The sequence below is a fragment of the Sphingobacterium sp. KH_072 genome (genome assembly GCF_057837975.1).
In genome coordinates this window covers 978,017-1,093,359 of the sequence record NZ_CM174457.1, presented here as the reverse complement: position 1 = coordinate 1,093,359, position 115,343 = coordinate 978,017, and the positions used below count along the sequence as shown (strand labels likewise).

General features: G+C 42.2%; 105 protein-coding genes and 1 pseudogene (1 of these 106 cut by a window edge). 60 read left to right on the top strand and 46 right to left on the bottom strand.

All coding sequences use genetic code 11. From position 1 onward, the window contains the following. Positions 1-352 precede the first annotated feature (352 nt). Positions 353-1,618 carry an aminotransferase class I/II-fold pyridoxal phosphate-dependent enzyme gene (locus AC3IRT_RS05175; protein ID WP_489395368.1) on the top strand — a complete coding sequence of 422 codons (1,266 nt, stop codon included), beginning with the start codon at positions 353-355 and terminating at the stop codon, positions 1,616-1,618. Positions 1,619-1,739: 121 nt separating this feature from the next. Next, complete coding sequence (locus AC3IRT_RS05170) at positions 1,740-2,354, top strand: TetR/AcrR family transcriptional regulator (protein WP_489395367.1); 615 nt, start codon at positions 1,740-1,742, stop codon at positions 2,352-2,354. A 108-nt stretch (positions 2,355-2,462) separates the two neighbouring features. Here the strand turns inward: AC3IRT_RS05170 and AC3IRT_RS05165 are convergent, their stop codons facing one another. The 4 genes from AC3IRT_RS05165 to AC3IRT_RS05150 all read right to left on the bottom strand — a co-directional run bounded on the left by AC3IRT_RS05165 (position 2,463) and on the right by AC3IRT_RS05150 (position 5,601). After that, a complete protein-coding gene (locus AC3IRT_RS05165; RefSeq protein WP_489395366.1) occupies positions 2,463-2,984 on the bottom strand; it encodes a glutathione peroxidase in 522 nt (173 codons plus the stop codon). A gap of 29 nt (positions 2,985-3,013) precedes the next feature. After that, entirely contained in the window at positions 3,014-3,904 is an 891-nt protein-coding gene (locus AC3IRT_RS05160; protein ID WP_489395365.1) for an N-acetylglucosamine kinase, read from the bottom strand. 36 nt (positions 3,905-3,940) lie between these two features. Then, positions 3,941-4,966, bottom strand: a complete 1,026-nt coding sequence (locus tag AC3IRT_RS05155; RefSeq protein ID WP_489395364.1) for a D-alanine--D-alanine ligase — start codon at positions 4,964-4,966, stop codon at positions 3,941-3,943. 185 nt (positions 4,967-5,151) lie between these two features. After that, complete coding sequence (locus tag AC3IRT_RS05150; RefSeq protein ID WP_489395363.1) at positions 5,152-5,601, bottom strand: GNAT family N-acetyltransferase; 450 nt, start codon at positions 5,599-5,601, stop codon at positions 5,152-5,154. A gap of 396 nt (positions 5,602-5,997) precedes the next feature. Here AC3IRT_RS05150 and AC3IRT_RS05145 point away from each other — a divergent pair, with 396 nt between their 5' ends. From AC3IRT_RS05145 to AC3IRT_RS05095, 11 genes are all read left to right on the top strand, one after another. Beyond that, positions 5,998-7,158, top strand: coding sequence for a hypothetical protein (locus AC3IRT_RS05145; protein WP_489395362.1), 1,161 nt, complete (start codon positions 5,998-6,000; stop codon positions 7,156-7,158). Next, a complete protein-coding gene (locus AC3IRT_RS05140) occupies positions 7,155-7,871 on the top strand; it encodes an SdiA-regulated domain-containing protein (RefSeq protein ID WP_489395361.1) in 717 nt (238 codons plus the stop codon). The genes AC3IRT_RS05145 and AC3IRT_RS05140 overlap by 4 nt, the downstream gene beginning before the upstream one ends. A gap of 8 nt (positions 7,872-7,879) precedes the next feature. Beyond that, complete coding sequence (locus AC3IRT_RS05135; RefSeq protein ID WP_489395360.1) at positions 7,880-9,043, top strand: porin; 1,164 nt, start codon at positions 7,880-7,882, stop codon at positions 9,041-9,043. A gap of 107 nt (positions 9,044-9,150) precedes the next feature. Then, positions 9,151-10,047 carry a LysR family transcriptional regulator gene (locus AC3IRT_RS05130; RefSeq protein WP_489395359.1) on the top strand — a complete coding sequence of 299 codons (897 nt, stop codon included), beginning with the start codon at positions 9,151-9,153 and terminating at the stop codon, positions 10,045-10,047. A 78-nt stretch (positions 10,048-10,125) separates the two neighbouring features. Continuing rightward, complete coding sequence (locus tag AC3IRT_RS05125) at positions 10,126-11,100, top strand: YeiH family protein (RefSeq protein WP_489395358.1); 975 nt, start codon at positions 10,126-10,128, stop codon at positions 11,098-11,100. A gap of 175 nt (positions 11,101-11,275) precedes the next feature. Further along, positions 11,276-12,055: a PASTA domain-containing protein gene (locus AC3IRT_RS05120; protein WP_489395357.1), complete on the top strand. Its 780-nt coding sequence runs from the start codon at positions 11,276-11,278 to the stop codon at positions 12,053-12,055. Positions 12,056-12,066: 11 nt separating this feature from the next. Beyond that, positions 12,067-13,119 (top strand): endolytic transglycosylase MltG, encoded by a 1,053-nt coding sequence (mltG, locus tag AC3IRT_RS05115; RefSeq protein ID WP_489395356.1) that lies wholly within the window; start codon positions 12,067-12,069, stop codon positions 13,117-13,119. Positions 13,120-13,176: 57 nt separating this feature from the next. Continuing rightward, a complete protein-coding gene (locus AC3IRT_RS05110) occupies positions 13,177-13,584 on the top strand; it encodes an acyl-CoA thioesterase (RefSeq protein WP_489395355.1) in 408 nt (135 codons plus the stop codon). A gap of 1 nt (position 13,585) precedes the next feature. Continuing rightward, a complete protein-coding gene (locus tag AC3IRT_RS05105; protein WP_489395354.1) occupies positions 13,586-14,563 on the top strand; it encodes a YihY/virulence factor BrkB family protein in 978 nt (325 codons plus the stop codon). A gap of 122 nt (positions 14,564-14,685) precedes the next feature. After that, positions 14,686-16,620: a 30S ribosomal protein S1 gene (rpsA, locus tag AC3IRT_RS05100; RefSeq protein WP_489395353.1), complete on the top strand. Its 1,935-nt coding sequence runs from the start codon at positions 14,686-14,688 to the stop codon at positions 16,618-16,620. A gap of 100 nt (positions 16,621-16,720) precedes the next feature. Continuing rightward, entirely contained in the window at positions 16,721-17,566 is an 846-nt protein-coding gene (locus AC3IRT_RS05095) for a sulfurtransferase (RefSeq protein ID WP_489395352.1), read from the top strand. Positions 17,567-17,587: 21 nt separating this feature from the next. Here the strand turns inward: AC3IRT_RS05095 and AC3IRT_RS05090 are convergent, their stop codons facing one another. From AC3IRT_RS05090 to AC3IRT_RS05060, 7 genes and pseudogenes are all read right to left on the bottom strand, one after another. Then, a complete protein-coding gene (locus AC3IRT_RS05090; RefSeq protein ID WP_489395351.1) occupies positions 17,588-18,466 on the bottom strand; it encodes a pirin family protein in 879 nt (292 codons plus the stop codon). 86 nt (positions 18,467-18,552) lie between these two features. Then, positions 18,553-19,740, bottom strand: a complete 1,188-nt coding sequence (locus AC3IRT_RS05085) for an efflux transporter outer membrane subunit (protein WP_489396103.1) — start codon at positions 19,738-19,740, stop codon at positions 18,553-18,555. A gap of 229 nt (positions 19,741-19,969) precedes the next feature. Continuing rightward, positions 19,970-23,115, bottom strand: a pseudogene (locus tag AC3IRT_RS05080) (efflux RND transporter permease subunit). 37 nt (positions 23,116-23,152) lie between these two features. Then, the gene (locus AC3IRT_RS05075) at positions 23,153-24,295 is read right to left on the bottom strand and encodes an efflux RND transporter periplasmic adaptor subunit (protein WP_489395350.1); all 1,143 of its coding nucleotides are present in this window, start codon (positions 24,293-24,295) and stop codon (positions 23,153-23,155) included. Between the two features lie 132 nt (positions 24,296-24,427). Further along, positions 24,428-25,180: a LytR/AlgR family response regulator transcription factor gene (locus tag AC3IRT_RS05070; RefSeq protein ID WP_489395349.1), complete on the bottom strand. Its 753-nt coding sequence runs from the start codon at positions 25,178-25,180 to the stop codon at positions 24,428-24,430. Further along, positions 25,177-25,410 carry a hypothetical protein gene (locus AC3IRT_RS05065; RefSeq protein ID WP_489395348.1) on the bottom strand — a complete coding sequence of 78 codons (234 nt, stop codon included), beginning with the start codon at positions 25,408-25,410 and terminating at the stop codon, positions 25,177-25,179. The genes AC3IRT_RS05070 and AC3IRT_RS05065 overlap by 4 nt, the downstream gene beginning before the upstream one ends. Positions 25,411-25,533: 123 nt before the next feature. After that, positions 25,534-26,268, bottom strand: a complete 735-nt coding sequence (locus AC3IRT_RS05060; RefSeq protein ID WP_489395347.1) for a histidine kinase — start codon at positions 26,266-26,268, stop codon at positions 25,534-25,536. A 1,318-nt stretch (positions 26,269-27,586) separates the two neighbouring features. Here AC3IRT_RS05060 and AC3IRT_RS05055 point away from each other — a divergent pair. Next, positions 27,587-27,799: a hypothetical protein gene (locus AC3IRT_RS05055; protein WP_489395346.1), complete on the top strand. Its 213-nt coding sequence runs from the start codon at positions 27,587-27,589 to the stop codon at positions 27,797-27,799. A 189-nt stretch (positions 27,800-27,988) separates the two neighbouring features. Then, a complete protein-coding gene (pafA, locus tag AC3IRT_RS05050) occupies positions 27,989-29,635 on the top strand; it encodes an alkaline phosphatase PafA (RefSeq protein WP_489395345.1) in 1,647 nt (548 codons plus the stop codon). Positions 29,636-29,716: 81 nt separating this feature from the next. Here the strand turns inward: pafA and AC3IRT_RS05045 are convergent, their stop codons facing one another. Both AC3IRT_RS05045 and msrB read right to left on the bottom strand, forming a co-directional pair. Continuing rightward, positions 29,717-30,280 carry a fasciclin domain-containing protein gene (locus tag AC3IRT_RS05045; RefSeq protein ID WP_489395344.1) on the bottom strand — a complete coding sequence of 188 codons (564 nt, stop codon included), beginning with the start codon at positions 30,278-30,280 and terminating at the stop codon, positions 29,717-29,719. Positions 30,281-30,366: 86 nt separating this feature from the next. After that, entirely contained in the window at positions 30,367-30,906 is a 540-nt protein-coding gene (msrB, locus tag AC3IRT_RS05040; RefSeq protein ID WP_489395343.1) for a peptide-methionine (R)-S-oxide reductase MsrB, read from the bottom strand. Between the two features lie 137 nt (positions 30,907-31,043). On the opposite strand from msrB, the gene AC3IRT_RS05035 reads away from it, so the two are divergent. The 3 genes from AC3IRT_RS05035 to AC3IRT_RS05025 are packed head-to-tail and all read left to right on the top strand — an operon-like array spanning position 31,044 to position 32,433. Then, entirely contained in the window at positions 31,044-31,454 is a 411-nt protein-coding gene (locus AC3IRT_RS05035; RefSeq protein ID WP_489395342.1) for an RNA polymerase sigma factor, read from the top strand. Next, entirely contained in the window at positions 31,451-31,609 is a 159-nt protein-coding gene (locus tag AC3IRT_RS05030) for a sigma factor-like helix-turn-helix DNA-binding protein (protein ID WP_489395341.1), read from the top strand. Before AC3IRT_RS05035 ends, AC3IRT_RS05030 begins: the two co-directional genes overlap by 4 nt. Before the next feature lie 5 nt (positions 31,610-31,614). Then, the gene (locus tag AC3IRT_RS05025) at positions 31,615-32,433 is read left to right on the top strand and encodes an anti-sigma factor (protein WP_489395340.1); all 819 of its coding nucleotides are present in this window, start codon (positions 31,615-31,617) and stop codon (positions 32,431-32,433) included. A gap of 234 nt (positions 32,434-32,667) precedes the next feature. On the opposite strand, the gene AC3IRT_RS05020 is transcribed toward AC3IRT_RS05025, so the two are convergent. Both AC3IRT_RS05020 and AC3IRT_RS05015 read right to left on the bottom strand, forming a co-directional pair. Then, complete coding sequence (locus AC3IRT_RS05020; protein WP_489395339.1) at positions 32,668-33,501, bottom strand: ferritin-like domain-containing protein; 834 nt, start codon at positions 33,499-33,501, stop codon at positions 32,668-32,670. Positions 33,502-33,524: 23 nt separating this feature from the next. Continuing rightward, the gene (locus tag AC3IRT_RS05015; protein ID WP_489395338.1) at positions 33,525-34,244 is read right to left on the bottom strand and encodes a ferritin-like domain-containing protein; all 720 of its coding nucleotides are present in this window, start codon (positions 34,242-34,244) and stop codon (positions 33,525-33,527) included. A gap of 257 nt (positions 34,245-34,501) precedes the next feature. Here AC3IRT_RS05015 and AC3IRT_RS05010 point away from each other — a divergent pair, with 257 nt between their 5' ends. The 4 genes from AC3IRT_RS05010 (at position 34,502) to AC3IRT_RS04995 (ending at position 37,994) form a co-directional block, all read left to right on the top strand. Further along, the gene (locus AC3IRT_RS05010) at positions 34,502-35,548 is read left to right on the top strand and encodes an NAD(P)-dependent alcohol dehydrogenase (RefSeq protein ID WP_489395337.1); all 1,047 of its coding nucleotides are present in this window, start codon (positions 34,502-34,504) and stop codon (positions 35,546-35,548) included. 41 nt (positions 35,549-35,589) lie between these two features. Further along, a complete protein-coding gene (locus AC3IRT_RS05005; protein WP_489395336.1) occupies positions 35,590-36,663 on the top strand; it encodes an NADH:flavin oxidoreductase/NADH oxidase in 1,074 nt (357 codons plus the stop codon). A gap of 126 nt (positions 36,664-36,789) precedes the next feature. Further along, complete coding sequence (locus AC3IRT_RS05000) at positions 36,790-37,263, top strand: PA2169 family four-helix-bundle protein (RefSeq protein ID WP_489395335.1); 474 nt, start codon at positions 36,790-36,792, stop codon at positions 37,261-37,263. Between the two features lie 299 nt (positions 37,264-37,562). Next, positions 37,563-37,994, top strand: coding sequence for a cold-shock protein (locus tag AC3IRT_RS04995; RefSeq protein WP_489395334.1), 432 nt, complete (start codon positions 37,563-37,565; stop codon positions 37,992-37,994). A 107-nt stretch (positions 37,995-38,101) separates the two neighbouring features. Here AC3IRT_RS04995 and AC3IRT_RS04990 read toward each other — a convergent pair whose 3' ends face one another. Beyond that, complete coding sequence (locus AC3IRT_RS04990) at positions 38,102-39,214, bottom strand: DEAD/DEAH box helicase (protein WP_489395333.1); 1,113 nt, start codon at positions 39,212-39,214, stop codon at positions 38,102-38,104. 182 nt (positions 39,215-39,396) lie between these two features. After that, on the bottom strand, positions 39,397-39,642 hold the full coding sequence (locus AC3IRT_RS04985; RefSeq protein WP_489395332.1) for a hypothetical protein: 246 nt from the start codon (positions 39,640-39,642) through the stop codon (positions 39,397-39,399). Positions 39,643-39,761: 119 nt separating this feature from the next. Here AC3IRT_RS04985 and AC3IRT_RS04980 point away from each other — a divergent pair, with 119 nt between their 5' ends. Next, entirely contained in the window at positions 39,762-41,996 is a 2,235-nt protein-coding gene (locus AC3IRT_RS04980) for a GAF domain-containing sensor histidine kinase (RefSeq protein WP_489395331.1), read from the top strand. 28 nt (positions 41,997-42,024) lie between these two features. Here AC3IRT_RS04980 and AC3IRT_RS04975 read toward each other — a convergent pair whose 3' ends face one another. Further along, complete coding sequence (locus tag AC3IRT_RS04975; RefSeq protein ID WP_489395330.1) at positions 42,025-42,231, bottom strand: YwbE family protein; 207 nt, start codon at positions 42,229-42,231, stop codon at positions 42,025-42,027. 83 nt (positions 42,232-42,314) lie between these two features. On the opposite strand from AC3IRT_RS04975, the gene AC3IRT_RS04970 reads away from it, so the two are divergent. The 6 genes from AC3IRT_RS04970 (at position 42,315) to AC3IRT_RS04945 (ending at position 47,317) form a co-directional block, all read left to right on the top strand. Further along, entirely contained in the window at positions 42,315-42,527 is a 213-nt protein-coding gene (locus tag AC3IRT_RS04970) for a DUF6965 family protein (protein WP_489395329.1), read from the top strand. Positions 42,528-42,607: 80 nt separating this feature from the next. Next, positions 42,608-43,057 carry an acyl-CoA thioesterase gene (locus AC3IRT_RS04965; protein ID WP_489395328.1) on the top strand — a complete coding sequence of 150 codons (450 nt, stop codon included), beginning with the start codon at positions 42,608-42,610 and terminating at the stop codon, positions 43,055-43,057. Between the two features lie 22 nt (positions 43,058-43,079). Continuing rightward, positions 43,080-43,748 carry a 16S rRNA (cytidine(1402)-2'-O)-methyltransferase gene (gene rsmI, locus AC3IRT_RS04960; RefSeq protein ID WP_489395327.1) on the top strand — a complete coding sequence of 223 codons (669 nt, stop codon included), beginning with the start codon at positions 43,080-43,082 and terminating at the stop codon, positions 43,746-43,748. Between the two features lie 64 nt (positions 43,749-43,812). Next, positions 43,813-44,529, top strand: coding sequence for a PH domain-containing protein (locus tag AC3IRT_RS04955; RefSeq protein WP_489395326.1), 717 nt, complete (start codon positions 43,813-43,815; stop codon positions 44,527-44,529). A gap of 8 nt (positions 44,530-44,537) precedes the next feature. Beyond that, a complete protein-coding gene (gene lnt / locus AC3IRT_RS04950) occupies positions 44,538-46,148 on the top strand; it encodes an apolipoprotein N-acyltransferase (protein WP_489395325.1) in 1,611 nt (536 codons plus the stop codon). Positions 46,149-46,183: 35 nt separating this feature from the next. Further along, complete coding sequence (locus AC3IRT_RS04945) at positions 46,184-47,317, top strand: cysteine desulfurase family protein (protein WP_489395324.1); 1,134 nt, start codon at positions 46,184-46,186, stop codon at positions 47,315-47,317. 76 nt (positions 47,318-47,393) lie between these two features. Here AC3IRT_RS04945 and AC3IRT_RS04940 read toward each other — a convergent pair whose 3' ends face one another. Together AC3IRT_RS04940 and AC3IRT_RS04935 are read right to left on the bottom strand one after the other, a co-directional pair. After that, a complete protein-coding gene (locus tag AC3IRT_RS04940; RefSeq protein WP_489395323.1) occupies positions 47,394-47,762 on the bottom strand; it encodes a copper resistance protein NlpE in 369 nt (122 codons plus the stop codon). A 142-nt stretch (positions 47,763-47,904) separates the two neighbouring features. Continuing rightward, positions 47,905-48,237 (bottom strand): tetratricopeptide repeat protein, encoded by a 333-nt coding sequence (locus AC3IRT_RS04935; protein WP_489395322.1) that lies wholly within the window; start codon positions 48,235-48,237, stop codon positions 47,905-47,907. A 319-nt stretch (positions 48,238-48,556) separates the two neighbouring features. Here AC3IRT_RS04935 and AC3IRT_RS04930 point away from each other — a divergent pair, with 319 nt between their 5' ends. The 4 genes from AC3IRT_RS04930 to AC3IRT_RS04915 all read left to right on the top strand — a co-directional run bounded on the left by AC3IRT_RS04930 (position 48,557) and on the right by AC3IRT_RS04915 (position 52,422). Continuing rightward, a complete protein-coding gene (locus AC3IRT_RS04930) occupies positions 48,557-49,288 on the top strand; it encodes an electron transfer flavoprotein subunit beta/FixA family protein (RefSeq protein WP_489395321.1) in 732 nt (243 codons plus the stop codon). A gap of 24 nt (positions 49,289-49,312) precedes the next feature. Continuing rightward, the gene (locus AC3IRT_RS04925) at positions 49,313-50,287 is read left to right on the top strand and encodes an electron transfer flavoprotein subunit alpha/FixB family protein (protein WP_489395320.1); all 975 of its coding nucleotides are present in this window, start codon (positions 49,313-49,315) and stop codon (positions 50,285-50,287) included. Between the two features lie 189 nt (positions 50,288-50,476). Next, entirely contained in the window at positions 50,477-51,136 is a 660-nt protein-coding gene (locus tag AC3IRT_RS04920; protein ID WP_489395319.1) for a bifunctional nuclease family protein, read from the top strand. Positions 51,137-51,177: 41 nt separating this feature from the next. Beyond that, positions 51,178-52,422: a nucleoside permease gene (locus AC3IRT_RS04915; RefSeq protein WP_489395318.1), complete on the top strand. Its 1,245-nt coding sequence runs from the start codon at positions 51,178-51,180 to the stop codon at positions 52,420-52,422. A 66-nt stretch (positions 52,423-52,488) separates the two neighbouring features. On the opposite strand, the gene AC3IRT_RS04910 is transcribed toward AC3IRT_RS04915, so the two are convergent. Next, positions 52,489-54,759, bottom strand: a complete 2,271-nt coding sequence (locus AC3IRT_RS04910; protein ID WP_489395317.1) for a GH92 family glycosyl hydrolase — start codon at positions 54,757-54,759, stop codon at positions 52,489-52,491. Between the two features lie 225 nt (positions 54,760-54,984). Here AC3IRT_RS04910 and AC3IRT_RS04905 point away from each other — a divergent pair, with 225 nt between their 5' ends. Next, the gene (locus AC3IRT_RS04905; protein ID WP_489395316.1) at positions 54,985-55,935 is read left to right on the top strand and encodes a hypothetical protein; all 951 of its coding nucleotides are present in this window, start codon (positions 54,985-54,987) and stop codon (positions 55,933-55,935) included. A 320-nt stretch (positions 55,936-56,255) separates the two neighbouring features. After that, a complete protein-coding gene (locus AC3IRT_RS04900; RefSeq protein ID WP_489395315.1) occupies positions 56,256-56,711 on the top strand; it encodes a nuclear transport factor 2 family protein in 456 nt (151 codons plus the stop codon). Between the two features lie 93 nt (positions 56,712-56,804). On the opposite strand, the gene AC3IRT_RS04895 is transcribed toward AC3IRT_RS04900, so the two are convergent. Further along, complete coding sequence (locus AC3IRT_RS04895; RefSeq protein ID WP_489395314.1) at positions 56,805-57,803, bottom strand: redoxin domain-containing protein; 999 nt, start codon at positions 57,801-57,803, stop codon at positions 56,805-56,807. Positions 57,804-58,103: 300 nt separating this feature from the next. Here AC3IRT_RS04895 and AC3IRT_RS04890 point away from each other — a divergent pair, with 300 nt between their 5' ends. From AC3IRT_RS04890 to AC3IRT_RS04865, 6 genes are all read left to right on the top strand, one after another. Continuing rightward, entirely contained in the window at positions 58,104-59,228 is a 1,125-nt protein-coding gene (locus AC3IRT_RS04890) for a Gfo/Idh/MocA family protein (protein WP_489395313.1), read from the top strand. A gap of 285 nt (positions 59,229-59,513) precedes the next feature. After that, entirely contained in the window at positions 59,514-62,270 is a 2,757-nt protein-coding gene (locus tag AC3IRT_RS04885) for a TonB-dependent receptor domain-containing protein (RefSeq protein WP_489395312.1), read from the top strand. Between the two features lie 76 nt (positions 62,271-62,346). Next, a complete protein-coding gene (locus AC3IRT_RS04880; protein ID WP_489395311.1) occupies positions 62,347-63,537 on the top strand; it encodes a hypothetical protein in 1,191 nt (396 codons plus the stop codon). 149 nt (positions 63,538-63,686) lie between these two features. After that, positions 63,687-64,352 (top strand): ABC transporter ATP-binding protein, encoded by a 666-nt coding sequence (locus AC3IRT_RS04875; RefSeq protein ID WP_489395310.1) that lies wholly within the window; start codon positions 63,687-63,689, stop codon positions 64,350-64,352. Positions 64,353-64,366: 14 nt separating this feature from the next. After that, on the top strand, positions 64,367-65,710 hold the full coding sequence (locus tag AC3IRT_RS04870; RefSeq protein ID WP_489395309.1) for an ABC transporter permease: 1,344 nt from the start codon (positions 64,367-64,369) through the stop codon (positions 65,708-65,710). A 16-nt stretch (positions 65,711-65,726) separates the two neighbouring features. Next, positions 65,727-66,218: a hypothetical protein gene (locus tag AC3IRT_RS04865; RefSeq protein ID WP_489395308.1), complete on the top strand. Its 492-nt coding sequence runs from the start codon at positions 65,727-65,729 to the stop codon at positions 66,216-66,218. Positions 66,219-66,296: 78 nt separating this feature from the next. On the opposite strand, the gene AC3IRT_RS04860 is transcribed toward AC3IRT_RS04865, so the two are convergent. The 9 genes from AC3IRT_RS04860 to AC3IRT_RS04820 all read right to left on the bottom strand — a co-directional run bounded on the left by AC3IRT_RS04860 (position 66,297) and on the right by AC3IRT_RS04820 (position 75,198). Continuing rightward, positions 66,297-67,016, bottom strand: a complete 720-nt coding sequence (locus AC3IRT_RS04860) for a 16S rRNA (uracil(1498)-N(3))-methyltransferase (protein ID WP_489395307.1) — start codon at positions 67,014-67,016, stop codon at positions 66,297-66,299. A gap of 3 nt (positions 67,017-67,019) precedes the next feature. Beyond that, positions 67,020-68,339 carry a hemolysin family protein gene (locus tag AC3IRT_RS04855; protein WP_489395306.1) on the bottom strand — a complete coding sequence of 440 codons (1,320 nt, stop codon included), beginning with the start codon at positions 68,337-68,339 and terminating at the stop codon, positions 67,020-67,022. Positions 68,340-68,352: 13 nt separating this feature from the next. Beyond that, positions 68,353-68,895 carry an inorganic diphosphatase gene (locus AC3IRT_RS04850; protein WP_116776748.1) on the bottom strand — a complete coding sequence of 181 codons (543 nt, stop codon included), beginning with the start codon at positions 68,893-68,895 and terminating at the stop codon, positions 68,353-68,355. 16 nt (positions 68,896-68,911) lie between these two features. Beyond that, a complete protein-coding gene (locus AC3IRT_RS04845; protein WP_489395305.1) occupies positions 68,912-69,559 on the bottom strand; it encodes a DedA family protein in 648 nt (215 codons plus the stop codon). A 108-nt stretch (positions 69,560-69,667) separates the two neighbouring features. Continuing rightward, positions 69,668-70,078 carry an HIT family protein gene (locus AC3IRT_RS04840; RefSeq protein WP_489395304.1) on the bottom strand — a complete coding sequence of 137 codons (411 nt, stop codon included), beginning with the start codon at positions 70,076-70,078 and terminating at the stop codon, positions 69,668-69,670. Between the two features lie 219 nt (positions 70,079-70,297). Beyond that, the gene (gene greA, locus AC3IRT_RS04835; protein WP_489395303.1) at positions 70,298-70,771 is read right to left on the bottom strand and encodes a transcription elongation factor GreA; all 474 of its coding nucleotides are present in this window, start codon (positions 70,769-70,771) and stop codon (positions 70,298-70,300) included. Positions 70,772-70,904: 133 nt separating this feature from the next. Further along, a complete protein-coding gene (locus AC3IRT_RS04830) occupies positions 70,905-71,612 on the bottom strand; it encodes a response regulator transcription factor (protein WP_489395302.1) in 708 nt (235 codons plus the stop codon). 14 nt (positions 71,613-71,626) lie between these two features. After that, positions 71,627-73,288, bottom strand: coding sequence for a sensor histidine kinase (locus tag AC3IRT_RS04825; RefSeq protein ID WP_489395301.1), 1,662 nt, complete (start codon positions 73,286-73,288; stop codon positions 71,627-71,629). A gap of 14 nt (positions 73,289-73,302) precedes the next feature. Beyond that, entirely contained in the window at positions 73,303-75,198 is a 1,896-nt protein-coding gene (locus tag AC3IRT_RS04820) for a S9 family peptidase (RefSeq protein ID WP_489395300.1), read from the bottom strand. Positions 75,199-75,329: 131 nt separating this feature from the next. Here AC3IRT_RS04820 and AC3IRT_RS04815 point away from each other — a divergent pair, with 131 nt between their 5' ends. Beyond that, complete coding sequence (locus AC3IRT_RS04815; protein WP_489395299.1) at positions 75,330-75,620, top strand: DUF4286 family protein; 291 nt, start codon at positions 75,330-75,332, stop codon at positions 75,618-75,620. A 35-nt stretch (positions 75,621-75,655) separates the two neighbouring features. Here the strand turns inward: AC3IRT_RS04815 and AC3IRT_RS04810 are convergent, their stop codons facing one another. From AC3IRT_RS04810 to AC3IRT_RS04790, 5 genes are read right to left on the bottom strand one after another with little or no spacing between them, the layout of a single operon-like run. Beyond that, positions 75,656-75,913, bottom strand: a complete 258-nt coding sequence (locus AC3IRT_RS04810; protein WP_489395298.1) for a hypothetical protein — start codon at positions 75,911-75,913, stop codon at positions 75,656-75,658. Between the two features lie 41 nt (positions 75,914-75,954). Further along, complete coding sequence (locus tag AC3IRT_RS04805) at positions 75,955-76,641, bottom strand: RluA family pseudouridine synthase (protein WP_489395297.1); 687 nt, start codon at positions 76,639-76,641, stop codon at positions 75,955-75,957. Between the two features lie 18 nt (positions 76,642-76,659). Next, complete coding sequence (locus AC3IRT_RS04800) at positions 76,660-77,673, bottom strand: MlaD family protein (protein WP_489395296.1); 1,014 nt, start codon at positions 77,671-77,673, stop codon at positions 76,660-76,662. A gap of 8 nt (positions 77,674-77,681) precedes the next feature. Next, positions 77,682-78,455: an ABC transporter ATP-binding protein gene (locus AC3IRT_RS04795; protein ID WP_489395295.1), complete on the bottom strand. Its 774-nt coding sequence runs from the start codon at positions 78,453-78,455 to the stop codon at positions 77,682-77,684. A gap of 3 nt (positions 78,456-78,458) precedes the next feature. Next, positions 78,459-79,217, bottom strand: a complete 759-nt coding sequence (locus AC3IRT_RS04790) for an MlaE family ABC transporter permease (RefSeq protein WP_489395294.1) — start codon at positions 79,215-79,217, stop codon at positions 78,459-78,461. Positions 79,218-79,576: 359 nt separating this feature from the next. Between AC3IRT_RS04790 and AC3IRT_RS04785 the strand changes: the two genes are divergently transcribed. The 4 genes from AC3IRT_RS04785 to AC3IRT_RS04770 all read left to right on the top strand — a co-directional run bounded on the left by AC3IRT_RS04785 (position 79,577) and on the right by AC3IRT_RS04770 (position 83,424). Then, on the top strand, positions 79,577-80,884 hold the full coding sequence (locus AC3IRT_RS04785) for a DUF6600 domain-containing protein (RefSeq protein WP_489395293.1): 1,308 nt from the start codon (positions 79,577-79,579) through the stop codon (positions 80,882-80,884). A gap of 144 nt (positions 80,885-81,028) precedes the next feature. Next, the gene (pncB, locus tag AC3IRT_RS04780; protein WP_489395292.1) at positions 81,029-82,198 is read left to right on the top strand and encodes a nicotinate phosphoribosyltransferase; all 1,170 of its coding nucleotides are present in this window, start codon (positions 81,029-81,031) and stop codon (positions 82,196-82,198) included. A 6-nt stretch (positions 82,199-82,204) separates the two neighbouring features. Next, the gene (locus tag AC3IRT_RS04775; RefSeq protein WP_489395291.1) at positions 82,205-82,918 is read left to right on the top strand and encodes a class I SAM-dependent methyltransferase; all 714 of its coding nucleotides are present in this window, start codon (positions 82,205-82,207) and stop codon (positions 82,916-82,918) included. Between the two features lie 155 nt (positions 82,919-83,073). After that, complete coding sequence (locus AC3IRT_RS04770) at positions 83,074-83,424, top strand: hypothetical protein (protein ID WP_489395290.1); 351 nt, start codon at positions 83,074-83,076, stop codon at positions 83,422-83,424. 75 nt (positions 83,425-83,499) lie between these two features. Here AC3IRT_RS04770 and serS read toward each other — a convergent pair whose 3' ends face one another. After that, positions 83,500-84,771 carry a serine--tRNA ligase gene (gene serS / locus AC3IRT_RS04765; protein ID WP_489395289.1) on the bottom strand — a complete coding sequence of 424 codons (1,272 nt, stop codon included), beginning with the start codon at positions 84,769-84,771 and terminating at the stop codon, positions 83,500-83,502. Between the two features lie 447 nt (positions 84,772-85,218). Between serS and AC3IRT_RS04760 the strand changes: the two genes are divergently transcribed. The 3 genes from AC3IRT_RS04760 (at position 85,219) to AC3IRT_RS04750 (ending at position 89,311) form a co-directional block, all read left to right on the top strand. Continuing rightward, a complete protein-coding gene (locus AC3IRT_RS04760) occupies positions 85,219-86,670 on the top strand; it encodes a hypothetical protein (protein ID WP_489395288.1) in 1,452 nt (483 codons plus the stop codon). A gap of 291 nt (positions 86,671-86,961) precedes the next feature. After that, complete coding sequence (locus AC3IRT_RS04755) at positions 86,962-88,599, top strand: hypothetical protein (RefSeq protein WP_489395287.1); 1,638 nt, start codon at positions 86,962-86,964, stop codon at positions 88,597-88,599. A gap of 232 nt (positions 88,600-88,831) precedes the next feature. After that, positions 88,832-89,311, top strand: coding sequence for a hypothetical protein (locus AC3IRT_RS04750; protein WP_489395286.1), 480 nt, complete (start codon positions 88,832-88,834; stop codon positions 89,309-89,311). Here the strand turns inward: AC3IRT_RS04750 and tamL are convergent. Next, positions 89,308-91,659 (bottom strand): translocation and assembly module lipoprotein TamL, encoded by a 2,352-nt coding sequence (gene tamL, locus AC3IRT_RS04745; protein ID WP_489395285.1) that lies wholly within the window; start codon positions 91,657-91,659, stop codon positions 89,308-89,310. The genes AC3IRT_RS04750 and tamL overlap by 4 nt on opposite strands. 6 nt (positions 91,660-91,665) lie before the next feature. Between tamL and AC3IRT_RS04740 the strand changes: the two genes are divergently transcribed. Both AC3IRT_RS04740 and AC3IRT_RS04735 read left to right on the top strand, forming a co-directional pair. Further along, positions 91,666-92,418, top strand: a complete 753-nt coding sequence (locus tag AC3IRT_RS04740) for a TrmH family RNA methyltransferase (RefSeq protein WP_489395284.1) — start codon at positions 91,666-91,668, stop codon at positions 92,416-92,418. Positions 92,419-92,490: 72 nt separating this feature from the next. After that, entirely contained in the window at positions 92,491-93,789 is a 1,299-nt protein-coding gene (locus AC3IRT_RS04735; RefSeq protein WP_489395283.1) for an AI-2E family transporter, read from the top strand. Positions 93,790-93,810: 21 nt separating this feature from the next. Here the strand turns inward: AC3IRT_RS04735 and AC3IRT_RS04730 are convergent, their stop codons facing one another. The 3 genes from AC3IRT_RS04730 to AC3IRT_RS04720 all read right to left on the bottom strand — a co-directional run bounded on the left by AC3IRT_RS04730 (position 93,811) and on the right by AC3IRT_RS04720 (position 96,737). After that, positions 93,811-94,995, bottom strand: a complete 1,185-nt coding sequence (locus AC3IRT_RS04730) for a class I SAM-dependent rRNA methyltransferase (protein ID WP_489395282.1) — start codon at positions 94,993-94,995, stop codon at positions 93,811-93,813. A 66-nt stretch (positions 94,996-95,061) separates the two neighbouring features. Beyond that, on the bottom strand, positions 95,062-95,763 hold the full coding sequence (locus AC3IRT_RS04725; protein WP_489395281.1) for a hypothetical protein: 702 nt from the start codon (positions 95,761-95,763) through the stop codon (positions 95,062-95,064). Between the two features lie 83 nt (positions 95,764-95,846). Then, positions 95,847-96,737 carry an alpha/beta hydrolase gene (locus AC3IRT_RS04720; protein ID WP_489395280.1) on the bottom strand — a complete coding sequence of 297 codons (891 nt, stop codon included), beginning with the start codon at positions 96,735-96,737 and terminating at the stop codon, positions 95,847-95,849. A 367-nt stretch (positions 96,738-97,104) separates the two neighbouring features. Between AC3IRT_RS04720 and AC3IRT_RS04715 the strand changes: the two genes are divergently transcribed. Then, on the top strand, positions 97,105-98,208 hold the full coding sequence (locus AC3IRT_RS04715) for a pyridoxal phosphate-dependent aminotransferase (protein ID WP_489395279.1): 1,104 nt from the start codon (positions 97,105-97,107) through the stop codon (positions 98,206-98,208). A gap of 232 nt (positions 98,209-98,440) precedes the next feature. Here AC3IRT_RS04715 and AC3IRT_RS04710 read toward each other — a convergent pair whose 3' ends face one another. The 3 genes from AC3IRT_RS04710 to AC3IRT_RS04700 all read right to left on the bottom strand — a co-directional run bounded on the left by AC3IRT_RS04710 (position 98,441) and on the right by AC3IRT_RS04700 (position 105,334). Continuing rightward, positions 98,441-99,940: a RagB/SusD family nutrient uptake outer membrane protein gene (locus AC3IRT_RS04710; RefSeq protein WP_489395278.1), complete on the bottom strand. Its 1,500-nt coding sequence runs from the start codon at positions 99,938-99,940 to the stop codon at positions 98,441-98,443. An 18-nt stretch (positions 99,941-99,958) separates the two neighbouring features. After that, complete coding sequence (locus AC3IRT_RS04705) at positions 99,959-103,072, bottom strand: SusC/RagA family TonB-linked outer membrane protein (protein WP_489395277.1); 3,114 nt, start codon at positions 103,070-103,072, stop codon at positions 99,959-99,961. A gap of 228 nt (positions 103,073-103,300) precedes the next feature. Next, positions 103,301-105,334 carry a glycoside hydrolase domain-containing protein gene (locus AC3IRT_RS04700; protein WP_489395276.1) on the bottom strand — a complete coding sequence of 678 codons (2,034 nt, stop codon included), beginning with the start codon at positions 105,332-105,334 and terminating at the stop codon, positions 103,301-103,303. A gap of 234 nt (positions 105,335-105,568) precedes the next feature. Between AC3IRT_RS04700 and AC3IRT_RS04695 the strand changes: the two genes are divergently transcribed. The 3 genes from AC3IRT_RS04695 to AC3IRT_RS04685 all read left to right on the top strand — a co-directional run bounded on the left by AC3IRT_RS04695 (position 105,569) and on the right by AC3IRT_RS04685 (position 107,509). Then, positions 105,569-105,925, top strand: a complete 357-nt coding sequence (locus AC3IRT_RS04695; RefSeq protein WP_489395275.1) for a hypothetical protein — start codon at positions 105,569-105,571, stop codon at positions 105,923-105,925. 73 nt (positions 105,926-105,998) lie between these two features. Next, entirely contained in the window at positions 105,999-106,568 is a 570-nt protein-coding gene (locus tag AC3IRT_RS04690) for a Crp/Fnr family transcriptional regulator (RefSeq protein WP_489395274.1), read from the top strand. A 77-nt stretch (positions 106,569-106,645) separates the two neighbouring features. Then, positions 106,646-107,509 carry an SDR family oxidoreductase gene (locus tag AC3IRT_RS04685; protein ID WP_489395273.1) on the top strand — a complete coding sequence of 288 codons (864 nt, stop codon included), beginning with the start codon at positions 106,646-106,648 and terminating at the stop codon, positions 107,507-107,509. Between the two features lie 118 nt (positions 107,510-107,627). Here AC3IRT_RS04685 and dinB read toward each other — a convergent pair whose 3' ends face one another. After that, positions 107,628-108,719, bottom strand: a complete 1,092-nt coding sequence (gene dinB / locus AC3IRT_RS04680; protein WP_489395272.1) for a DNA polymerase IV — start codon at positions 108,717-108,719, stop codon at positions 107,628-107,630. A gap of 87 nt (positions 108,720-108,806) precedes the next feature. After that, complete coding sequence (gene lgt / locus AC3IRT_RS04675) at positions 108,807-109,355, bottom strand: prolipoprotein diacylglyceryl transferase (RefSeq protein ID WP_489395271.1); 549 nt, start codon at positions 109,353-109,355, stop codon at positions 108,807-108,809. A gap of 1,149 nt (positions 109,356-110,504) precedes the next feature. On the opposite strand from lgt, the gene AC3IRT_RS04670 reads away from it, so the two are divergent. The 5 genes from AC3IRT_RS04670 to AC3IRT_RS04650 form a co-directional block, all read left to right on the top strand. Then, positions 110,505-111,287 (top strand): N-formylglutamate amidohydrolase, encoded by a 783-nt coding sequence (locus AC3IRT_RS04670; RefSeq protein ID WP_489395270.1) that lies wholly within the window; start codon positions 110,505-110,507, stop codon positions 111,285-111,287. Next, positions 111,271-113,100, top strand: a complete 1,830-nt coding sequence (locus tag AC3IRT_RS04665; RefSeq protein ID WP_489395269.1) for a peptidase MATCAP family protein — start codon at positions 111,271-111,273, stop codon at positions 113,098-113,100. Before AC3IRT_RS04670 ends, AC3IRT_RS04665 begins: the two co-directional genes overlap by 17 nt. An 81-nt stretch (positions 113,101-113,181) precedes the next feature. Further along, the gene (locus tag AC3IRT_RS04660) at positions 113,182-114,186 is read left to right on the top strand and encodes an ATP-grasp domain-containing protein (RefSeq protein WP_489395268.1); all 1,005 of its coding nucleotides are present in this window, start codon (positions 113,182-113,184) and stop codon (positions 114,184-114,186) included. A gap of 2 nt (positions 114,187-114,188) precedes the next feature. Further along, a complete protein-coding gene (locus AC3IRT_RS04655) occupies positions 114,189-115,133 on the top strand; it encodes a hypothetical protein (RefSeq protein ID WP_489395267.1) in 945 nt (314 codons plus the stop codon). Between the two features lie 38 nt (positions 115,134-115,171). Then, positions 115,172-115,343: the 5' portion of a hypothetical protein gene (locus tag AC3IRT_RS04650; protein WP_489395266.1), read on the top strand. 188 nt of this gene lie beyond the right edge of the window; the window shows 172 of its 360 coding nt (coding positions 1-172); its start codon is at positions 115,172-115,174; its stop codon lies off the right edge, out of view.

The following is a 115,343-nucleotide window of genomic DNA, read 5'->3' as shown; positions in this document are numbered from 1 at the left end:
GTTATAATTGTAAAAAAAATGAAATTCGGATTGACATAATATATATCTGAAACCTAAATATCTTGGTGACACTGCCTATTGAGTTACGACCCACATGTTTGAAAAATAAATGATATTTCCTTTAATAATTACGATAGCTTTCAGATTATCACACGCTACCCTGAAGGTTTTTTTATGCAGAAAGAATAACATTTACCCTTTAATATTAATTTATTAATATATGATTAATTTTTCTCGTCGAAGTACAAATATATATAGCAAAAAAATGCTAAAAAACTCACACTAAACACATTAAAACGAAATAAATTTTGAGTACTTTGCGGTAAATACGATCATTCCAAGACCAATTTTTATGAGTATTATTAATTTTGAAACTGCCACATTCAAGGAATTTGAAAACATTCCGGATCAAGATCTAGCCGCTACCACGAAGCTTTTTAAAGAGTTTACAGATTACATGGAAACCAACGAGCAAATGAACTTTCGCTTCATTACACAGGGATCCGGCCCAGAAGTCATTGTAAGTTCGCCATTCCTAAAAGAACCAACCTCCTGCATTAGCCTCGTATCCAACGACTACCTAAACTTTACGCAGCATCCAAAGGTAAAGCAGGCCGCTATTGATGGCATCATGAAGTATGGCACTGGCGCAGGCGCATCTCCTTTGATTGGTGGACATCATGAATACCACGTCATGCTGGAAGACAAACTATCTGCCTTCTTTAACAAACCAAAAGGCAGTAGTATCGTCTTCACAACAGGATACACTGCTAATAGCGCCACTCTATTAGCGCTATTAAAGCCAGAAGACTGTGCTATTGTGGATATGGAAGTACATGCCAGTGTCTACGAGGGTTTGCTAAACACCAACACCAAACGCTTCCCACATAATAGTATGGTACATCTTGAACGTGCCTTGGCAGACACCAAAAACACGCATCGAACTCGCTTAGTCATCATTGACGGCGTTTATTCCCAAAACGGCGACTTAGCAAAATTAGATGAAATCAAGGCTTTAGTAAAATCATATGGTGCTTATTTAATGGTTGATGACGCACATGGTATCGGCGTGTTAGGAGAAACAGGCCGAGGTGCCATTGAAGTTTATGATGCATTTAATGATGTGGATATTATAGCAGGAACGCTAAGTAAAGCATTTGGACATATCGGCGGGTTTATCATTGCTTCAACTGATATTGTCAATTATTTACGTTATCAATCTCGACAACAGGTTTTCTCTTCTACGTCTACACCAGCAACCTATGGTTTGCTTAAAGCGATTGATTTAATAGACGAAGAGCCCCATTGGCGAAAACAATTAGCGGAAAATGTAAGCTACTTCCGAAACGGACTTTTGACACTAGGAGTTGATATCGGGACGAGTGCGTCGCCTATCATCCCTATTAAGATAGGTGATCCTCATCGAACTGCTACCATTGCTCGACTGATGTTACAAGCGGGAATATATGCTAATTGCATCGTTTATCCTGGCGTAGCGAAAAAAGACGCTAGGATTCGTACGAGCTTGATGGCAACGCATACAAAAGCACATTTAGACCATACCTTAAATGTGCTAGAAGACATAGGAAAGAAAATTAGCTTGCAAAAATTAAGATAAATGAGTTTATTTCTTTTCGATTACGGATATAAATAACTAGTTTTGAACAGGTAGACAAGTAATAATGGCTAAACAACAAAGAAAAACTTACCGCGGCGTAAAAAACGATAAAGAGCGGACAATGGGAAAGCTAGTCCAAGCTGTCGGAGCTGTTCTCGAAGAAAAGGGCTACACAGGGCTTACTATTGCTAATATCTCTAGAAAAGCAGGTGTAGATCGTAAATTGGTAACCTTGTATTTTGGTTCTGTTGAGAACCTTGTGGAGACTTATATCAAAGATAAAGATTACTGGGTGGCCGCTACAGTGGGCGCCATGGAATACTTTGGGCATTCCCCTAAAGAGGGTTCTAAAGGGTTTTTAGAGTCTCTATTAACGAACCAAATGAAAGAGTTCGCCAACAATCAAGAAATGCAAAAGGTAGTATTATGGCAGATTAGCGAAAATAGCGACATCATGTCCAAAGTTACTCAAGAGCGCGAAAAAATGAGCGCTTTGTTCTTTGCTTTTGCCGATAGAGAGATTGGTCCAGATAAGTTAGATTTACGCGCTATCACTAGTGTATTAGTCGCTGGAATATACTATTTGGTATTACATTCGAAGAATACCGATAGCCTTTTCTGTGAAATTGACCTCACAACTGAGGAAGGCATGAAGCGGATTGAAGATGCTGTCAAATTAATCCTTAAATTGACGTACGATAGCGTAGATATCATTCCGCCCGTATCTGCAAATTAGGGCTGTATCTTAGTGAGACAACAAGCTCACCAAATTGGCTTTACCCCATAAAAAAGGTCAACTTCATTACTGAAGTTGACCTTTTTTGAGTCTGTATTACGTTTTATACTATTTCTGTACAAGTACCACTTTCGTAAATTCTGAATCCGACGGAGCTACGGCAGATCTGAAGCGATGCACCAACTTTCCGTCCGCATCAACTACAAACTTTTCAAAGTTCCATTTAATATCACCGGTGAAATCTGAATTGGGCGCCGATGTTAAGTACTTAAATAGTGGTGTTGCCTTATCCCCCTTCACATCCACCTTTTCAGACAGGATAAAAGTCACGCCGTAATTCTCTTCGCAGAAAGCTTGGATATCTTCATTTTCATCCAGCTCTTGTCCGCCAAAATTATCTGATGGAAAGCCAATGATCACCAATTGGTCACCATGCTGCTCATGCAATGCCTGCAAATCTTTGTATTGCTTCGTAAACCCACACTTGGAAGCCGTATTAACCAACACCAGTGTTTTACCTTTGAAAGACGAGAGCTTGATCTCTTTTCCGTCAATTGTCTTGATGCTATAATCGTATACACCATTATTCAATGGCATAAGCATCGTAAAAACCAATAACATCTGTAACATATCATTAAAATCTAAATGTAAAAATCAATTTATTCAAATTCCGCACCATAATTGCCCATAGCTAAAGAATTATCCATCTCCCTACCAATGACAAATTCATAAAGCGGCTTGATCGGACTTTTCAATATACGCCCTACTTTCACACCATGTAACTCACATACATCTCGTAGTTGCATATCGAAGTGGAAAGCCACGCGCCCTACAAAATTACATTCGTGATCTGCGTAATTGGGATACGTCATGATATGCGTACGAACGAACTCATCAAAACCGTTGCGGAGCAAGGTATCTATGTAGGAGTTCAGCCTATTTTGATCCATAAATGGGACGAAAGATGCTAAATACGCATTCGGTCGATCTTTTTGATAAACGTTTTTGACGACGACTTCTTTGGTCACGTGGTATTGCTCTTCAAATAACTTAGCGACATCCCGTGGCATATTGCCATACAAGAAATCCATAATCAATTGTTTACCAAACCAAGCACCTGATCCTTCATCACCTAACACATAGCCATTACCATGCAAACTAGGTGATAAATATTCGCCGTCATAAAAGCTCATGTCGGATCCCGTACCTATGTTGCAAACAATGCCTTCTTGCGTTCCGAGCGTAGAATAAGCCGTGCCCATCAATTCGGTTTCTACAGATATAAAGGCATCAGGAAAAATGGCAGACAGCGCATTAGAGACTATTTCGCGTCGATCTGGAGTAGAACATCCAGCGCCGAAAAAATAAACTTCGTGTACCTCCGAGATATACGGAATGATTTCTGGCACCTCACCCAACACACGAGCAATCTCCTTCTCACTTACAAAATATGGATTCAATCCTTTCGTCCGAAAAGACAAAGGATCACTATCTGGTAAATGTAACATCCATTCCGAACTCGACGACCCACTATCTGCTACTAAAATCATAATTTATCACTGCTGTTCACTACCTCAAATATACTATTATTCTCCCGAATTTGTTTTAGCAGCTTGCAAAGCAGACTCGATAATTTGACTATAGAATGCCGTTTCTGTCATGCCGAATGCACGTACTTGTTGTGGAATAAAGCTCTGTGCAGTCTGCCCGGGAGTGGTGTTGATTTCTATAAAATAAAAAAGACCAGTCTCTTTTTGCAAAAAGAAATCGACCCGTACCATACCGCGACAATTTAGCTTACGATACACATCTTTTATAATGCGAGCACTAAGCGCATTTTCATCTTCGGTAATATCGGCCGGTGTGATTTCTTCTGTCAGCCCAGGAATGTACTTCGCTTCGTAATCGAAAAATTCTCGGGTAGTAATAACTTCCGTGGCAGGTAATACGACTAAGTCGCCATCGGCATTTCGAAAAATACCACGCGAAAACTCGCGACCTTCAATAAATTCTTCGACCAACACCTGCTGTCCCGTATGCGCTGCATCATACGCTTTCGCTATACCGGCATCCAACTCCTCTAGCGTTTTAACTTTCGTCATCCCGATACTGCTACCCCCTGCATTGGGTTTCACAAAAAATGGCAAAGATAACTTTTCCTTCACTTGCTGCGCCGCAGTTTGTCGATCTCCACCAAACAGCAGAACCGAATCAGCCAAATGCATCTCCGCAATATCCGCCAAAACCGCCTTTGTATAACCCTTATTCATCGTCAAAGCAGACGTGAGTGCATCGCAACTGGTGTAAGGCAGTCCGATCATATCAAAATATCCCTGCAACCGTCCGTCTTCACCAGGGCTACCATGCAAAACAATAAAAGCAAGATCAAAAGTAATGAGGTGATCATCCATAGATAATGAGAAATCATGTCTATTGATATCGAACTTCAAACCAGCATCATTAACATAAAACCACTGATCGCGCATGATTGATATAGGATATACTTCATAGCGATCCTGATCTAATTTGGAGTGCACGAATGCTGAACTTTTAAAAGAAACTTCGGCCTCTTCTGTATATCCGCCCGTGATAAGAGCTACTTTTGTCCTCATATTTATTGTCTGATAAAATTCATCTTAAGCAACAAATATAACTACTTTACGCTATTGTGAATAGGCCTATCATGCAATCATATTACAATTATCCCAGCAAGCACAGCATGATCTCCATCCTCACTTGCAAAATTCCAATTTGCGAGATTAGTCCCCGAAAGGCACACGCTAGATTCGCTTCTATTCTACCGTTCGATTTGAAACACACTAACGACACCATTATGATAGTGCTCTGGCAAACCACGCGTGTTAACGAGTTTGGTGACCCCTAAAAAATCAAATCCACATTTTTCATAGTGTGCTATTAGTTTGGAGTTCTCACCCACTGTATCCAGTCTAATATATTTCTTTCTGTTTGTGTCGGCATATCCTTCAGCCCATCTTACTATTTTCTTTACAAAATTATTGCCTCTAAAATCAGGATTAGTTGCAATCCGATGAATGTAGACTGACGGCTCATTATTGCGCTCTGCCCATATTTGCAGGTCGCTGAATGCAGTTGCCCAAATACAAGCGATCTTTCTATCAATAGTTAATTTCCACTGCCGTTGTTCTAAAATTTCTGTTTCAATAAGGGATTTTTCGAAATCCGGCCAATGGGAGCTATACCTCGTTTTCTGAAAATCAGTTGCCACTTTGTAAAGCCTAAATATTTCGTGCGTGTCGCTGTTGTTACAATTTTAAATATCTGCTATCATCTTATTGTTGTTTTAACGTATAAATGTGCACAGTGTGATTAGTAGATATCAGAGCACAACCAACCCATCATTCTGTCCTCGTTACTGGATGAAAAAAATGATCCATAGCAAGTTCAAAATAAATCGTAATTAACAAGTAGTTACGTAGTAACATTTGCTAAATACTGCATTTTTCTTGAAAACAAAAACCTAATACACAATAAAATAACGACAAAATACATTTTTATTAACTTAAATAATATTTATTTAACCATGAAATCACATTTAGATAAACTTGTACTTAATTATCTCGAAGGGATAAAAACTAATTTAGCAGCGAAATATAAATGTAAAATGAAACGATATTTATTGCCTGCCCTTGCGGGAATTCTGTTATTGGCTTCGTGTATCAAAGATCGCTCTTTACTGCTCTTGGAAGCCTTATATCAACAGCCTGGCCTGCCTGTATTGGAGAGCCGATCAATCATCAATTACTGGAATTTTAACAGCAATTCATTACTCACTCCTACGCAAACAATAGGCGATGCTTCCCTCACCTATACGGAAGGCAGTGACATAGCGGATGCTGTTTCTCCCGGAACGGCGCTAAATGCAAGAGCAAGCGATGATGCGGGTAGTGCGCTTCGTTTACGTAATCCAGCAGGTGTTTTTACACTTAGTCTTCCCACCATCAATTACAGAGATATTATCTTCTCGTTCGATGCGCAACGTACGAATAACGGTCCAGAGCTTAATCTGATTTCTTACAGCATTGATGGCACCTCCTTTCTTACCACCAGTGTAACCCCCGCCATGAATCAGGTAGGATTAGAGTGGCAAACATTTGCGTATGATTTCTCCAGTATTGAAGGGGCAAATAATAACCCGAATTTTAAAATAAGGATTGAATTTGATATTAATAACACGGGCGATTCTGGAAATAATAGATACGATAACATCGCATTGGACGGCAACATCATTGATTCTAATCTTGCCACACCTGAACTGTTGCATTACTGGGATTTTAATGAATCTACCTCCTCTGCCCCAGCCGTCACCCCCACGCTAACCACTGGTGGAGCTTCTCTGCTCTATGACGGAATTTGGGATGGATATAATATCGGAAGCTTGATCAATGCTCGTAATGGTGGTATAGCTGGATGGTCATTAAGACTTCGCAATCCAGCCGGCACATTTACGTTGACATTGCCGACGACGAATTACAGAAATATCCAATTGACGATGGCCGTACAGCGCTCTTCTTCTGGTGCAGCGACGAATACGCTTACCTATACGATAGATGGCACAAACTATATCTCAACAGGTCTTGCATCTATCAATTACACACCTGAAACGGACCCTGAGTATGGATTGGTCCAGTTTGATTTTTCGAACATCGCTGGTGTAGACAACAACCCTAATTTCAAAATTCGGATCGACTTCTCTAATGGAAGTACCGGTAACTCGGGCAATAACAGGTTTGATAACATCGCGGTGGAAGGGGTTCGATTATGAAAATAGTATTCTTTGCAGTAATCATGTTGCTACTTTTCTCTGGCTTTTCAGCAGTGCCGATCAAAAAAAAGATGCGTTACAATAGCAAAATTGTCCTCAAAATTCCAGAACCATCCGACATTTGTTTTTCGGCAGATGGTCAATCTATGTACATCGTGAGCGACCATGGTTTTCTTTACCAAACCGACACGAAAGGAACAATCCTTCGGAAATCGGAAGTAGAAGGAACAGATTTCGAAGGCGTGTACGCCGATAATGAATTTGTATACGTAGCCGACGAATCATCAAGACGCGTACTGAAGCTTGATGAAAAGACCTTGAAACAGGTAGCTGTGTACGACGTACCCTACAGCGGCGCAAGAAATTCTGGCGTAGAAAGTTTAACCTTCAACAAGGCCACAGGACGTTTTATCATGATTACAGAGCAAAATCCAATTATCATTTTTGAGCTCGATAAAGAATTTAGAAAGATAAATCAACGCAAGTTTACTGCGGCTAGAGACATTAGTGCCGCTACATATCACGACGATCATCTATGGTTATTGAGCGATGAAGACCGCACTGTTTTCAAATTGGACCCCATTAGTTTTGAAATAGTAAAAACTCTTACAATCAATGTGCTCAATCCAGAAGGAATTGCCTTTGATCCCGATGGAAAAATGATCATCTGTAGCGATGACCTTAGAACATTGTATTTTTTTAATAAGCCTTAAATATTATCGTGAAAAAAATCATTAAATTCCTTTTGGCATTTTCAATTCTCTCTGTCAATGCTCAGGTTACCGTTTCTAGTGGTGAGCATGTAGTAGAAATAGGAACTGTACTATCTTCTTATCTTAACTTTAGAGAAATCAATTCCGATGCTACTAATCAGAATAAAAATAATGACCGTTTCAGATTAAGGGACGCTCGTTTCTATCTTAAAGGGCATATTGGCAATAAATATGAATACAAACTACAAGCAGATCTTTCGAGCTTAGGAGCAAGAGAAATGGATCCGGAAACTCCAGCATTACATGATGCCTATATCAAGTACAAAGGTTTCAAGCCATTTAACATCACGGCTGGTTACGGAAAGTTGCCTTATTCCCGCTTTTCCATGGCGGCGTTTACTAACTCTCCCTATTGGCAACGCGCCCAGGTCGTTAGAGGAGATATTTTTACCCGTAGGGATGTTGGCATTACTATAGATCGTAGTCTTTTGAATAACAGAATCAATATGTATGCTGGTGTTTATACTGGCGTTGGCGAGCTTTTTTGGCAAGGGGATAACGATCCATCAGGCGCATTTGAATATGTCGGAAGAATAGATTTCTCCTACCCGAGCCGTTATCGTTACCAAGATATAGATACAAGAATTAGCCCAGTGCCTATGTTTGCTATTGGCGCAAACACGAGATATACGGAAAGAAACTTGCCTGATGGGGCGTCTTTTATCACGGGGCAAACGGGACCTTACGGTATTAAAGTAATTGATGGCAAGAAATTTGGCATCGGTGTAGATGCTAGTTTTCAATACCAAGGCTTCTCAGCACAGTTTGAGATACAAAATTTCCAATCCACACCGCAACATACAAATGATCCAAATTTGAGAGGTCTACCAATAGAATTAACCAACGGCTATTTTAGATCCGGAGGATGGGTAGCTCAAGCAAATTATTTCATCAAACCTACCAAAACTATCATATCTGGCAGATACGAGGATTTAAATCTCAACGATTTGGCACCAGGTAGTTCGCAACGTTTTTCTGGCGCCATAGCATTTCAATTGAACGGTTTCAAATCCATGATTAAGGCTCAATATTTTAATATAATAAAAGAAGAATCGATTAACCAAAATAGATGGACTGAGCAGTTTAGAATTGGATGGCAGTTCGTCTTATAATGAAATAACTACGATAAGGAACATACCGTATTTGCATTTGCAAACTTCTTATTGTGTATATTTACAAATAGCCAGCAATGCAATGTTAGGTGTATCCTTATCATACGATGTTTGATTTCCGATTAAAAGTATTCCACACTGTAGGAAAACGCCTCAACTTTACAAAAGCTGCGGAAGAACTTTTTATTACACAACCTGCCGTCACAAAGCATATTCAAGAAATAGAAAACTATTACAAATGCAAATTATTTGAGCGGAACGGAACGAAAATAAAACTGACCATCGCCGGCATTACCTTATTAAATTATACTGACCATATTTTTGACACGTATAGGAATATCGAATTTGATTTGGCTGCGTTAACAGAAAATGTAAAAGGCACCTTGAAGTTGGGAGCCAGTACTACAGTTGCACACTATCTACTTCCAAAATACCTCGCCTTATTCAAACAAAAATTCACGGATATCGACATAAAAGTTATCGATGGAAATACGGAACACATCGAAAACGCGTTAGCTGAAAACAAGATTGACGTAGGTATTATCGAAGGGAAATCCAAACGCCAACATATAAAATACTACCCCTTCATTAAAGACGAAATAGTACTTTGCACCAACAAGGCAAACAAGTTATTTAACAAATCGACCATATCCTTAGATGAACTGCAAAAACTACAATTAATTGTAAGGGAACAAGGATCGGGGTCTTTGGAAGTTGTTACCGCTGCGTTAAAAACACTGAATATAAAGCTTTCTCAACTAAACATTGAAATGGTTTTAGAGAACAGCGAAAGTATAAAATCTTATGTATCTCATTCAAAAGCTTTTGCCTTCCTTTCTGTTCATTCCATATATAAGGAGCTTAAAAACAACGAAATAAAAATCGTTGATGTAGCAGGTTTACGTATTGAAAGATATTTCTATTTCATTATGCAACCAGGTGGCTCCCCTCGCCTACCAGAGTTATTTTTAAAATTCATGAACCGAGATAACCTGAAGTTATAGGGAATTGTTAATAGTCATTTCTCGAACTTCATAACAATATTGAACTTTACGTTAAATTATTTAATAAAATTTAGCGCAATGAATGACAAAGCCCCCCTTAACAACGGCAGCCAGAAAAAACTTCTAGACAGGAGCATTACTACCAGAGAAGTCATTTTCCTTTTAGCACTGGTATTCTGCTTGTCACCTTTTATATCACCTCCCATTGCGTTGCTTCTGGGTATTATCATTGCTCAATTTGTTGGGCATCCGTATTTGCATCTAAATCATAGAGCCACTCACTTATTATTACAGGTTTCTGTAGTAGGTTTGGGTTTTGGAATGAATGTAGACATCGCATTAAAGGCAGGAAGAGAGGGGTTATTGTTTACAGTTACCTCCATTTTTGCTACACTTCTTTTAGGCTATTTATTAGGCAGACTTCTAAAGATAGACAACAAGATCTCTTATCTTATTTCTACTGGAACTGCCATTTGTGGCGGAAGTGCCATTGCAGCGGTTTCTCCCGTCATTAAAGCAGCAGAAAAGCAAATAAGCATCGCTTTAGGCACTGTTTTTATTCTCAATTCGGCAGCACTTCTTATATTCCCTTATATCGGAACTCAATTACAGCTTTCTCAGTCACAATTCGGTTTGTGGTGTGCGATTGCCATTCACGACACCAGTTCTGTTGTGGGCGCGGCAGGCAAGTACGGAAACGAGGCGCTACAGATTGCTACAACAGTAAAATTAGCGAGAGCATTATGGATAATTCCAATCACTTTTATTAGTGGTTTTATTTTCAAGTCAAGTGATCAAAAAATAAAAATCCCTTATTTTATCGGTCTGTTTGTGCTTGCTATTATTATCAACACATATTTTCCCTTGGCGCAAAACTTCAACAGTACAATTGTACAAATTTCAAAATCTGGGTTAACGGTTACGCTTTTTTTAATAGGCTGCGGACTATCCAAGAAAACATTGGCTGCAGTAGGAATTAAACCAATTTTGCAAGGTCTAATATTGTGGATAGCTATTTCTGTAGCAACACTTTTTATGATATCTTATATATAATGTCTTCTCCTAAGTTTAGAAAAGGCTAAGTCTTTAATTCGGGCATACGACAAGACAGGTTTATGCATATATTTGCACGGTATTTGTACGACTACATTTCTAATGGATAAGAAGTAACGGCAGTCTTACAAGCAATATACCATAGCAAATTACGCATTACAGCAAGATATACTATATGTCAAAATTCTTTCTATACCTAAGAACCAATACCTTTCGAAAAAATCTGATCTATGCCATCGTGGGTATTATTGTATTGTTCATCCTGACGTATATTGGCTTACGGATTTACACCAAACATGGTGACCGTCAAGAAGTCCCCGTATTGAAAGGCTTACACATTAGCGAAGCCATCGCACTCTTAGACAAGGTAGGATTAGAATATCAGGTGGATTCCATCTATCAATTGGATGCACGCCCGGGGATGGTCATTGAGCAAGACCCGGAACCAGCTTCCGCGGTAAAAGGTGGAAGAACAATTTACTTGACTATCATTACCCAAACTGCTCCCGAGATTGCTTTTCCAGAGGTGGTAGATAAAACCCTGATTGAAGCAAGCTCCATCATCAAAAATCATTCACTGAAATTGGGCGATACCACCTACGTTAACGATATTGCTCGTGATGTGGTGCTTGATGCCACATTTGGCGGTCAGCCAATTACAGCTGGACGCATGATTCCAAAAGGATCACGCATCAATTTGGTGTTGGGTAATGGTCGTGGCAACGATCAAGTCAATATTCCTGAATTGGTCGGATTGCCATACAGCGAAGCTGAATTTGCTTTACGCGGTTTGGGTTTAGTGGTGGGAAGCATCAGCTTTGCTGATGGATCAAGAGATACCATAAACGGCACTGTCGTTGAACAAACGCCCGATATTACGGCACAATTTATCCCTCTGGGATCTGCCATACATCTGAAATTGTCTAACTCTGTCGTTCCTATTACTACCGAATAGATCCATCTATCATGCAAGAAGTTCAACCAGAGAAAAAGAAAAGAAGCGTATGGATGATTCCGGTCGGAATCGTATTCGTGATCATCGCATTGATCGTATCGTGGGTAGCCTACGTAGCCGTATTATCACCGACCGTAGAGACGGATGCCAACTATTTTTACGTACACAGCGATGATACGTACGATGATGTAATGCAACGCATCAAAGAAGAGAATATCGTGCGCAATTACACGCTTTTTGAATACATGGCCAAAGCCATGGATCTACCTGTCAACATCAATCCTGGGCGTTATCGCCTTGATTCAGAAATGAACAATCGTCGATTAATCGGTAATCTGCGCGGTGGCTATCAGGAAGCGGTGAAATTCAGATTCCAGAATGTACGCTTGAAGGAAAATTTTGCCGGCTTGTTAGGGCAGCATTTCGAGGCCGATTCATTAGAATTCACGCAACTACTAGAGGATGAGAAGACGGCCGAAAAATACGGCTTCACATCCGATAACTTTTTCTCCATGTTTATTCCAAACACGTACGAAATCTATTGGAACACCAAGCCTGAAACCATGATGGCTCGTTTCCATACGGAGTACATGAATTTTTGGAACGCAGAGCGAAAAGCAAAAGCAGATGCATTGGGCATGACGACGCAAGAAGTTAGTACCTTGGCTGCTATTGTGAAAGGCGAAGCCATGCACACGGATGAGATGCCCGCCATTGCCGGTCTGTACATCAACCGCTTAAAGCGTGGCATGCTTTTGCAAGCCGATCCAACGGTAATTTTCGCTAATAATGACTTTACAATTCGCCGCGTATTGAACCGCCATTTAACGATCGATAATCCGTACAACACCTATCGTTTCAAAGGCTTGCCACCGGGACCGATCATGATGCCAAGTATTGTGGCGATAGATGCTGTATTGAATTATAAAAAGCACGATTATATCTATATGTGTGCAAAAGATGATTTTAGTGGATACCACTTATTTGCGAAAACAATGTCCGAGCACTTGATCAATGCGCGTAAATTTCAGCGCGCCTTAGACGAAAGAAACATCAAGCGTTAGCACATCAGCAAAAAGAGCTTTTTGTCTTTTCGCTTTATTAATTTTAACTTCGCCAATATGTTTGTATTCGAAAACAAAATACGTGTACGCTACGCCGAGACCGATCAGATGGGTTACATGTATTATGGCAACTACGCCACATATTATGAAGTGGCACGTACCGACATGCTGCGAAGCACGGGGATTTCCTACAAAGAACTCGAAGCGATGGGCGTGATGATGCCCGTGATCGACATGCAAACCAAATACCTGCAACCAGCAAAGTACGATGACCTGATCACCATTAAAACGACTATTCGAGAACTCCCCAATGTGCGAATTTGCTTCGAATACGAGCTGTTCAATGAAGCGGGGATATTGTTGAACACCGGCAAAACCTTGCTTGTTTTTGTTGATATGGCCAAAAATAGACCATGCCGTGCACCAGAAGTATTTATGAACAAGATAAAATCTTATTTCTCGTAAGATGAAAAAGGTCCACGACAGACTCTTGAATGTAAGATTCTACGATAACTTTATCGAGTGGACTAAGAGTGCTGTACTACCGGGTTTTGGCTCGCTGCCATTATATACGGTTTTTGCCTTCTTCTTTCAAGAAATAGCACGTGAATCTATCCTTAATAAAGCTTCTTCCCTAGCCTACAACTTTATGTTGGCTATTTTCCCGGGAATTATCTTTCTGTTCACACTCATCCCTTATATACCAGTCAACAATTTTCAGGATCAATTGATGGAACTCATGCAGGTGGCTATGCCTTATAGTGCCTACGAATTCCTAGAAGTAACACTCAAGGATATTATAAAAAGGCAAAATACGGGTTTGCTTTCGGTAGGTTTTGTGTTGTGTACGTTTTTCGCTACAAATGGCATGACCAACTTGATGATGACGTTTAACAAATCTTCGCTTTCTAGAGAAGATCGCAGCTGGGGTCAAAAACGTTTGGTAGCCTTAGCGCTGTCTACCGCAATCGTATTAGCCTTAGCGATTGGCATCTTCTTATATGCTGGCGCCAACTTTTTGATTAACTACCTTAAGAATACGATTGATTACGATTTAAATTATTTCTGGCATATCCTCATTAAGTTCGTCCAATGGTTGTTTATGTTCGGCATATACTTTTTCACCGTAAGTCTGGTCTATAAATTTGGCCCTAGCCGGAGCAAAAGATGGAAATTCTTTACACCTGGCGCTACACTTGCTACCGTGCTAGCTATTTTATCTTTTTCTGGATTCGCTTATTATATAAACCAATTCGGCACGTATAATAAACTATATGGTTCTATCGGTACATTGATCGTGATGATGATTTGGATGTACTTGAATGCCTTAATCTTGATTGTAGGCTTTGAATTGAATGCCAGCATTGCCCTCTCCAAACAGAGCATCAAAATCGTACGTCCGCGCACGTATAACTCCTTCAAGGCAGATACCACCGAGAAGTAGTACCAGCAAAACCACAATTGGTTCAACTTTCCTGAATCTTTTTTCTACATAAATAGTTGTATATAAAAGTTTTTTGTACTTTTGCAGTCTCTGCAACGCAGGGAAAAGGAGAAAATTAATTAATGGCAAAAAAACAAGAAGCAGAAAAAGAATTAGCAGCGAAAAACGCAGAGCTACAAGGTGCTGACACTAAAGTAGTGAAAGACACTGAAACCATCGAATCCGAAGCGGATTCAAACCTAATCAACGAGATCAAATCTAGTTCATTGAGCACACCAGAAGGTGACTTTGACTGGGATTTCGATGAAAAAGCCTTCGGTAACTACAGCGAGGCTGAGCGTACTAAACTAGAAGAGCAGTACGCTGGTACATTCAATCAAATTAACCAAGGTGAAATTATTGAAGGTACTGTAGTATCCATCAATAACAAAGACGTGGTATTGAATGTTGGATTTAAATCTGATGGTTTAGTAGCACTTTCTGAGTTCCGCGACCTTCCTGAGCTAGCAGTTGGCGATAGCGTTGATGTATTTGTTGAATCTCAAGAGGATGCAAATGGTCAATTGGTATTGTCACGCAAACGTGCTAAGACACAAAGATCATGGGAAGCAATCAACGAAGCTTTGGAAAATGATGCAATCATTGATGGTTTCGTGAAATCACGTACCAAAGGTGGTTTGATCGTGGACATTAAAGGTGTAGAAGCTTTCTTACCAGGTTCACAGATCGACATCAAGCCTATTCGTGATTACGATATCTATGTAGGTAAAACAATGGAATTCAAAGTGGTTAAAATCAACCACGAATTCAAAAACGTTGTCGTATCTCACAAAGTATTGATCGAAGATGATTTGGAAAACCAAAAATCAGAGATCGTTGCGAAATTGGAAAAAGGTCAAGTATTGGAAGGTACTGTTAAAAACATCACAGACTTCGGTGTATTCATCGATTTGGGCGGTGTAGATGGTTTACTTCACATTACAGATATTTCTTGGGGTCGTATCGAGCATCCAAGAGAAGTTCTTGCATTGGATCAAACAATCAACGTGGTTGTTCTTGACTTTGATGATGAGAAAAAACGTATCGCTCTTGGTCTAAAACAACTTTCTGAGCACCCTTGGGCATCTTTAAGCACTGATCTTGAGATCGGTTCTAAAGTAAAAGGTAAAATCGTAACTGTTGCAGATTACGGTGCTTTCCTTGAAATCATCCCTGGTGTAGAAGGATTGATCCACGTATCAGAAATGTCTTGGTCTCAAAACCTACGTTCTCCACAAGAGTTCTTGAAAGTAAGCGACGAAATCGAAGCACAAATCTTGACTTTGGATCGCGAAGATCGCAAGATGAGCTTAGGTATTAAACAATTGACTCCAGATCCATGGCAAAACATCGCTGATCGTTACCCAATTGGGTCTAAAGTGAAAGCGGCTGTTAAAAACATGACTAACTTCGGCGTATTCGTTGAGTTGGAAGATGGTATCGATGGTTTGATCCACATCTCTGACCTTTCTTGGTCTAAAAAAATCAACCACCCGAACGAATTCACTAAAGTAGGTGAAGAACTAGAGGTTGTTGTATTAGAGCTTGACGAAGAAAACCGCAAATTGTCTCTAGGTCACAAACAATTGGAAGAAAACCCTTGGGATACTTTCGAAACGATCTTCACAGAAGGTTCTCTTCACGAAGGTACTGTGATCAAAGTTGGTGACAAAGGTGATATCGTTGCACTTCAATATGGTGTAGAAGGATTCTGTCCATCTAAACATGCCGTTAAAGAAGACGGAACTGTATTGAAAGTTGAAGAAACGAATGAGTTCAAAATCATTGAGTTCAACAAAGAAAACAAGCGTTTAGTAATTTCTCACTCTCGTATCTGGGAAGATAAGAAATCTGAAGCTCGTGTAGAAGAATTCAACGCACGTAAGAAAGAGGCAAAAGCTGCCAACACTGCTGTGAAAAAAGTGAAGGATTCTGTTGAGAAATCTACACTAGGAGATCTAGGCGTATTGGCTCAGTTGAAACAACAAATGGAAGGTGACGAGAAAAACTCTAAATAGTTTTTGATCGTAACCGAATCATTTCAAATACTAAAACCCTCCGCTATGCGGAGGGTTTTTTCGTTATATTCGTTTTGCATAAACCACCTAAGCAAGACGCATGAACAAATTACCTCTAATCGACGTAAAAGCGCTACAAGCGCTACTAAATGAGCAAAAGCCTGTCATATTGCTTGATGCTACGATTGACAAGGTCAATCAGCAAATAGATCAAGATGGCGTCGTGCCAGAACTTATCCCCGATTCTATATTCTTCGACATAGAAGGCGCGTTCTCCGATCATATCAATCAGCTACCGCATACGATGGTAGATGCAGAAACTTTTGAAAGAGAAGCAAGAGCGCTTGGTATCAATACGGATTCGATCTTAGTTATCTATGACCGCTGGGGTATTTATTCAAGTCCGAGAGCGTGGTGGATGTTTCGTGCGATGGGGCATGAAAACACCTATGTATTGCAGGGCGGATTGCCTGCTTGGAAACAGCTCAATCTTCCGGTGGTATCCGAGCATCAAGATTTTTCTACCATCGCGACAGGAAACTTTATCGCCAATCCACAATCCAATTTTTGGAAAAGCAAAGCAGAAATTCTACAAGGATTGGAAGATCAGGAAAATACCATTATTGACGCGCGTAGCGCTAATCGTTTTGCTGGAAGCGCAGCAGAACCACGCGCTGGATTGCGTGCAGGGCATATTCCTGGTGCAAAAAATCTTCCTTTCGACCAAGTATTGGCAGACACGCAATACAAAGATTCGTCAGCGCTAAAAGCGATCTTCGATCCGCTTATTGGAGAAAAACCCGTGGTATTTAGCTGCGGCTCTGGTATTTCTGCCGCCATCATCGCATTAGCTGCGCACCAACTAGCACACGAAAACCTATCCATCTACGATGGATCTTGGTCTGAGTGGGGAGCGGATGAAAATGTACCGATCGCGAATGGTTAAACTCTAAACCGGATAAAAAACTTAGGCTCGCGGAGCTGGCAGCGGCACATAGCCATCATCGCCGGGTACTTTCGGAAATTTATGATCGACCCAATCCTGTTTTGCTTGATCTAGAATCTCTTTGCTTGTCGCCACGAAGTTCCAAGAAATAAATCGTTCTTCCGGAAAAGGTTCGCCTCCGAAAATATATACCGTCGTGCCCGCCTTGATCTCAAAGGTACAGAGGTGTGCATCTTTCGTAATCAAGATCTGTTTTGGTCCATATGTATGTTCTCCACTTTTGATCTCCCCTTCGAGGATATACAAGCCGCTCTCGCCATACAATTCACCACGGATGTCAATTAATGCATCTTGCTTCGCTTTGATTTCTAGCATATACAATCTGCTGTAGACTGGCACAGGAGATTTTCGGCCGAATGCTTCACCAGCGACTAATTTATAGCTGGCGTTATCATCTTCCCACGCAGGAATATCCTTCGCTTCCGTATGATGAAATTCAGGCTCCATAAATTCCAACTCTCTGGGCAAAGCCACCCAAATTTGCAATCCATGCATGTACTTATCTCTCGTGCGCAGATGCTCCGGCGTACGCTCAGAATGTACCACACCCTTACCAGCAGTCATCCAATTCACAGCACCTGGTGTGATCTCCATGGCTGTTCCAATGCTGTCGCGGTGAAAGATTGCACCGTCAAATAAATATGTTAAGGTCGAAAGTCCGATATGTGGATGCGGACCTACATCTAAGTTTTCGTGATCTGCCAGACAAGCTGGCCCCATATGGTCTATAAATACAAAAGGACCGATGGATCTTTTCTGGCGGAATGGTAAAAGTCTCCCAACTAGAAAATTGCCAATATCGGCCGCTTTTTCCTCAAGTATAAAATCAATATTAGACATATCCTTATCTCTTTCTGGTTGCTTAAAGATAATTCTAATATTTCAATAAACCATGCTGGCATGCGATAGCATGCCAGCATGGTTATTTATTCTACGCCACCGCCGAGTGCACGATACAAATCGGTAACGGCTTGTAACTTTTCGCGTTTGATATTAATCGCTTCCAGTTCATTTTCCAACGCACTATTTTGCGCCGTGATTACTTCTAAGTACGTCGCCATACTGCTACGGTACAATAGCAAAGCATCATTCGTAGCTTTGGTCAGATGGTTCTTTTTGGCCTCGACCAACTTCAAGCGCTCATCAGCATGAGATGACATAGCCAGCGCATCAGAAACCTCTCCTACCGCAGTCAACAACGATTGACGAAACTGCACCGCTGCTTTTTCTTGTTCAATCTGCGCAATCTCATAAGCTGTTTTCAATTCTTTCTTACGAAAAATTGGTTGCGTAATATTTCCAGCGACGCTTTTGACAACAGAACCCGGTATATCAAACCAGCTATTGAATTGAAAGGAATTCACCCCGATTGAAGGCGTCAGACTCAACGTCGGATACATGGCGGCCTTTGACAAGCCCGTTTGCGCATTCGCGCTCACGATCGCATACTCCGCTGCTTTTACATCTGGCCGTCTGCTCAGCAACATCGCAGGTACACCCGTATCAAAGAACTCCTCTGGCATAGCCGCGTTCAAACTACCTGCGCGCTCCAATGCAGAAGGAAAGCTTCCACAAAGGATATTCAACGCATTTTCCTGTACGGCGATATTTTGCTTTGCTAGAGGAATTAACAATTCTGCTGTTTTCTTTTGCGCTTCTGCCTGATCTAAGGCTAGCGAACTAATCATTGCTGACTGATATTGCAATCGAATCATATCTAAGGTACTGTCGCCCAAAGCTACATTACGTTGCGCGACTTTCAACTGCTCATCTAACGTAATGAGCGAATAATAAGCCTGTGCCACCTGCGCAACAATACGGGTTTTTAACGCATTCATATTCTCTTTCTCCGCAAAATACCGAGCCCAAGCGCCTTCCCGCTGCATCTTAACTTTGCCCCAGATATCGGCTTCCCAAGATAAGCTCAACGTAGCCGTATAATCGTCCATATACGGCGTGCCCAAGAATTGCTCACTCAAAGAACCATTCAAGGAGTTTCGTGATAGCCACATGCGGTTTGCGCCAACGGACAGATCCAGCGTCGGCAACAACCCCAATTTGGCTTGTTTGTAAGTCAACTCCAACTGATCCATAGATAGCTTAGCCACCATAATGTCGTTATTATGTGCTAATGCTTTATCAATTAAGGATAAGAGTATCTCATCTTGAAAAACGTATGCAACGGTAGTACAACGCTATCCGCGGTTACACCCGTAATCTCATTTCTATAGGTATCTGGCAAGTCCACTTCCGGCCTTGCATATTTGCGCCCTACCTGACATGAGGTTAGCACTAAGGCTATCCCCATGACAGAAAGAACATGTTTCGTGATCTCTTTCATCATTAATCTTTTGTAGGTGTAATTTTAGGTTTCCCAGAAACCAACTCTTGCAAGTACTGGAAGAAGATGTACAATATTGGGATCACAAAAACCCCTAATACCACACCGCTCAACATACCCATCGCCGCGCCTGTACTGATCGATTTATTCCCGGCAGCAGAACCTCCCGTAGCCAACATCAACGGAATCATACCCGCAATAAAAGCAAGTGAAGTCATGATAATCGGACGAAGACGTGCTCTGGACCCGTCCAATGCTGCTTCTAAAATGGAAAGTCCTGCTTTGCGGCGTTGCACCGCAAACTCGACAATCAAAATCGCATTCTTAGCCAGCAAACCAATCAACATAATCAGACCGACCTGCACATAGATATTGTTGTCTAAGCCAATCGCTCGTATGCCCAAGAAAGCACCTAGGATACCTGTCGGAATGGAAAGCAATACCGCCAAAGGCAGCAAGTAACTCTCGTACTGAGCGGATAGCAAAAAGTAAACGAATAGGATACTCAGCATCAAGATCACTAAAGTTTGACCGCCGGCTGATTTTTCTTCTAAACTCAGACCCGTCCACTCAAAGCTATAATCGCCTGGCAATTTGCTCAATACATTTTGCTCCAAATCATCCATAATGGCACCATTACTGGTACCTGGGTTGGCCACCACATTGATCGTGACCGAATTGTACAAGTTATATCGGTTCACCGATTCTGGTCCATACACTTTATTCAAGGTCACCAGCGATTTCACGGGCACCATCTCTCCAGCATCATTGCGTACAAAGATCTCGTTGAATGCTTCTTCATCCGTTCTAAAAACACCGTCTGCTTTGATGTTCACGCGGTAAAACTTACCGAAACGTGTAAAGTTCAACGACTGATCTCCGGCGAAATACGTTTGGATCGTACCCAACATGGCACTCACATCCACGCCTATTTGTGCTGCTTTTTCTTCATCGACTTCCAATTCGAATTGCGGGAAATCTGCTCTAAACATCGTGTACGCATATTGCACACCTGGCCGTTGCATGATCTGCCCGATCACTTCATCGGCTCTTGCTTTCAACGCCGTTGGATTATTACCCATACGATCTTGCAAGACCAGTTCCGCACCGGAAGTCATACCATAACCATCTACTGGTGGCGAACGGAAAGCCATAATAGTTCCTTCTTTCACACCTGCAAATTTCTGCGAAATAATGCCTAGAATCTCATCGATATCGTTGACCTCACCACGATCTTTTTTCTGCTTCAGTTTAATGAAACCCATAGCGTAAGCCGGTCCAGCACTATTACTCAAGATATTGAAACCGGTAATACCCGAATTACTCTCTACCGCTTCCATGTCCATCAGCAAGGTGTTGATTTTTTCGGCCACTTTGGTCGTACGATCTAGCGCCGTTCCGGGAGGCATACTCAAACTATAGACGATAAAATTATCATCTTCCATTGGCACAAAACTGCGCGAGGTACTATTCATCATATAGATTGCTCCTGCCGTAATGATCGCGATCAAGCCGGTAGCCAACCATTTTTTCTTGGCCAAGAATTGTACACCCAAGATATAACGATTTGTCATGTGATTGAAGCTGCTATTGAAAGCGGTGAAAAAACGGGATCCAAATCCTTTTTTCTCGCCGGTCTCTTCGTCGCCATGATGTTCGTTTTTGAGCAACAAAGCACACAATGCAGGAGTCAACGTCAAGGCATTAATCGCCGAGATAATAATCGCGATCGCTAACGTGTAGGCAAACTGCTTGTAGAAAATACCCGACGATCCGGTCATAAACCCAATCGGGATAAATACCGCTGACATGACCAAGGTGATCGAAATAACCGCACCGGTGATTTCGCTCATTGCGCTGTGTGTGGCTTCCCGTGCATTCATAGTAGAACTTTCCAGCTTACCATGCACTGCCTCTACCACCACGATCGCATCATCGACCACGATACCAATAGCGAGCACGAGTGCAAACAAAGTCAGGATGTTGATCGTAAAACCAAAGGCCAGCAAAAAGAAGAACGTACCCACAATCGCACCGGAACGGCAATAGCCGGAATAATGGTGGATCTCCAATCTTGCAAGAAAAGGAACACGACGACGAAAACTAGTAAGAAGGCTTCAATCAAGGTCGATTTCACCTGTCCTGTCGCTTCATCTAAGCGATCTTTGGTACTCATCAAAGTGCTTTGTTTGATTCCCGGAGGAAATCGTTTGGCCGCATTGGCCAATTCTTCACGCACACCAATTTCGATCTCGTTGGCATTCGAGCCTGAGGTTTGCAAGATGGCGATGGTGACGCCATTCTTACCGTTGAATCGATTGTCACCACTATAACTGATGGATCCAAATTCGACGCGAGCCACATCCTTCAACCGTACCAAGTCGGCACCATTACGTTTCACGATGATGTTCTCATATTCTTCTGGCTGTGTTTTTTTACCCTTATACCGAATCACATATTCCAATGCCGCATCCGATTCTTCACCCAGCTTACCCGGAGCAGACTCCAAACTTTGCTTCGAAATAGCAGCTGTCACGTCTTCTGGCACCAGATTATAGCTAAACATTTTTTGTGGGTTTAGCCAAACGCGCATGGAGTAATCTTTGGCACCAAATACTTGTGCCTGCCCTACTCCGGGTACCCGTTTAATCTGTGGAATCAAGTTGATGTTGGCATAATTCTGCAAAAACAACTCATCGTACCGATCATTATCTTCGGTATATACACTGAAGATCATAATCATACTATTTTGCTGCTTGGAGGTGGTCAATCCCATTCGGATTACCTCTTGCGGCAAGATTGGTGTAGCTTGCTGCACGCGGTTTTGCACGTTTACAGCGGCCTGATCGGGATCTACACCTTGCCTAAATACTACACGCACGGAGAATGTACCATCATTACTGGCGGTAGAGCTAATGTATTCCATGTTCTCTACTCCGTTGATTTGCTCTTCTAGTGGTGTTACGACCGAGCGCAAAACGGTCTCACTATTTCCGCCCGGATAACTTCCTGAAACCTGTACGGTAGGCGGTGCGATATCTGGGAATCGGGTTTGCGGCAAACGCAGCAAACCAATTACACCCAGAATTACGAATATTACTGATATGACCGTAGCCAACACGGGCCGATCTATTATTCCTCGTATCATGGATACTATTTCTTTATACTATGTTTTGAGATAGATATTATTTTCCAACCGTGTCTGCTGCCGAAAGCAGTGGCGCAACGACCATACCTTCTTGGAGCACATCGATACGGTTTAGTGCTATTTTTTCGCCATGCTCCAAGCCAGATTTCACAATATAACTGTTGCCCGACTTGCCCGTAATCATGATGGGTTTCATCACTACTTTATTGCTATCCGCTAAAGAAAACACGAAGAAGCGATCCTGAATATCACGCACACTGGCCATTGGGATGGTCAACGCTTCGGATATGGTACGCGTCAACACTACTTTTCCGGCACCACCAGCGCGCAAGGCTTTGTCTGGATTGGGGAAAGTGGCTTTCATCGCGATACTTCCTGTTGTACGATCAATATTTCCACTGGCGATTTCTACACGTCCACTATGCGCATACGCGGTACCGTCTGCCATAATGAAGTGGACAGATTCTACCGCTTGGTCGCCTTTACTCGTATTGACAAATTGAATAAAGTCGGCTTCGGTCAAGGAGAAATAAACATTCACATCGTTGATCTCCGAAAGGGTCGTCATTGGCGTAGCGTCGTTTGGTGTAACTAAGTTTCCGATACGCTTTGGAATACGACCGATATAACCGCTTACCGGCGCCTTGATCAGGCTGAAATCCGCATTGATCTCCGAAGATCCCAATGCCGAGCGCGCTTGCGATACTTGTGCCTTTGCAGCGGCATAGCTAGCCTCTGCTGCTTCGAGCTGTAGTTCGGTATATACTTTTCCAGCTACCAAAGGACGTACTTTTTCTAATTCAATCTTGGCACTTTGCTCTGCCGCCACCGCAGCTTCGTATACCGCGCGGCTGCTATTAACTTGCTCATTGAATACATCGGCTTTGATGCGAAATAGCGATTGTCCTTTTTGGACGTAACTACCCTCTTGCACAAAAATCTGATCTAGGTAACCACTCACCTGTGCTTTAATATCCACATTTACGGTACCTTCAATCGATCCGGGATATTTCTTTTCTACTTTTGCTGATCCATTGTGCAGCTCCATGAAATCCACATCAGGAGTAGCAGGCGGCGGAGCTGATTCTTCTTGCGCTCCACAGGACATTAACAGCCCTATAGTTCCAATACATATCGTGAAAAGCACGACGATTCTGTTCGCGACAATACGCTTTTTCATAAGGTAAGATTCTATTTTGAACTGCAAAACTAAGCAAATAGGTTATTGGAAATGTCAGTCAAGTTTACCGAAGTGTAATATTTAGGTACTAAAACGACAAGGGCAGGATTCCGAACTTTGGCACGATTCTGGTTAGTAATTCAACCAGTTTTTGAAGATGGACGCCTTTTCTCGACTAATGACGACCTCCAACTCTGGATTATTCTTGATATCTACTTTAAGCTTGCCATTAAAGTAATTGTGGACTTGACCGATCGCATCTACACAAAGGATAAACTGGCGATTGGCACGAAAGAAAATAGAGGGATCAAGCTGTTGCTCCAACTCTTCCATCGTGAGCGGAATTACTTCTTCATTACCATCGGCAAGATGCGCTCGGGTGATCTTCCATTCGGAATAAAAAAAGATGACATCTTGTACCAGAATCGATTTGTATCCATCCTTATATGGAAGTAAAAAACGTTTGCGAAATTTCTTCGGTTGAAAGAAGTTCATCAAACCTTCTAAAGTAGACTGATCCAATACGTTGGACTGCTGCGATCCCAATTTGTCCAGAGCGGCAGACAATTCATCTTTCTCTACCGGTTTTAGCAAATAATCGACACTATTATGTTTGAAAGCTCGCACGGCGTACTCGTCGTACGCTGTGGTGAAGATGATCGGACAATTAATGGGCTCTCGCTCTAAGATTTCAAAACTCAAGCCATCGGAAAGGCGTACATCCATCAGCATCAAATCTGGACAAGGATTGGCGGACAGCCAGTCCACCGTGTCGGATATGCACTCCAGTACAGCTACTACTTCGGCCTGTGGCCGAAGTTCTTTTAGCAATCGCTTTAATCGATCCGCATTAGGTTTTTCGTCTTCGATGATGAGTATTTTCATGGTTTAAACAATGGAAGAGTTACCGTATAGATGTGTTCATCCTGATAAATATGAGGCGCTGCTGCAGACAGTAACTTGTAACGGCGATTGATATTTTTAATACCAATACCAGAAGATGGAATCACTTTACTCAATGGCATGCGCGAATTTTCTACTTGTAACTGCGCGGCATCCGTCGTGAATATTTTAATCTGAAGCGGTTTTTTCTTATTTGTCTGGTTATGTTTCAAGGCGTTTTCGACTAACAGTTGCAGGGTGAGTGGCGGCAAGTTATAGGAACAATATTTAGGATCTATTTGAATATCGAACTGCACGCCTTCGCCAAAGCGTTGCCCAATAAGGTAGCGATATGGTTATAAGAATTTGAGTTCTTCCTCAAGTGTCAGCATATCCTTCTTGGCGTTGACTAAGAGGTAGCGGTATATTCGACTAAAGTTCTCCGCATACTCGTATCCCACCTGCTGATCCTCTAAAATTAATTCTGAAAGCACACTGAGATTATTAAATACAAAATGTGGATCGATCTGCAACTTCAACGATTGTAACTCCGCTTCCGTAGCTACTTGGCTGAGTTCCGCAGAGCGAATAGCTTCATTCTTCCAGTTCTCCACCAGATAATTACCGATATTGATACCCATGATCATGAAAGAGATGACGATACTCACTAAAACCCATTGCATCATCTCTCGTGTTTCTGCTTCCAGTGTCAAAGGATTGTTCTCGACCACTGGCTGCGCCCCAAATAGATAAGGACATATAAAACTAAAGACTTGATTGATGAGCAATACAGCGCTCAAATTCATAATGGTCTCTGCCGCAAACCGTTTCCCAGGATCTCGTGTCCACGATATCTTTGTATTTAACCATTTGCCAATATGAATGCTCGATTCGGATATTAAAAAGCAAAACAGTAAGGAAGTCAAGAGATCTAATGCAATTTGATCACTAGGACGATTAAAAAAATTCTCCCAATAATCAGAGAATGGATCCATCAGATAAACGACCAAGTATAGCAGCAAATATGCTGAACCCACGAATAGAATTCGCTTCCATGTATTATTCAAAAAGCTCTCTCTAGTGCTATTCATTAGGCGAATTGATTTTTTCTAAGATTTACATCCATCATAAGGATACAAATTTGCGAATTTAATGTCATGCAGACGTCCTAATTTGGCTAAAACACCTAATTCACATACTGAATACGAGTAGAATTCATCTGAAGCGTCATGGAATTCACATGTATTTGTACTTATACACAGCGGTTAATACGCCATTGAAAGGTAAATAATACGTGTTAATACATTTACAAATATTGATGGCATCGAGTTTGTGATTCTTACCTCAAAACAAGCACATTTTTTTACACAGCATATAATAAGCATCAGTCATCCACCCCCCGGATGACTTTTGTCTTTTGAGAAGATGGTGAATTGATATACCTTCTCATGATTCTAGCCAATTGGATCAATCAACGCATTCCATGTATGACATGATTTCCCTTTAATATTTGCTGCATAGATAGCCCTCAAATCTGCTATTATAAAGTGGCTGGTATGCAGTCTTACACTTCAATTTAGATATCAGACAGAAATTTATTTAAAATGAAACAGGTTGGCAATGCATAACTCGCCGTGTTGTTACAGAGTAAAATGGGCAATTCAGAATCGAAAAAGCACTATTTTTACTAATTACTACTTTTTTTTACATAATGATGAGATTTTTTTGACTAAATTTAAATATTGATAAACTAAAAAGAAATTATCATGAAAAATCTTTTATCTGTAGCATTACTATCGCTAACGTTAGTATGCCTGACTAGCGCAAAATCAAAGGTTATAGCAGCTGATTGTCCTAGGGGAAGTGTTGCTTATTGCGATGTGCAATGGAATCTCGTGTATGAGGGATATCTCAATAACCTTGGATATGATCGACCGTGGAGTTACGCTGTACCTGAGTATCTCCGACTCGAAGCGAGAAGAGTTGCCGATCAAGCATTTAACGATTGTCTTCGCCAGAGGGGATGTTCAGTGTCTTTAGCCAAATAGTAGGTAGAATAATTTGAAAAATATTCCTTGCTGATTAAAATCAGCAAGGAATATTTAATGATGACGTGATCAGCAATTTATAGAGACTTATCTGAGAACCTGCGATCAGCAGAATTCTGTGTTTTACACCATTCTATCTAATGGTGAATTTGATACATTCTGAAAAAAAATTTAAAAAAATTTGCATAGTGTATTTTTTACACTATCTTTGTGTCATCATAATTTAGGTTTATAATTGGTTAGTAAAGGTTTTCATTCTCCCCGTTTGAAAACCTTTTTTTTGCCTTTAAAACAACATTTTTCGAGGCTATTTGTTCTGTCCAATGTACTACCTATCCGTTTTACATTAATTGATAACATTATGAAGAGCACCAATTTCTTTTTCATTTTAGCACTGTTCCTTGGCTTGGCCAACTCGTGCAATCAGGCAGAAGATAAGCACAAAAAACATAATCAAACACAGCAAGAGAATGAACCATTCGACCAAACACCTGCGCAGCCTGATAGCTTGCAATTAGATTCGCTTACCAGCGATTCGGTCGACTACAACCGGCCAGAATCACCACGTATGTAATCCATTTGCTCATCTTGCTATTTTTCTGAAAAAGCCGGGATCAGAAACTTTCATCTAACCCCTATTTAGAAGATTTCATACGGACCTTCTGTGAATACCGTTTGCCGTCTATATCGTGACAAAGCCTTTTAAACCGATCACAAAAGATTTGTTAAATTTGCTGGCTCATTGATTCTGGTATTCACAATTATGAAAAAAACAGCATTCCTTCTTTTCTGCTATGCCCTAGTCTGCAGCATCACTTCCTTTGCTAATGCACAAGTAGAACGCCCCAAACTCGTCGTTGGCCTTATGGTCGATCAGATGCGATGGGATTACCTATATCGCTTTGCCGATCGTTATGGAGATGATGGATTTAAGAGATTATTAAAACAAGGATTTTCCTGTGAAAATACGTTGATCAATTACGTGCCTACCTTTACTGCGATCGGGCACAGTTCGGTATACACCGGATCGGTCCCTTCCATTCATGGCATTGCGGGCAATGATTGGATTGAGCAAGCTACTGGCCAACCGATGTATTGCACGCAAGATGATTTGGTGAAAGGATTAGGCACAGACGGAAGCGAAGGCAGGCAATCGCCACGAAACCTTTTGGCTTCGACCGTGACGGATGAATTACGCTTGGCGAGTAACTTCCGATCAAAAGTGGTCGGAATCTCGATCAAAGATCGTGGCGGCATCTTGCCTGCCGGACATCTTGCCAATGCCGCTTATTGGTTTGATAGCAAATCGGGCAATTGGATTTCCAGCACCTTTTACATGGATGCATTACCAAATTGGGTCAATAAATTCAACGGACAGGATTTGGCCACAAAGTATATCAAGCAGGACTGGAATACCTTGTACCCTGTCGATACGTATGTGAATAGTATTGCAGACGACAACATCTATGAAGGTACTTGGCCAGGCGAAGAAAAACCTGTATTCCCAAGAAAAACCTCTGAATTAGTCAAAGACGCTGGTCTTGAGTTGATTAAAACGATGCCACAGGGCAATACATTTACGTTAGATTTTGCGAAAGAGGCGATTAAGAATGAGCAATTGGGTAATAACCCTGATGCACAAACGGATTTCCTTTGTGTGAGTTTGTCGGCGACAGATTACATTGGCCATCGCTATTCCTTATCTTCTGTAGAGATTGAAGATACTTACCTCAGACTAGATCAGGACATCGCAGAGTTTTTAAAACATTTGGATGAAACGGTAGGCGAAGGCAATTATACCTTTTTCCTAACGGCGGATCATGCCGTATCGTACAACCCCTTGTATTATACTGATCAAAAAGGAAGTGGTGGATATTTATTCGCTCGCCAAATCCAGCGCAAGCTGAATAGCGAGCTGAAAGAAGAAACTGGTGTGGATAATTTGGTAATTAGCTTGACCAATTATCAGGTGCATCTGAACAACACCTTGATCGATTCACTGCAGTTTGATTCACAGGCGATCAGAAACCGCATCATCAAGACTTTGAACAAGGAAGAGGGCATTGCTTATGTGATTGATCTGGAAGGCAACCAAAATATGTTGCTCCCTGCGCCGCTGCGCGAGAAAGTCATCAACGGATACAACCGCAAAAGAAGTGGATCTATACAAATTGTAGTCGAGCCGCAATGGTATGCAGGCACACCGCGTTCGCCGGGCACGACGCACGGCGTGTGGTCGCCGTATGATTCGCATATTCCGCTGATCTTTATGGGCTGGGGAATTCCGCAAGGAAAAAGCAACCGACCGGTAGAAATCATCGACATCGCTCCAACCATTTCATCATTGCTCCATATTATGGAACCCAATGGTAGCATTGGCAAGCCGATTACCGAAGTATTAACTCATTAGCATAAAGAAAGCCTCCATCGAAAACGATGGAGGCTTCACACATGTAATATTCAAACACAATCGACCAATTATATTTTACCGTTAGGGCATCAATACGTGATCTATCACGTGAATCACACCATTAGATTGGTGCACATCAGAGATCGTAATTTTTGCGTCGCCGCCTTTGCTATCTTTGATGTACAAGTCTTTACCTTTTTTCCATACGGTCAGTTTCTCTCCTTGTACCGTGGTCAATGCAGCTTTACCATCTTTATCCAACATTTCCCAAATAGCTTTGCCATCTAAATTTCCAGCAACGACATGGTATGTCAAGATATTGGTCAATGTTGCCTTGTTTTCTGGCTTCACTAAGTTTTCTACCGTACCCGCTGGAAGCATGTTAAATGCCGCATTCGTTGGTGCAAAAACGGTGAAAGGACCTTTACCTGATAATGTTTCTACTAATCCAGCTGCTTTTACTGCTGCCACCAAAGTGGTATGATCTTTAGAATTTACCGCATTTTCTATGATATTTTTAGAAGGATACATCGGAGCTCCACCTACAGTTACTGTTTTTTCTTTTTGCTGTGCCTGTACATCTGTTGCTTGGTGTGTAAGTGCTAGGGCTAATAACGCTGCACTAAATAATGTTGCTTTTTTCATGGTATGATGATTAAGTATAAATTTTAAACCTCTTTCTCTCATCTACGACAACTTGTGGAACTTGGATGTAAAAAGGTTCACTTTTTTTATTTTTTCTGGGCAACCGCCTTAGCATCAGGCTCAAAATCTAAACTAATAGAATTCATGCAATAGCGTTTTCCTGTTGGTTCGGGTCCATCATCGAAGATATGACCTAAGTGCGATTCGCATCGACCACATTGTACTTCTGTACGATCCATGCCATGCGATAGATCCTGCAAATAAATAACGGATTTCTTGCGCACCGGCTCGTAAAAAGATGGCCAGCCACAGGTAGAAGCAAATTTGGCGTCAGCTCGAAACAGTTGATTGCCACATACGGCGCAATAATACGTACCTGGCGCATCCAGATCCGTGTACTTGCCAGTAAAAGCGCGTTCTGTAGCGCCTTCGCGCGCTACGGCGTACAGATCCGGTGGAAGGATCTTTTTCCATTCGGCATTCGACACCTTAATTTTCTTTATATCAGTACGACTGTAGTATGGATTATTCTCCGACTGCGCCTGTACCTGTACCGTCCCAGTCATAAAAAACACAGCCAGCAGCAGCAATACAGCCGCCACCGAATTTAAATTACTTACTCTCATATCTTTTCCTTTTTTATCTATCATATACGTACCATCGTTGGATAAGGTTTTGCTGCATTGGTTTATTCCGAAAGAAAATTCTGCGATCCCTTGACTTTTAATAAGTAATGCATACATTTGAGACAAATACAATTTGATTGAGCCCCATTACACATCTTTCCGAAGAAACGCTAATCAGTTTGCTCCAAAAAAGAGATCGCCGAGCATTCAACTATCTTTATGATAGTTACTCTGGCGCGTTGTATGGTGTGGTGATTCGGATCGTCTTGCACAAGAATTATGCGGATGAGGTGATTCAAAATGTATTCGTAAAAATATGGAATCACATCGAGCAATTCGATGAACAAAAAGGGCGTGTTTACACCTGGATGCTGAATATTGCCCGCAATGCGGCGATTGATTATATCAAATCTAAGGGAGTAAAGAACGAACAAAAAAACCAATCGCTTCCCGATGTCGTAAATAGGTCTGAGAGTTCGAATTATGCTGTGACAGAACCTCAAGAAAAAACGGATCTGATTGGACTTCAAGATGTGATCACAAATTGAAGCCAGAATGGAGAAAGCTCATTGATTTGGCTTACTACCAAGGGTATACCCAAAAGGAAATCGCTGAAGAGTTAGATTTGCCTATCGGAACCGTGAAGACTCGGGTGCGAGCAGCACTGTTACAGCTAAAAGTAGTATTGAATGAATATCAATAATAGCAGTGGACATTAAAGAATACATATCGTCAGGAATCATAGAATCGTACGTTCTAGGTATCGCTACCGAAGAGGAAGTGAGCATACTGGATTGTGTGCGCAACAAACATCCTGAAGTAGAAGCGGCTATCCGGGAAGTAGAGATCTTATTTGAAGATACTGCGTTTCTACAAGCGGCTGCACCGCCTGCCGAATTACGGGAGACGATATGGGCTAGCATCGAGCAGCAAGAAAATAATAATCCAACCCAAGATTCTTTAGATACAGAAGAAATCGCAGCAGTACCTGCCGTGACGAGCGCTGAACCAAATCGCCGCGTGATACAATTAAGTCCGTGGGCTATTGCCGCTACTGCTCTATTAGTTTGCAGTGTAGGATACAATGCCTATCTATACCAGCAACGTACCGCGACGGATGCAGCGATGGCACAAATAGAAACCAAAAACAAATCCTCTGAACTACTATTAGCAGATGCATACAACAGTTTAGATATTTTGCAAAATCCTGCTGTAAGTATGATTTCCTTGGCTGGCGTGGAAACTAATCCGCAATTGAGTGCTGTCGTACTTTGGAATAAAGCAGAGAGTAAGGTGTACTTGATGGCCGACAAATTGCCAAATGCGCCCGAAGGCAAGCAATACCAACTGTGGGCTTTGCTAGATGGCCAACCGATCGATGCTGGTGTTGTTCCTTTAGAAAAAGGCGACTTGATGCATGCGATGAAATCCATCTCCAATGCCCAAGCATTTGCGATCACATTAGAAGATAAAGGTGGTAGCCCATCCCCTAATCTTGCTGAATTGCGTGTGATCGGGCAAATCTAATTTCTTTTCTTAAGTGGTAATTCAATACTCTATTCGGCCAGAATAGGAGTTTATCATCTTGTATTACCGTTTGGCGCTGAATACAGCTATCTTAATATTTGCCCGAACTATCATATTCATTTTGTAATGTAGATTGCTGCCTCAATAAACAGCAAAAAGGTCTGTTTCGATATGAAACAGACCTTACACTTACATCCCCCTCCCAATAATCTAAAACCTATATACTTTATACGCTTATGCTTGAATAAAAAGCGAAGCGATATCTAATACAGCTGGTGCTGTTAATGGTTCGTCAAAAGACTGTGTAGCAATAGCTGGCGTGAATCGACCGCTTACTCCGGTCAATGTGGTAATATTCACACCACCTTGTTCCAAATTATCTTCCCCAGCGTATACCGGATCTACTGCCGCTCCGATTCCAGAATCGTTAGCTCCTGTAATCCATGGTTTTTGGTTTGCTGCTGCACCACCACGCGCTCTACGCATAGATCTCACATGTGCTGCTTGGCGCGCTTCCACAGAGTGAATCTGCAAAGCAGCTGTCAATACCACGCGATTGCCTTTCAGAATACCAGCTTGGCCTTTATAAGCACGTACGCCTGTGTCTTCAAAAGCTTGCGCCAGTGCTAAAAACGTATCATAATCACTGAATACATTTGCAAAAGCACCACCAGCTGTAAAGTCAAAGGTTGGCTTCGCCACGGCATTCGATCCTAACACACCCTTAAGAAATTCTACGTGTGCCACTTCGTGATCACGAATAGTAATAATTGCTTGGCTCGGAGCACCCGATGGAATCAAACCACCGGTGTTTGACCCGATAGTATAATATTCCGCCTCTAGATATTCCAGCGTAAGTGCATAGTTCAATACACCATTCACATCAGTCGGTGCAGATTGTCCGTATGCTTTATTAAATAAAGCGGTAACGGCTAAAGGTAGTGCTGCCAATGACACTTTTTGTCCAAGATTGAACATATTGCGAATCGCCTGACGACGTGGGCTGATTCGTTCGTTGAACTCAGGATCTACCTGAGAAATAGACTCAAAAATATTTTGTAAATTCATGACGTTCTGTGTGTAGTTAGAAATTAATAAGTTGGTAAATCGCGAACATCTACTTTCGATTTGATGAACGGTGCTGCAGCTTGCAACACTTTGGTCGGGCTATTGGAAACATCCAAACCATTGCTATCAATCACTTCGCTATTCGCAAATGATCCATTGCTAATCAAATCGCGGATTACCGCAGCGTGACGTGCTTCTACAGATACGATCTTACCGGCCAATAACAGGTACTGCTCATCTTTGATTAACCAGCCCGCACCATTATATGCAGATACCCCTAAATCTTCGAAAACCTTAGCCGTACCTAATACGCTATCTCTACTTGAGAAGTTTACCGCAGAGAAATCAAATTCTAAGGAATTAATCGCTCCTCTACCCAAGGCAGCTTTAAAAAATTCGCGATGTGCTACCTCATGGTCGCGTACATCGGTAAGCAATTGCTTTTCTAGATCAGACATTCCAGAGTAAGGTTTGTTGGCCACCTCGATATAGAATGCCGCTTCCAATTGCTCTAAGGCATAAGCGTAGTTCAGTATAGCGATATCACCGCTACCGAAATACAAGCCGTTGCCATTCATATCATCTGGGCCATCATCTTTAGCACAACTAGCAAAATTTAGTAAGGCAACACCAGCGAGACCACCACCAGCTAGTTTCAAAAAATTTCTTCTCTGAAGCCCTTTGCTTGTATGATCGGATTCCTCCGCATACAATTGGTCTTTTAATGCGTTCGTTTCTTTCATGACAATATATTTTAGTTTTAATATGATAGTTTTATGACATCTACGATTAAACCCCCTAACTTGGATTTTCACATTGGTGATTATTTCTTACAATCTGCCTTGGCAGTATCAAAAAGGCAGTATTTATTTTTAAAAAAGATAGTATTGCTGAACTTAGCATATAGCATTTGGAGGAATTAGTCGTGCAGCAATGCAAACTAAAATTTGGTATTAATGGTTAAACATGTATTAATTTGTACAGATAAAAAGAGATAAACATGATAGCAACAAAAGGTTATGCCGCACTTAAAGCGGGAGAGAAATTAGTAGCTTGGGATTTTGAGCGCAGAGATTTGAGTCCGAATGACGTACAGTTCGATATTTTATACTGTGGCGTATGCCATTCTGATCTACATCAAATACGCGACGACTGGTTCAAAGGCTTATACCCGATGGTACCCGGACATGAAATTGTAGGGCGCGTTGCTAAAGTAGGCGATCAAGTGAGCAAATTCAAAGTGGGTGACTTAGTGGGTACGGGTTGTATGGTGGACTCGTGTGGTAAATGTGAAAGTTGCGAAGACGGCGAAGAACAATACTGTGCCAAAGGAAACATACAAACCTACAACAGTGTTAACAAATACACCGATGGAATGCCTACGTACGGTGGTTATTCTAAAACCATCGTTGTCAAAGAAGAATTTGTATTGCGTGTTCCAGAAAACTTACCTGTAGAGGCCACAGCACCATTATTGTGTGCAGGTATTACCACGTATTCCCCACTTCGCCATTGGAAAGTAGGAAAAGGAACAAAGCTAGCCGTTCTTGGTCTTGGTGGCTTAGGCCACATGGCTGTCAAGTTTGGTGTTGCTTTTGGCGCTGAGGTAACGGTATTGAGTACTTCTGAAGGCAAACGGGAAGATGCGAAGCGTTTGGGTGCACACCACTTTATCGTAACCACCGATGAGCAACAGTTCAAGGCCGCAAGAAGATCTTTTGATTTTATTTTAGACACCGTAAGTGCCGAGCACGACATTGCAGCTTATATGTCCTTACTCAAAACAAATGGCACACATATCTGCGTCGGTGTACCTTCCAAACCAGCACAAATTCCGCCATTCTCCTTAATTGGAGGAAGAAATAGTCTTAGCGGATCTTCGATTGGCGGCATCGCCGAAACACAAGAGATGCTTGACTTTTGTGGTGAACATAATATTGTTTCTGATGTAGAAGTGATCGATATCGATTATATCGATCAAGCGTACGAGCGAATGGAAAAAAATGACGTCAAGTATCGCTTTGTAATCGACTTGGCAACATTGTAAGGCACTTATTAGTGCATAATTTTTAATAATAAATTATATTCATGTCATTATTATTTAGCCCAATAACGATAAAATCCATCACACTAAAAAACCGAATCGTGACCTCTCCGATGTGTATGTATTCGTCTGAAGATGGATTTGCGACAGATTTGCACTTGGTACATTATGGTACGCGGGCGATGGGCGGCGCTGGCACGGTGATGTTAGAGGCTTCTGCCGTACGCGCGGATGGACGCATATCCGTCGGCGACCTTGGCATTTATAAAGACGGCCACGTAGAAGGCCTTTCTCGTATTGCCAAATTCATCAAAGACCATGGCGCAGTTCCTGCGATCCAACTGGCGCATGCTGGCCGCAAAGGAAGTACTTGGGTAGCTGGTGATCAGAGCAAAACCCTGCACACCGAAGAAGAGGGCGGCTGGACTCTCTTGGCGCCTTCGGCGATTGCATTTTCGGCGCACATGCCTACGCCTAGAGAAATGACGATCGAAGACATCCAGCAGTTACAGGAAGATTTTAAAGCCGCGGCAAAAAGAGCATTGCAAGCAGGATTTGAATGGATAGAAATACATAGCGCTCACGGATATTTGATCAATGAATTTCTATCTCCTCTGTCCAACAAGCGGAACGATTCTTATGGCGGAAGTATAGAAAATCGCGCCAAGTTTCTCCTTGATATTATCGCATCTGTACAAGAAGAATGGCCAGCCGATCTTCCGATATCTGTACGTATTTCTGCTACGGATTGGTCGGATGAGGGATGGACTATCGAAGATTCTAAATGGTTGACCGGAAAACTGGTTGAGGCAGGTGTGGATATTATTGATGTATCTAGTGGTGGAGTTGTTGGAGGCGTTCAAATCCCAGTCGGCCCCAGCTATCAAGTACCGTTGGCAAGTGCCTTAAAGCAGTTACTTGGTCACAGTGCGGTCGTCAGCGCGGTCGGTATGATTACCAATGCCCAGCAAGCGGAAACGATTTTAGTGAATGGCGATGCTGATCTTGTCTTCTTTGCGAGAGAGTTGTTGAGAAATCCTTACTTCCCATTAGCAGCTGCTGCAGAGTTGGGAGAAAAAGTAAATCCACCGGTACAGTACACGCGCGCGTATATCTAATTACCTCGGGAACTTACGTCTGAAAACACGTTTCCGGCCCGAGATTATACGCAATCCCTCGCAGGATAAAAACTAATAAGAGGTAAGATTGTCCTTATAGAAATACACGTTAAACAATTGAAATATATGCAAGAGTCAACGAGAGAGCCATTAGACATTTTACACGATTTGGTAGAGATCAATAATGATCGTATCGAAGGTTATAGCAAAGCGATCGAATTGCTACCTGGAGGTCAGCATACCGATCTACGCACTATATTTGAAAAATACAGGGATCAATCGTCCGATTTCAAAGCAGAGATTGCGCCGCTAGTATTGCAAATCGGGCAAGAATTAACTGGGCATACACGACTTAGCGGAAAAATATTCCGCGCTTGGATGACTCTAAAAACTGCCCTTACTTCTGCAGATCGCGCGAATATATTGGAGTTAGCAGCGCGTGGCGAAGATGAATTCATCAACGTCTACACCAACTTCATTGAAAATGAAATTGGCGTAGACAATCCCATTTACGAAATGCTATTGCGCCAAAGTCAGGAGCAGCGTGCTGCCTACGATCATATCAAAATGCTGCACGACAATGCACGTGTAAACGCGTGATCGTATAGCAGCTATTCTGCAAGACTGTGATCATTGGCAACTGATCAGATTCTTATACACTTTACCCCCATACTATCGGCCTAATAGGTGATTATTAGGCCGATTCATATTTTCGAATATTTCTCAATTCCCTATACTCACATAAATCAATCTCCGCTTGCTAGTTAGGAAATTTACCAGAAATTCCGTACCTTTGTCCTAACACCTCAGGATAGTCCAGCTAGACTAGCTAGGACACGGGATTAGTCAGCATCATCATAATGTTGACGATTTCATTATTGTTTCACTTAAATCCATATATGTCAAGAAATCAGCTCACATTCAAAAAGAAAGAACGCGCTAAAAAGCAACAACTAAAGAAAAAAGAAAAGTTGGAGAAGCGAGAGTACAATAAATCGAACAACAACAAAGGAAAAGAACTAGAAGAAATGTTTGCCTATGTTGATGAGTTTGGTAATATCTCCAATACTCCGCCAGAGACGACGTACAAATTCAAAGAAGAGGATTTGCAACGCCCTGCTGACCCTACAGAAGTTGAACACTTCGGTAAAGTTTCTTATTTCAATGATGCCGGAAGATACGGTTTCATTCGTGACAACGAAACGAGTGAAACAATTTATTTTAACGATCGCCTAGCTGGCATCGATCTAAAGATCGGTGACAAGGTGAAGTTTAAATACGCGCGAAGCAAACAAGGTAATCAAATCACCGAAGTCGAGCTACAGAGTTAACCCTTCGCTGGTTACTCATCAGATGCACTAACATGCATTTGCTATATAAATTTAAAAGCCCCGATAAGTAATATACTTATCGGGGCTTTTCTCGTAGGAGATTGTAATTATTTACCTTCTTCTATCTGGAATCCGATCAACTTCTGAATACTTTTCAGCACGCTGCGTTCCTCTTGACTACAAAACGATAGTGCGATCCCACCTTTACCGGCACGGCCCGTACGACCAATACGGTGTACATAAGTTTCCGAATCGGCAGGCAAATCGTAATTAATCACGTATGGCAATTCATGAATATCGATACCTCGCGCTGCAATATCCGTTGCAATTAAGATGTTAATCTTACCCGCTTTAAAATCTCCTAACGCTTTCTGGCGCGCATTTTGGGATTTATTACCATGTATCGCTGCCACAGTAATACCATGCTTGGACAATTTCTTTACCAAACGATCGGCACCATGCTTCGTGCGTGTGAACACTAAAGATTGCGTAATATTTTTTCTCTTTACTAATCGCAATAGAAAATCTACCTTATCGGTCTTTTCTACAAAGTAGATGGCTTGCTTTACGGTCTCTGCTGTGGAAGAAACGGGAGATACAGAAATCTCTTTCGGCTGCTGTAAGATCGTACTAGCAAACGTGCGAATAGCAGAAGGCATGGTAGCGGATAAAAACAAGGTCTGCCGCTTGGCTGGCACCTGCTTCAAAACACGTTTGATATCGTGGATAAAACCCATATCTAACATACTATCTGCCTCATCTAGTACCAAGTATTGTACTTGGTTTAATTTTACCAAACCTTGGTTCATCAAATCTAAAAGACGGCCTGGTGTAGCCACAACGATATCGACGCCACGTTTGATAGCATCGACTTGCTTGGACTGAGAAACGCCACCAAAAATCACCGTATGTTTCAACTTAGTAAACTTGCTAAACGTAGCAAAGCTTTCTCCGATTTGTATACTTAACTCACGCGTCGGAGCTAATACCAAGGCTTTTATGCCATTGTGATTCGTGGACGTAACTTGGCTAAGCAATTGGACGATCGGAATAGCAAATGCAGCTGTCTTCCCGGTTCCGGTCTGCGCACAACCAATTAAATCATTACCTGCTAGGATTACTGGAATCGCCTGCTCTTGTATGGCAGTAGCTTGCGCATAATTCACCTCTTTCAAGGCTTTTTTTATAGGATCAATTAATCCTAATTCATCAAATGTCATTTATTTCTGTGGTTGAACGTTGAACCCGTCCTTGCCAGTCGTGGCGAAAGACAGGACATCAAATTATGTAAACTCAGATGTATGGCTGCATATGAAGTATCAACTGACTATAGCAAATACAAAGCATAGGTAGAGCCTCAATCGACCACAAAAGTAGGTATATAAATGTTGATTATACAATATTAATCTACACTCGTCAACGTAGCGATCATTTCATGTGTTTTCTGCTTGATTTCATCTGGAAAATCCGACAAAGCATCATCTTTCAGTGCATACAAACCCTGCTCTTCGTACATATCTGGCTTATAGAAGCAAGATTTAACGGATTTCGCCTTCCCATCAGATCCATTAAAATAGGATTCAAATTCGGATTCAATCGTCTCTATTAATTTTTCGAGCTGCTCTTTGGTAATAGTATGTGTATTCATACTCTATATACAATCAAACACATCAAGTGGTTTTCATCATCAGCGCTTTAACGCGATCTGACTTGCATTCGAATTGCAAATTCAGTTTATTGTTCTACCTTTATAAACTATCTATAGGTATGGCAGTAAACCATGTTCTCTGTGAGAACGAACCAATCCACTTAGTAGGAAGGATTCAACACTTTGGGAAACTTATCATTCAGAACGGAGAACAGTACATCGTTGGTCTGAGTGAAAATTGGAATTCAAATTTTCCAGATATAGACGTCAATAGCTACCTCGGTAAGCCGATGGATCATTTTGTAGCGCACTTCCCTGAGGCTGTGCGAGAATCATTAAGATCATTTATCAGTGATATAGCATCAGATTCTACCGACCGACACGTCATGCAAATGCCGCTGGCAAAACAAGATCATATCGTAAAAGCCTACCGTGTAAATCAAGATTTGCACATCGAGTTTGAGGAGGTCGGCGATGTGAATGCGCATACTTTACAGCTATCATCATTCTCTAAAAAAATCAACCAAGCGGGAGATCGTGTATGGGCTGCCCTATGCGAAAATATTCGATCCATTATCGGTTACGATCGCGTGATGATCTACCAATTTTTGGAAGATAATAGTGGCCAAGTGATCGCCGAGAATAAGCGAAGCGACATCCCCTCCTATTTTGGCTTTCGATTTCCGGAATTTGACATTCCTAAACAGGCACGTGCACTGTATCTCCAAAATCATGTTAGACAAACGTCTGATATTGACGCGCAAACCTATGCGGTGTTATCCAATCAGTCACTACCATTTGATTTAAGCACGTGTAATTTACGTGCGCTCTCACCCATACATCTGCAATATCTAAAGAATGCAGGCGCACAAGCCAGCATGAGCTTTTCTATTATCGTGCAAGATAAATTATGGGGATTAGTCGCTTGTCAACATAGCCGACCTATTCATGTCGATTATCCAAAGCGCACAATCGGATTATTTTTAACCGAGTTTGCGGTTAATAAGCATCTCACCATGTCTCGCGAACGCGATTTAGAATCCGATCGAAAAATTGCCTCCTTAGAATTGAAACTCAAAGAGGGCATGCTAATTAAGAGTGATGTACTGACTGGATTGCGATCATCTTTACCCGAATTGGCCAACCTTATCGATGCAGATGCCATTGTCGTGGTCAACAAAGATGAATTATTGGTTTACAACACCGCTTTAAATAATAACCAGATTCTGGAGCTGCATCAATTGGTTTCTGGCACCACAGATAAGCTGGTATTCGAAGATCATTGCTTTGCAATCAATTATCGGGAACAACTGCCATTCGACCTGCCATTTGCCGGCCTTTTGCGGGTAGATATTGATCTTAGTCGTTCATTTAGCATCTACGCCTTGCGTAATGAGGTCGTCACAGAAGAAGAATGGGCTGGAAATCCAGAAAAAATAATGGAGTACGATGCCCAGGAGAATTTATTCAAACCTTCTCCTCGCCAATCTTTTGCTGCTTGGAAAAAGCAGATTCATAATACAGCACCGCAGTGGAGCAGTGAGCAAGTTTCTGCGCTAAAACGAATCCGACAGATTGTGCGAGAAAGTATCCTACGCAAATCCGAAGAGATCAACGGTCTTAACCAAGAACTCATACAACTCAACAATGCCTTGGACACGTATTCTTATACGGTCACCCATGATCTGCGCAATCCATTATCTTCTATCAAATTAACAGGTCAGTTTCTGCAAAAGAAATTGGGTAAAGAGAGTGATCTGGTGGCACGAGGTGCAAGCAATATATTGGATTCGGTGACTGTGATGGAGAATCTCATGGAAAAAATTCTAGAGTTTTCCCGTGCCAAGGTGTATCAATACGAGCCAGAATGGGTAGACGTGTCTACGTCTATTCGCAAAATCATCCAAGAAAATACGGAGCGCTACGCGAACGATAATATACATATCGAGGTCAAGAATTTACTACCACTTTATGGGGAGAAAACCTTGTTTCACCAAATCTTTGCGAATATTATCGGTAACGCCATCAAATATAGCAGCAAGACAGAGCAAGCTCATGTTTGCATTGAAAGTCATATCCGCAACAACACGGTTTATTATAGTGTGTCAGATAATGGAATTGGGATCGATGCAGAGGAACTAGTAAATATCTACGATGTATTTAAGCGTATGTCCAATTCTGGTGGTTTTGAAGGCACCGGCGTCGGCATGGCGATTGTAAAACGCATTGTCGAACGCCTACAGGCCAGCATTGAGGTAGAAAGTGAACTTCGAAAAGGCACGACGGTACATTTGGTATTTCCTAATGCCGATATACCGATCGAAATGTTGCCCCCAAGTATACAGGCTGGTTAACATCCCAGCCTGATTTTCAAACCCTCGCTCAAAAATCTTCGTCGGGCAGAATCTCTGCCACTCGGCCAATGCTCCCATCTTCCAAGCGCACTTTGATGCCGCGGCTATGATATGGGGCTGATGTGAGCAAATCTTTGACGACACCTTCCGTTAGTGCACCACTGCGTTGATCTTTCTTCAAGATAATATTGACCAACGTCCCTCTTTTTATATCTGCTCTCGTTTTACCGTCCATCGTGCTTGTTTTTTCCAAAATTACGAAAACTTAAAGTGAGCCACAGCAGTATAAATTGAATTTTCAATGATTATCTTCGCAAGATGGATCTCACACCAGAAGAATTACAAGAAGTACTCACAGGTAAAGACTATCCGAATGAAATTCGGCTCAATCCAGCTGCCGTGGTCACCAATGCTCCTCAATTTTTAGCGATACAATTCCTCATGGTTGCAAAGCACAAAGGCGATCTACAACGTTGTGCGGCGTGGCAAAGGCTAAGCGAGTTCTATGCGGCCACTACCGAAAATAATTAACAGCGCCTTGCTGCTCGGCAAATGCCAAAAGGATTGTATAACTTTAGGATCATACGACGAATTACAATTTTTGTTCAATTATGGCAACAACAGAAAACACTTATTACGAAGGACAAGTCCTTTGGGCGCAGATCGACGCCAATAGACATTTAAGACATTCTGCTTATGCAGATTTCTGCGCTCAGGCACGTTCCAACATGCTCAAAAGCATTGGGCTTTCGCTCACAGACTTTGCCAAAAATCAGATTGGCCCCATACTTTTCCGCGAAGAATTGATCTACTATAAAGAGATCCACTTAGACGAATACATCCGAGTAGAGGTCGAGATGAATAAATACAACACCGTCAATTCGCGCTTCTCCTTTCGCCATACAATCTACAAAGAGAATGGGGTGAAAGCGGCCGAAGTAAACGTAGATGGTGCTTGGCTCGATCTCAAAACAAGAAAATTAGTAGCAGTGCCAACCGATTGGCAATCTTACCTCGACCGAATTCCGACCTCCGAAGATTACGTGCAGATCGACGAATAAGCGATTATAATTACTTTTAAACATGCTATTTTTAGTTCCCACACCTATCGGCAATCTGGAAGACATGACGTTTCGTGCGATCCGTGTATTGAAAGAATCCGATCTTATCCTTGCGGAGGATACGCGCACCAGCGCGCCCTTATTGAAGCACTTCGGCATCGAGAAAAGAGTATTTGCGCACCATCAGCACAATGAGCATAAAGCTGTGCAAGAGATCATACGCTTTCTAAAAGAAGGTCAGCAGATTTCGTTGATTTCGGATGCGGGCACTCCGGCTATCTCCGATCCGGGTTTTCTTCTTGTTCGCGAAGCGATCAAGGAAGGCATCGAAATACAGTGTTTGCCAGGTGCGACCGCTTTTGTACCCGCTTTGGTGAATTCGGGTCTGCCGAATGATCGTTTTTGTTTCGAAGGTTTCTTGCCCGTCAAAAAAGGCAGACAAACGCGCCTGATTGCGCTGAGCAACGAAAGTCGTAGCATGATTTTCTATGAATCACCGCACCGTGTCGGACGTACGATCAATGATTTTATCCAGTATTTTGGCGAAGAGCGGCAAGCTTCCATTTCCCGGGAGCTGTCCAAACTTTATGAAGAAACCGTGCGCGGTACGCTCTTGGAACTCAAGAGTCATTTTGAGCAGCATCCACCAAAAGGTGAATTTGTATTCTGCGTAGCTGGACAAGAAAGTTAATACTGCTTTTTGCTTATATTTGAGAAATACATTTGCTTCGTTTTAAACATTTTATAGATTAAAAATGAGTATCGAAAAATATACATGGGATGGCCAAGATGCCAAAGTTGTCGAAAAAATCCATGGCAAAATCTTGGATATGCTGACCTCTGGCGAATCCATCAACTATATCGCTATCCAGAAAAAACCAGCCGTGACGCTGCTGCCAGATAGTATCACCCTGAGCAACAAACGTATTTTCCTGTGTGAATTTGCGAAACTAGGTTTGGCGACCAATTTTGAAATATTCTCTTGGAACGATATCAAGGACATTTCCTTCAAAGAAGAAATCTTTGGCTCTAAAGTGACTGTGATTCCATTTACGGGGGAAAATCTCACGGTAGATTATATCCCAAAAGTACAAGCGCGCAAGCTGTACCAACTCATCAAAGAAGCATTGGATACAATGCAAGATGCGAAAAGCAGTCCAAAGGTGACCGAAACTGCACCTGCTGCACAAGCTCCTGCACCTCAGTCAAGCACGCCACCAGCACCAAAAGCAATCACTTTTGAGGATGACGAAAGCAAACTTCCGGGTCATTTTTCTCCGGCACTAGACCGCCCTGCACCGACCGCAGTCGAACCACCACGTATCATAACGCCTACACCGACTTCTCTTAAAGAAGAAGAGGACGATGAAAGCACTAAAAAACTGACTCGGTTGAAAAACTTGTTCGACAGGCAGCTGATTTCGCAAGCAGAATATGAAACCAAGAAAGCAGAAATCTTAAGAGACTTATAAACCGCATCATGCGCAACAAATATCTTCTGGCACTTTTAAGTGCCTTTTTATTGTGGTTTGCTTGGCCACCGATTCCGTACAGTAGTCCACTTCTTTTCATTGGTTTCGTACCTTTGCTGATCGCGATCGAGCAGGTGATACGTGGAGATTTTGCGCAAAAAGGTCGTAAAGTATTTTTGCTATCTTTTGTGACAGGCGTAGTCTGGAATACCGCATCCATTTACTGGGTGTACAACGCGATGAACGCTTTTTTGCCGGCTGGCGCTTCGCTTTTGGTCGCCCTAATTCCTTTTTGCTTAGGCCCATTATTGATGGCTTTAGCCTTTAGAGGATATTATGCTTTGCGCAAAAAATGGGACATTTGGCTTAGTTTTGCAGGTCTTGTTTCTTTTTGGATTGCGTACGAGTACTTGCACCAAACTTGGGATCTTTCTTTTCCATGGATGACGCTGGGCAATGGCTTCGCATCCCTTCATCAATTGGTTCAATGGTACGAATATACCGGTGTTTACGGTGGTACTCTCTGGATCTGGGCAGTTAATATTTTGGTTTTCCTGATTTTCTGGCAATACAAAATGCGCGTGAGCACCTATCCCCAATCTCGATTAGCAATCATACTAGCCGCTGTTGTCTTAATTCCTGCAAGCTTATCGATTTGGCGCTACGCGCAATACGAAGAGCACATCAACCCGTCTGAAATCGTCGTCGTGCAGCCCAACATCGATCCGTATCAGAAATTTGGCACTATCACACCAAATCATCAATTAGATATCTTAATGGATCTTTCGCGGCAAGTTGCCAAGCCCAACACTGAGTTTTTTGTGTGGCCAGAAACGGCCATTTCCTCGCCTAATGGCGTCAACGAAGAAGATTTTAGAGAGTACCCAACCTACGAACGGATTTTTGAATTCTTGAATGCATACCGCAATGGTAACGTGCTGTCTGGTATAGAAAGCTACCGCATTTACCCAGATCAACAAAGCATCACCGCGAGGAAATACGATGAAGGTGTATACATTGACCACTTCAATGCTGCTGTACTGATCGATCAGTCTAGTAAATTGGAATTTTATCACAAATCCAAGCTGGTTCCAGGTGCAGAACAATTGCCATTTGGCGATATGCTGGCTTTTATGAAGCCGCTTTTTGCGCATTTTGGCGGCACGACCGGCGGATATGGTAGCCAAGCAGAACCTTCTGTTTTCTATTCGCAAAGCGGAATAGGTGCTGCACCAGTAATCTGTTATGAGTCGATCTGGGGAAATTATGTCGCAAAATACATCGAAAATGGCGCACAGTTTATTGCGATCGTGACCAACGATGGCTGGTGGAGCGATACCTCGGGCAAAGATCAACATTTTCAATATGCGCGCCTTCGCGCTATCGAAAACCGTCGTTGGGTGGTCAGATCGGCCAATACGGGGATTTCTGGCTTTATCAACCAACGTGGCGATGTGGTGCAAAAAAGTGATTGGTGGGTACCAGCGGCGCTTAGTCAAGAAATCAACCTGAATGAAGAATTGACTATCTATACTCAATTCAAGGATCTAATTGCCTACGTCTTTTTGTTCACCGGCGTGCTTTCCGGCATTTTATTGTTTGTGCCACGCACGAGATAATACGTTTTTGTTTCCTCATTTACTATATTTGCGCCATGCAAGTTTATCTGGATAATGCCGCGACTACCCCGATTGATCCTTCGGTGATCGAAGTAATGGTAGAAGCTATGACAAAGAGTTATGGAAATCCATCGTCTATTCATGGACATGGCCGTGAGGTAAAAACAATGATCGAGCGGGCACGCAAAACGGTTGCAAATCTTATCAACGCCTCACCTTCTGAGATTTTCTTTACTTCGGGTGGTACAGAAGCCGATAATATGGCGATTGTGCGCGCTATTGAAGGCTATGGCATTACGCATGCCATTACCTCACCTTTGGAGCATCACGCGGTATTGCACACGTTGGAGGAATTAGAAAAGGAAGGCAAAGTACATTTGGATTTACTTCGAGTTTCTGAGACGGGCGCGATCGATCTAACACATTTGGAAGAGCTATTAGCAAAAAATCCAAAAACTTTTGTATCCATCATGCATGCCAATAACGAGTTGGGAAATATCACCGATCTTGCGCGCGTATCCCAAATCTGTCAGCAGTACGAAGCGATTTTCCATTCGGATACCGTGCAGACTATGGGACACTATAAGCATGATTTAAAGGAATTGCAAATAGATTTCATCACCGGTGCTGCGCACAAATTCCACGGCCCAAAAGGCGTAGGATTTTTGTACATCAACGGAAAAAACAAAATAAAACCTTTACTTTTTGGTGGCGCGCAGGAGCGCAATATGCGTGGCGGCACCGAAAATGTGTATGGTATCGTGGGCTTGGCCAAAGCATTAGAACTGGCTTATGAAGATATGGAAGGCCACCAAAATACGATCCAAGAGCTGAAATCGTACATGAAACAACAATTGACCGAGCGTATTGCTGGCGTTGCGTTCAATGGTGTGGCTGACGAGAAAGATTCGCTTTACACCGTGCTGAATGTATCTTTACCACCAAGTGACATGGCAGACATGATGCTATTCAACCTAGATATCAAAGGTGTCTCTGCTTCTGGCGGTAGTGCTTGTAGTTCGGGTTCCGACATTGGCTCGCACGTATTGCGCGGTATTGGCGCAGATCCGCAACGGCCTTCGGTTCGTTTCTCTTTCTGCAAATACAACACCCGCGAAGAGATTGACTACGTTGTAGAACAACTCGAAAAAATCTACGTAAAATCATAAAAAAACAAAATGGGCTTTCCAGATGATGGAAAGCCCGTTTTGTTTATGATGCCTAAAATGTGACCGCTCGGTTAATCTATTGATCCACCTTATCTAAGATGTATTTTCCGGCTAGGTTGCCAGTCATCTCTTTTCCAGATAGATCCAATTGACTCAATCGATCTTCTTCTATTTTGTAGTTGTAATCTTCGCTATCCAGATGTAATATATCTAAATCTACACGCCACACACCATCTTTGCGAAATAGCTCATCGCTCTTCCCTACATATTTATAATGCAGCGAGTAGGTACGATCGCGATGCAGCACCAGTGTGGTTGAAATTGCAGAACAATCGGCACACGGCAGATTGCCTTCGTACCGACCAGATAGATTGTATTTGTGCCTGCTACGATCTACCGAAGATTCCACATCAGCATTTGCCTTATTATTGATACAGGATAACAATAGAAAGCATGTTGCTAAAAGGAAAACGATATGTAAGTAGATCCGCATGCGTATTAATTTTACACTTGCTAAACCCAAACAAAAAATATACCACTTCCAGAAATTGTTTGAATAATTAACATTTAATAGCTGTTAGCTATTCCTAGTCATCATCATCCTCTTCGCCCAAAGCCATATTATACGCGCCTCTCAACTCGCCAAGTGCATGCATGTTCCGCTTAGATTGAGCGATTTGCATCCCTTGCTGATAAATCTCCAGTGCGCGATCGAGTTGATGTTGTTTTTCCAAAAATTTACCGAAGTGGTAGTAGGTTCCTACATAATCCGTAAAGCTGGAAACCATATTCTCAAAACCCACCAAAGCTGCATCCGGATTTTCTAATTTCACATGCTCCATCGTGATGGCATAATGCAAGAAGGGATCCTGCGGAGATTCCTTCAACAGCTCCTGTAATTGCTCCAAACGTTCATTCATACCTCAAAGTTACTAAATTGGCGAACATCTACGAGGACAAAAAAACATCGATCTAAAGACAAGATTTACTATGCTCGCATAGATTTTTACACAAAATTGATATTTGCCAAATACATAAACAAACTATATAAAAACAATTGTATTAATAACAATATACCTTATATCGAATAATGATTTAAAAATAAAACCAAATTATCCACTAAATCAATAATTAAATAATAAGAAATAATCCACCAAGACACAACAATTCGCTACGAGATTTAGTTAATAATAATGTAAGTTTGAGATAGAACGCACACACATCGTTTAAATATAAATTATGAGAATCCTAGTTTGCATTAGTCATGTGCCGGACACGACGTCCAAGATCACTTTTAATAGTGACCACACCGAGTTCAACCAATCTGGTGTACAATTTATCATTAATCCATACGACGAAATCGCGTTATCACGTGCCGTCGAGTTAGTAGAAGGTACAGATGGAACAGTTACCGTCATCAATGTTGGTGATGCGAGCACTGAACCGACCATTCGCAAAGCGATGGCTGTAGGTGCTACCGATGCGGTACGAATTGACGCTGTTCCACGCGATGCTTGGTTTGTAGCTAAGCAGATTGCGCAGTACGCATCCGAACAATCTTTTGATCTGATATTAACCGGACGTGAATCCATCGATTACAATGGTTCGCAAGTTGCCGCATTGGTCGGTGAGTTGCTAAATATACCTTCGGTATCTATTGTTAAGAAATTTGATATTCAAGACCGAGAGATCACCATTGAACGGGAAATTGAAGGCGGAAAAGAAGTGTTGAGCACACAACTGCCCGTGATTTTAGGCACAGCCGAAGGCGTGACCGAACCAAAAATCCCAAATATGCGCGGTATTATGTCTGCCCGCACCAAGCCTTTACAAGTCTTGCCAGCGGTAGATGTACCAACATTAAGCACGATCTCCAAATACGAATCTCCTGAGCCTCGTGGTCAGGTAGCAATGGTAGATGACGTAGAACAACTCGTAAACCTATTGCACACGAAAGCAAAGGTTTTATAATCATTTTAAAAGAAAGAAAACATCATGGCAATATTGGTATATGTTGAAAATATAGAGGGCAAGTTCAAAAAATCGGCTTTCGAGGTTGTTTCTTACGCTAAGGCCATCGCTAATGAGCAAGGCACTGGCGTGACGGCACTATCGATCGGAAATGTAGCAGACGATGAGTTAAATAAACTAGCTGGGTTTGGGGCTTCCAAAATATTAAAAGTTGATCAAGAGCAGCTTAAGCAGTTTATTAATAAAGCCTATGCTTCGGTGATTGCGGCGGCAGCCACGAGCGAACAGGCGAATATTATTGTATTATCCAATTCCTTTAGCGGTAAAGGTCTTGCACCGCGTCTGGCGGCAAAGCTGGAAGCTGGTTTGGCCGATGGCGCGATTGAGCTACCCACTTTTTCTGGCTCAGATCTGCACGTTAAAAAGACAGCTTTCTCCAATAAAGCTTTTGCTTCGGAAGTGATTACAGCAGATAAAAAAGTGATAGCCGTAAATCCAAATTCGCACGAGCCCGTGCGTAGCGAAGAAAGCCCAGCTATTGAGACGTTGGATCCTTCGGTAGATGCTGGCGATCTAAATGTCGTGATCAAAGATATCGTACGTGCTACAGACAAAGTTTCGTTGCCAGAAGCAGAAATCGTGGTATCCGCTGGCCGAGGTTTGAAAGGCCCGGAAAACTGGGCGATCATTGAAGAGCTTGCAACGGCACTAGGCGCTGCCTCAGCGTGCTCGAAGCCAGTTTCTGATGCAGGATGGCGTCCACATTCAGAACACGTTGGCCAAACGGGTATCGTGGTGAGTCCGAACTTATACATCGCAATCGGCATTTCTGGCGCTATACAGCATTTGGCGGGCGTAAGTTCATCAAAAACCATTGTGGTGATTAACAAAGATCCAGAAGCGCCATTCTTTAAGGTCGCAGATTACGGCATCGTAGGCGATGCGCTGGAAATTGTACCAAAACTAACGGCAGCAATACAAGCGCACAAAGCGAACTGATAAAATACGAATCGGTTAATTGCTGATTCAAAGGCAACCACGGCTGTAAAAAAAGCCTTGGTTGCTTTTTTTTTGCTGTTAATATTCACATCTTTGTAACGGAAACGGACCAACTTGGTCTTGTCCATCGAGCAGAGATTTTTTCGAACGATAAACAAGACTTCGTAAACGACCAACGGGACATTGTGCATGAAGAAAATACAATTAGATATCGTAGGACTATCCTACAGTCAAACCCAGTCTGGTGCTTACGCGCTTGTGTTAGGGGAAGTAGGAGGCAATCGCAGACTACCAATCATTATCGGTGGATTTGAAGCGCAGGCCATTGCGGTCGAGATTGAAAAAATGACGCCAAGCCGTCCTCTTACACACGATCTTTTCAAAACCTTTGCCGAAACATTCGCCTTAAAGATTTCTGAAGTACTGATTTACAATCTGGTCGACGGTATCTTTTACGCCAAATTGCAATGTCGCGATAGTGAGCAAGTGATTACGGAAATCGATGCACGCACATCAGATGCCGTGGCATTGGCCGTTCGCTTTAAATGTCCGATTTATACGTATGATTTCATCATGAGTTCTGCTGGCATCGTCATCGAAGGCAATGACTTTGCTTTCTTGGAAAACATCGAGCGTTTTGACGGCAGTCATAATGACAACGTTCAAGAAGAAGATTCGGATCGCAAAAATACCGAACCGGATAGTTCTGCAACCAAACCCAAACCCATCTCTCCATATACTTCCCTATCATTGGAACAGTTGGAGACCAATCTGGAGAAGGCGATACAAAGTGAGCAGTACGAAACCGCAGCGAAGATTCGCGACGAAATCGATCAAAGAAAGTCATAACTATCCATTCATAGCATTTTTTCTTACTCTACCTTTTTTATATGTCTATAAAATTGCGATTAACCATCATGAGTTTCCTTCAATTTTTTGTGTGGGGAGCCTGGTTGATTACTATTGGTGTTTACTGGTTTCAAAACAAGGGCTGGTCCGGTAATGATTTCGGCGCCGTTTTTTCGACCTTAGGAATTTCATCACTGATAATGCCTGCGTTGACTGGCATTATTGCAGACAAGTGGTTAAACGTGGAGAAGCTCTACGGCGTGCTGCACATCCTTTTCGGAGCTATCTTTCTATATCTGCCGCAGGTCGACGATCCGAATCAATTCTTTTGGATTATTCTGGCGGCGATGTTTTGTTACATGCCGACAATCGCCTTATCCAACTCCATCGCATATACCATTCTAGAAAAGAACAAGTTAGACGTGGTCAAAGTATTCCCATCAATTAGAGTATGGGGTACGATTGGTTTTATAGCAGCGATGTGGGTAACCAATTTATCAGGTAATAAAGCTTCCGAAGGTCAGTTTTATCTTTCTGCCTTTGCTGCATTCGCACTCGGTATTTATTCTTTTACCTTACCAGCCTGCCCGCCGTTGCGCTCCAAGTCTGAAAAGTCTACGTTAGCGGGGCAGCTCGGATTAAAGGCATTCCGCCTTTTTGCGAATTATAAAATGGCTCTATTCTTTGTGTTTTCGATGTTCCTAGGTGCTGCTCTACAATTGACGAATATGTACGGGGACACCTTTTTATCCCATTTTGAATCGTATCCTGAGTATGCAGACTCTTTGATTGTCCGAAATTCGACGATTATTATGTCCATTTCACAGATCTCAGAAACGGTCTTCATTCTCGCTATACCATTCTTCCTAAAGCGATTCGGTATTAAGCAAGTGATGTTGATTAGTATGCTGGCTTGGGTATTGCGCTTTGCGCTATTGGCCTACAGCGATCCGGCTGATGGTTTGTGGATGATCGTATTATCGTGTATCGTCTATGGTATGGCCTTTGATTTTTTCAATATCTCGGGTTCTCTTTTTGTGGAAACCTCGACCACGCCAGATATCCGCTCGTCCGCACAGGGTATGTTTATGATGATGACCAATGGCTTCGGCGCTATCTTGGGTAGCCGTCTGAGCGGTTATGCGATAGATCATTTCTTGCTAGATGCGCAGGGCAATATGATGTGGACCGAGATTTGGCTTTGCTTTGCTGGTTATTCGTTGGTGATCGCATTTCTATTCTCCTTCATGTTTAAGCATAAGCACGATCCAGCTATCGCCGCATAACAATTCCTTTCGAATACACACTTTCACGTAATAAATATCTTTAAACGGCAAATGCCTTAGGTTTCCCTAAGGCATTTGAAATGATGGTGGTGGAGCATCTGCTCCCCAATCTCTGTTGGGGCGATCGCCCATCTGAAACTCTAACACGCCGCCTTGCGCCAATTCTTGATGGGTGAACCAAGGTTTGTCCCAACTTTTACCATTGAGCGTAGCCGACTGTATGTATTTATTTTTGGCAGAACGTCCGTTCGCACGAATATTGAATTCTTTGCCGTTTGATAGCTTCATTGTGATATTTTCGAAGAATGGTGTACCAATAGTATAAACCGGAATACCCGGAGTTACAGGATAAAATCCAGCCATCGAAAACACCAAGAATGCCGACATACCACCGCCGTCTTCATCGCCCGGCATGCCCATCAAATCATTTCTAAACCACTGATGAATCAAATCATCAATTCGCTTTTGCGACATCCACGGCTTGCCCGAATAGTTATATAAATATGGAATGTGCAAACTTGGCTCGTTTGCCATGGAGAATTGCCCGACATTACCTGTATGATCTGGCAATTGGCTATAAAATTCAAACTTGCTCTTGCCCAATGGCTCGCGGAAGGTGCGATCCAGCTCATCATTAAATTGTTCTTTGCCACCCATCAACGAGATCAAATCACTTACATTGTGCGGCACATCCCAGCGGTATACCCAACCGTTGTTTTCCCCATAATATTCACGCGCTCCTTGTCCACCGTCATAACGATAATCGAATGGCATGATAAATTTTCCGTCTTTATCTTTCGGATGGAAGAATTTCGTTTCGGCATTATATAAGTTGCGGTAATTCAAGGCATTTTTCAAGAACAAATCAGCATCAGTGGTATGGCCTAGCGCTTGTGCAAGGCGTCCGAGCGCCCATTCATCGTACGATGTACCTAATGTAACCGCGATAGGCTGGCGTTTCTCAAACCGATGCACCTCTGGCACGGTCTCTTCTTCGCCAGGATAGAGCGCAGGGATAAATCCATGTTCTTTGTAAAAGTTGTCTAACCAGCCGGCAGGTGCAGCAGACCATGGCGCCAAGGTTTTTTCTTGCACAGCGCGCTTACCACTCTCATACGCCTTTTCTATATCGAAGCTGCGCAATCCTTTGGCATACGCATCGGCAATCGTCACCACACCGTGGTTAGAATTCATTCTTCTTGAATCGCCCGTAATCTCTGGAAAAGTAGGCATCCAGAATTGATCCATCTGTTCAGCCATTCGCACATACGATTGCAGCACATCCGACTCTACCTTTTCATCGATCAACAAACGCAATGGATGCGTTGCGCGGTACGTATCCCAAATCCAATCGTCGGTATAAAACGGACGAGAATCAGTATGTACTTTGCCATCAAATGCGCTGAAATATCGGTTGTCTTCGCTAATATTGACTGGACGCTCAAAACAACGGTACAACGACGTATAAAACACCGCGCGATCATCGGCTTTTCCACCAGACACCTGCACTGTCGAAAGACTTTCATTCCAGACATCGCGACCGGTGTTGGCTACGCGCTGCACATCAAAGTGCGAAATCTCCCGTTGCAAATTGCGCTTGGCTTGCTCGGCATCGATAAAAGAGATGCCATATCTAAAATGAAGCGGCTGATCGCCTTTAGCGAAAGTCAATACCACAGCAGCTTGCTTGCCCGAAACTTCTGTTTTCTTGGCTATCAATTTTCCATTCTCCAATACGCCCGAAGCACTGGCTTTTTGGTCAAACTCACCATATAAATATACGGTGGTATTATTTTCAAGCTGTTGCGAAGCCGTAATACTGTTACCTTTCACCTTTACGCTGCCCGATCCAGAGTTAAATACGACTGACTTATCTTTTCCTAGTAGAAAGTTCAACGCATATATCCCCGACTGATGCGATGGTGCATATTGCACATCAATTTGCTCGTCCAACAATGAAACACCATAATAATAGGGCTTGATCTCTTCGTTGTCATACGCATACGGATAAACGTTTTTCCAAGATTCTTGTTGTTGGCTATTCACCGGACTCAGGTTGAATGCCGAACGTCCGCGATGACTCGTGACGACCAAAGGCAATCCACGTAGCTGATCGGTGGTAAAGTCATTGCGCTCGGGATATACACGTAGCATACTATTGGGCAAATGAACCGTAGGAAAAGTAGGAACCAATAGGTGACTGATATTCCCCATATATGGATTCACATAATCCACCGGCGTTTTGGATTTTTGATCTGCCGGATCGGATTGAGCAAAGGCAACTTGTGATAGTGCTATCGCACCCGACAACAAGAAGAAGGATTTCAACTTAAACATAATTAGTTTATTTTTTTGATGCTTCAATATAGGGATAAAATGTAAATCAGGCGACACAAAAACGTTTTAGTGAATGTAAAATATTGATTGACGAATTACTTTTAGAGATTTCTACTGGTGCTATATCACGCTTTTGCAAAAGACTTTACAATCATCACCTGCACCTTATGAATAATACTAAAATTAGTACCTTAAGGGTATAGAAAACCGCAATAACAAACTATTTTGGAAAGAATATTTAAAATTGACAAGCAAACCTATCAAGATCTGCAGATCTTTGGCGAGCAACACCGCAGTGTATTTGCTTGTTTTGATCTTACCGTTACAGCCGGTGGCAAAGAGGCGCTTCAATACCTATTTTACACTCCATCATCTGATGTTTCCGTGATCGAATCCAGACAGGATGCTATTCGAGTTTGCCTGCAATGTAACCTATCCTTCCCTTTTGAGCATACCATGATTCAGGATTTGTCTCAATATTGGAGATCTGCTTTTTCAGATGCCGATCGGAAAAGCACTTTTTGGTCTACGTTATCATTTTGGCAGATTTACTCCGCGGAGTTCTATTACAAGAAGTGCTATATTCTGGACACTTTGGAAGTGCTTAGACAACTGGAAGACTTTCTGATTATCTTGAATAGCCAGAAAGTTTCTATTCCAGAGTTTCATACCATAAAGGAAACAGTAGCGCATTGTCTACGTGTGATGGTGGGAAGCGACTACCAAAGCAAAAGAGCGAAAGTTAGTCTTAAAAACATCCATATATATGATGAACATATTCGGGTGCATCTCGCAGAAGACTTCAAAATAATTCTGGATTTCATCTATCAACTGGATGCATACATAGCAATTGCCGCCACAGCAAAACGTATGCAGTTGACGTTTCCGAAAGTGTACCAGTCAGATACTGTGGAGATCGTAGCTGGGCTAACAAAGTTGGACAGGCCGTTCATCATTATTTCATCGCATTTGACAGAATTGAGTGCCGAGATCATGAGTTATCCAAATCTGAGGCTATGTTGTATGAAAACCGATCTGGATAAAAATAATATTCCAAAATTCACCTACCGGCTAGCTGATGGCGTAGCTAATGAAAAACTAGGCCTATGGCTGCTTGGACGCAGTGGCTTATTGGAATCTGTTGCAGATTTGATAGCCAAACGTGGTCACCAATAAAAAATATTTAAAAATAATTCGCACTTCAGATAATATTGACATTCAAGTCGGCGTTATATATGTAAATTTTCATAATTTAGGTTAATAATTGGTTTGGTTTAAATCCCGTAGCTCCCCGCTACGGGATTTATTTTTATCCCTGCCCGACCGGTCTTTCGCATTCCACCGACTTTTGATTTTCTATATTTTTTTCTGCCGAGCGATTTCATTCATTCACCGAAAAAATCGGGCTTCTGATCTATTAGGCATTCTCTAGGCAGCGTTTGCGTGCTACTTTTGAACCATAGAAACAAACAAAAAAACTTTAAAACATAGAAATCATGAAAAAATCAATCACCTCCATCGCAACAGCTTTATTAATGATCGCTAGCTTATCTTCTTTCGCCACGGCACCTATGCACATCGTTGCGCCAACTGCATCTAGCAACACCTTATCGGCATACGTCTCTTCTCTTACGGAAGGATTAAATGACTTCAATAATATGATCTTTGCTAAAGACTTCGAATACAGTAACGCCGCGGATCGTACAGAGAAAAAATACAACCGCAAACAGTACATGCAATTTTTGAAACAAAATAAAGGACTCAAATTCGAATGTACCACTACCTATCAGGTACTTGATGAAACTGGAAACACCAGCTTAGCAAAGGTTACTATGGTCTTCCGTGACTTCACACGAGTAGATTACTTAACATTACATGCAACCAATGGCGGCTGGAAAGTAAGTAAAGTGGTGACCACCTACCCTACTGCATCTAGCACAAGCGCTCGCTAACGAGAAAAAACAATCTCTGCCATACACACAAAAGCGCTTGATGAAACTCAGTTTCGTCAAGCGCTTTTGTTATTTTGAAGAAGATCTACCTTATTACTTATCTAATAATTCTGATAATAACGTGTGCAGTGCTTCACCCGTGACATTACGTGCAACGATGATTCCGTCAGAATCAATTAGCAAGTTGGACGGAATAAAGCGAACACCATACAATGCAGGTGCTTCGGTATCCCAAAATGCCAAATCCGATACGTGTGTCCAATCCAATTTATCATCTTCAATCGCTTTTAGCCAAGAGGATTTCGTACGATCTAGTGAAACGCCAAACACATCAAATCCTTTGTCTTTGTATTGCTGATATGCTTTAACGATATTGGGATTCTCCGCCCGACAGGGAGGGCACCAGCCAGCCCAAAAATCCAACAAGACATAGCCTTTACCTAAGTGATCAAAGAATCTTACTTGGTTGCCATCCGGATCTGTCGATACGAAGTCAATCGCTTTATTGCCCGGCAATACCGCTTCTTGCTTCGCTGCCAAATCGGTCAGTATCCGCACATACTGTGTCTGTCCTAATGAAGGATCTAGCAATGCCACGTGCTCTCTGATTTCTTGCGGAGATAAGTCGTACGAATAATTGCGAAACAAGGCAAAAGCTGCCACAATAGAAGTTGGATCTTCCTGAATAAATTCCGCAGCTGTTAATTCACTTGCTCTTTTTTTGTATGTATCAAACTGCGTTTGCCATTTAGAACCCGAAATCGTTGCCTTTCTTAAATCCTGATCCTTCCCTACCGTGATTTTGGCAGGTTGATTATCTAAGAATACTTGCAAATCTGTACCAGAAGATTGTAAACTCACCGCATACAATTCTGGTAGAGGGACTGCCGTGTTGAAGGCAAATTTTCCATTCACCACCTGTGAAGAATCAACCAGTTTGAAGACTTTGTTGTCGTAGCGTTGTAAGTATATGGTACCTTCTTTCAACCCTTTGATAGATCCAGAAAGTTTTAATGCTTGAATATCCTGCGCATTTGCCGCAGTAAATGCGCCAATGAGGACACCAATAGATAGAATCAGTTTTGTTAACATGTGCTTTTGATGATTTATTATGTATTGAACAGTCAGATAGATGAATGAGAATGACCTTTCTGAAACGAAGTTAGGTATTATTCGATAATCTACCAAAATAGTATACATTAATATTACAGGATGTAATCCTACTTATCCGCATGCAATACGCCCCTATTCCGTAGAAAACGGAAATTTTTCCTGTCTGCTTAATCGCACTGCTTCCATATTCCGGTAAAATCACTATCTTAAGAAAGATTCAAACCATTCTACTGGTCAACTGTTTCATAAACAACCTATTCAACTAAAAACATGTCCCTTATGATTAATTCCCGCCGTCGATTTCTCCAACAACTTACGCTTTCTGCTATCGCAGTACCTACTTTACGTGCTTATCCCTTTTCAATCCCGCAGCAACCGGCTGGTTTGGATAAGGACAAACCTATTTTGAAAGTGGCGCTTATGGGATTGGGTGGTTATGCAGAGCGCGTGGCAGAAGCGATGCAATCGTGCACCAGAGCGAAGATTACAGGTTTAATCAGTGGTACGCCAGAAAAACTAAAGACTTGGGGCGAGAAATATCAAGTTCCGGAAGGTAGTCGTTATAACTACGAGGATTTTGACCAGATTATAAACAACCCAGAAATTGATGCGGTGTACATTATTACGCCAAATGCCCTGCATCATAGTCAAACGATTCGCGTAGCCAAAGCAGGTAAACATGTGATCTGCGAAAAACCGATGGCGATTAATGCGCGCGAGGGACAAGAGATGGTTGATGCTTGCGCAACTGCAGGCGTTCAATTACTCGTTGGTTACCGCATGCGCTTCGAACCAAATACCTTGAAAGCGGTGGAGATGCGAGAAACGGGGAAATTGGGAAAAATTAAATTTTTCCAAGGACAGACGGGATTTAAGATTGGTGATCCGAATCAATGGCGTGTCAACAAAGAATTGGCTGGCGGCGGCTCTATGATGGATATTGGCATCTATGCAATCAATGGTGCACGCTATATGGTCGGTGAAGATCCGATCTGGGTAACGGCGCAAGAAACGAAAACAGATTTTGAGACCTTTAAAGAAGGTGTTGATGAAACGATTCAGTTTCAATTCGGTTTTCCTAGTGGTGCTGTGGCTTCCTGTTTATCTACGTATAATATGAATCACCTAGATCGCTTCTATTTAGTGGGTGAAAATGATTTTGTAGAAATGCAACCTTCTACTGGCTACGGCCCAATAAAAGGACGAACGAAGAATGGCCCACTAAACCAACCGCATACCGTGCATCAAACGGTACAAATGGATGAAATGGCACAAATTATTTTAGATGGCAAAAAACCAATCTTGCCAGTAGATGGGAAAGTTGGTTTGCAAGACTTAAAAATTATTGATGCGATTTATCGCGCTTGCGCCACGGGACAGCGTCAGGAATTGCAGTTGGGGTAAAAAATAGAGATGGCTTGATAATCTCGAAATCTGCATTCACATGATGCGGATTTTCTGGCTTGCAATACTTCCCAAGAACTCAAACAGTTCACCAATGCTCTGTGTGACTGTTTACAATTAATTAACACATAGTAACCATTAACATAATCATAGATTAACCTCTTGATAACATTCTGCTTATAGATTTGCAACATAATATTAACAATGCTTTAGCTTGAAAGTCATGCTTCCTTTCGTGGGATAAAGGAACTCAAACTTTCCAGTAAAAAGACAACAATATCTACTATGCAATCTACCAAGCATTTATTTTTGGCGTTAGCCTTAGCCTTTGGCTTGTTATCTTTCACTTCCGCACAACAACAGTACGGTATCAAAGGCGTCGTGTTAGACGTCGAAACGATGAAACCTATCGAAGGAGCATCTGTTCGCCTACTCGAAAGAAATCGGGAAACCGCTACCGATCATGAAGGAACTTTTTTCTTCGACCTTCCAAAAGATGGAAAAGAATACACCATTATTGCTGGATTAATAGGTTTTACACCGGATACTTTAGTGATTAGACGTGGACAAGACGATGTGGATTTTGCCACACTATCCTTAGTTAGTAAAAACTCCGTATTGGACGAGATCGTGGTCTCGAGAAGGCGCGAACGTATTAGTGAAATCGCTTTATTAGATATGCGCCGTCAATCCAATCTAATGGTAGAATACATGGGAGCACAAGAGCTATCCAGAAAAGGCATTTCTGACGCTGGAGCTGCCGTAAATCGTATGACAGGCGTTTCTAGACAAGAAGGCAGCAACGAGGTTTTCGTTCGTGGATTGGGTGACCGCTATAATAACACCACATTGAACGGACTTCCTGTTCCATCTAACGACCCTGAACTTAAAAACCTAGAATTAGGGTTATTCTCCTCAGACATTATTGAGTACATCACCATTGATAAAGTATATAGCACCTATCTTCCAGGCGATTTCGCTGGTGGAAACGTAGATATTGCTTCTAAAAATTACGAAGGAAAAGGACTTTTTGAGGTGAAACTAGGTACCAATACGAACACCAATATCTTAAAAAACTGGAATCGGTTTATATTACAAGACGGTCCTAGCCCCTTGGGTTTTGCGAATTACGGCGTGCCGAACGATCCGTTAGGCGGTTTTAATTTTCAAAACAGCATGAATCCCGTCAAGAAGAAACCGATTGCAGGTAACTTTGGTTTATTAGGCGGTAAATCATTCCAATTTGCCAACGGAAATAAATTAAATTTATTTGCTTCGGCGAACTATTCTAGCGACTCCTATCGTCGCGAAGGTGTAAATAGACAACTTAGTGCCGGAGGAGAAACGATCAATGACCTACTTCAGGTTCGCAATGGATACACGACTAACTCGACAGGAATGTTGACAGCTAATTATGCTTTCAATCCCAACCATAACATTACCTACAACTTCTTGTTAATGAACTCCTCCGATCAATTTGATGATACATACTTTGGAGCCTTGAGAGATATGGCAGAAGATGGTAGCGGCTTAATAAGACGTTCTACCTTTATCCAAAATACCGTAACTACCAATCAATTATTAGGTAAACACAAACTTAACGATAAGATTGATGTGAACTGGGGATTGGCACACAACCGTGTAAAAACAAAAATTCCAGATCGTATTCAGAACTTTATGCAGTACGACGATGTGAACCAGCAATATGTCTTTATTCAAAATGCAGTAACCAACAATCACCGTTACTTTCAGGATCTCACAGAAAATGAAATTGCCCTTAATTTAGCAGCCAGCTACAAGCTAGATGATGATAAAGGTATTTGGTCGGTCGGGTATAATGGCAAGATGAAAAAACGTGCATTCGAAGATTTTCAAGTGAACTTCTCAGTACCACGTAATCGTCCAATAGATCCACTTAATTTAGATGAGTTTTTCAACCAAGAAAATCTTAATGCTGGCTTGTTTTCTCAATTGGGTTTCAACGCCGACTTGCCTCAAACGTATGATGGTACGCAAAATATCCATGCACCATTTACCAACTTACAATACAACTTAACCGAAAGATTGAGTGGTACATTGGGATTGCGTTACGAAAACATCCGTCAGGATGTAAGCTTTATGACCCAGTTGGATAGAAGCGGTACCACCAATAGCATCACCAGAAACGAAGTGCTTCCGAGTTTATTGTTGAAATATGTCTTAAAAGACAATCAAAACCTTCGAATGGGCTTAAGCAAAACCTATACATTGCCACAATTCAAAGAGAGAGCCTTCTTTATTTACCGAGACATCAACGAATCTAAGCAAGGTAATCCAAACCTTTATCCTTCTACAGATTACAACTTAGATCTACGTTGGGAAGCATTTCCGAAATCTTCGGAATTGCTGTCGGCAACTTTGTTTGGTAAATACATTCAAAATCCAATCAACGAAGTACTCTTAGCCTCCTCTTCTAATGATATATCCTTCGTTAACATCGGTGATTATGGTACAGTGTATGGATTGGAAGTTGAATTCAAGAAAGATATCCTGAGCACCGATCAATTTGGTAAGCTATCATTTGGCGCTAATGCGGCTTATATCAAAACCGATCAGGTGATTGATCCCGAAAAAGTACGTCGCGAAACGCAGTTTCCATCCGGTGGTTCGTACAATATCAATTTGACCAACACACGTTCAGGATTTACAGGTGCATCAGACTTCTTGGTCAATGCAGACCTTTCGTATTACAAAGCTTGGGGCAATGCTTCAGACATTATGGCGACCGTCGTATACAATTATTTCTCAGACCGCCTGTATGCTTTAGGATCTGAAGGACGTGGCAACCAAATTGATCAAGGGGTAGGAACATTGGACTTTATCTTTAAATACAAATTAAATAACCGCTTTGGTATCGATGCTAATGTATTAAATGTCACCAATCCTAGTTTCAACCGTGTGCAGGAAACGGTCGCGGGTACAGATCAAGCGGTAGCAGCACCCGTATTATTTAATTACAAAAAAGGAATTCGTTTCTCAGTAGGTGTACGATACCGCCTTTAACAATAACATAACATTGTCTTAAACCAAAGGACAAACCGCAAGAGTAATTTTGAAACAGAAAAAATCTATCCACGAAATGAAAAACAATTTTTTGACCAATTTTAAACAAGCTGCTTTAGGAGCTGCTGTATGTTTAATCACGATGGTTTCATGTGAAAGTGATAATAACACAGAGAGACCTTCAAACTTTACTTTGAATCGCGATGACCTCAGAGGTACGATCACTGATGGCGAGGTAGTACTTAGCTCAGGCACGTACAAATTGACAGGTAAATTAGAGGTATCTAATGGCGCAACATTAACCATCGAACCAGGTGTTGTTATTGAGGCGACAGATGTCACTACGGCGCAACAAGAAATCCGTTATATTGCAGTAGGTCAAGGAGCAAAAATTAATGTAAAAGGTACAGCTACCAATCCAGTTATCATGACTGCTACTAAAAAGAGCGCTGGTGCTTGGGGCGGTTTGGTAATCTGTGGTAAAGCGCCAATCAACAAAGGACAAACAGCTACTGCGGAGGTTTCTGAGTTGACTTACGGTGGTACAGATGCTAATGACAACTCTGGTTCCGTAAGATATTTACGTTTAGAGTACACAGGTTATTCATTCAACGAAGAAAAAGAATTCAATGGCTTATCTATGTTTGGTGTAGGTAAAGGTACTACTATCGAGTACATACAAGCTTATGAAGGTTCTGACGATGGTTTCGAGTGGTTCGGTGGAACTGTAGACTCTCGTTACCTTGTAGTTCTTAACAAAAGTACCCAAGGTGCTAGCTTTGTAGCTGATGACATGTTTGACTGGACTGAAGGTTGGAATGGTACTGGTGAATACTGGTTCGGTTTGAAAACAAACGATGGCAACAGAGGTATTGAAGCAGATAACAATAGTGTAAACCACAATGCTACACCTATATCTAACCCAACACTTCGTAACCTTACTTTAGTAGGTAACAATGGTGGTCCAGAAAATCAAGCAGTAAAAATGCGTGTAGGTACTAACGGTACTTTAGACAACGTAGTAATTTCAAACTGGGGTACAGGATTTGATATCCAGCACGACGAAAGTATTGCTTTTGTGAATGCAGGATCTTTGAAAGCAACCAACGTAAGATTTGTGAATGTTGCTACAAAAGTAAAAGGATCAAACACAGCTGGCGGTGCTGTTGATATCAACAAAATGGTTACTGAAAATGCCAATGCAGTTGGTGCTGGTAACGGCGTAGATCAACCGGAATGGGCAAAAGGCTGGACTGTAGGTTTCTAGTACAATCCAAAAATATATAAGGCAATAGCGCCGACAGATAAGTCTGTCGGCGCTATTCTTTTTAAACCCCACCTATCCTTCTGTATCTTTTTCAATAGATAGCCACTCCTGCCCGTCCAAATTAGTTTAAGCCTAAAAAAAGTGTTAATTTGCACATTAAAAGAGGTGAACTTATGGACAACTATGTGCTGCAAACAGAAGGTCTAACTTTTCGTTATGGATCGCAAAGCCCAACGCTGGCTTTCAAAGACCTCCATATCCACAAACAGCAACATACCCTATTGCTTGGCGACTCCGGCACCGGAAAGAGCACGCTGCTCAATCTTCTGGGCGGTCTTTCGAATCCAACCAGTGGGCAAGTTCGCATCAACAACGAAGACATCTACCAACTTTCGGAATCCGCCTTAGATAAATTTCGGGCACAAAATATCGGTTTCATCTTTCAAGAAGCCCACCTGTTAAAAAATCTGACGCTTTCTGAGAACATTCAATTAGCACAATCCTTAGCTGGATATAAAGTAGATCGGGAGAAAATCGATGCCTTGCTGGCGCAATTGCAACTCGCTGAACATAGTGCAAAACATCCTAATCAGCTGAGCCGCGGACAACTGCAACGCGCCGCCATCGCACGAGCCATCATTAATCGTCCTGCGATCTTATTGGCGGATGAACCGACTGCTTCTTTGGATGATAATAACACGCAACGTGTGCTGACGCTACTACAAGAGATGGCCAACACACACGGTTCTACGCTCATCATCGCTACGCACGACAAGCGCATCAAAGACGAATTCACCAATACCTACTTCCTTTAATAGATCCGATTGACATGAGCATTTTACAATTAGTTTGGAAAAATATTACCCAACAACTTGGTTCGGCACTATTGAGCATCTTGCTTACGGCATTTGGTGTTGCCATTTTGGTGGTGATCTATATTACGAGTGACACGTTTGAAAAGCAACTAGACAATAACAGCAAAAACATTGACTTGGTCGTCGGAGCCAAAGGAAGTCCATTACAATTGATTCTGAGTTCCATTTACCATGTAGATTACCCTACGGGAAACATTTTACTGTCGGATGCGCTCCAATTTCGCGACAATCCATTGGTGGATCTTGCCGTACCGATGTCGTTGGGTGATAACTTCAACGGACATCGTATTATCGGAACTGATAGCAGCTATTTTGATTTGTACGAACTCGAGATCGCACAAGGCGCACTATGGAGCAAGAGCTTCGAAACGGTCATTGGAAGTGAAACCGCACGCAAAAACAAACTAAAAATTGGTGATCATGTACATAGTGCACATGGATTGGCAGAAAATGGTCACGTACACGACGAACATCCGTTTACAGTAGTCGGCATCTTGGAATCGACCGGAACGGTGGTTGATAATTTGCTATTATGTGATTTAGCCAGTATCTGGGATGTACACGATATTGCACATAATGATGACCACGAACATGCGGATGGAGATCATGAACATAATCACGAGTCGCACGATCATAAACATGATCACGATGATCATAGCCATCAACATGCTGAAGAAACCGCTCATGTCCATGAGAAAGATACCGCTAGCGTACAAGTTGTGAAAAGCATCGGCGATGATGTGTACAAATCACAAGGTTTGGAGATTACTTCTTTGTTGATTCGGTATAGTAGCCCAGCAGCGATCAGCACATTACCACGCATGATCAACCAATCCACTGCTATGCAAGCCGCTTCACCAGCGATGGAAACTACGCGCTTGTTCTCCTTGTTAGGTGTAGGCATCGATTCTTTGGAAATACTGGCTTATGTGATTATGCTGATTGCCGGATTAAGCGTATTCATTAGCTTATACAACGCGCTGAAAGAGCGTAAGTATGATCTAGCCGTCATGCGATCATTAGGTGCTGGGAAGACTAAACTTTTCACATTAGTGATAGTCGAAGGATTAGTCATTACCTTGATTGGTGGTGTGGTAGGATTACTATTTGGTCATTTAGCCTTGTATTATATCAGCACACAGACGGGGCAAAGCGCCGATTTTATCCAAGCACTAGCCGTGAGTCCGACAGAATTGTTGATTCTATTTATTGCGGCAGCAATCGGAACCATTGCCGCTATATTGCCCGCTATTAAAGCTTACAACACAACGATATCCACCATTTTGGGTGACAAATAATTACACAAACAACACGATGAAACAGATATTTATAGCAATTCTCTTTTCTATTGCGGCTTATACAGCACAAGCGCAGATCGGTGGCGGCAATCAGTTTCCGGGAATGGAAGTACCGGATCATACGCCGATGATGAATAAAACTTGGGAAGCCATCGACAAGATGATGTACAAAGTAACGACTCAAGGAAACAAAAAAGTGTATACACCAGAATATCCACCAGTGCTCAAGGCGCTGGAGAATAAACAAGTTGACTTGCCTGGCTATATGGTACCGCTCAAAAGTGGCAGAAATCACACTACGTTTATGATATCGGTCCTTCCGCTGGCGCAATGTCAGTTTTGTGGAACAAACGGTATTCCGCCCATGGTAGAAATCATTATGAAGAATGGTACAACGGTCAAATTCTCTGACGAGCCGATCAAATTGAGAGGGAAAATGGTCTTCAATCCAGAGCCACTAAAAGGAAATTCAGAGATCCAGATTTTGGATGCTGTCTTGGTTAAGTAGTAGGGTATTAAATACGTAAGAAAAAAGGGTTTTCTGCCATTTGCAGAAAACCCTTTTTTATGCGTTATGATGATGTTATTATCTGTTCAGTACAGAAACCTCGGCTGTCGCCATCAATGCCGCCGTTTCAGTCCGCAAGCGGCTTTCTCCTAGTGACATCGTTTTGAAGTCATCGGCCACCGCTAATGCAATTTCTTTTTCGGAGAAATCACCTTCTGGCCCTATTAAAATCAAGTAAGCCGACTTCGGTGGGAAGAATGTGTTGAGATACGATTTTTCCATATCGACACAATGTGCAATTGACTTATATACTAATTCCGTAGAAGCACGCTGCCGCTCTATAAACTGAGTAAAAGAAATCGCCGGATTGATCTGAGGCAGATACGCTTTCAAGGATTGTTTCATCGCGGCGATAGCTACTTTGGTCAATCGATCGACTTTCACCTCCTTACGCTCAGAGTGCTCACAGATAATCGGCGTAATCTCGTCTACTCCGATCTCGGTCGCTTTTTCGATAAACCACTCTAGCCGATCTATATTTTTGGTTGGTGCAATCGCTATGTGCAACCAATAATCTCTTTTCTGAAAATCGCGCTCGTACGATAGTATACGCAAAGCAGTGCGCTTTGGATGGGCATCTATAATCTCTGCACGTAGCAGATCACCCGTTCCATTAACCAAGTGTACCGTATTGCCTATTTGCAAACGAAGCACGCGAATGGCGTGCTTGCTTTCTTCCTCCGAAAGGAGATACTCGGTGTGCGTATGCTGCACATCTGGTGTATAAAATAACAACATAGCTTAATCTTCTTTTTCGGAATCGTCATTTGGTGTTTCTACCAGATCCAATTTTACGAATTCAATATTCTGCTGTGTTTTTTTCATGATAGTGAAATTGTAGCCCAGATCCTCGCAGCTATCGCCTACATCAGGGATACGCTCGAAAACGTGGCTTACCAAACCCGCGATAGTATCATAATCGGAACTCTCTGGCAATTCCAATGGCAAATATTCATTCACATCGTGCACATTAGCGCCCGCATCTACCATGAATTCTGTATCCGAGATACGCTCTACCAAAGGTGTTTCGTTATCGTACTCGTCTTGAATATCACCCACTAATTCTTCCACGATATCTTCCAATGTAACCATACCAGCTGTACCGCCAAACTCATCCAATACAAAGGCAATCTGGATACGCTTTTGTTGGAACTCAGCCATTAGATCGTTGATCTTCTTGGTCTCTGGAATGAAATATGGCTTACGCATGATACGCTTAAGCACCACTTCTTTGCCTTTGGCTACAATAGGCAGTAAATCCTTGGTATGTACTAGACCGATAATCTGGTCGATATTGTCTTGATAAATCGGCACGCGTGAATAGCCTTCTTCCGTAACCCGATTGATGAAATTCTCTGGTGTCTCATTCACTTCTGCAGCTAATATTTTCGTACGCGGCACCATGATATTCTTAACAATACGCTCGTTGAAGTCGAATACATTCTTAATTAGCTCGTGCTCTGATGTGTTTAAAGCACCACTTTCACGACCTTTCTCCAACAGGTATTGTAATTCTTCTGACGAATGGCTTACTTCATGCGCATTCACCTGAATACCAATCAACCTGAGCAACATATTGGCAAAACCATTCAGCACCCAAATGATGGGTTTGAATATGTAGTAAAAGAACTGAAGTGGCAAGGCGATTCGCATCGTCGTAGCTACCGGTTTTTGGATGGCAATCGACTTAGGCGCCAACTCACCAAAAACAATGTGTAGGAAGGTGATGATCGCAAAAGCTAAGACATGGCCCAAATTGGTGGCCCAGCGTCCAGTTAGTTCTATATTGAAAAAACTAAACATGTTATTAACAATTTCCGTCATCACCTTCTCACCTACCCAACCCAAGGCCAAGGAAGCCAAGGTAATACCGAGTTGCGTAGCAGCAAGATAACCATCCAAATGGTCTGTAATATTTTTGGCCATTGTGGCCACTTTGCTACCAGATTTTGCATGAAGCTCTATCTGTGATGCCCGAACTTTAACGATAGCGAACTCTGCCGCAACGAAAAAGCCGTTAGCAAGAACCAAGAAGATTGTCCAAAAAATATCGAGACCCATTTACTTATCGTATCTATTTATTACCAAACTCTTTCTTATACAATTCAATGCTTTCTAAAATAACATTTTCTGCATAAGTTCTGCCATATAAATTTTCGATCGTCACGTTTTTATTTTCCAAGGCTTTATAATCTTGGAAGAAACGTACAATTTCTTTCATCGTGTGCGGAGGCAACTCTGAAAGGTCATTGATGTAATTGACCGACATATCGTGTTTCGCTACCGCAATGATTTTATCATCTTGCTCACCACCATCGATCATGTGCATCACACCAACCACTTTGGCTTCGATCAAGCTCATTGGGTATACATCCACCGAACAAAGCACCAAAATATCTAAAGGATCTTTATCATCACAATAGGTTTGCGGTATGAAACCGTAGTTAGCTGGATACATAACCGATGAAAATAGCACGCGATCCAATTTGATCAAACCGCTGTCTTTGTCGATTTCATACTTTGCTTTAGATCCCTTTGGGATTTCAATAATTGCATTTACGGAACTAGGCAAGTCTTCGCCAGGCGATACTTGATGCCAAGGGTGTTGTGTACTCATGTAATGTATTAACTATTTAATTTTTTATTGTTTTTTTACGGTCTTTCAGTCTGCGTCTGAGCAAGGCGATAGCAATCGGTAAGAAAGCCACTAAGATCAAACCAACGATGATGTATTCCACGTAATTAATTACTTCAGGAAATTTTACCCCGAGGTAATAACCGGTCAATGTTAGTAAAGACACCCATAAAACGGCGCCTATAATATTGTATAAAACGAATTTACGAAAATTTAACTGTACTACACCCGCAAATATCGGAGCAAATGTACGTATAATTGGCACGAACCGACCGATAATCAGCGCAGTACCGCCCCATTTCTGGAAAAACTCCTCGGCCATCACAACATATTTGCGCTTAAACAGGATGGAATCCTGCCGTTTAAATAGCATTGGCCCAGCTCGATTTCCAAACCAGTACCCAACGAAATTGCCCAATACGCCAGCGCCAAGAATTCCGGCGTAAAGTGTGATGATATCTACATCAATCTTTCCTAGAGCACAGAATAAACCCGCTAAAAATAATAAGTAATCGCCCGGTAAAAAGAATCCGAAGAAAAGGCCTGTCTCTGCAAATACAATAAGACAAACGATGTAAAACCCGCCATGACTAAGCAGGTATTCGGGATCCATCAATTGCTGAAATGATAATAGAAATTCTTGCATATTGATCAAATTACACCCTCGGTTTCAAACTGCACACTGGGTTCAAGAAAGACAATTCTCAAAAATTGTAATCTGTGTAATGGATGACTCGTATAGGGGGTCGGTGGCTTATCCATGTGTGACTTTAGAGATGGATTCTCGTATTTCCTCAGAAATAGCTAACATATCTTCTTCAGAAAACTCCAATTTTGGCTTTTCGAAGCTCAGATCAGAGATCTGATTTATTGGCACTAAGTGGATGTGTGCATGTGCTACTTCTAGCCCTACAACAGCAACACCTACACGCTCGCATGTAATTGCTTTTCTAATGCCTTGAGCAACGATTTTGGCAAACATCCACATACCCATGTATGAATCATCACCGATATCAAAAATATAATCTGTCTCTACTTTAGGAATTACTAAAACGTGTCCTTTGGCAATAGGTCTTACATCAAGGAAAGCAAGGAAATCATTGCTCTCTGCCACTTTGTATGCAGGTATCTCACCAGAGATGATCTTCGAAAATATTGTAGACATAACTACTTTTAATGTATAATAAACTGGTATCTGATCTTCACAACACCTTACATTGTACTTTTGTTTTACAATGCGAGGCCTACTAAAATCTGCCCAGTGATCATTAGCAAATATAACAAAAAAAGAGAGAAGTCGGAACATGCTATTTCGACTTCTCTCTCCTGTTTTACGTTGGATCGTGCGGTTATGGCAGAACCGCACATAACCACTAAGACTTTTCTAGCGGGATATTTCCAAAACTTCTAGGTCCAATTCGCCAGCAGGTACTGTTACCGTAGCGACATCCCCTACTTTCAATCCTAAAAGTCCCTGAGCGATGGGTGATTTCACAGAGATCTTTCCGGATTTGAAATCCGCTTCTGTTTCCGAAACCAATTGGTAGGTCATCACAGCACCGTTCTTTACATTTTTGATCTTTACGATAGACAAGGCCAGTACTTTGGATGTATCTAAATTTGATTCATCAATCACGCGTGCGGTCGACAAGACGGTTTCTAGTTTTGCGATTTTAGCCTCGTGCAAACCTTGCGCCTCTTTTGCAGCGTCATACTCTGCATTTTCTGAAAGATCTCCTTTGTCTCTAGCTTCGGCAATGGCATTTGCAATCTTCGTACGCCCTTCGGTCTTCAGATACTGCAATTCTTCTCGAAGCTTGATTAATCCCTCTTCTGTATAATAAGTTACTTCTGCCATAATAAACTATCTAATTAGTACACTGTTATTTAATAATAGACAATAAAAAAGGCAAGACCATACCATCCTTAATAGGACAACATGGCCTTGCTCATTATTACGAAAATAATGATCCGTATCTATAAAAGCAAATTTAATCTGGAATTTCAGACACATCATCGACAAACTTGTAGCCCAATCCACGGACGGTCTGCAAATACGATGGTTTGTCTGGATTTTTTTCAATTTTCTTACGCAAGCGCACTACGTGCATATCCAACGTGCGCGTATTGACGTTGGAACTGTAACCCCACACGGCCTCCATCAGTTCATCACGTGTTACATCCTTTCCCTTATTCCGTAAGAAATGCAGTAAGATCCGATTTTCCAAAATGGTCAATTCAATCTTTTTCCCATCACGTACCAAAGAGTGGATATTGGGATGATGTTCTGTCTGCCCAAAATGGTATACTTCGGCACCGGATTTAGGCACGAAGAAACGAACTTTATTTTCAATCATAGCTACCAATACGTCCATATTGAATGGTTTGGTGATATAGTCACTCACGCCGTAACTGTACGCATCGATCTTGTCCACATCTTGTGATTTGGCTGTCATCATAATAATGATATTTTCAAATCCCGCTTTGCGGACTGATTGACACACTTCAATGCCTTCCTTGCCTGGCAACATCCAATCCAGTAATACAATATCGGGTTGTTTGGAAAGAATTACTTTCTCCGCTTCCAGCCCGTCAGCAATTTGCAATACCTGATAGCTTTCTGTCTGCAACCGATGGCTTACTAGAAAGCGTAGGTTTTCATCATCTTCTACAACGGCAATAGTTATTTCTTTTTCCATGTGATTTCTTGACATTATTTGGGGAAGATCAACGTAAATACGGTGCCCTTACCCAATACACTTTCAACTCGGATTTCTCCGCCCATAAACTCCGTGATTTCTTTGCAAAAAGCTAATCCCAAGCCTATGCTACCACTCTGATTATATTGATTTTGTATACGGTAAAACTTCTTAAATATATTTTTTAACTCACTTTTCGCAATTCCTATCCCCCGGTCACTAAATATGATAACAAAGTTTTTCTTTGTTTGCTCTACCTCAACATGGATAAAACGATGACCCGCCTCAGAGTATTTATACGCATTGTCTACCAGATTGTGAAAGACAGACGCCAGCAGAATAGGGTCAGTATGCAATTCATCCGTGACATCAATATTGTACGTTAAGCTAATGTCACTATACTTGATACGACAAGCTTTAAATATCTCTTCACAAAAGTCGTGCAAATTAATCCAATCTCCTTTGTATGGAATAGATTTGTTTTCAATTTGCGCATAAGATAATAACTTGTTCATCAAATTATTTAACTTATCCGCTTCCTGATCAAGGATACGCCCATACATTAGTCGCTCTTCATCAGATACTTTTTGCGCGCTTTTGATATTATTGCCCGCAATTTTGATCACGCTCACTGGTGTTTTGAACTCGTGTGTCAGGTTATTGATAAAGTCATATTGAAGCCTATAAAGCCTATTGTTGTTGTTGATATTACGATAAATCAAATAAACAATAGATAACAAAATGACGTATAACACCGAAATACCCAGCACTACGGGTATCAACAAACGATACACCTCTTTGGTTATAAATTCTTTCGAAGAATCGAATTTAATTTTAAAATCAGACAAGGCACCGGGCAGGGGCAGTTCGGTTGTATAATAGGTCTTCTCTTCCATCGCCGCAGGATCGGTCAAGGGCGTGATGGATATCTTCTCATAATATCGTGGCTGGGTGTTACTCAATCGGAGTTTTTGCGGATTGATGCGAAACAAAAACATATCTTGCTCAAAGAAAGCATCTGGCAGGCTATCATTGAGCAACAGCGTCTTGTATAATAGAAGATCACTGATGCGAGGAATATTTAGATATCCAATTTTACCTGGTGACAAGGAATAAAATACCCGATAGATCTCATCTTCCGTCAAGGTGGTGGATTCATTTATTTTCGCGAGATAATCAAAAAACTTGATTGCTGCATTATTAAAGTCACCCGCATATGGATCAGGTTCTTCCTGAAAGTTGGACTTACTTTGCAAGCGATACGCATTATCCAAGTTAAAACTAATGATGGATTTGGGATGGAAAAGCAAATTATCTCGATAACGAACTCCGCGACTTACGGTGCGCGAATTAGTGATGGTAACATCGTAAAACACCACTTCTTCTACAAAAGGATGTTTGCGAAGTGCCTGTTCTGCAAATTGCCTAGCTTGTATCGAATCCAAAAAACCTTGATAATACGACAGTTCGGGAATACCATTGTACAGAAAATCGTTGAAAGGTTTTATTGTTGCATCAAACACATCTGTCTTACGGTTATAAAACTCAGATTCTACGTGATTGGTAATCGTGGATCTAGCCAAGCCAACTGCTACCACATACAGTATGGTCACGATAGCCAGAAAGGCAATCAACAAACCAAAATTCTTCTGATAGCGGACAACAGGTTGTGGCACGTGAGTTCCTTTTTCTAATGTAAGTATTGCTTCAGGAAGCTTTCTATCTCCTGAAAGTATAAAGCCATATTTTCTTCACTCTTAAATCGGCGACCTTCTTCTTCTTTGAATATATAACGTACCGGAATGTTATTTTGCTTTAGCCGCGCCACGAACTGATTCGCATCGGTCACCGAAGTATACTTATCCTTTCCGCCTTGAAAAAACAGTACAGGCTTCTTCACTTTCCCTGCATGAAATAGTGGTGATATCGTTTTAAAAAATTCCGTTTCGCGTTCGGGATTGCCGATGATCTGATAATACATCTGCACATAAGGCTTCAAGTGTGGTGGTATTTCTTTGAAATAGGTGAATAGATTGCTGTATCCTGAAGAGGATATGATGCATTCATACATGGATGGATTAAAACTCGCCGCGTGCAGCGCTGAATACCCACCAAAGCCTGTACCCATAATTGCCATCCGATTTTTATCAACCTTGCCTTCGTGAATAAGCCAAGTCACACCATCGGTAATATCAGACTGAATGCGACCACCCCACTCTCGAAATCCTGACGACCAAAATGCTTTACCGTACCCAGTCGTACCGCGGTAATTGATTTGAAAAACCGCATAACCCCGATTCGCTAAGAATTGCACTTCTGGATTGAACCCCCAATCGTCCCGACGACTTGGTCCATCGTGCACCAACACCACGAGCGGACAATTCTTCTTCTTACCTTTAGGATAGGTGATAAAGCCATGGATTTCCTGATTATCGCGCGCATTAAACTTCACAAATTCCATCGGCAACATTTTTTCTTCTTCCAGATCGGGATATGATGTCATTAGAAGCGTAAATTCATTACTGCTTTTATTGTAATAATACACTTCTCCCGCCTGTATATCGCTATATACCCGAATGATAAAACGTTCTAAATCACGATCCATATCCAGAAAATCTACCGCATAACCTTTAAAATGTTGCTGGATGTCTCGATAAGTAAATTGTAGATTGGCATCAAAAAAGTGGTACTCTTTTCGACAGGCACTCGTCGTAGCAAACAACTGCTGGTGCAACTGATGAGAAAATCCCTCATGATTAACATCTACATGATCATCTGCATATAATTCGCGGATTTCTTTTCCAGCAGATACATCATACTCCACAACGGCAAACTTGTCTCTATTCTGATTAGACATCGCAATGACTGAAGTAGTAGATTCACCCAAATATCCTACTGGGTGTACAGAAGTTTTAAAATCAAAGACAGCTACTTCTTGAAATTGTTGTTGTTCATTGGCTCGGTACAAGATGGATTCTTGTACACTATCGTTTGTCAATGCTAACCGCACCACGCCATCTGGCGAAGGTATCCACGAGGTGATCATCCCAGGGTTTTTGTACACCAGCTCAGGTTTTCGGCCATCTAAAAATATTTTGTAAAGATCAAATACACTAGAGTCTCGTGTATTTATCGAGGCATACATCGCGCCCTGATAATCTCGAATCGGCTGCATAAATTTCAAACGACTCTTGATGGGTTCGAGCAATGGATGAATAGAATCTGTGGCAATGTCTACGGTATATAGCCGCAGTATATCATCGGTGTAATGTGAATTGGAAAAAACGATAATGCTATCATTGGCCCAATTAAAATTTTGAACATTTAGATTATCTTGATAGGTCAGTTGCTTGGATTTATCCTCGTCTGCTAGGTCTTTAATAAAAATATTCTTGCAGTGATCGTGCAAACCCAAGTAAGCAATCTTACTTCCATCAGGCGATAGTTTAAAGTTGCTTCGATCTGGTTTATATATAAAATTTTCGATTGGCAATACGTCATTCTGCTCCGCAGAAGATCCACACGCTTGTATAAACAACGATAGCAACAGTAGGAAATAAACGATATGTATATATCTAAAATTCATAGACTCTGGCAGCACATTTTCAAATATTGCAATTATTTAATGATTTGACCATTATGCAACTTTAATTTTACAGGGAAGGGAATGTTTCTTACATGGTAACATACCTCACAAAAAAAGTGTAATTTCGCCACATGTATCTGTACAACATCTCCATTATCGTAGAAGAATCTGCACATGCTGATGCCTTAAATTGGGTCACTACCACCTTTGTACCTGCTCTACCTGCGCAGCACAATCCACAATTGTTAAATCTGCTGGACTCGCCTCACGAAGGCCACACCTACTCGCTTCAATTAAAATTTGACAAACGAAGTGCATTGGAAAATTTTAAAGCTGAATTCTTGCATCAATTGCAGAGTTATTTAGCTACTAATCACGCAGAACGCGCTTTCATCTTCGACAGTACGATGCAGTATTTGTAGAATTTTAGCGCCGTTTTTTTGAGGCAGATTTACTATCAGAGAAACTTACGCTGCGGCTTTACACGGTACTTCTTATACCACAAAATCCCCACACCTGCGCCGATGATAAATGGCATAGCCAGGAGGAACAGAATACCATCGTTAAGCCCCTTACCTTGCATATTACCTTCTTTGGTGCTGTTTTCAGCATTCAGCGTACACATGGCACATTGTGCTTTTCCGCGAAGCGGAATGATCGACGATGCGGCGATAGTAAGCATCAATGCCAAAACGAATTGCCTGATATAAACCATACTACAAAAGTAAGTAATTAAATATAGTTCGCGGAATAGGATTAGAGCAAGGCGTTAAATTTTTCCCAAAACCCATCGACCGGAAGATTGGCCTCAATGCGTGTTGGCTCGTCTTTTACCGGATGATCAAAGCTCAAAGCGCGAGAATGTAAGCAGATGGTGCGTTGATGACTACCTCTAGGATAACCGTATTTATTGTCGCCCACAATGGGACAACCCATGTACGCTAATTGCGCCCGGATCTGATGTGTGCGCCCTGTCAATGGTTTTACTTCTAATAAATAAAAGCCATTTAACTCTCCGATTACTTTATAATCTAGCTCGGCAAGGCTTCCATTTTTCACCTCGCGATCGTAGGCCTTCGTAATCATCTTCTTCCGATCACGCAACAACCAATTTACCAGTTTTGCTTGTTGCGCTGACGGTCGGTTGCGAACTACCGCCAAGTAACTCTTTTGCACTTTGCGATCGTGAAACAAGCGATTCATGCGATCCAATGCTTTGCTGGTTTTAGCAAATAAGATCATACCGCTCACCGGGCGATCCAATCGATGGATAACTCCCAGAAAAGCCGCAGGCTTATCGTATTTTTTTTCTAAATACTGCTTGGTCATATCCTCGAGCGATAAATCTCCCGTGACATCTACCTGCACAATATCACCACCACGCTTATTGATCGCGATAAGGTGATTATCTTCGTATATAACGTCTTTATCAGAAATTCCCATGTATGCTATTACCCTCTCTTATCGACCGCTATTGGCATTTTTTATGGAATCTTGGCGTGCTTTCTCTTCTGCTTTTGCCCGTTTCTTGAAGAATCCGCGCAACAAAAAATTGCTCTGCAAAGCTTCCATATTCTCATCTAGCTTTTCGGTACTTAGATTGAGGTTTCTGAGAATCTGCTTAATCTCTTCTGCCGCTGCCGGGTCGTTCGTTAATACACCGATGGCATTGTCTTTTTCGTTCAATCGGTTGGAGACTTGATCTAAATTGACCATCAACGCACTGGCCGTCTGTGTTACGCCCTGGAGTTGAGATGCTGATGCGCGCAAACTAGCGAATACGGCTGTATCGGTCGTCAGATCATGAACCAATCCTTGTTCACTGTTCAGTTTATTGGTCAATGTTACCACATTTTTCATACTGCGATCTACACCACTCATGGCATTCTGCATCGAAGCGAGCGACGCTTTTAGTGAATTGGCAATCGACTCATCTGTCAACAATGCACCTACAGATCCTTTTCCTTCTACAAGATTAGCAGACAATAGGGCGAAGTTTTTCGTAATTTCTAACAGGTTTTCGTTGTTGATCTGCAATGTGTGCAGCATGGCTTCCACACCGCCAGTCGCTTTTGAGCTGATCTGGTCACCATCTACGATACCAGGAGCAGCAGCTGTACCACCTTCTAGACTGATGATCGCATTACCGATAAGGCCATCAGAACCTAGCGAAGCTTGCACATCTTTGCGAATGTATTGACTCGATTTCTCTTCAATATGCATCACCACGCGTACATTTTCCACACTTTCGAAAGCGATTTGTTTAACGATACCGACCTTCACACCCGAAAACCATACATTGTTACCTACTTTCAGACCTTTTACATCATGGAAATAGGTTGTTACTTCGATGTTCTTACTGAATCTATTTTGTAACGTACCTAGCACCAGTATTCCGGCAACTAAAATAATCAAACCTACAAAAACAAAGAGGCCGACTATTAGGGAACGTTTAGTATCTGTTGTATTGCTCATAGCTATTACTACATTATAAAATTATAATCATAAAATGGTTTGACACGGTCATCATCCGTATCAAAAATATCGTCAAATGTACCTTGGCGTTCGAAGCGCCCGTCTAGTAACATCACCATACGATCGCTCACTTGCTTAGCACAAGCCAGATCATGTGTAATGATGATAGACGAAGTCTGGTAGCGTTCTTGTACACTATTGATCAGATTGTTGATCTCTAAACACGTGATCGGATCCAACCCTGCGGTGGGTTCATCATACAGCATAATGTCGGGACGCAGAATCAGTGTTCTGGCGATGCCTATACGCTTTCGCTGTCCACCACTTAATTCCGAAGGCATTTGATTGATGGCTTGCGAAAGACCAACGCCCTCGAGCACATCCTCCACTTCTCTATCTATTTCTGCTCGGCTGAGGTTTCGTTTGTTGCGTACCAGAGGAAATTCCAAGTTTTCGCGCACGGTCATACTATCGTACAGTGCGCTATTCTGAAATGAAAAACCGATGCGCAAACGCAGTTTTTGTAACTCTTTCTCCGAGAGATAGGTCACCTCCTGTCCTAGCACGCGAATTGAGCCGGTATCTGGCATGAGTAGTCCAGAAATCATTTTGATCAATACAGACTTTCCAGTACCGGATCGCCCCAATACCACTAAATTTTCTCTGTTATATAGTTTTAGATCAACGTCGCGCAGAATGTGCAGATCGCCGAAAGACTTGCTTACGTTATCTACATGAATGACTACATCTTGCTGATCTATGATAGGCTTCTTTTTCTCCATGTCTTAATTGAGTAATGATAACAATTGAACAATCAACAATTCTTCAATAAACACAATAAACATGGAAGCCACAACGGCGCTATTGGCTGCTTTTCCAACACCTTCTGTCCCTTTAGACGAAAAGTAACCGACGTAGGTGCTCACAAATCCGATGGTGAAACCAAATACAAGCGCCCTAAAGGTCATCGCAAATATATCCACCATCTTGATCGTATTGAATACTTGTGAGAAAAAGCTCAGCATACTCAGTTGATCTTTGGAAATAATACTGAGATACCCGCCCATTAGCCCTATTCCTGCTACATAAAACGTGAGGACTGGAATCATGAACGTCGTGGCAATGATTCGAGTTACGATTAGATATTTGAATGGATTCGTGCCAGATACTTCCATGGCATCAATTTGCTCGGTCACGTTCATAGAGCTGAGCTCTGCACCGATCTGAGAGCCAATCTTGCCCGAACCGATCAGTGCGGTTACTAGTGGGGCCAAAGCACGTACAATGGCAATCGATATCAATGCTGGAATCATCGAAGATGCCCCGAATTCCTCCAGCGATGGCCTAGACTGTTTCGTAAATACGAAACCCACAATAAAACCTGTTAAACTAATCAGTGGAAATGACTTCCAGCCTATTTCATAACATTGTCGAATAATCTCTTTGAATTCAAATGGCGGACTGACCACTTCGCGAAAAAAACGCATCAAAAAACGATGGATTTTCGCAAACTCTAAAAGTAACACCCTGATCTTCTTCCACATGGAAATGAGTTGTTTTTCTAATATTGACCGAAACCAAAAACAGGTCAAAGTTACAAACTTTTTTAGTTTCTATTGTCTGCCAAATCAAATATTGTTTCTAGGAAAATATATGGCAAATACATAATATAGCGTCTACTCTACTTTGCAATAAAGTGTATATAAAAATATAAAATTCAAAATTTTATACGACAAAAAAAACGTTGATCAAGTTTGCAGCAATGATAGCCAAAAGCATTCAAAACGCTTTGTAATCAGAATTTATTCGGGATTATTCCATTAATTTTTAGATCATCTTTAAACCTTATATTTTATTATGCAGTCATAATAATAAATACGCTTAACAATATAAACTTGTAGCCATGAAAACATTCTTCACTTCCACCTTTTTGGTGACGATCTTAGCGACACTTTTAAGTGTACTCCCTACCAAAAACACATTAGCACAAGGGCAGATATCGTTCGGTGTTTTTTACAACGAGCTTTCTCCATACGGACATTGGACCAATGATCCTAATTATGGCGACATTTGGTTTCCGCAAGTTGGCGGAGATTTTATGCCATATGGTACCGATGGATATTGGATGATGACCGAGTATGGCAATACATGGGTTTCTAACTACGATTGGGGATGGGCACCATTTCATTATGGCCGATGGGTTCGCACACCATATAGAGGATGGGGCTGGATTCCAGGATATGAATGGGGACCGGCTTGGGTAGAATGGCGTAATGGCGGAGGCTATTATGGATGGGCACCAATGAGTCCTAACTTGTATGTAGCCAACAATTTATCGATAAATTTTTGGCTTTTTGCTCCAACACGTAGAATACATTCACGTAATATTAATCGTTATTACTCATATGGAAATACAACGATTTATAATCGTACCACGATCATTAACAATACGTATATCGTAAACAATAATCGTTATTATGGTGGTCCTTCAGTACAAAATATGGAACGTAATGTAGGTGGCCGAGTTCGTGTTAACCAAATTGCATATACTGATCGCCCTAGCGCTCGAGGTGCATCGAGTAACACGGTAAATATTTATCGACCAGATCGCGGTGCAGCAAGCACTGATCGTGTTAGTAGCGGCCGTACGACGACTTCTAGCCGAGGTGCTACTACTGGAAACTCACCTTCTCGCGGGGCGAACACCTCAAAGAACACGAGCACGGTGAATCGGAATGCGAGCGGCAGAACAACGAGTTCGTCGGGTCGAGGAGAAGCAACTCCGAATAATACTTCTCGTGGAACAACGGTATCTCGCGGAGCGAGCACCACCTCCCGCTCGGCAGAGCAGACTACGCGTCAAAACTCTTCGGATAGAGCCACGCGATCACAAGCTTCGCGTGAAGTTTCTAACCCAAGAGGTACAACTCCGACAAATACGGAGAACAGAGGAAGTAATCGCGCAGGTGCTGGTAGCCAAACACGCGGCTCAACCAACACGCCAGCAAGTAGCGGTAGAGCTGCTTCAAGCACTCAGAGCACACCTGCATCGACTTCTCGTACCAGCACTTCGAACCGTGGAGCCACAACAACAAGTAGCTCATCGAGTAACGGAGCCAGTCGCAGCTCTTCTGGTAGTAGCGAGAGTCGTAGTTCAGAAAGTTCATCGTCTACTGGACGAGGAGCTTCATCCGGAAGAGGTGGCCGATAGGTGTGCCTTCAGATTATCTATTTAATGGTTTGTTTATATTTAGATGAGGCTCTCTCCCCAATGGAGATAGCCTCATTCTTATTTCAAAACGTGTAAAGTCGAAAGTATTTATTATTTTCACCACACGTAATAAATACTACCCGCATGCCACGAATTTCTTCTATACTGGACAATGATTTCTACAAGTTCACGATGCAATTCGCTGTGGTTAAGTTGTTTCCAAAAGCCAGAGCAAGATACCAGCTGATTAATCGTGGCCAACATGCTTATCCTCCCGGTTTTGGTGATAAGCTCCGTGAAAAGGTTAATGAAATGGCGCAACTACGCCTAAGTCGTGTAGAAAAAGAATTCTTTGCGAATCGCTGTCCATATATAGATCCGGTGTATTTCGATTTTCTTCAAGGTTACCGATACGATCCTGCGGAGGTCAGGATTCGCCAGCAAGGCGAGTCGCTCAGCATACATATAGAGGGATATTGGTACCGTACCATCCTCTGGGAAGTGCCCATCATGTCGCTGATCTGTGAATTGTACTACCAGATGACCGAGCAACTTAGAATCTCTGATGCAGAAGTAGTACGAATTGTGCGAGAAAAAATCATTAAATACGATGCATTAGATATTACAATTGCCGACTTCGGCACCCGAAGGAGACATTCATACGAAGTACATGATTTGGTGATACGGACGCTGCAATCTCATCCTTCTTCTACATTTATTGGCACGAGCAACGTTCATTTTGCCATGAAATATGAAACCCGTCCTATTGGTACGCATGCCCACGAATGGTTTATGTTTCATGCGGCAAAGTACGGTTATAAGATGGCCAACCTTCTAGGGCTCGAACATTGGTCGGAAGTGTATCGGGGCGACTTAGGTATTGCGCTATCCGACACGTATACTACGGAGGTTTTCTTCAAGCAATTCGACAAAAAATTAACGAAACTTTTTGATGGTGTAAGACACGATAGTGGCGATGCTATCGAATTTGCGACCAAGACCATTCAACATTATAAGAGTAAAGGCATTGACCCACTCTCCAAGACTATCATCTTCTCTGATGGATTGGATTATGATAAGGTTGCTCATATCGTTGGATTTTGCCGCGGCAAAATTGGCTATTCATTTGGCATTGGCACCGATTTCACCAACGATGTTGGTCTTCCCCGCATGAATATTGTATTGAAAATGACGGAAGCTTTTCCTGATGAAGGTGAATGGACACCGGTCATCAAATTATCAGACGAACCTTTTAAACACACTGGCGAACAAGAGGAAATCACGCTCGCAAAGCACGTACTAAACATTCACTAATCTTATATGCCATACGATCCCTATGGTGATGCGCTTTTAGCAGCCTATCACCAGTCATCGACACGCTTCCCACTCTATTTACACACTAGTTATGGCGACACCGATGAGATGCCGATAGATGTTTTTTTCCGTACGGAAGATGACTTTTCTGAACTCGAATCCATTGCATTAGCGCTTTGTGATGGTCACGTGTTAGATGTCGGCGCCGGAGCCGGTGCACATGCTTTGCACCTTCAATCCAAAAACTTTGTGGTAACTGGATTAGAAATATCGCCACTAGCAGCGAGTGTTATGCAGCAGCGTGGTGTAGAGGATATTGTGCAAGCTGATTTCTTTGATCATCAAGATATACAATATGATACCTTGTTATTTCTGATGAATGGCATTGGTATCGCCGGCACTTTAGCAGGTTTTCGGAATCTGTTAAAGCATAGCAAAGGTTTACTTACGGATCGTGGGCAGTTATTATTTGACACCTCAGATATTTCCTATCTGTACAACGATTTTGACATAGAAAAGCCGAGTCATTATTTCGGAGAAATTCAATATCAGTATGAGTACAATGGTCGCAAAGGCATCGAATTCCCGTGGCTTTACCTAGATCAACAAACGCTTATCCAGATCGCCAACGAAGAAGGATGGGTAGTTCAAATTCTCTTTGAGGACGATCAAGACCAATATTTGGTAAGAATGGAACCTCGAATCAATACCATTCTATAAGATGCGAAACATAGCGTCAAACCGTTAATTATTGTTAAAATAAATAAATATAAATCTTAAGTAAAAACTTTTTCATAAAAATCTGGTTATATTTATAAAAGCAGTTAACTAGTAGTTAGTTAAAGAATTTGTACACATAAAACAAACGAGAAATCATGAAAAAGCTATTTTTAACAGGAATTGGATTATTATTCGCGGTAACATTAACTTTCGCACAAAGTGCAGAGTCGCAAGAAGACGCTCGTAAAAAGGCAGCAGAGCTGACAGAGAGATTACAGCTTACTCCAGAGCAACAAGGTTCAGTTCGTGAAATCATTCTGGACGGTTACAAACAGAAAGAAGCGCTAAAAGCAGATCAAACAATTACGGATGAAGTGAAAAAAGAACGTTTGAAAGATGGTGCGAAACATGGTCACGATAGGATTAAAGAGATTCTAACTCAAGAACAGAAAGATCGTTTTGAGACTTGGGCAAAAGAGTACAAAGCGAAACATAAAGATCACTAAACTCTTTAAAAGCAGATAATAAGACAGGTCATGAAATAATTAATTTCATGACCTGTCTTATATATGAATAATACCTTAATCTAGGTACTCAAAGCCAACATAAGGTACTAGAGCAGCAGGAATTTTGATTCCTTTTTCTGTCTGGTTGTTTTCTAGCAAAGTGGCTACAATACGAGGTAATGCCAAGGCAGAACCATTTAAGGTATGCGCTAAAGTCATTTTCCCATCTGCATCTCGGTAACGAACTTTTAGCCGATTAGATTGAAAAGTTTCAAAATTAGAAACAGAAGACACCTCCAACCAACGTTGTTGCGCGGCACTATATGTCTCCATATCATAGGTAAGTGCCGAACCAAAACTCATATCACCACCACACAAACGCAACACCCTGTAAGGTAGCTCCAACTTCTGCAACAGCGACTGTACATAGCTACTCATCTCCTCTAATGTCTCGTATGATTTCTCAGCCCGCACAATTTGCACGGTTTCCACCTTATCGAACTGATGCAAGCGATTCAGTCCACGTACATGAGCGCCATATGAGCCTGCCTCGCGACGAAAGCAAGGCGTATATGCGCAGTGCCTAATTGGAAACTGTTCTTCTTTTAGAATTTCATCCCGATACAAGTTGGTCAATGGCACCTCAGCAGTCGGAATCATATAGAGATCGTCTTCCGTAATGTGATACATCTGGCCCTCTTTATCTGGCAATTGCCCAGTACCATAAGCAGAAGCTTCATTTACCGCGTGTGGTACTTGCGTCTCCGAGTAACCCATTTTCACCGCTTCGTCTAAGAAAAAGTTTACCAAACCACGTTGCAAACGTGCTCCCTTTCCAGTGTATACCGGAAAACCTGCTCCTGCAATCTTAGTTCCGAGCTCGAAGTCGATCAGTTTGTACTTTGATGCCAATTCCCAGTGCGGCAAGGCATCGGCATCCAATTTTGGAATTTCGCCGTGCTCTAGCACCACTTCATTATCATCTGCCGACACACCGCTTGGCACAGAGTGATGGGGCAAATTGGGCAACTGCACTAATTTATCATGGAATTCCTGTTCAATGCGCGCTAAATCATCACTTAATTCTTTCAGCTTCGCTTTATGACCAGAGGTGGTCGTTTTAATCGCATCAGCCTCTTCCTTCTTCCCTTGTCGCATGAGGTCTCCGATTTGCTTAGCACTGGAATTCGCTTCGGCAGCGATAGACTCCGAGCTGCTTTGTAAAGAACGACGCGACTCATCTAAAGCAATCACCTCGTCTATCAAATTCAACTCTTTGAAGTTTTTCTTCTGCAATCCAGCGATTACCTCGTCCCTGTGCTCACGGACATAACTTATCTGCAACATAAATATTTATTATTAAGTGTTTTTCTTTTATATAAACGCATTTCCTCCCGCAAAAACTATATAGCTAACTGTACTCGAATAGTAAGCTGAAGATTATAGCATGCAAAGAAAACCGCAGTACAAATGTCTAAAATAAAACTGTCAATATTTAAATATATATGAATATATCCAAATAGTGCCTATATCAGTGGTAACTCCAAATTTAGGCCTACTACAAAAAATGTTTACGTCATTAACCGCCTGCAATGTTACAATATCCGCGACAAACAAATTGCACACTCAGAGTAAAAATTCCACTAATAGCACTATAAAATGTAGAAATACATCCACAATAACGCAATAAATAAACCTCAAAAAATAATATTTTTCACATTTAGGTTAATTTTGAATATTGAAAAGAAAAATACTGTTGCGCAAATAATGTCACTTTTTAAAAACGGAACACTTATGGGCCCGATATTAACACATATGCTAAGCACTACGGCTAGACTCCTATTGCTTAGCCTTATCTTGATATCATGTAATAAATCCGATTCTGTGCCATTGGGTGGTCAAGCACTTATCCAAGTGGCTATATCGGATGCTGTTTTCGAATCGGAAGAAACGCTAGGAAACAGAGCGGCTACCTCCGCAGAACCTACAATTCAACGCAACACGATCGAACTAAATAAAGATTTTCTGATGATTGCTGAGTTACAACCACAGGAGCCGGCATCTGTACCAAAAGATGGAATCAAAGCCGCTCTAGATACCACTGATTTACCAGCTACGACTCCGGCTGTAGCCATCAAAACTTTAGCTAATTCGCAAATCCCCGTGAATAACGGCTTAAATGCGCTCATGTACCAAAGGCAGAACTTAACAGTAAGCAGCAACGCCGTCAACCGATTGAACATCATTTTAAGACATCGAAAACCGCTAATTAATGTAACGATCAACTCTTCACAAACAGGTTATAACATCACGCAAGTATCGGGGAATTTTGGCCCTCATAACAATGCCCTGTTAGTCAACCTCTTTAATGGTACACATACCCAAACTGGTGTAGCTGCACTAGCCCCAATTTCTTTCGGCAATGCTGGCACTCAGCTTGTTGTGAATACGTCTAGCAACTTCATTAACGCTCCTGATAATAACGTGACTAGATTCGAAATTTCTTCTATAACAATAGGATCAATTACGGCAACTAATCTAATACCATTCACAAACTTAAACGTGACAGCGGGAGTTCGGTACAATTTGATATTAAACATTGTACCCAACGATCAATTTTTAACCTACCAAGGTAGACCTGCTGCCAGAATAAATGGCGTTATCTGGGCACGGCACAATGTCGGCGTCGCCACCACCGTAAATGCAGATGCAGCACCAATGACGGTAGACCGACACGGAGATTATTTCCAATGGGGAAGATTAGCCAGATCTGGAACAGCTACATCCACTAACGCAAACCCATTTTTTGGCAATAGTGCCCCAGCTGATAATGCATGGAATACAGGCACAGAGGCAATACCGATAAAAACTGCTAATGACCCCTGCCCTACTGGATACAGAGTGCCAACTCGTGCTGAACAAAATTTTCTAGTAGAAAATACAGTACATACAAATCTGGGGCCTTTCATAGGTGGAGCAACTCGATTCGATTCGGCCAAAGTCTTAACAAGCACCCGAAATTCGCAGGTGCGATTAACACTACCGACACAGGGATTTTTTACAGTATCTGGAAATGCCCCATATGCTGATAATGGCATAGCAAATAAAGGGTCTGTGGGCTATTACCACAATAGTTTTAGATCAAACAATCCTTTGACAACGTTCTTATTTTTTAGTGCGACTACTTTAATAGGATCAAATCAAGGGGCTAATGCTGCTATTAAAGTTGTGATTATGAACAGTTAGATGTGTAGGGATACAGTAATGGTTACACTCAGGTTGAGTCGTTCTTTATAAGAAATCAAAACCAGATTTCCCTTTAGAAAAATCTACTTACGGTATTAATATAGAAATGTGTAAATATAGAAATGTGTATCTAAATCATCTTATCGTTAAAAAATACCATGTAGCGTTTTATTTACAAAAAAATTAATAGAGCTAGCCTCCGCATTTTCTTACATCTTAAGGTTACATACCTTTAGATTAACTTAAAAATCTCACCAAAAAGAATTAAACATGTTATTTAAATACAAGAAAATGAGGCATTTATTTCTAAAAATCACCAGAACCACCATTGCCATATTATCACTTATCCTAATCATAACATCTTGTAACAAATCAGATTCAACAAGATCAGAAGGACAGGGACTTATCCAAATTGTAATATCAGATGCTGTTTTCGAATCGGAAGAGACGCTAGGAAACAGAGCGGCTACCTCCGCAGAATCTACAATCCAGCGCAACACTATCGAACTAAATAAAGATTTTCTGATGGTCGCTGAGTTACAACCGCAGGAGCCGGCATCCGCACCAAAAGATGGAATCAAAGCTGCTCTAGACACCACTGATCTCGCAGCAAATATCCGCTATCGTTTGCTGGTATACACGCAAACGGGAGCATTTGTTACCGAGCGAGATTATATCCGTGGCCAAGAAGCTAATACACCAGCATTGGAACTAGATGGTGGAACTACCTACACTTTTGTAGCAGTTTCTTTGAATACTACCACTGATTTACCAGCTACGACTCCGGCTGTAGCCATCAGAACTTTAGCTAATTCGCAAATTAGCACGACTACTGGCATAACCGCTTTGATGTATTACAGGCAAACAATGACTGTATCCGGAAATGCCATAAACCGCCTAGACATCATACTGAAACATCGAAAACCACTTATTAGCGTTACCATCAATGCCCAACAAACAGCCTACAATGTCACTGCTATAGATGCTACTTTTAAACCGCATAACAATGGGATGGTAGTTAGTCTTTCTGATGGATCGCGTGTCCTAAGTGGCACCGATATCAATGTGGGGTCTCAACCTAATTTTACGTCATCTCTTGGCAGTCAGATTTTAACCGGTGACGCAAATATCAATGCTTTGAATAATAGTGTAACCACATTCACACTTAACACTATCACCATAGGTCCGCTGACAGCTACCAATCTAGTACCATTTAGTAATCTGACAGTGACAAATGGTGTTCGATATAACCTCATTTTAAATATCGTCCCTACCGATGAATTTATTACTCACCAAGGCAGACCCGCCGCAAGGATCAATGGCGTAATTTGGGCAAGACATAATGTAGGTGTTAATACAAATTTAGATGCAGACGCCATACCAATGACGGTAGACAGACATGGAGATTATTTTCAATGGGGAAGGTTAGCAAGATCCGGAACAGGCACAGCAACAAATCAAAATCCTTATTTCGCGAGCAACGCACCAGCTAATAATACTTGGAACAGCGGTACAGAAGCAGCGCCAGTAAAAACTGCTAATGATCCCTGTCCCACTGGATACAGAATACCAACAAGAGCAGAAAATATGAGTTTAATAAATTCTGTTACTAGAGCTAATTCTGGGCCTTTTCAAGTAGGAGCAACACGATATGATTCAGCTAAAGTATTAACAAGCACACGGAACTCGCAGGTAAAACTAACATTGCCAACTCAGGGATGGCTCTCCGTAGCTGGAAGTGCCCCGTATACCGACATAGGCATAGTAAACAGGGGGTCTATAGGCAGATATCACAGTAGTTTTGGATCAAACAATCCTTTGACAGCAGCTCTGCGCTTTGATAATGCTTCAGCGACTGAACTTGCTTCAGGGACAAATCCCTCTGTGAAGGTCATAGGCTTGCCGATTAGATGCGTAGGGATACAGTAAACCTTACTAAAGAAGAAGACGGTTTTTCTATAGTCGCATAATATATGAACAAATAATAATCATAAGTATATCACCAATGTGCCCAAATTGGACACATTGGTGGTTAAATATCCGATCCCATTCCATTTAACAATGGTCAGCCACATTTTGTGTATACTTGTATCCACAAAATAGCAACACCATGAGTCGGTATATTTTCTTCTTTCTTCTAACTTCATGCTTTACAAATAGCATGGCGCAAACGCAGGTTATTCGTGATTTTATCGTAAAAGAAAATCTATCCCAAAATGGCAAACTGGCTATTATTGCGGTGGATACTACCGAAAAAGCAAATGATCAGATACGAGGCAATTTCCTATTTAGCGTCAATGGATTCCAGCAGAATTTGAACTTTCAGGATGGCGTAGCTGTGATTGCTGATCCCGTCGAATCCTCTACGTTCGTATTTTTTAAGCACAAAAATCAGGAAGATGAAGTCGGAAAATTTTACTTTATCCGCAAAACGGATAATGGATTAAGTCCTTACAAAGTAAATGGATTGACGCTGGTGCTCCTACCTTTGATTATTCTCTTGGTTGCCTATGCATTCAAGCGCTTGCTCGTGGTCTTTGTCGTCATTGCGCTGGTGTATGGCTACCTGCATTTCTCCAAAGGCTTGGATCTTTCTCAATTATTTGAAAGCTTCTTCTTCGGCCTGCGTGGTTTACTTTAGAATGGCATGCCTACCCCAAAATTGTACTGAATAAAGCTATAGCGATCCGGCCTAAAGCGGGCATTATATGCATCTTTGAATTCCCGGGAGTTGAAGAAATCCTTTATAACCCATTGATCTGAACCTGTGAATTGGGGGTCCTTGACCTTGATACCGGCATCCAAGCGGATCGTAAAATAATTCATATCAAAGCGAAGTCCAAAGCCAGTGCCGATCGCGATTTGCTGGAAAAATTTATCTGCGCGGATTTCCCCGCCCGGATTGAGATTGGGTGTGAGTTCGCGTAACCGCCAGATATTACCTGCATCGATGAAGGTCGCGCCATTCAGCTTTGCGCCCAAAAACTTATTCAAAATCCGAAAACGAAATTCGGCATTCGTCTCCAACTTCACCTCTCCCAACTGATCTAAATTTCGAAGATTGACTCGTAAATCTTCGGTTAGATCTGCCCGACTATAATTACCTGGCCCCAAAGTTCGAGCTTGCCAAGCACGAATTCCGTTCATACCACCAGCAAAAAAGCTTTTTTCGAAGATCAACAACGTCGAATTGTTGCCGTAAGGCACGGCCAAACCCGCATTCAAGCGAAACACAAATTGCCGGTTGCCACCAAGGTGCCGATACAAGCGATAATCTGCCTCTCCCTTTATATATTGCAAATAAGGTACACCGAAAAGCTGTCGCTGACCTTGATCGTCGGTATTAAAATTGAATAGATTGCTCAACAAGCCCAACGTATTACCACTTACATCCACCATTCCTCGGATAAAGGAAAAGTTTTCGACTCGATTGAGCTTATTGCCATTGTAGGTAATGGCATACTGCGATCCCAAACCAAAGTATTGCCGATCATTGGTCTCCACATACAATTGAAATCCTTGATCACGGAGCTGCTGACTAAATGCTTCATTCAAGCGCCCAACACGATACTCCAATACGATCGGCGTATAACTGTGCAGAATGTTTTCTGCCTGATGCCAGGAATAATTGAGCGTGTTGATAAAATAACGATTCGAATAGGTATTGTCTTGGAAGAATAGTTGTAAACTCGATGAAATCGTCGTACGTGGCAAACCATACCAACCTACACTACGCACCCGAAAGGGAGTCAGCATGCGCGGGAATACAATACTGGCACCGATCTGAAAATCATTATTAAAAATCTTACTCGTGATGCTACCCGGTAATCTGGGATCAAACAGCACCCCATAACGAGCTCGTATTTCCAGCAATTCGGCACCGCCGAAGATATTGCGATGCGAATAGGTATTAGCCACGTTGAATCCGCTCATACCCGAACTAAACACAAACTCTCCTTCGATCTGATTGCTCATCGTTGCTCTCGGCATCAGCTCATAATGTATATCCAGCTTGGTCGAATCTACCTTCTCATAGTTTATCTTGACCGACCGAAAGCCATTGGTCTCGAATAAGCGATTGTACGACAACTCTTCGCGATGCAAGCTATACGCCATCCCCTCTCGCAGAAACATATAACGCGCCAATGGTCTCAAACGAAATTTGCCCGTTTGATCTTCAAATTGTATCCGTCTTACGGTGTCCACCGTGGTTTCCGTTTGTACTTTCGATTGCTCATCCTGCTGGCGAATGCGCACATATACTTTATTTATATGGAAAACTTGATGTTGTGCCGAGTCTGGATTAGTAAAATTAATGCGTAGTTTGGCTTGATTTTCGAGCCCGATCGTATCTACACCTACCCGCATATACTGCCTTAAATATTGATAATAACCCTGATTTTTCATGGAAATATACATACGTTCGCGCTCATCAAAAAGATGACGCTCCATGTAAGGTCCGCCAATGCGCACCTGTGTACGCGGCAATACTTCTGTACTATGGATTGCTTCGATTTTCTGATCAGCAAAACTTCGGTCAATGTCTGAAATATGGTAGCGCGCACCCATATCTGCCCGAAAATCGATGGTTGCTTTCTTTTTACGGATTGCAATCTCGGGCGTTACTACCGCATCAAAATAACCATTGGTATTCAAAAAACGTTGAATCTGATTGGCCGAAAGATCCACCATCGCCGAATCGAGAATACGAGGCGGCTCGCCTACATTCTTAATTCCTTCGGTCTTATAGCGGCCGTTTTTCGTATTGAATACATTGTAGATCTGAAGATATAATCTGGAGTTGGGCCGAATATCGTTGGATATATACAGGGAAGCAGATTCTTTCAAACCAGCAGGCACACCGACGATATCGACATCTTTGACCAAGGCTTGGTCGTCATCTAAGTACTTCGCAGATCGGCAGGATGTGGATATTAGACCGAAAAGCGTTATAATTGCACCTAGAATATACGTCTGATATCTTATCATCCTGCCATGTTATCAAAATCGCTCATTCGTTTAATTACTTCGCTGCAACATAAAAAATTTCGTAGACAACATGGTCTATTTTGTGTGGAAGGCGTGAAATCGATTCAAGAATTTGTCGAATCGTCCTACGCCGTAGAAACGATACTTGCCACATCGTCTGCCGCTGCAAAATTGAATAAAATCCCTGAAAATATAAAGCTTGTATCTGTTAATGAGGAGGAATTAAAAAAAGTAAGCTTTTTGACCAATCCGCAAGGTGCGTTGGCGCTGGTCAATATCCCATCGAGCGACGGCATTACGACCAAAGATTTAGTTGGCAAACACAGCTTGGTATTGGACGATGTGCAGGATCCTGGCAATATGGGAACGATTGTGCGTACCGCAGAATGGTTTGGTTTCCAGCAGGTAATTGCTTCGCTGGACACGGTGGATGTCTATAATCCCAAAGTCGTGCAAGCTACCATGGGATCTCTGGCTCGTATGCAGGTAATTTACGTAGATATCGAAGCATTGATTCAAGAAAATACGATACCATCGTATGGCGCGCTATTGAATGGTGATTCTATTTACGATACTGATTTTAAACACGAAGGACTGATTATTCTAGGAAATGAAGGCAATGGCATCCGCCCAACCCTGTTGCCGCATATCACGAAGGCAGTAACCATTCCGTCATTCGGCCGTGCCGAGTCATTGAATGTCGCAGTTGCAGCAACGGTTTTTTGTTCTGAAATTGCACGCAGAAAGCAAACATTATAACCCGTTAAGGGTTTTGCTATGGATATATCGTGGGGATATACACATCTACGCTAATAGTGCCTCTTATTTAACATGGAAAATCAAAAAAAATCACTTCCCTATTCGATAGGTTTAGCCGGTAGTTTACTGGCTATGATCTTGATTATTACCATTCTTTATTACACGAGCAGTGTGGTACTGCCTTTATTGTTTTCGATACTAATCGCGATCATGCTATATCCGCTAGCCCGGTTTTTCGAGCGCCTGCGGTTGGGCAAAGCTTTTTCTGCCATATTAGCTGTTATCGTTTCTATCGTGGTCATCTCTGGCTTAGGTTGGTTTATCGTGTACGAAAGTATCGTGATTGGTAGAGATGCGTCGGCAATTACGGGTAAAGTCATGTCTATGCTGGAGAATTCCGAAGCTTGGCTACAAACAACTTTCGGTATAGAGCGCAATCAGGTCATGACGCAGTTGCGTGAACAGGGCGACAAAGCAATGGAAAACATGGGCGGCGTGCTGTCATCCACCTTTGGCTCGATTGGCAGTATGTTGGCCGCTACGGTTTTGGTACCGTTGTTTACCTTTTTCCTACTCTACTACCGGGTATTTTTCCGCGAGTTTTTCTTCAAAGCTTTTCATTCTGTGCCAAAGCAAAAAGTGCACGATACGCTTGATCGGATTTACGAAGTAGTACAAAGTTACCTATTGGGCTTGATCACTGTGATGGGGATTGTAGCCGTATTGAACACCATTGGTTTAATGATTTTGGGTATTGATTATGCTTGGTTCTTCGGTACGTTAGCTTCGCTACTAATGTTACTTCCTTATATCGGCATCGCGATCGGATCTATTCTTCCTGCCCTATTTGCCTTGGCGGTCAAAGACAGCGCGTGGTACGCGGTTGGTGTTGTCGCTTGGTTCCAAGTGGTACAATTTTTAGAAGGAAATATCATCACGCCAAATATTGTAGGCAGTAAAGTGAGTATCAACCCGCTCATGGCCATTATTGCTATTTTGCTCGGCGGTATGGTTTTCGGTTTGGCCGGTTTGATTTTGGCATTGCCGATGGTGGCTACCATCAAAGTGATCTTCGATGCCATTCCTTCTATGGAAGCATATGGCTTTCTGATTGGAGAACCAGACAAGACGCACTTACAGCGCAATTCTACCCAGCAACTGCTGATGAAATGGGGCATTGTCCGCCGACCTACTATCAAGAAAGACAAAGTCGTCATTGAGACAGAAGTAGCCGAAGTAGAAATCGATGAACGTAAAGACATCACGGAGCAATCTCATGTCAATACAGTGGAAATAGACCGCAAAGTGGTCAATCCAAAACAAGAATTACCAAAAAAAGATGATCTGGAAACAGATTCAGACAAGCAATAAAACATAAAATCAGGGTGGTCGCTAGACTACCCTGACTAATAAACCTTTTAAGTATTCTCCTTCGGAGAAGGAAGCCCTAACGGGATGATCTTCTGGCTGGTGAAACTGATGAATAAACTGAATCTCCTTACCGGCATCGAGTGCTGCCCAAGCGATCACTTGCTTAAAGGTGTCGATATCCATGGCACCAGAACAAGAATAAGTAGCGAGCAGTCCGCCGCTTTCTAATAGCAAAAGGCCACGTCTGTTGAGATCTTTGTACGCTCGAGATGCTTTTTCTAACGTGGATCGAGATGGTGCATATTTTGGCGGATCGAGCACAATCATATCAAATCTACGACCTTCTTCTCCCAATTGGCGCAGGTATTTATTTACGTCAGATTGTACTGGCGTATTGCGCGAGGCATCGAACCCGTTCAGTTGAATATTATCTTTTAAAGTCGAGATAGCTAATGCCGAGCTATCCACCGAGGTCACATGTGAAGCCCCAGCCTGCAAGGCATTTAAGGTAAATCCGCCGGAGTAGGAGAAACAATCCAAGACCGTCTTATTGGCCACAAACTGAGACACCAAGCGTCTATTATCGCGCTGATCGCAGTAGAAACCCGATTTCTGTCCTTCTACGATATTGATGTGGTAGCGAATACCATTCTCTACCACTTCCACGTATTCTGGTGGCGTCTCACCGTAGCGTACGCCATTGTCGTCAGCAAGTTGTTCGTATTCTCTGGACTTGATATCGCTACGTTCATAGATCCCTTTTGGCGCTAGCAATTGTACCAACTCATCTACGATGAGGTCCTTTATTTGATCCACACCCGCAGCATGCACTTGAATCGAGATAAAATCACCATACAGATCGGCAATCAATCCCGGTACAAAGTCTGCTTCGGCAAATATCAATCGGCAGGTCGTGTTGTTTTCATTCAACAAATGACGACGTGCTTCTACGGCTTTACGCACGCGATTACGCCACCAGTCTGCATCAGGCACCCGTTCTGGATGCCATTCTAGTAAGCGTACCGCAACACGAGAAACCGAATTGAATATACCATAAGCAATAAACTCACGCTCTGCATTGAATACAGAAACGAGATCGCCAGACTGTAAGTCGCTATCTTTTTGCGAGATCGCCCCCGAGAAAATCCATGGATGTAGCTGCCATGCAGCCTTGTCTTTTGTTTTGTAAAGAATAACTTTTTTCATACCTACCACTGCCTGCCTTGCTGAGCGCAAAGCCTTTATTTAGTCGGCAAAGGTAGGATATCTTTTTTAAACCTCATCGCAATCTACCGTCACCACGCGTACAAAGAGCTCGTGAAATTTTTCGGTCAGGCTGCCATCATTGTCATAATGGTAGATTAAGTCATTGACCTGATTCCACCAACCGTAAGTCAGCACATAGTCAAAAGCAATTTCGTGCCGCTGATCGAGCTTCATATTGGCCTCATACTTCTTCCACAACGCATCTGGATACGCATTGCGTTTCATCTGCTCTTTTACTAACAAACCGTATTCTGCTAATAGTTCATCGCCACCAGCTACCAACGCCTTTACGTATTGTTTTACCTGCTTATCCTCTTCAAATGTACCTTTGAGTACTTCTGGATTGTCTACAGCTTGGACGCGAACTTTCTGAATCGCATACGATTCGTCAATGTAGCGCAACATCGAATCGCGCGCCAAAATAAAATCGGGTGTTTGCACGATTTTCAGGCTGGAAAACTGATTTTTCATCGTCGTATAGCTGTTCTCCAATTCTTTTATATCATCACCATCGAAATATAGAATCGCCCGCGTCAAGAAATAGGTATCATTTAGCACGGTGTCATTGTAACGATTGGCATCGTAATACCCTTTATAAGTACACAGATCGTCACTAAAGTCGAGTACAGCTAACTTTTTCTGCGCCCATACCGGTGTACTACATAGTGCTGTTAACAGCAGGACTACACTAAACCATACTTTTTTCATCGCCCATCAATATTTACATCAAAAATACGGCTTTTCCTACACATTGACGGCTAAACTTCCTTTCTAATATTGTCGTTTATGGGTTAATTATGATTTAGATGTTTTATAATCTGATGGAGGGCATCTTTAGACTCCTTCATTACGGGCAATAGCGGCCAAATATGAGGCATTTGCTCCCCCACATATAGTGCGTACTTCACTTCGTTTGCTCGTAGCTCTTTTATGAACAATAATTGATCTGGATAGGTAATGTCATGCTCAGCAGCAAAAAGTATCGTTTCGGGGAATTGATGGAAACTTCCATGAAGGGGAGAAATCTTCGGATCCATTAAATCTCCATTGTCGGCACACATTAGCTTAGCGCTTAAAACACCTTTTCTAGACAAAATTGGATCTTTCTTTTCTAATGGTTGAATATCAGAATTACTAAACGAGGCATCTAGCACAGGAGATATTAAGAATAGTTGAGCAGGTAATTTGCCGTTGTCCATCACCAATCTTTGCGTTAATGAAATGACTAAAGTAGCACCGACACTATCTCCTATACATATCAAGTTGTGTGGCGCCACCGTCTGTAAGGCTTGCTTGTAAACTTCATCGACGTTACGTGATATTTCAGCAATTTTGTGTTCAGGCGCTTTTGGGTAATCGCACATCCAGATCACATGACCCGTTTCTCGACTAATTTTTTCGATTGTATCCCAATGATGCTGTACAGGACCGTAAACGAACGCGCCGCCATGAAAAAAAAGCAACAATTTGTCGGAGGATTTTTTGGAACGAATTTCAGTAACCACTGTATTGAGCACTTGAAAGCTTTTAGTCCGTTCATTTTTTTTGAAATATCTATTTTTTGGCGAATGAACATCTTCTTGTCGCAACACCGCGTAATCAATCGGATCTGCGCTAAACTTCTTTTTAACACCCGTTAATTTGATAACAGATAAAATCAGGTAATAGGTTAAACTTCTCATGCGGTAAATGATTACTTCTTAAACAATCAGTATTTCAAATTAGGCTTACATCCAGCAAATCGGAAAAGTAAATTTCTAGCAATATTATCCCCGTACTAAAGTCATACGCTATTCCTCTTACCGTCAACATCTTAATCGGTTTTTCCATATGCCAATGCGATGCACCATTTCTTCGTCACCATCCCCCGACTAGTTAAGCAGAAGACAAAGCGGAAACCCTTGCCAAATAATCTCAAGTTAAATAAAATATTTTAAGCATATATTTAATACATTCGTAAGACATTGCTTGACACCACATCAACTGGCTATCTCATTCGAGATTCCAGCTAATCATACAATGTTATATTAACGACTAAACAACACCATTATGAATAGGCGACAACTTATCAGACAGGCGGGATTCGCAGCAGCGGCTTTTGCCATGAGCCGCGATTTGTTTGCGAAAACCAACGCAATACGCAGCCCAGCATCTTCTCTCGACAACATCATCTACCTTGGATCTAATGAAAATCCGTACGGGCCATCAAAATCAGCGCAGCAAGCTATGATGAAGGCACTGCTCACGACCAATCGATATCAGTGGACAGAGAGTAGTAAACTGGTAAAAGCCATTGCTCTAAGACACAGAGTAACCGATAAAAACGTGCTTCTGGGCGCTGGCTCCTCCGAGTTATTAGGATTGACGACGCAATTTGCATCGTTGAACAATAATACACTCCTTGCTCCCGATCCTACCTTTCGTATTTGGACAAATGCAGCGGCACACATGGGCGTAAGCGTCAAGTGGATTCCATTGACTGCTACGAAAGATACCGATCTAGCGGCTATGCAAGCCGCGATTGACGCAGACACCGGTATGATTTATTTGTGTAACCCGAATAACCCGACCGGCATACCAATTCCAGATCAAGATTTAAGGAATTTTATTAAAGCAGTACCACGTAACATTATCATTCTAATGGATGAGGCCTACACGGAGTTTGAAGACACGCCAAGTACAGTAGATATGATGGAGGAATTCCCAAATTTGGTCGTCGCGAAAACGTTCTCTAAAATCTACGGCCTCGCTGGCGCGCGGGTTGGTTATTTGCTCGGTAACGCGAAGATTATTGCGCAGCTTGGCAACCTACAACCTTGGCAGAATGCAGGCCCTAGTGCGGTGAGCGTGGCAGCAGCACTCGCTACGACACAAGACCAGGGTTTCGTAACGCATTGTAAAACGGAGAATGCCAAAAGCAGAAACATCTTTCAAAAAGGCTTAGCAGATCTTGGTCTAACACATACGCCATCTGTAACTAGTTTTGCCTATTTTGACACGGCCAATTATCAAGGCAATTTTGCGGATACATTAGAGAAGAATAATATAACCGGAGTACAAAGTTTTGAAGAAAATAGTACTTGGAGGCGCCTGAGCATTGGCACTGTTAAAGAAATGGAACAAGTGATACGCGTACTAAAAGCAGGTGGTTAAAGGAAGAGATCGTAAAATATGAACGTCCTTGCGAGAAGGAGGAACTACATTAGTCGTCATTGCCAGCGGGAGGCACGACGGTGAAGCAATCTAAAACTATACAATATGTCATGAAACAAATTAGATCGCTTCGTCGCCTCGCGATGACGCGGCGACGAAAAGCAACAACCCAACAAAAAAGGCTTCATCATATCTGATGAAGCCTTTTTATAAACCGCTATGCAATACCTAATTACAAATTCGGGTTTTGCTGTTGTTCTACCAATGGTACAGCAAAAATGTAATAACGACTATTCGCTTCGAATGCATTGCCATCAGGGAAACGTACCACACGGTGTCCTTGCCCATTCACCTGTTTTTGTTCGCCGGCAGGCGTGGTGATCGTCACTTTAATCGGACTTCCAGCTCCATCCAAGAATGATTTACGAACGACTGATTTCTGATTGCGGATAATGTCTGACAAGCCAAAGCCTTCGCCCCATAGCTCTTTGCGTCTTTCTAGCAGAATCGCTTCTACCAAATCTCCTTCTTGAGCGGTATACGGCGTAGCATTTCTCGCTTCACGCAAGGTATTCAGTGCATTCACTGCTTCAGCTTGTTGGCCTGCACGAGCGTAACCTTCCGCTTGTATCAGCCACATTTCCGAAGAGCGCATATACACGATATCGCCAATCAGGTTTTGCTTAAACTTAAACTTCTTATATCTCAAGAAACCCTCGCGGCCTGGCAATCCGTCCCACTCAAATAAAGCAGTACGCACATCTTGTGGCGCGAAATGATCTTTGAAAAAGGGATCAGCCATAAAACTAAAGTAAAACGATCCCGACGAAGAAACATCCAAATAGTGAAATGTATAGCTCGCCGTGCTCTGATCCGTGGTTTGCACATGCCCCCAGATCCATTCCGAATTTTGCGCATCGTTGAAACCGGCATAATATGCTTCTGCATTCATCAAAGGAAAGCCTTCGGCTGCATCAGCAGCAGCAGCAGCAGCCAATTCCCACTGTCCCATATTCAGGTACGCACGCGCCAACAATCCATTGGCCACATGAGCATCCACACGATATTTCTGCGCACTCGGACGATTATATCCCGCCAATTTGGTAGCTGCATCTGTCAGATCTGCCGTAATCAACGCATAAATCTCTTCCAAACTTGCTTTTGGCTTGCCCTGCGTACCGGTTGTACTTGGCTCGGTATAGATCGGCACGGTCAGCGCATTCTTGTCTTTCAAATAGCTAAACTGATAATACGACGCAAAGTTTAGGTAAGCAAAAGCGCGCAATGTTTTTGCCTGACCGATCAACAGATCCTTCTCTTCCTGTGTACCTTCCGCTTGTTCGGTTTTAGCGATCACATTGTTGGTATTATCGATCACCTTGTACAGCAAAGTCCAAAAGGCATTCACCCGATTTGTCGACCTGTCAAACAGTTCGGTAAAGGCATAAGGATCCCTATAACCGTATTTCGTGGTAACCGCCACATCATTAGCCATCGCATCACTCGTGCGCATAAAAGCTGAATAACCCGGGTTAGCAAAGGTGAAATACGTATCATTTAGGTAACGCCACGTTCCGTTGATCACCGTTTGGATATTACTGGTGTTCTTGTAAATCTCCGTATCGGTCACCGCATCGGTGGGCATCGTATCCAACTGATCTTTACAGCCCGACACTGCCAATACAAAGATGGAGAGCACGTATATTTTATATTTTTTCGCGAATAAATTCATGGTCATTTTTTAAAAGTCTTATAATCCTATCTGTACTCCTCCGGAGAATGTCTTAATAGCCGGATAACGGAAATAGGTCGCTCCCTCTAAGGTCTGCTCTGGATCCATTCCTTTGTGTTTGTACAAGGTGAATAGATTTTCCCCTTGGATAAACACGCGTAGTCGGCTGATGCCGATACGGCTCATCATCGCCTCTGGGAACGTATAACCTACACTCAAATTCTTCAGACGAGCAAAGCTGCCATCATATAAAAAGCGCGTCGATGCCGAAGTCCAGTTCAAGTTATCTGTCGTCAAGCGAGGCACATCGGTATCGCGATTTTCTGGCGTCCACCGATTCAACATCTCCTCACTCCAAGCACGACCCGGATTGTTTCCATTGTGTAGCAACTGGATATAATCATTATCTAAGATTTGACCACCCAAACTAAAGCTCAATAAGGCATTCAAGTCGAAGTTTTTGTAGGTAATGTTATTCGTGATACCACCGACTAACGTTGGTAAGGAACTTCCCTGAATAAAGCGACCGGCGTCACCATATACGGATGTGGTTTCGTCAGTTTGCACGCCATCGGCATCCGCTTTGTACCACAATGGTGATCCGTTCTCCGGATTTACACCAGCCCATGTTGGTAAATAGAAATCATAAATCGATCCACCTAAGCGCAGCATCTTATTACCACGGATGATATTGTTTGCCGTTGGCAATTCGGTAATGCGGTTCTTAAAGTGTGAAAAGTTCAGGTCCAAATTCCAGCGAAAGTTTTCATTACGTACTGGAATCGTACGAATATCCACGTCAATACCCGTGTTTCGCATCGTACCGATATTCGCATCGTAACCGGTATACCCGGTAGATAAAGCCATCGGCATGGTGAACAATAGATCTTTACTCTGACGGTTGAAATACTCCACCGATACCGCAATGCGGTTCTTCAATATCGCCACATCTACTCCCGTATTAAAGTTTAGGTTCGTTTCCCACTTCAACTCCGGCGTAGCCAATCGATTGGTGATCGTACCACCCTCACCCAAGCTGTTGAGAATAGAATACAAGCCTTGGTACGCGTAATAAACACCTAGGTTATCATTTCCTTGTCCGCCGTAACTCGCTCTCCAAGTCAACTGATCCAACCAATCTTGGTCTTGCAAGAATGATTCATTGGAGATTTTCCAAGCTGCGCCGAGTGACCAGAATGTTCCCCAACGTGTACCAGCCGCGAAGCGCGAAGAACCGTCTGTACGGATGGAACCTGACAGTAAATAGCGATTATCATATCCATATTCGGCACGACCTAAGAAACTGAGCAAACGATAATCTTGACTTAATCCGGTAAAAGAATTCAGCTGCGATGCCGCTACTGGCTCATCTAAGCCTGGCAATACAAAACGCTGGCGACTACCACTCATATTGGTCGTTTGGAAACTGTAAAACTCTTGTCCACCCAATACATTCAGGTGGTGCAATCCAAATTGCTTATCGTAGGTCAGGATATTATTCCAAGTTTGGCCAACCGTACGCACATTACTTTTATTGACTGATCCTAGGTATTCTACTCCTCTACCCACAGAAGGATTCACATAAAAGTGATCGTTTCTGTTGATATAATCTACACTGTACGTAGAGCGGAACTTTAAGTTATCACTGAACACCGCTTCCAAATATGTTCTCACGGAAGCATTCTCGCGTTGAATATCGTTTTTATCTAAAGGCAAAGAAGCCGCCAAATTCGAGCGCGGAATAGCCGCACTTGGACGGTATTCTCCAAAATCCCAAATCCGGTTGCCAGCCGCATCTAAGCGGTAGCTACCATCTGCCTCGCGCTCATAATAGGGATAGAAACCTGGCGTTAGTCGCGTAAAGTTGATGATATTCGCCGTATTACTATCCTCTGATTGCGGAAACTGTTGCAAAGCGCTACTGGCTGCTACGTTAAAACCGGCATTTAACCATTCGCGTGCTTTCGCGTCGATATTGGCGCGCACATTATACCGTTTGAATCCTGATCCAATCGCGATCCCTTGATCGTCCAAATAGCCACCAGATATAAAATAACTGTGTTTTTCACCACCGCCGCTAATGCTCAAATCGGCTTGTGTGCGTTGACCAGTACGTTGCAATACGTCGGTCCAGCTATCATCCCACAATGCTTGTGCGCCAGGTTGCAAACGGCCGTCCAATCCCACCGGCTGCGGAAAACTCGATCCGTAAGGATTGATTCCTAAATCTGTCACCAAAGAAGCACTCGCATTGCGCGCCGCCACATCGGCCGCCAAACCATTGGATAAGTTTTTATTGCGGACGGCCTCCCAGTACAACTGGAAATAATCGTCGGTAGAAAGCTGCTGATAATCTTGAATCGCGCGGTTTGAAATACCTTTGGTCACGTTTAAGTTGATCGCGGCACGATCGCTAGCACGACCCTTTTTGGTGGTCACGATAATGACACCGTTGGCACCACGCGAACCATATAAGGCACTGGAAGCCGCATCTTTCAACACACTGATGGATTCAATATCATTCGGGTTGATCGCGTTGATATCTCCGGCGTACGGGTTGCCATCCACTACATAAAGCGGATTGCTCGACGCATTGATCGAACCGATACCACGAATACGCACCGTCGCATCAGTTCCTGGTTGTCCGGAAGCTGCTACGGCTTGTAAGCCGGGAACTTGACCTTCCAAACCTTTGGAAAGGTTGGATATTTGTCTGTTTTCTAATTGCTTGCCATTAATCGTACCGACCGAACCGGTAATATTCTCGCGGCGTGATGTACCATAAGCCACGACCACGACTTCACCCAAATCGCGACTTGCAGCTTCCAAAGCCACATCTAATCGGCCAGCGGTAGCTGGGCGTTGTACCGTTCCGTAGCCAACGTAAGAGAATTCTAAACGAGCATCGGCTTGCTTCACTTCGATACGATAGCGGCCATCTTCTTGCGAAGAAACACCAAATTGTTGACCCACAACGCGTACGCTCACGCCAGCAATCGGCTGGCCGGTAAGTGCTTCGGTAATTACCCCTTCTACCACGCGTTGCTGCGCAGACAGTTGATGTGCTGGCAATATCGCAAGCGCCAAGAAGAGCCTGAAAATAAAAGGAATAGTAGTAATTTTTCTTTGCATTATAAACAAAAATTTAAATGTAGATGCTAAACGAAAGGACAGAAACTAGTTCCCTGAGATTAGATAAATGCCTCGCGTCAGTAGATGTATTAATACGAATAGTAGTAATTTGCGAGCAAATATAATATATAATCCATGTAAATGGTAGTCTTTTTAGTGTCACAAATACACTATCAGCAGAAAATCAACTACTTATTTTTTTTGAAAAACAGGAAATACCAAGATTCGCTAATGAAGCGAATCTTGGTATGTGGCAATCCAAGGTTGGTCTATGCCGTATTTTGTGGGTTCTTTGGCTGTTTTGATTTCCAAAGTCCCGCCTTTTGTGATTTCTTGTCTGGTAATCCAAAGGCGGCCTAAGTCCTTACCATTCAGCAAAATCTGCTGAATGTAGCGCTCACCATCTGCTCCGCTTCTTTTGATGTGAAATGGTTTTCCATGATTCTCCAAACGAACGGCTTCGAAAAATGGCACCGAAAGGTAATAAATCGGTTCACCAATCAGCGGCTGATGCAAACCAATCGCAGAGAGCACCCACCATCCCGACATCGCGCCGGCGTCATCATCCATGGTACGTACAAATGCTTTTGGCTCATTTTTGTAGATTTTATCAATGTGCGCGCCAATACCGCGACTATTATCATTGAAATAATATTGCACCACGGTATCCAATGCTAAGCGATGCACCCATTCTTGATAACGCCAAGGTGTTGTCGTCGCATTATACAAGGTAAATGATTGCAAATCTGGCTCATTGGCTCTATTGAAATAATAGTTGTCGTAGAAATCATCCAATTGCGCGGTTAATTCTTCCTGTCCGCCAGCCAGCTCCATCAATCCTTTGACATCAAAAGGCACATTCCAACGGTATTGGCGGATCGTTCCTTGATACATATTGCGGGCAGACATGCGATCTACATCACGCTTAGATAGATCCTTGAATTCTTTGTTCCAAACTGCTTTGTAACTCTGCGCTCGCTGCTTGTAAACCGCATCTTTGCCTTCAAACAGTTGATCCATCGCCCACATATCGTATGCAGCTTCTAAGGCTTTATCTGGTTTGGCAAAATCGAATCGCGCGGTATCGCGGATGAGCGAATCGCGAATTGCATCCAGATGAATATCATATCCCTTGCGTTGTGCATCGAGTAAGACAACCGCTGCATGTTCCGTGCGCACCGAGTTTGCGGGTTCGAATGGCCCTGCAAAATCATGCTTCCCATAACGGTACAAATCAGATAGTGACGAAGCTACCTGCTGGTAAAATGCGGGAAATGCCAATTCTAACAAGGGCAATTGCGTTTTGTAATTATCCCAAACTGCCCAGCCATGTACGCGCGGCGTTTTGCTTTGGCGGATCTGACCATCTGTAGCGCGATAGCTTCCGTCTATTTCGCTTATGCGATAAGGTGATTGCAAAGTACGATAAAAAAGGGAGTAGAATAGTTTTGTGAGTTCTGGATCACCTTTTACTTGAATGGCACCCAGCCACTGATTCCAATCCTGCTGTGCTGCCTTCTTTAAGTCAGCATAAGAAGTTGGCATATTACGCTCCAGACGCGCTAAAGCAGAAAGGCTGTCGACTGCTGAAAATGCGACATTTACTTCTGCTTCGTTCGTTTCTTCTGGTAAGGTAATCCAAACCTTATTGCCTTCTATCCGCCAATCCGATGCCAAGGGCACTTCTAAAGCATAATAAATCGTGTAAGTCCCGACATGACAGGTAGTTTTGGCGCGCAACGCTCCTACCAAGCGATCTCCCTGTTTTTCAAACTGATTGTCGACAAACGCGTTATTAAAGGTATGCGAAAGATCTAGGTAAAAACCCTTTGCTCCTGCCGGAAAGCGAAACACTTCGCGACCATAATCCTGAAAAGAAACGATCTCCGCAGAGATACCCTCTGTTGTTCCCACTTCGTAAAAACCAGGGCCGGCATTTTCTGTACTCTTATGCAAAGGAGAAATCTGCTCGCCAGAACCCAAGTAAGGTTGAACTAGCAAAACACCGCCTGCGCCTTGGCAACCCACGCCTTCCATCCGATTATGCGTAAAACCGCGTATTTCTTTCGCCAAGAATTCATAACCAGTATGTGTTGTCGGATTAGTGAGTGGCACAATACTGAGTTGGTGAAAGGCAGACGATGCCGCCGGAGACAATTGACCATGATCGCCAGAAGATCCGAGAAAAACATTGACCTGCTCGACCTGAGCAAATACGGTATGAGCTGCAATGGATAGGTACAGCAAGAAGATTTTTTTCATAAATAGCTTGTCAGAAAGTATAACCACAAAGATATAAAACCCCTATTAAGTACATGTTAATGAAACCTAAACGGGGAAAATATACCACAATAGATGGGCTACTTATCACTTTTCTCAACCTAAATAATTTTCCTATATTACATTCAAAAAACTAAACCAACACCTATGTTTGAACCATTTACATTCGTATCGTCATTAATCGTCTTCCTTTTTTTCATCATACTATGCTATAACGTGGCAACTATCAAAAAGGAATTGGTCAATCAAACCAAGTTGCAAAGCGCCATCCTTCGGAGATTGGAGTCGTGGAATGACCCAAAATCCGTACAAAGTGCTGCCGAAGGCCTACCCTTTTACTTGTTTATTTATGACTCCAAAGACCGTAAGCTACTATTTCGTAACATTAACACGAATGGATATGAAACGATGCTCGCAACGGCGCAATATGCGACATCCATGACATCCAAAAAGTCAATCGTTCATCTGGAAATCATCCGGCAAAGTGGCATTACCAACACGATGGAAAACGTAGAACTTACGCTAAAGTCAGTTGTCGACAATTACATTGACATAGCAGATTATGTAGCCTAACTGCACCCAGAATTTATTGTCAATTTTTACCATTTGGTAAATGGAGTATATATGAGAAGCAGTACCTTTCGCCATGCATACCATGATTGATTTCATTCTACAATTTGGCATCTTGAATCAGCAGCAGATTGATTTGCTATTGAGTAAGGCGCAGACTATAGAATTGAAAAAAGAAGAATACTTTTCCGAGGCTGGAAAGATCCCCAAATATTTAGGATTCGTGATAGAAGGCGTGTTGCGTTTTTGCTACTACAATAACAGGGGCGAAGAAATCACCAACTACTTTATCGATGAGGATAACTTTGTGGTAGACAACCAGAAGTTTGAGAGTCAAATAGCAGCTTCCGATTACATCCAAGCAGTGACATACTGCAAGATATTGGTTTTTAGCAAAAAAGATTGGGACGAGATCTCCAACACGATCATTGGTTTCCCACTAATTCAAGCCAATATTGTGAAGAAATGTTTGACCACGGCGATGGATCGAAGAAGTCCTTTAATTTCCGAAGATGCCACCACCCGCTATTTATCATTCATGGAATCGTTTCCAACACTTCTTAATCGAATACCCCTGTCCTATGTCGCTTCTTATCTAGGCATTACACAGCAATCACTGAGCAGAATACGAAAAAACATTCGTTAGCATACCTTTTTACCAAATGGTAAATAGCTTGTAGGCTCTGTTCCCAATATTTGTCTTATTCATTTAAATATAAAAAGATGGAAAAGAAAATAGTTTTGATAACAGGTACAAACAGTGGCTTCGGCTGGCTCATGGCACACAGCGTTGCCGCTCTCGGGCATCTTGTATATGCGACGATGCGAGATACAAAAGGCAGAAATGCAGATAAGGCGGCGGCATTATCCGCGGTAGAAAATGTAACTGTCTTAGATGTGACGCTCACAGATGAGCAAAGCGTAAAGCAGGCCGTGGATACAATAGTTTCTACAACAGGCCGTATTGATGTTCTGGTGAACAATGCCGGAGTTGCGATCAATGGCGTAGCCGAAAGCTTCACCTCAGATGATCTACAATCCTTGTTTGATGTCAACGTATTTGCTCCGTGGCGATTGATCAAGCAGGTTTTGCCGGCTATGCGAAGCCAAGCTGAAGGCTTGATCATCAATGTAACCAGCGGATTTGGCCGCGTTTCCTTCCCTTTCTCTACGATGTACAGCGCATCGAAGTTTGCCCTAGAAGGAATCAGCGAAGGCTTGCATTACGAGCTGCGTCCTTTAGGCGTCGATGTAGCCATAGTAGAGCCCGGCGCTTTCCCTACCGAAATGCAGCAAAAAAATAACTTAGGTTCGGATGCCTCTGTATATTCCGGTTATGGCGCTATTGCGGAAATTCCTACGAAAATGACTGGCGCGATTGGCAGCCTGATGGAGAAACACCAGCCGAATCCACAAGCCGTGGCAGATGCTATCGTCCACTTGATTGGCTTAGAACATGGAACAAGACCGTTAAGAACGGTGATAGATCCAATTACTGGACATTTGATTGAAGCCGCTAATCAGGCTACTGCCAAAGAATACAAAAAAGGATTAGAACTTTTCGGCCTTGGCGAATTTCTGTATTAGAAATATAGCATAATCTGTCCATTTTTTAACGATTACAGGTAGTGATGAGGTGTATTCGGCTAAAGATTTACCTGATCACTACTTTGTAATTTACCCGCATCAACTTTTACCAGAATCACTAAAACAACCGCAACTGCCTTCCCTCTTTTGGAATTGATTCGGGTTCGGCAAAGTTGGACATCGTGACCCCTAAAAGTCGTACTTTCAACCCTTCCACATCGACTTTGTCCATCAGCTCTTGCACAAGCTCATACATTGCAGTAGCTCCATCGATTTCGTAAAACTGGGTTTTGCTACGGGTAATTTGCGTGAAGTCCGAAAACTTAATTTTCACCGTCACTGTTTTTCCTCTTTTATCTTTAGCCTCTAATCGCTTTTCCAGTTTTTCGCAAAGCGTTTTGAGTTCCTGCATCATTTCGTCTTTGTCGGATATGTCCGCCGAGAAGGTATCTTCAATACCAATCGATTTAGAAATACGATTTGGTCGCACCGGACGATTGTCATTGCCGCGCACCATGTGATAAAAGAAGGTGCCCGATTTGCCGAATTGTCGATTAAGATCGAACTCCGAAAAACGCTTCAGGTCCGCCCCAATATGTATCCCCATACCCTTCATCTTTTGCGCTGTCACCTTCCCCACCCCGAAAAATTTGTCAATCGGCAAAGATTCTAAAAAAGGAATCACTTTAGACGGACCAATAAAGGTCAGGCCGTCAGGCTTCTGAAAATCAGAGGCAATTTTAGCAATAAATTTATTGACCGAAACACCTGCGGAAGCGGTTAGGTTAAGCTCGCGTTTAATCGCTTCTTTGATGGCTTTGGCAATGTCGATGGCAGAGCCAATGCTCGCCTTATCTTCCGTCACATCCAGATACGCTTCGTCCAGCGATAAAGGTTCGATGAGATCCGTATACCGCCGAAATATGGCTCGAATATGGTCAGACACTTGTTTGTACACCTCAAAGCGCGGCTTGGTAAATAATAGATGTGGGCATAGCTGCAATGCTTGTCGAGACGACATGGCGGAGCGCACACCAAACTTCCGCGCTTCGTAACTCGCTGTCGCCACCACGCCGCGCCCATCCGGCGAACCACCAACCGCCAGCGCTTTGCCACGCAACTCCGGAAAGTCACGCTGCTCTATAGACGCATAGAATGCATCCATATCGATATGGACAATCTTACGTCGATTTTCTGGTGAAGGCAGCATCACTCCAAAATTACGAGAAAAATATCAAGTGGCATATGCCACACGACAATCTACTTCAAGCAGAATAAATACGTCTTCTATTAACGATCACAGATCATTTTGACGCTTCTTTCTGTTCACCACGATGAAGAGCGTGATACCAAAAAGTAAAAAAGGAAGACTCAAAATTTGGCCCATATTCAAGAACATATCTTTTTCAAATAATTCCTGATTCAGCTTAAATTCTTCTAAAATAAATCGAAATGAAAACATACTCATGAGCATGATCGCGAATAGATTACCTTTCCGAGCAATCACTTTAGTTTTGGATAGATATAATAAAACGACGAAGACCAGCAAATATGATATGGCTTCATATAACTGAGCGGGATGCCGTGGAATATGATCATAGTGAGTAAACAAAAATGCCCATGGCACATCGGTAGGGTTACCAATCATCTCTGAATTAAATAGATTACCTATTCTAATCAGCCCAGAGGTAAGTGGTACGACTAAAGCTATTCTGTCTGCCAACCACCAGAAATTAATCTTGTTTTTTCTTGAAAAGATCAATAAGGCCACCAAGATCCCAATAGCTCCACCATGACTTGCCAATCCCCCTTTCCACACCGCAACAATCTCGACAGGATTTTCCATCACTTTTGAAAACTTTATCTAAAATTTGGTAACTAAGAACCAAACCTGCTAACCAAAATAAACCATACCATCGCACCGGTCGGTTAATCCATGGTATGCTAAATAAATCAGGATCAACATCCCATAGGATGTATTGAAGTAAAGAATTGAACATTGTTGAGATCGTGATTAAGCTATATGATCAAAGAAGATAAAAATTAGCGTATTAAAAAATATGAAGCAGGCCATCATAAAGGACTAATATTTTACATAATGTTCCATCAAATCACCAAGTCTGACGCAAGTTAAAGACAACCTTTGGTTAATTAAATTAAAATTTAACATCGTGCATTTTAATCAAAAAAATATTAATTTTAAAGATATCTATAGGCGCAAATAAAATTTAGCGAAAAAACGAGTACATAACAACACAAACAATTTCTTTAGACAATAACATAATGGTAAAATGATGATTTAATAGAAGTCAATAAGGATAAGATATTCAGAATTTACTTAGCTACGTATGAAAACAGTAATCCTCTGATAATTGATTTGTCCACTTATTTATTATCAAAGTAAGAAACAAATCTATTGTTAAAAACATATTAACTAATAATCATGAAAAAGGGTAAAACATCAGTTGGAACAAGAGCACTTTTGATCTTTTTAATAATAGGCTTCCTAATTTATATTTATAACACATGTTCGTAAGCAGTATTGAACTAGTTGTCTGACATTTTGATTACACGTTCTTGAATATGCAGGATATTACGTACAGCCACTGTCCATTGAAAAGCCAAAATATTGACCAATGAATATAATATAAGGTTGCGCTACAATGATTATCTCTTAGCGATGGCGTTAAACTAAAATTTTAGAATGGCTAGCTTTAAGACATTCTCTACCAAAACACTTTTTATTATATACGTTGAGTTACCCAAAGCCTGCAGCTATCACTTCCGCGCACAGCTTTTTCACTTGCAGAGAACAGAAAAACGCACCTATTTTCGGGCAATACGCGCTCTTACGACCACTGAAATTAGTACGCAAATCCTGTCATTTGTAAAAAATTTTAACAAACATTCGGGCGTTCACAAACAAACCTTTTCCAGCTTTAAGAGTTAATAAAGCAAGTTGGCATCCTATGCAGCTTACCAAAAACAAATACGGATGGAATACATACACCTGATCGAAAAAACAAGCAGCCCCTTCTGGGCTTTTGCCATACACGACGGACATCAAATAGACGATGCGCTTCTACCCTTTTTAGTAGCAGATGATGATACCCGACTGCGCGAAGAAGATCCGCAGACTGGCACATTAGCAGAGTTGCCTTTCAACCGATTTATATCTGCGACTTCCCGTTTTCAATTGGATCTCAATCGGATTCGGAAAGATGCCGTTTACCTTCGGCCAGAGCAAGCTTGGGGCATCTCCGTGTGGAATGAGGATTTGCCGACCGATTTGGTCAATACCTTGTACGAAACCCATGATAGCATGTATGAGCAAATTGATGCCTTAATTCAAGATACCATTCAGCAATACGGTTATTTCGTGATCTACGATATTCATAGCTACAATGCCAAGCGCAACGATCAATTTGAAGAAGTGGATAAGGAGCAAAATCCAGAAATAAACTTGGGAACTGCGCACAACAACCCCAAATGGCGCGAACTGATTGAATCCTTCATCACCTCCGTTCGAAAGCAAGATGTGGGCTTACCAGCGGTTGATATTCGGGAGAATGTTAAATTCAATGGCGGTTATCTCGCCAAGTATATCACAGATAAATATGGCGCATATGGCTGTGTACTTTCTATAGAATTTCGGAAGGATTTTATGGATGAATGGACGGGTCAACTCTATCCAGAACAGCTGCAGAGCTACAAACAATTACTATTACACACGACTGATACGCTAAAGGATTACTTTGCGAATGAAGAACGAAAATAGTATTCTAGAAGGCATATTGCAGAATATCCACATGAAAACACCTTTTCATGTGCAGTTGCCTACGAAAAATAAATTGGTCTTCAACAAGATCGTCCCCTACCTATTTGTGTACCGCGTGAGCGAAAAAGAAGATCCCATGCTCGCAGAGCTGGTGAAAACAGAATATGCGTATCTCGCTATTCACGACGCGACATTCCCAGTACAACAATGGTTGGAACCCATTGCGCAGAAACTGGTCGAAGAATTTGGCGGTTGCCTCATTGTAGAAGCATGGGTAGCACCTCCTACGCAGCGTAATGACATCGATCTGCTGATCACCAGAAAAAACATCCAATCAGTTGCGCAGTATTTGCTAAAACACATTCACGCGGAGCGCACTGCTTTATCAGCGGAAGTAATCACGAGTACCAAAAACACAGGACCAGAAGACGCAGTACCACTCATCGATCTCAAAGAGAAAAAAAATAGCCAGGTACAATACATTGGCTTGCGTGTAAAGGACACCTATCTGCATGGAAAACACGAAATCCTGCCGATACTCATGCGACAATTTCGGGAGACACTCTCCAAAAGTTTGTCCAGCACTTTTTTTGAGTTCATCCGAATTCATACCACCGCAAAGCCCACCGAGTTTAAGATTACACATCAAAATGAAATCGCTCCGCTAGTCTGGGAGATCGATCAACAACTGGCAAAAGAAAGTCAACGCTTTGATTTCCTGTTGCTAATCACGCCTGTGAATGCACACGAGGCTTGGTTGCAGTTCAAAAAGGATAATTTTCGCAAAGCACCGGCATTTCAATATCGGCCGATGCCGATCGATCCAGACATCATCAAGCGCAATTTGTACAATCTCCGTATCGAAGACTTGTACGACCCAACGATTGCCTATCTGTTTCGAGACAAACGTAGGGAACTTGATGCGATGATGACCATGTTGAGCGAACGCGGCAAAGAAGGTTTCATGTTAGGTAGTTTACAGATTTTTGGTAATGTCGCCGAGAGCTTACTCGATAAAGCTAAAGCCATCCTGACGATTACCGAGGAAGACACAATTGTGCGCACCAATTCGCAAGATATTATCTATGCGAAGGAATTTGCCGCAATGGCGGAGCAAGAGATTCAATATCTCAAGGCACAGCATCCAGAATTTAACACAACTGTGCGCTTGCGCGATGATATTTCTGGCGTGATGGTCAACCAAGGCATGCTCAACATCAGTAAACAATACAGTTTGCCACGCAATCGCGCTCAGGCGTTGATACAACATGAGGTCGGCACGCATATCGTGACTTATTTTAACGGAAAACAACAGCCTTTCAATCTCTTCAAACTAGGTGTACCGGGTTACGAAAAACTACAAGAAGGATTAGCCGTATTGTCGGAGTACATGGTGGGCGAATTGACGAACGCGCGGTTGCGCATCTTAGCAGGCCGTGTTGTAGCGGTATATCACATGATCGCCGGCAATAAATTCGTTGATACGTTCTCTATGTTAGTCGAGCGGTACAATTTTGATCATGAAACCGCTTTTCAGATGACCATGCGTGTATACCGCAGCGGCGGATTGACCAAAGATGCCTTATACCTACAAGGATTGATCGAGTTGGTCAAATACATCAAAGAAGGTCATGATATTACCTTGCTTATGATGGGAAAGATCCGAAAGGAATACATTCCCATCATTCAGGAACTGATGCTAAAAGGTATTATAAAACCACCTTCACTGCATCCGCGCTATTTGGAAGAGCCCTATATACAAAAACTAGAAGCGCTTAGAAAGAGTTCTGGCATATTTAAAATGATTCAATAAGTAAGAGCGCATATATCTCATTTCGTATCGTTTTTATTCACTTCGATCGAAATGCCCTATCATTAACATTATAATTTCGGCATGAAAATAGCATTTGTAATCAATCAGACCCATAAAGAAGAGGCGTACTACACCACGACCTCCTTAGCATTGAAAGCGCTGGAGCGCGGACATGAAGTATTTTATATCGGTTTAGCCGATTTCTACTACGATCCAGAAGTTGTCGTCAGCGCACATGCGCGGCAAGTATCCCCGCACGAGAGCATTCACGACGAATCTGACTTGATTCACGTGGTGCGCCAAACCGAAAAAACCTTGGTTAACCTCAAGCAGATCGATGTACTTTGGCTTCGTTTTGATGCAGCAGATGAAATGATTTCGCGCCCGTGGGCGGCCGCAGCCGGTTTGCAGTTTGCCGAATTGGCACAGCAGCAAGGTGTTTTTGTGATCAACAATCCGGAGGCACTCACCAGAGCTAGCAACAAATTGTATCTGGAAAACTTTGATGAAAGCATTCGCCCAAAAACCATCGTAACGCGAAACTATGCCGATGTCCAAAACTTCTTCAATAAAAACAACGAGAAGATCATCCTAAAACCATTGAAAGGTTCGGGTGGAAAGAACGTATTTCTAATCAATAAGGAAAGCGCCCAAAACCTGAAACAGACCGTAGAAGCGATCGCTCGAGATGGCTATATTATCGCTCAAGAATACTTGCCAGAAGCCAGTAAAGGCGATCTTCGCTTCTTCCTGTTAGACGGCAAACCTATTGAAATCAATGGCCAATACGCCGCTGTTCGCCGCGTGCAACCGGAGAATGAAATCCGCAGCAATGTGCACCAAGGGGCTACCATGCATGCTGCCGAAATCGACGACAACACGCTCAAGGTGGTTAAACTTGTAGCCGATCAATTAGTCAAAGACGGCATGTACTTGGTAGGCTTAGACATTGTAGGCAGCAAGATTATGGAAATTAATGTATTCAGCCCAGGCGCTTTGCAACAAGCGTCTGAACTAACAGGTCAGGATTTCATCTCCGTCATCATCAAGGATATCGAACATAAAATTCATGATCGTAAAAAATAAATATGACTAAAATTGGGCTGGTATTTCTGTTGGTATGTGTCCAATTGATGAACTCATGGAATGTGCTTGCGCAAACCCTGATCATCAATGAAGCGACACCGCAACATGAGATAATTGCCGGTGCCAAGGTGAGTCTTGCCGCTTCGGCGGGGTTCGAACCGGCTACCAGCTTCACCGGTCTTCAAAATTTGGAAATGCAAAGTACCATTATGGTACTCGAGGTAACCACACCTTACCAACAATATATTGCGCAAGCTATCCCTATGGTGATTAACAATGATAAATCGACCATGGTGGAGCATGCGCAATATATGATTAATGATCTGCCAGCTCGATTATATGTGGGCACACAGAAAGGAGATTCCGACACCGCGATTTTTCAGCGCATCTTTTTGGTATTCGGCAATGATAAAGAGACTATCGCACTGAATTGCCATTATCCATATCAACCAGGCGGAGATTTAGATAGCGCAATAATGCAAACCATTTTATCCGTACGTTACCATCCCGATGCGGTGGTTGATCCGATGAAAAACATGGGGTTTATTATCAATACCGCAGGCACTTCCTTTCATTTCAGTCGAAAAACGGGTTCTGCTTTGCAATACATGCAAGATGAAAAAAATAACTGGTCGCCTGCCGCATTTTTTATCGATCGCAAATCGCTACCGACAGAGGTAACGGATAGAACAACATTCATGCTCAACCAAGTGCAAGCTATTTTTGAAGTAGACTCAGTCCTATTTGCTCGTCCATTGCATATAGACGAATCTTCGGGCGAGGAAGTCATGGCCAATTTACGCAGCAAAAGAAATGGTGAAATTACCCAAGCTTATTTCATCACCCGATTTGATACCAACAGAGCGTACTCGATGATCGGGTATAATATCAATGCGAAGGCGATGGAGGAGATGAAAATCATCTTTCGAAGCCTAGAAGTACACTAATATTGCTGCATAAGAGATTCTTTCCTTAATTTTGTCGCATGTATAAGATTTATCTACTTCTATTTCTGGGCTTTTTGCTTCATGGGCAGTCTGCTTCCGCGCAGTCTGCAGAAGAAAAAGTAAACCGGGCTTTATATAATCAAATTGAATATTTGTTTAATACTCAACAGGCTGATTCCATCTACAATTTGGCGAATAGTACTTTTCAGG

Excerpts from the sequence above, each read along its gene's own strand:
- AC3IRT_RS05165 (WP_489395366.1), bottom strand. The coding sequence starts at position 2,984 with ATGTTACAGATGTTATTGGTTTTTACGATGCTTATGCCATTGAATAAT.
- AC3IRT_RS05090 (WP_489395351.1), bottom strand. The coding sequence starts at position 18,466 with ATGTCTAATATTGATTTTATACTTGAGGAAAAAGCGGCCGATATTGGC.
- AC3IRT_RS04910 (WP_489395317.1), bottom strand. The coding sequence starts at position 54,759 with ATGTTTAAGTTGAAATCCTTCTTCTTGTTGTCGGGTGCGATAGCACTA.
- pafA (WP_489395345.1), top strand. The coding sequence starts at position 27,989 with ATGAAAAAAACAGCATTCCTTCTTTTCTGCTATGCCCTAGTCTGCAGC.
- AC3IRT_RS04740 (WP_489395284.1), top strand. The coding sequence starts at position 91,666 with ATGTTATCAAAATCGCTCATTCGTTTAATTACTTCGCTGCAACATAAA.
- AC3IRT_RS05155 (WP_489395364.1), bottom strand. The coding sequence starts at position 4,966 with ATGAGGACAAAAGTAGCTCTTATCACGGGCGGATATACAGAAGAGGCC.
- AC3IRT_RS04820 (WP_489395300.1), bottom strand. The coding sequence starts at position 75,198 with ATGAATTTTAGATATATACATATCGTTTATTTCCTACTGTTGCTATCG.
- lnt (WP_489395325.1), top strand. The coding sequence starts at position 44,538 with ATGCGCAACAAATATCTTCTGGCACTTTTAAGTGCCTTTTTATTGTGG.
- mltG (WP_489395356.1), top strand. The coding sequence starts at position 12,067 with ATGCAAGAAGTTCAACCAGAGAAAAAGAAAAGAAGCGTATGGATGATT.
- AC3IRT_RS05140 (WP_489395361.1), top strand. The coding sequence starts at position 7,155 with ATGAAAATAGTATTCTTTGCAGTAATCATGTTGCTACTTTTCTCTGGC.
- AC3IRT_RS04730 (WP_489395282.1), bottom strand. The coding sequence starts at position 94,995 with ATGAAAAAAGTTATTCTTTACAAAACAAAAGACAAGGCTGCATGGCAG.
- AC3IRT_RS04715 (WP_489395279.1), top strand. The coding sequence starts at position 97,105 with ATGAATAGGCGACAACTTATCAGACAGGCGGGATTCGCAGCAGCGGCT.
- AC3IRT_RS04805 (WP_489395297.1), bottom strand. The coding sequence starts at position 76,641 with ATGGGAATTTCTGATAAAGACGTTATATACGAAGATAATCACCTTATC.
- rpsA (WP_489395353.1), top strand. The coding sequence starts at position 14,686 with ATGGCAAAAAAACAAGAAGCAGAAAAAGAATTAGCAGCGAAAAACGCA.
- AC3IRT_RS04795 (WP_489395295.1), bottom strand. The coding sequence starts at position 78,455 with ATGGAGAAAAAGAAGCCTATCATAGATCAGCAAGATGTAGTCATTCAT.
- AC3IRT_RS04890 (WP_489395313.1), top strand. The coding sequence starts at position 58,104 with ATGATTAATTCCCGCCGTCGATTTCTCCAACAACTTACGCTTTCTGCT.
- AC3IRT_RS04750 (WP_489395286.1), top strand. The coding sequence starts at position 88,832 with ATGGCGCAAACGCAGGTTATTCGTGATTTTATCGTAAAAGAAAATCTA.
- AC3IRT_RS04885 (WP_489395312.1), top strand. The coding sequence starts at position 59,514 with ATGCAATCTACCAAGCATTTATTTTTGGCGTTAGCCTTAGCCTTTGGC.
- AC3IRT_RS04690 (WP_489395274.1), top strand. The coding sequence starts at position 105,999 with ATGCATACCATGATTGATTTCATTCTACAATTTGGCATCTTGAATCAG.
- AC3IRT_RS04925 (WP_489395320.1), top strand. The coding sequence starts at position 49,313 with ATGGCAATATTGGTATATGTTGAAAATATAGAGGGCAAGTTCAAAAAA.
- AC3IRT_RS04735 (WP_489395283.1), top strand. The coding sequence starts at position 92,491 with ATGGAAAATCAAAAAAAATCACTTCCCTATTCGATAGGTTTAGCCGGT.
- AC3IRT_RS05105 (WP_489395354.1), top strand. The coding sequence starts at position 13,586 with ATGAAAAAGGTCCACGACAGACTCTTGAATGTAAGATTCTACGATAAC.
- AC3IRT_RS04975 (WP_489395330.1), bottom strand. The coding sequence starts at position 42,231 with ATGGACGGTAAAACGAGAGCAGATATAAAAAGAGGGACGTTGGTCAAT.
- AC3IRT_RS04830 (WP_489395302.1), bottom strand. The coding sequence starts at position 71,612 with ATGGAAAAAGAAATAACTATTGCCGTTGTAGAAGATGATGAAAACCTA.
- AC3IRT_RS04900 (WP_489395315.1), top strand. The coding sequence starts at position 56,256 with ATGAAAAAATCAATCACCTCCATCGCAACAGCTTTATTAATGATCGCT.
- AC3IRT_RS04930 (WP_489395321.1), top strand. The coding sequence starts at position 48,557 with ATGAGAATCCTAGTTTGCATTAGTCATGTGCCGGACACGACGTCCAAG.
- AC3IRT_RS05060 (WP_489395347.1), bottom strand. The coding sequence starts at position 26,268 with ATGAATAGCACTAGAGAGAGCTTTTTGAATAATACATGGAAGCGAATT.
- AC3IRT_RS04955 (WP_489395326.1), top strand. The coding sequence starts at position 43,813 with ATGAGTATCGAAAAATATACATGGGATGGCCAAGATGCCAAAGTTGTC.
- AC3IRT_RS05175 (WP_489395368.1), top strand. The coding sequence starts at position 353 with ATGAGTATTATTAATTTTGAAACTGCCACATTCAAGGAATTTGAAAAC.
- msrB (WP_489395343.1), bottom strand. The coding sequence starts at position 30,906 with ATGAGAGTAAGTAATTTAAATTCGGTGGCGGCTGTATTGCTGCTGCTG.
- AC3IRT_RS04915 (WP_489395318.1), top strand. The coding sequence starts at position 51,178 with ATGTCTATAAAATTGCGATTAACCATCATGAGTTTCCTTCAATTTTTT.
- AC3IRT_RS04880 (WP_489395311.1), top strand. The coding sequence starts at position 62,347 with ATGAAAAACAATTTTTTGACCAATTTTAAACAAGCTGCTTTAGGAGCT.
- AC3IRT_RS04935 (WP_489395322.1), bottom strand. The coding sequence starts at position 48,237 with ATGAATGAACGTTTGGAGCAATTACAGGAGCTGTTGAAGGAATCTCCG.
- AC3IRT_RS05015 (WP_489395338.1), bottom strand. The coding sequence starts at position 34,244 with ATGAAAGAAACGAACGCATTAAAAGACCAATTGTATGCGGAGGAATCC.
- dinB (WP_489395272.1), bottom strand. The coding sequence starts at position 108,719 with ATGCTGCCTTCACCAGAAAATCGACGTAAGATTGTCCATATCGATATG.
- AC3IRT_RS04660 (WP_489395268.1), top strand. The coding sequence starts at position 113,182 with ATGAAAATAGCATTTGTAATCAATCAGACCCATAAAGAAGAGGCGTAC.
- AC3IRT_RS04840 (WP_489395304.1), bottom strand. The coding sequence starts at position 70,078 with ATGTCTACAATATTTTCGAAGATCATCTCTGGTGAGATACCTGCATAC.
- AC3IRT_RS05130 (WP_489395359.1), top strand. The coding sequence starts at position 9,151 with ATGTTTGATTTCCGATTAAAAGTATTCCACACTGTAGGAAAACGCCTC.
- AC3IRT_RS04710 (WP_489395278.1), bottom strand. The coding sequence starts at position 99,940 with ATGAATTTATTCGCGAAAAAATATAAAATATACGTGCTCTCCATCTTT.
- AC3IRT_RS04920 (WP_489395319.1), top strand. The coding sequence starts at position 50,477 with ATGAAGAAAATACAATTAGATATCGTAGGACTATCCTACAGTCAAACC.
- AC3IRT_RS04670 (WP_489395270.1), top strand. The coding sequence starts at position 110,505 with ATGGAATACATACACCTGATCGAAAAAACAAGCAGCCCCTTCTGGGCT.
- AC3IRT_RS04770 (WP_489395290.1), top strand. The coding sequence starts at position 83,074 with ATGAAAAAGCTATTTTTAACAGGAATTGGATTATTATTCGCGGTAACA.
- AC3IRT_RS05045 (WP_489395344.1), bottom strand. The coding sequence starts at position 30,280 with ATGAAAAAAGCAACATTATTTAGTGCAGCGTTATTAGCCCTAGCACTT.
- AC3IRT_RS04705 (WP_489395277.1), bottom strand. The coding sequence starts at position 103,072 with ATGCAAAGAAAAATTACTACTATTCCTTTTATTTTCAGGCTCTTCTTG.
- lgt (WP_489395271.1), bottom strand. The coding sequence starts at position 109,355 with ATGGAAAATCCTGTCGAGATTGTTGCGGTGTGGAAAGGGGGATTGGCA.
- AC3IRT_RS04850 (WP_116776748.1), bottom strand. The coding sequence starts at position 68,895 with ATGAGTACACAACACCCTTGGCATCAAGTATCGCCTGGCGAAGACTTG.
- AC3IRT_RS04755 (WP_489395287.1), top strand. The coding sequence starts at position 86,962 with ATGAGGCATTTATTTCTAAAAATCACCAGAACCACCATTGCCATATTA.
- AC3IRT_RS04760 (WP_489395288.1), top strand. The coding sequence starts at position 85,219 with ATGGGCCCGATATTAACACATATGCTAAGCACTACGGCTAGACTCCTA.
- AC3IRT_RS04845 (WP_489395305.1), bottom strand. The coding sequence starts at position 69,559 with ATGCAAGAATTTCTATTATCATTTCAGCAATTGATGGATCCCGAATAC.
- AC3IRT_RS04980 (WP_489395331.1), top strand. The coding sequence starts at position 39,762 with ATGGCAGTAAACCATGTTCTCTGTGAGAACGAACCAATCCACTTAGTA.
- AC3IRT_RS05170 (WP_489395367.1), top strand. The coding sequence starts at position 1,740 with ATGGGAAAGCTAGTCCAAGCTGTCGGAGCTGTTCTCGAAGAAAAGGGC.
- greA (WP_489395303.1), bottom strand. The coding sequence starts at position 70,771 with ATGGCAGAAGTAACTTATTATACAGAAGAGGGATTAATCAAGCTTCGA.
- AC3IRT_RS04800 (WP_489395296.1), bottom strand. The coding sequence starts at position 77,673 with ATGAGCAATACAACAGATACTAAACGTTCCCTAATAGTCGGCCTCTTT.
- AC3IRT_RS04785 (WP_489395293.1), top strand. The coding sequence starts at position 79,577 with ATGAAAACATTCTTCACTTCCACCTTTTTGGTGACGATCTTAGCGACA.
- AC3IRT_RS04945 (WP_489395324.1), top strand. The coding sequence starts at position 46,184 with ATGCAAGTTTATCTGGATAATGCCGCGACTACCCCGATTGATCCTTCG.
- tamL (WP_489395285.1), bottom strand. The coding sequence starts at position 91,659 with ATGATAAGATATCAGACGTATATTCTAGGTGCAATTATAACGCTTTTC.
- AC3IRT_RS04985 (WP_489395332.1), bottom strand. The coding sequence starts at position 39,642 with ATGAATACACATACTATTACCAAAGAGCAGCTCGAAAAATTAATAGAG.
- AC3IRT_RS04855 (WP_489395306.1), bottom strand. The coding sequence starts at position 68,339 with ATGGGTCTCGATATTTTTTGGACAATCTTCTTGGTTCTTGCTAACGGC.
- AC3IRT_RS05055 (WP_489395346.1), top strand. The coding sequence starts at position 27,587 with ATGAAGAGCACCAATTTCTTTTTCATTTTAGCACTGTTCCTTGGCTTG.
- AC3IRT_RS04970 (WP_489395329.1), top strand. The coding sequence starts at position 42,315 with ATGGATCTCACACCAGAAGAATTACAAGAAGTACTCACAGGTAAAGAC.
- AC3IRT_RS04775 (WP_489395291.1), top strand. The coding sequence starts at position 82,205 with ATGCCATACGATCCCTATGGTGATGCGCTTTTAGCAGCCTATCACCAG.
- AC3IRT_RS04860 (WP_489395307.1), bottom strand. The coding sequence starts at position 67,016 with ATGTTGTTATTTTATACACCAGATGTGCAGCATACGCACACCGAGTAT.
- AC3IRT_RS05070 (WP_489395349.1), bottom strand. The coding sequence starts at position 25,180 with ATGAAAATACTCATCATCGAAGACGAAAAACCTAATGCGGATCGATTA.
- AC3IRT_RS04895 (WP_489395314.1), bottom strand. The coding sequence starts at position 57,803 with ATGTTAACAAAACTGATTCTATCTATTGGTGTCCTCATTGGCGCATTT.
- AC3IRT_RS05120 (WP_489395357.1), top strand. The coding sequence starts at position 11,276 with ATGTCAAAATTCTTTCTATACCTAAGAACCAATACCTTTCGAAAAAAT.
- AC3IRT_RS04865 (WP_489395308.1), top strand. The coding sequence starts at position 65,727 with ATGAAACAGATATTTATAGCAATTCTCTTTTCTATTGCGGCTTATACA.
- AC3IRT_RS04790 (WP_489395294.1), bottom strand. The coding sequence starts at position 79,217 with ATGTGGAAGAAGATCAGGGTGTTACTTTTAGAGTTTGCGAAAATCCAT.
- AC3IRT_RS04965 (WP_489395328.1), top strand. The coding sequence starts at position 42,608 with ATGGCAACAACAGAAAACACTTATTACGAAGGACAAGTCCTTTGGGCG.
- AC3IRT_RS05005 (WP_489395336.1), top strand. The coding sequence starts at position 35,590 with ATGTCATTATTATTTAGCCCAATAACGATAAAATCCATCACACTAAAA.
- AC3IRT_RS05160 (WP_489395365.1), bottom strand. The coding sequence starts at position 3,904 with ATGATTTTAGTAGCAGATAGTGGGTCGTCGAGTTCGGAATGGATGTTA.
- AC3IRT_RS04870 (WP_489395309.1), top strand. The coding sequence starts at position 64,367 with ATGAGCATTTTACAATTAGTTTGGAAAAATATTACCCAACAACTTGGT.
- serS (WP_489395289.1), bottom strand. The coding sequence starts at position 84,771 with ATGTTGCAGATAAGTTATGTCCGTGAGCACAGGGACGAGGTAATCGCT.
- AC3IRT_RS04685 (WP_489395273.1), top strand. The coding sequence starts at position 106,646 with ATGGAAAAGAAAATAGTTTTGATAACAGGTACAAACAGTGGCTTCGGC.
- AC3IRT_RS04990 (WP_489395333.1), bottom strand. The coding sequence starts at position 39,214 with ATGACATTTGATGAATTAGGATTAATTGATCCTATAAAAAAAGCCTTG.
- AC3IRT_RS05000 (WP_489395335.1), top strand. The coding sequence starts at position 36,790 with ATGCAAGAGTCAACGAGAGAGCCATTAGACATTTTACACGATTTGGTA.
- pncB (WP_489395292.1), top strand. The coding sequence starts at position 81,029 with ATGCCACGAATTTCTTCTATACTGGACAATGATTTCTACAAGTTCACG.
- AC3IRT_RS04700 (WP_489395276.1), bottom strand. The coding sequence starts at position 105,334 with ATGAAAAAAATCTTCTTGCTGTACCTATCCATTGCAGCTCATACCGTA.
- AC3IRT_RS04810 (WP_489395298.1), bottom strand. The coding sequence starts at position 75,913 with ATGGTTTATATCAGGCAATTCGTTTTGGCATTGATGCTTACTATCGCC.
- AC3IRT_RS05110 (WP_489395355.1), top strand. The coding sequence starts at position 13,177 with ATGTTTGTATTCGAAAACAAAATACGTGTACGCTACGCCGAGACCGAT.
- AC3IRT_RS05075 (WP_489395350.1), bottom strand. The coding sequence starts at position 24,295 with ATGAAAAAGCGTATTGTCGCGAACAGAATCGTCGTGCTTTTCACGATA.
- AC3IRT_RS05145 (WP_489395362.1), top strand. The coding sequence starts at position 5,998 with ATGAAACGATATTTATTGCCTGCCCTTGCGGGAATTCTGTTATTGGCT.
- AC3IRT_RS04720 (WP_489395280.1), bottom strand. The coding sequence starts at position 96,737 with ATGAGAAGTTTAACCTATTACCTGATTTTATCTGTTATCAAATTAACG.
- AC3IRT_RS04665 (WP_489395269.1), top strand. The coding sequence starts at position 111,271 with ATGAAGAACGAAAATAGTATTCTAGAAGGCATATTGCAGAATATCCAC.
- AC3IRT_RS04815 (WP_489395299.1), top strand. The coding sequence starts at position 75,330 with ATGTATCTGTACAACATCTCCATTATCGTAGAAGAATCTGCACATGCT.
- AC3IRT_RS05020 (WP_489395339.1), bottom strand. The coding sequence starts at position 33,501 with ATGAATTTACAAAATATTTTTGAGTCTATTTCTCAGGTAGATCCTGAG.
- AC3IRT_RS04725 (WP_489395281.1), bottom strand. The coding sequence starts at position 95,763 with ATGAAAAAAGTATGGTTTAGTGTAGTCCTGCTGTTAACAGCACTATGT.
- AC3IRT_RS05010 (WP_489395337.1), top strand. The coding sequence starts at position 34,502 with ATGATAGCAACAAAAGGTTATGCCGCACTTAAAGCGGGAGAGAAATTA.
- AC3IRT_RS04655 (WP_489395267.1), top strand. The coding sequence starts at position 114,189 with ATGACTAAAATTGGGCTGGTATTTCTGTTGGTATGTGTCCAATTGATG.
- rsmI (WP_489395327.1), top strand. The coding sequence starts at position 43,080 with ATGCTATTTTTAGTTCCCACACCTATCGGCAATCTGGAAGACATGACG.
- AC3IRT_RS05125 (WP_489395358.1), top strand. The coding sequence starts at position 10,126 with ATGAATGACAAAGCCCCCCTTAACAACGGCAGCCAGAAAAAACTTCTA.
- AC3IRT_RS04995 (WP_489395334.1), top strand. The coding sequence starts at position 37,563 with ATGTCAAGAAATCAGCTCACATTCAAAAAGAAAGAACGCGCTAAAAAG.
- AC3IRT_RS05095 (WP_489395352.1), top strand. The coding sequence starts at position 16,721 with ATGAACAAATTACCTCTAATCGACGTAAAAGCGCTACAAGCGCTACTA.